The organism is Streptomyces sp. NPDC031132, assembly GCF_055570595.1.
Genome location: NZ_JBVIGX010000003.1, coordinates 342,827 through 428,195, shown reverse-complemented (window position 1 = coordinate 428,195; position 85,369 = coordinate 342,827). Strand labels below are relative to the sequence as shown.

At 69.5% G+C, this 85,369-nt stretch carries 94 protein-coding genes and 4 tRNA genes (1 of these 98 only partly in view); 81 read left to right on the top strand and 17 right to left on the bottom strand.

Translation table 11 applies throughout. The annotated features are described in order from the left end of the window. Window positions 1-117 precede the first annotated feature (117 nt). Window positions 118-606, bottom strand: coding sequence for a YajQ family cyclic di-GMP-binding protein (locus ACZ49B_RS07700; protein WP_030163016.1), 489 nt, complete (start codon window positions 604-606; stop codon window positions 118-120). Window positions 607-806: 200 nt separating this feature from the next. On the opposite strand from ACZ49B_RS07700, the gene ACZ49B_RS07695 reads away from it, so the two are divergent. Then, window positions 807-888, top strand: a tRNA-Tyr gene (locus ACZ49B_RS07695). A 94-nt stretch (window positions 889-982) separates the two neighbouring features. Here ACZ49B_RS07695 and ACZ49B_RS07690 read toward each other — a convergent pair. After that, entirely contained in the window at window positions 983-1,552 is a 570-nt protein-coding gene (locus tag ACZ49B_RS07690; RefSeq protein ID WP_468301532.1) for a hypothetical protein, read from the bottom strand. A 38-nt stretch (window positions 1,553-1,590) separates the two neighbouring features. Here ACZ49B_RS07690 and ACZ49B_RS07685 point away from each other — a divergent pair, with 38 nt between their 5' ends. After that, window positions 1,591-2,028 (top strand): DUF3574 domain-containing protein, encoded by a 438-nt coding sequence (locus ACZ49B_RS07685; RefSeq protein WP_468301529.1) that lies wholly within the window; start codon window positions 1,591-1,593, stop codon window positions 2,026-2,028. A gap of 7 nt (window positions 2,029-2,035) precedes the next feature. Here ACZ49B_RS07685 and ACZ49B_RS07680 read toward each other — a convergent pair whose 3' ends face one another. Continuing rightward, window positions 2,036-2,692: an SDR family oxidoreductase gene (locus tag ACZ49B_RS07680; RefSeq protein ID WP_468301526.1), complete on the bottom strand. Its 657-nt coding sequence runs from the start codon at window positions 2,690-2,692 to the stop codon at window positions 2,036-2,038. A 67-nt stretch (window positions 2,693-2,759) separates the two neighbouring features. Continuing rightward, window positions 2,760-4,067: an amidohydrolase family protein gene (locus tag ACZ49B_RS07675; RefSeq protein ID WP_468301523.1), complete on the bottom strand. Its 1,308-nt coding sequence runs from the start codon at window positions 4,065-4,067 to the stop codon at window positions 2,760-2,762. Window positions 4,068-4,526: 459 nt separating this feature from the next. Between ACZ49B_RS07675 and ACZ49B_RS07670 the strand changes: the two genes are divergently transcribed. The 10 genes from ACZ49B_RS07670 to ACZ49B_RS07625 all read left to right on the top strand — a co-directional run bounded on the left by ACZ49B_RS07670 (window position 4,527) and on the right by ACZ49B_RS07625 (window position 10,371). After that, a tRNA-Thr gene (locus ACZ49B_RS07670) sits at window positions 4,527-4,599 on the top strand. Window positions 4,600-4,647: 48 nt separating this feature from the next. Then, window positions 4,648-4,720 (top strand) — tRNA-Met (locus tag ACZ49B_RS07665). An 88-nt stretch (window positions 4,721-4,808) separates the two neighbouring features. Beyond that, the gene (rpmG, locus tag ACZ49B_RS07660) at window positions 4,809-4,973 is read left to right on the top strand and encodes a 50S ribosomal protein L33 (RefSeq protein WP_007265873.1); all 165 of its coding nucleotides are present in this window, start codon (window positions 4,809-4,811) and stop codon (window positions 4,971-4,973) included. Between the two features lie 121 nt (window positions 4,974-5,094). Next, window positions 5,095-5,547, top strand: a complete 453-nt coding sequence (locus tag ACZ49B_RS07655; RefSeq protein WP_468301520.1) for an FAS1-like dehydratase domain-containing protein — start codon at window positions 5,095-5,097, stop codon at window positions 5,545-5,547. Between the two features lies 1 nt (window position 5,548). After that, a complete protein-coding gene (locus ACZ49B_RS07650) occupies window positions 5,549-5,977 on the top strand; it encodes a MaoC family dehydratase (protein ID WP_468301517.1) in 429 nt (142 codons plus the stop codon). Window positions 5,978-6,189: 212 nt separating this feature from the next. Further along, window positions 6,190-6,768 (top strand): TetR/AcrR family transcriptional regulator, encoded by a 579-nt coding sequence (locus tag ACZ49B_RS07645; RefSeq protein ID WP_468301514.1) that lies wholly within the window; start codon window positions 6,190-6,192, stop codon window positions 6,766-6,768. A 110-nt stretch (window positions 6,769-6,878) separates the two neighbouring features. Beyond that, on the top strand, window positions 6,879-8,384 hold the full coding sequence (locus ACZ49B_RS07640) for a DHA2 family efflux MFS transporter permease subunit (protein ID WP_468301511.1): 1,506 nt from the start codon (window positions 6,879-6,881) through the stop codon (window positions 8,382-8,384). Between the two features lie 35 nt (window positions 8,385-8,419). Continuing rightward, entirely contained in the window at window positions 8,420-8,827 is a 408-nt protein-coding gene (locus tag ACZ49B_RS07635; protein ID WP_468301508.1) for a DUF3291 domain-containing protein, read from the top strand. Further along, window positions 8,824-9,939 (top strand): UDP-N-acetylmuramate dehydrogenase, encoded by a 1,116-nt coding sequence (locus ACZ49B_RS07630; protein WP_468301506.1) that lies wholly within the window; start codon window positions 8,824-8,826, stop codon window positions 9,937-9,939. The genes ACZ49B_RS07635 and ACZ49B_RS07630 overlap by 4 nt, the downstream gene beginning before the upstream one ends. A gap of 15 nt (window positions 9,940-9,954) precedes the next feature. Further along, window positions 9,955-10,371: a hypothetical protein gene (locus ACZ49B_RS07625; RefSeq protein ID WP_468301503.1), complete on the top strand. Its 417-nt coding sequence runs from the start codon at window positions 9,955-9,957 to the stop codon at window positions 10,369-10,371. 3 nt (window positions 10,372-10,374) lie between these two features. Here ACZ49B_RS07625 and ACZ49B_RS07620 read toward each other — a convergent pair whose 3' ends face one another. Both ACZ49B_RS07620 and ACZ49B_RS07615 read right to left on the bottom strand, forming a co-directional pair. Next, window positions 10,375-11,394 (bottom strand): adenosine deaminase, encoded by a 1,020-nt coding sequence (locus ACZ49B_RS07620; protein WP_468301500.1) that lies wholly within the window; start codon window positions 11,392-11,394, stop codon window positions 10,375-10,377. 262 nt (window positions 11,395-11,656) lie between these two features. Continuing rightward, entirely contained in the window at window positions 11,657-12,883 is a 1,227-nt protein-coding gene (locus ACZ49B_RS07615; protein WP_468301497.1) for a pyridoxal phosphate-dependent aminotransferase, read from the bottom strand. 191 nt (window positions 12,884-13,074) lie between these two features. Here ACZ49B_RS07615 and ACZ49B_RS07610 point away from each other — a divergent pair. The 9 genes from ACZ49B_RS07610 (at window position 13,075) to ACZ49B_RS07570 (ending at window position 25,471) form a co-directional block, all read left to right on the top strand. After that, window positions 13,075-13,147, top strand: a tRNA-Trp gene (locus tag ACZ49B_RS07610). A 105-nt stretch (window positions 13,148-13,252) separates the two neighbouring features. After that, window positions 13,253-13,534: a preprotein translocase subunit SecE gene (gene secE, locus ACZ49B_RS07605; protein ID WP_030298162.1), complete on the top strand. Its 282-nt coding sequence runs from the start codon at window positions 13,253-13,255 to the stop codon at window positions 13,532-13,534. Between the two features lie 84 nt (window positions 13,535-13,618). Next, complete coding sequence (gene nusG / locus ACZ49B_RS07600; RefSeq protein ID WP_468301494.1) at window positions 13,619-14,557, top strand: transcription termination/antitermination protein NusG; 939 nt, start codon at window positions 13,619-13,621, stop codon at window positions 14,555-14,557. Window positions 14,558-14,725: 168 nt separating this feature from the next. Further along, entirely contained in the window at window positions 14,726-15,160 is a 435-nt protein-coding gene (gene rplK / locus ACZ49B_RS07595) for a 50S ribosomal protein L11 (RefSeq protein ID WP_008739735.1), read from the top strand. 88 nt (window positions 15,161-15,248) lie between these two features. Next, a complete protein-coding gene (rplA, locus tag ACZ49B_RS07590; protein WP_189733388.1) occupies window positions 15,249-15,977 on the top strand; it encodes a 50S ribosomal protein L1 in 729 nt (242 codons plus the stop codon). 391 nt (window positions 15,978-16,368) lie between these two features. Beyond that, window positions 16,369-16,899 carry a 50S ribosomal protein L10 gene (gene rplJ / locus ACZ49B_RS07585; protein WP_030008449.1) on the top strand — a complete coding sequence of 177 codons (531 nt, stop codon included), beginning with the start codon at window positions 16,369-16,371 and terminating at the stop codon, window positions 16,897-16,899. Between the two features lie 110 nt (window positions 16,900-17,009). Further along, entirely contained in the window at window positions 17,010-17,393 is a 384-nt protein-coding gene (rplL, locus tag ACZ49B_RS07580; RefSeq protein ID WP_052876420.1) for a 50S ribosomal protein L7/L12, read from the top strand. Between the two features lie 598 nt (window positions 17,394-17,991). After that, on the top strand, window positions 17,992-21,474 hold the full coding sequence (gene rpoB / locus ACZ49B_RS07575) for a DNA-directed RNA polymerase subunit beta (RefSeq protein ID WP_468301490.1): 3,483 nt from the start codon (window positions 17,992-17,994) through the stop codon (window positions 21,472-21,474). 97 nt (window positions 21,475-21,571) lie between these two features. After that, complete coding sequence (locus tag ACZ49B_RS07570) at window positions 21,572-25,471, top strand: DNA-directed RNA polymerase subunit beta' (protein WP_365953416.1); 3,900 nt, start codon at window positions 21,572-21,574, stop codon at window positions 25,469-25,471. A gap of 100 nt (window positions 25,472-25,571) precedes the next feature. On the opposite strand, the gene ACZ49B_RS07565 is transcribed toward ACZ49B_RS07570, so the two are convergent. Continuing rightward, a complete protein-coding gene (locus ACZ49B_RS07565) occupies window positions 25,572-28,037 on the bottom strand; it encodes a YfhO family protein (RefSeq protein WP_468301487.1) in 2,466 nt (821 codons plus the stop codon). 460 nt (window positions 28,038-28,497) lie between these two features. On the opposite strand from ACZ49B_RS07565, the gene rpsL reads away from it, so the two are divergent. The 4 genes from rpsL (at window position 28,498) to tuf (ending at window position 32,856) form a co-directional block, all read left to right on the top strand. After that, window positions 28,498-28,869, top strand: a complete 372-nt coding sequence (rpsL, locus tag ACZ49B_RS07560; protein WP_007265893.1) for a 30S ribosomal protein S12 — start codon at window positions 28,498-28,500, stop codon at window positions 28,867-28,869. Window positions 28,870-28,871: 2 nt separating this feature from the next. Then, window positions 28,872-29,342 (top strand): 30S ribosomal protein S7, encoded by a 471-nt coding sequence (rpsG, locus tag ACZ49B_RS07555; protein ID WP_007265894.1) that lies wholly within the window; start codon window positions 28,872-28,874, stop codon window positions 29,340-29,342. A 39-nt stretch (window positions 29,343-29,381) separates the two neighbouring features. Next, window positions 29,382-31,514, top strand: coding sequence for an elongation factor G (fusA, locus tag ACZ49B_RS07550; protein WP_468301485.1), 2,133 nt, complete (start codon window positions 29,382-29,384; stop codon window positions 31,512-31,514). 148 nt (window positions 31,515-31,662) lie between these two features. Beyond that, window positions 31,663-32,856, top strand: a complete 1,194-nt coding sequence (gene tuf, locus ACZ49B_RS07545; RefSeq protein ID WP_136229671.1) for an elongation factor Tu — start codon at window positions 31,663-31,665, stop codon at window positions 32,854-32,856. Window positions 32,857-32,968: 112 nt separating this feature from the next. Here tuf and rfbC read toward each other — a convergent pair whose 3' ends face one another. Both rfbC and rfbA read right to left on the bottom strand, forming a co-directional pair. Next, window positions 32,969-33,550 carry a dTDP-4-dehydrorhamnose 3,5-epimerase gene (gene rfbC / locus ACZ49B_RS07540; protein WP_468301588.1) on the bottom strand — a complete coding sequence of 194 codons (582 nt, stop codon included), beginning with the start codon at window positions 33,548-33,550 and terminating at the stop codon, window positions 32,969-32,971. Window positions 33,551-33,567: 17 nt separating this feature from the next. Further along, window positions 33,568-34,443 (bottom strand): glucose-1-phosphate thymidylyltransferase RfbA, encoded by an 876-nt coding sequence (rfbA, locus tag ACZ49B_RS07535; protein WP_468301482.1) that lies wholly within the window; start codon window positions 34,441-34,443, stop codon window positions 33,568-33,570. Window positions 34,444-34,523: 80 nt separating this feature from the next. On the opposite strand from rfbA, the gene rfbB reads away from it, so the two are divergent. The 39 genes from rfbB (at window position 34,524) to glmM (ending at window position 60,968) form a co-directional block, all read left to right on the top strand. Then, the gene (gene rfbB, locus ACZ49B_RS07530) at window positions 34,524-35,501 is read left to right on the top strand and encodes a dTDP-glucose 4,6-dehydratase (protein ID WP_468301479.1); all 978 of its coding nucleotides are present in this window, start codon (window positions 34,524-34,526) and stop codon (window positions 35,499-35,501) included. Beyond that, window positions 35,498-36,412 (top strand): dTDP-4-dehydrorhamnose reductase, encoded by a 915-nt coding sequence (gene rfbD, locus ACZ49B_RS07525; protein WP_468301476.1) that lies wholly within the window; start codon window positions 35,498-35,500, stop codon window positions 36,410-36,412. The genes rfbB and rfbD overlap by 4 nt, the downstream gene beginning before the upstream one ends. Before the next feature lie 111 nt (window positions 36,413-36,523). Then, window positions 36,524-37,654 carry a hypothetical protein gene (locus tag ACZ49B_RS07520; protein WP_468301473.1) on the top strand — a complete coding sequence of 377 codons (1,131 nt, stop codon included), beginning with the start codon at window positions 36,524-36,526 and terminating at the stop codon, window positions 37,652-37,654. 512 nt (window positions 37,655-38,166) lie between these two features. Continuing rightward, window positions 38,167-38,475: a 30S ribosomal protein S10 gene (rpsJ, locus tag ACZ49B_RS07515; protein WP_003948644.1), complete on the top strand. Its 309-nt coding sequence runs from the start codon at window positions 38,167-38,169 to the stop codon at window positions 38,473-38,475. 14 nt (window positions 38,476-38,489) lie between these two features. Continuing rightward, window positions 38,490-39,134, top strand: a complete 645-nt coding sequence (rplC, locus tag ACZ49B_RS07510; protein WP_008739720.1) for a 50S ribosomal protein L3 — start codon at window positions 38,490-38,492, stop codon at window positions 39,132-39,134. A 5-nt stretch (window positions 39,135-39,139) separates the two neighbouring features. Next, window positions 39,140-39,790 carry a 50S ribosomal protein L4 gene (gene rplD / locus ACZ49B_RS07505; protein ID WP_030298210.1) on the top strand — a complete coding sequence of 217 codons (651 nt, stop codon included), beginning with the start codon at window positions 39,140-39,142 and terminating at the stop codon, window positions 39,788-39,790. Beyond that, window positions 39,790-40,113 (top strand): 50S ribosomal protein L23, encoded by a 324-nt coding sequence (gene rplW, locus ACZ49B_RS07500; protein WP_030154694.1) that lies wholly within the window; start codon window positions 39,790-39,792, stop codon window positions 40,111-40,113. Before rplD ends, rplW begins: the two co-directional genes overlap by 1 nt. Before the next feature lie 39 nt (window positions 40,114-40,152). Continuing rightward, the gene (gene rplB / locus ACZ49B_RS07495) at window positions 40,153-40,989 is read left to right on the top strand and encodes a 50S ribosomal protein L2 (RefSeq protein ID WP_030298213.1); all 837 of its coding nucleotides are present in this window, start codon (window positions 40,153-40,155) and stop codon (window positions 40,987-40,989) included. 12 nt (window positions 40,990-41,001) lie between these two features. Next, window positions 41,002-41,283: a 30S ribosomal protein S19 gene (gene rpsS / locus ACZ49B_RS07490; protein ID WP_030154697.1), complete on the top strand. Its 282-nt coding sequence runs from the start codon at window positions 41,002-41,004 to the stop codon at window positions 41,281-41,283. A gap of 43 nt (window positions 41,284-41,326) precedes the next feature. Beyond that, window positions 41,327-41,674: a 50S ribosomal protein L22 gene (rplV, locus tag ACZ49B_RS07485; protein ID WP_007265904.1), complete on the top strand. Its 348-nt coding sequence runs from the start codon at window positions 41,327-41,329 to the stop codon at window positions 41,672-41,674. Next, window positions 41,674-42,513, top strand: coding sequence for a 30S ribosomal protein S3 (gene rpsC / locus ACZ49B_RS07480; RefSeq protein WP_007265905.1), 840 nt, complete (start codon window positions 41,674-41,676; stop codon window positions 42,511-42,513). The genes rplV and rpsC overlap by 1 nt, the downstream gene beginning before the upstream one ends. Before the next feature lie 5 nt (window positions 42,514-42,518). Further along, window positions 42,519-42,938: a 50S ribosomal protein L16 gene (rplP, locus tag ACZ49B_RS07475; protein WP_030026326.1), complete on the top strand. Its 420-nt coding sequence runs from the start codon at window positions 42,519-42,521 to the stop codon at window positions 42,936-42,938. Continuing rightward, the gene (rpmC, locus tag ACZ49B_RS07470) at window positions 42,938-43,162 is read left to right on the top strand and encodes a 50S ribosomal protein L29 (protein WP_008739703.1); all 225 of its coding nucleotides are present in this window, start codon (window positions 42,938-42,940) and stop codon (window positions 43,160-43,162) included. Before rplP ends, rpmC begins: the two co-directional genes overlap by 1 nt. Beyond that, the gene (rpsQ, locus tag ACZ49B_RS07465; RefSeq protein WP_030026328.1) at window positions 43,162-43,443 is read left to right on the top strand and encodes a 30S ribosomal protein S17; all 282 of its coding nucleotides are present in this window, start codon (window positions 43,162-43,164) and stop codon (window positions 43,441-43,443) included. The genes rpmC and rpsQ overlap by 1 nt, the downstream gene beginning before the upstream one ends. A gap of 106 nt (window positions 43,444-43,549) precedes the next feature. Further along, window positions 43,550-43,918 carry a 50S ribosomal protein L14 gene (gene rplN, locus ACZ49B_RS07460; RefSeq protein WP_003956455.1) on the top strand — a complete coding sequence of 123 codons (369 nt, stop codon included), beginning with the start codon at window positions 43,550-43,552 and terminating at the stop codon, window positions 43,916-43,918. 2 nt (window positions 43,919-43,920) lie between these two features. After that, the gene (gene rplX / locus ACZ49B_RS07455; protein ID WP_054222530.1) at window positions 43,921-44,244 is read left to right on the top strand and encodes a 50S ribosomal protein L24; all 324 of its coding nucleotides are present in this window, start codon (window positions 43,921-43,923) and stop codon (window positions 44,242-44,244) included. Further along, a complete protein-coding gene (rplE, locus tag ACZ49B_RS07450) occupies window positions 44,244-44,795 on the top strand; it encodes a 50S ribosomal protein L5 (protein ID WP_030154702.1) in 552 nt (183 codons plus the stop codon). Before rplX ends, rplE begins: the two co-directional genes overlap by 1 nt. Window positions 44,796-44,800: 5 nt before the next feature. After that, window positions 44,801-44,986, top strand: coding sequence for a type Z 30S ribosomal protein S14 (locus tag ACZ49B_RS07445; RefSeq protein ID WP_003956452.1), 186 nt, complete (start codon window positions 44,801-44,803; stop codon window positions 44,984-44,986). Window positions 44,987-45,209: 223 nt separating this feature from the next. Next, entirely contained in the window at window positions 45,210-45,608 is a 399-nt protein-coding gene (gene rpsH, locus ACZ49B_RS07440; RefSeq protein ID WP_007265911.1) for a 30S ribosomal protein S8, read from the top strand. Window positions 45,609-45,628: 20 nt separating this feature from the next. After that, a complete protein-coding gene (gene rplF, locus ACZ49B_RS07435; protein WP_030298217.1) occupies window positions 45,629-46,168 on the top strand; it encodes a 50S ribosomal protein L6 in 540 nt (179 codons plus the stop codon). Window positions 46,169-46,170: 2 nt separating this feature from the next. After that, window positions 46,171-46,554, top strand: a complete 384-nt coding sequence (rplR, locus tag ACZ49B_RS07430; protein WP_030008471.1) for a 50S ribosomal protein L18 — start codon at window positions 46,171-46,173, stop codon at window positions 46,552-46,554. 45 nt (window positions 46,555-46,599) lie between these two features. After that, a complete protein-coding gene (gene rpsE / locus ACZ49B_RS07425; RefSeq protein WP_030388857.1) occupies window positions 46,600-47,202 on the top strand; it encodes a 30S ribosomal protein S5 in 603 nt (200 codons plus the stop codon). Then, complete coding sequence (rpmD, locus tag ACZ49B_RS07420; RefSeq protein WP_005313525.1) at window positions 47,202-47,384, top strand: 50S ribosomal protein L30; 183 nt, start codon at window positions 47,202-47,204, stop codon at window positions 47,382-47,384. The genes rpsE and rpmD overlap by 1 nt, the downstream gene beginning before the upstream one ends. Before the next feature lie 2 nt (window positions 47,385-47,386). Then, window positions 47,387-47,842: a 50S ribosomal protein L15 gene (rplO, locus tag ACZ49B_RS07415; RefSeq protein ID WP_030154704.1), complete on the top strand. Its 456-nt coding sequence runs from the start codon at window positions 47,387-47,389 to the stop codon at window positions 47,840-47,842. A 187-nt stretch (window positions 47,843-48,029) separates the two neighbouring features. Beyond that, window positions 48,030-49,343 carry a preprotein translocase subunit SecY gene (gene secY / locus ACZ49B_RS07410; protein WP_468301467.1) on the top strand — a complete coding sequence of 438 codons (1,314 nt, stop codon included), beginning with the start codon at window positions 48,030-48,032 and terminating at the stop codon, window positions 49,341-49,343. Continuing rightward, on the top strand, window positions 49,343-49,990 hold the full coding sequence (locus ACZ49B_RS07405) for an adenylate kinase (RefSeq protein WP_468301464.1): 648 nt from the start codon (window positions 49,343-49,345) through the stop codon (window positions 49,988-49,990). The genes secY and ACZ49B_RS07405 overlap by 1 nt, the downstream gene beginning before the upstream one ends. A gap of 110 nt (window positions 49,991-50,100) precedes the next feature. Then, window positions 50,101-50,937, top strand: coding sequence for a type I methionyl aminopeptidase (map, locus tag ACZ49B_RS07400; RefSeq protein WP_468301461.1), 837 nt, complete (start codon window positions 50,101-50,103; stop codon window positions 50,935-50,937). 140 nt (window positions 50,938-51,077) lie between these two features. Continuing rightward, window positions 51,078-51,299: a translation initiation factor IF-1 gene (infA, locus tag ACZ49B_RS07395; RefSeq protein ID WP_003956442.1), complete on the top strand. Its 222-nt coding sequence runs from the start codon at window positions 51,078-51,080 to the stop codon at window positions 51,297-51,299. A gap of 73 nt (window positions 51,300-51,372) precedes the next feature. Then, complete coding sequence (gene rpmJ / locus ACZ49B_RS07390) at window positions 51,373-51,486, top strand: 50S ribosomal protein L36 (RefSeq protein ID WP_003956441.1); 114 nt, start codon at window positions 51,373-51,375, stop codon at window positions 51,484-51,486. Between the two features lie 199 nt (window positions 51,487-51,685). Beyond that, the gene (gene rpsM / locus ACZ49B_RS07385; RefSeq protein ID WP_007265919.1) at window positions 51,686-52,066 is read left to right on the top strand and encodes a 30S ribosomal protein S13; all 381 of its coding nucleotides are present in this window, start codon (window positions 51,686-51,688) and stop codon (window positions 52,064-52,066) included. A gap of 54 nt (window positions 52,067-52,120) precedes the next feature. After that, the gene (gene rpsK, locus ACZ49B_RS07380; RefSeq protein ID WP_003956432.1) at window positions 52,121-52,525 is read left to right on the top strand and encodes a 30S ribosomal protein S11; all 405 of its coding nucleotides are present in this window, start codon (window positions 52,121-52,123) and stop codon (window positions 52,523-52,525) included. Between the two features lie 137 nt (window positions 52,526-52,662). Further along, window positions 52,663-53,685, top strand: coding sequence for a DNA-directed RNA polymerase subunit alpha (locus tag ACZ49B_RS07375; protein WP_008739666.1), 1,023 nt, complete (start codon window positions 52,663-52,665; stop codon window positions 53,683-53,685). Window positions 53,686-53,777: 92 nt separating this feature from the next. Beyond that, window positions 53,778-54,245 (top strand): 50S ribosomal protein L17, encoded by a 468-nt coding sequence (gene rplQ, locus ACZ49B_RS07370; RefSeq protein ID WP_030298228.1) that lies wholly within the window; start codon window positions 53,778-53,780, stop codon window positions 54,243-54,245. A gap of 124 nt (window positions 54,246-54,369) precedes the next feature. Continuing rightward, window positions 54,370-55,221: a tRNA pseudouridine(38-40) synthase TruA gene (gene truA, locus ACZ49B_RS07365; RefSeq protein ID WP_468301459.1), complete on the top strand. Its 852-nt coding sequence runs from the start codon at window positions 54,370-54,372 to the stop codon at window positions 55,219-55,221. A gap of 64 nt (window positions 55,222-55,285) precedes the next feature. Beyond that, the gene (locus ACZ49B_RS07360) at window positions 55,286-56,905 is read left to right on the top strand and encodes an ABC-F family ATP-binding cassette domain-containing protein (RefSeq protein ID WP_468301456.1); all 1,620 of its coding nucleotides are present in this window, start codon (window positions 55,286-55,288) and stop codon (window positions 56,903-56,905) included. Between the two features lie 38 nt (window positions 56,906-56,943). Continuing rightward, window positions 56,944-58,242 (top strand): glycosyltransferase family 87 protein, encoded by a 1,299-nt coding sequence (locus ACZ49B_RS07355; protein ID WP_468301453.1) that lies wholly within the window; start codon window positions 56,944-56,946, stop codon window positions 58,240-58,242. 232 nt (window positions 58,243-58,474) lie between these two features. Further along, window positions 58,475-58,918: a 50S ribosomal protein L13 gene (gene rplM / locus ACZ49B_RS07350; protein WP_266664718.1), complete on the top strand. Its 444-nt coding sequence runs from the start codon at window positions 58,475-58,477 to the stop codon at window positions 58,916-58,918. Between the two features lie 42 nt (window positions 58,919-58,960). Further along, on the top strand, window positions 58,961-59,476 hold the full coding sequence (rpsI, locus tag ACZ49B_RS07345; protein WP_030230680.1) for a 30S ribosomal protein S9: 516 nt from the start codon (window positions 58,961-58,963) through the stop codon (window positions 59,474-59,476). Between the two features lie 133 nt (window positions 59,477-59,609). Next, the gene (glmM, locus tag ACZ49B_RS07340) at window positions 59,610-60,968 is read left to right on the top strand and encodes a phosphoglucosamine mutase (RefSeq protein WP_468301449.1); all 1,359 of its coding nucleotides are present in this window, start codon (window positions 59,610-59,612) and stop codon (window positions 60,966-60,968) included. An 86-nt stretch (window positions 60,969-61,054) separates the two neighbouring features. On the opposite strand, the gene ACZ49B_RS07335 is transcribed toward glmM, so the two are convergent. After that, window positions 61,055-62,002: a DUF389 domain-containing protein gene (locus ACZ49B_RS07335; RefSeq protein ID WP_468301446.1), complete on the bottom strand. Its 948-nt coding sequence runs from the start codon at window positions 62,000-62,002 to the stop codon at window positions 61,055-61,057. Window positions 62,003-62,027: 25 nt separating this feature from the next. Beyond that, window positions 62,028-63,059 carry a type I pantothenate kinase gene (coaA, locus tag ACZ49B_RS07330; RefSeq protein WP_468301443.1) on the bottom strand — a complete coding sequence of 344 codons (1,032 nt, stop codon included), beginning with the start codon at window positions 63,057-63,059 and terminating at the stop codon, window positions 62,028-62,030. 320 nt (window positions 63,060-63,379) lie between these two features. On the opposite strand from coaA, the gene ACZ49B_RS07325 reads away from it, so the two are divergent. The 8 genes from ACZ49B_RS07325 to ACZ49B_RS07290 all read left to right on the top strand — a co-directional run bounded on the left by ACZ49B_RS07325 (window position 63,380) and on the right by ACZ49B_RS07290 (window position 71,339). Then, on the top strand, window positions 63,380-64,150 hold the full coding sequence (locus tag ACZ49B_RS07325) for a hypothetical protein (protein WP_468301441.1): 771 nt from the start codon (window positions 63,380-63,382) through the stop codon (window positions 64,148-64,150). 131 nt (window positions 64,151-64,281) lie between these two features. Then, a complete protein-coding gene (gene glmS, locus ACZ49B_RS07320; protein ID WP_468301438.1) occupies window positions 64,282-66,129 on the top strand; it encodes a glutamine--fructose-6-phosphate transaminase (isomerizing) in 1,848 nt (615 codons plus the stop codon). 31 nt (window positions 66,130-66,160) lie between these two features. After that, window positions 66,161-66,529, top strand: a complete 369-nt coding sequence (locus tag ACZ49B_RS07315) for a holo-ACP synthase (RefSeq protein WP_468301435.1) — start codon at window positions 66,161-66,163, stop codon at window positions 66,527-66,529. 35 nt (window positions 66,530-66,564) lie between these two features. Continuing rightward, window positions 66,565-67,959 carry an NAD(P)H-hydrate dehydratase gene (locus tag ACZ49B_RS07310; protein ID WP_468301433.1) on the top strand — a complete coding sequence of 465 codons (1,395 nt, stop codon included), beginning with the start codon at window positions 66,565-66,567 and terminating at the stop codon, window positions 67,957-67,959. 151 nt (window positions 67,960-68,110) lie between these two features. After that, window positions 68,111-69,247, top strand: a complete 1,137-nt coding sequence (gene alr, locus ACZ49B_RS07305; protein ID WP_468301430.1) for an alanine racemase — start codon at window positions 68,111-68,113, stop codon at window positions 69,245-69,247. 34 nt (window positions 69,248-69,281) lie between these two features. Beyond that, window positions 69,282-70,508, top strand: a complete 1,227-nt coding sequence (locus tag ACZ49B_RS07300) for an alpha/beta fold hydrolase (protein ID WP_468301427.1) — start codon at window positions 69,282-69,284, stop codon at window positions 70,506-70,508. A gap of 46 nt (window positions 70,509-70,554) precedes the next feature. After that, the gene (gene tsaE / locus ACZ49B_RS07295) at window positions 70,555-71,016 is read left to right on the top strand and encodes a tRNA (adenosine(37)-N6)-threonylcarbamoyltransferase complex ATPase subunit type 1 TsaE (RefSeq protein WP_468301424.1); all 462 of its coding nucleotides are present in this window, start codon (window positions 70,555-70,557) and stop codon (window positions 71,014-71,016) included. A 137-nt stretch (window positions 71,017-71,153) separates the two neighbouring features. After that, window positions 71,154-71,339 (top strand): hypothetical protein, encoded by a 186-nt coding sequence (locus ACZ49B_RS07290; RefSeq protein WP_468301421.1) that lies wholly within the window; start codon window positions 71,154-71,156, stop codon window positions 71,337-71,339. Between the two features lie 85 nt (window positions 71,340-71,424). On the opposite strand, the gene ACZ49B_RS07285 is transcribed toward ACZ49B_RS07290, so the two are convergent. Beyond that, on the bottom strand, window positions 71,425-71,985 hold the full coding sequence (locus tag ACZ49B_RS07285) for a L,D-transpeptidase (protein WP_468301418.1): 561 nt from the start codon (window positions 71,983-71,985) through the stop codon (window positions 71,425-71,427). 157 nt (window positions 71,986-72,142) lie between these two features. On the opposite strand from ACZ49B_RS07285, the gene tsaB reads away from it, so the two are divergent. The 5 genes from tsaB to ACZ49B_RS07260 all read left to right on the top strand — a co-directional run bounded on the left by tsaB (window position 72,143) and on the right by ACZ49B_RS07260 (window position 75,392). After that, a complete protein-coding gene (gene tsaB, locus ACZ49B_RS07280) occupies window positions 72,143-72,805 on the top strand; it encodes a tRNA (adenosine(37)-N6)-threonylcarbamoyltransferase complex dimerization subunit type 1 TsaB (RefSeq protein WP_468301415.1) in 663 nt (220 codons plus the stop codon). Next, window positions 72,802-73,323, top strand: coding sequence for a ribosomal protein S18-alanine N-acetyltransferase (gene rimI, locus ACZ49B_RS07275; RefSeq protein ID WP_468301412.1), 522 nt, complete (start codon window positions 72,802-72,804; stop codon window positions 73,321-73,323). The genes tsaB and rimI overlap by 4 nt, the downstream gene beginning before the upstream one ends. Further along, a complete protein-coding gene (tsaD, locus tag ACZ49B_RS07270; RefSeq protein WP_468301409.1) occupies window positions 73,316-74,422 on the top strand; it encodes a tRNA (adenosine(37)-N6)-threonylcarbamoyltransferase complex transferase subunit TsaD in 1,107 nt (368 codons plus the stop codon). The genes rimI and tsaD overlap by 8 nt, the downstream gene beginning before the upstream one ends. Then, window positions 74,422-74,694 (top strand): hypothetical protein, encoded by a 273-nt coding sequence (locus ACZ49B_RS07265; protein WP_030298263.1) that lies wholly within the window; start codon window positions 74,422-74,424, stop codon window positions 74,692-74,694. The genes tsaD and ACZ49B_RS07265 overlap by 1 nt, the downstream gene beginning before the upstream one ends. Before the next feature lie 65 nt (window positions 74,695-74,759). After that, entirely contained in the window at window positions 74,760-75,392 is a 633-nt protein-coding gene (locus tag ACZ49B_RS07260; protein WP_468301406.1) for a hypothetical protein, read from the top strand. Here the strand turns inward: ACZ49B_RS07260 and ACZ49B_RS07255 are convergent. Then, window positions 75,376-76,557: a THUMP-like domain-containing protein gene (locus tag ACZ49B_RS07255; protein WP_468301403.1), complete on the bottom strand. Its 1,182-nt coding sequence runs from the start codon at window positions 76,555-76,557 to the stop codon at window positions 75,376-75,378. The genes ACZ49B_RS07260 and ACZ49B_RS07255 overlap by 17 nt on opposite strands. A gap of 100 nt (window positions 76,558-76,657) precedes the next feature. Between ACZ49B_RS07255 and ACZ49B_RS07250 the strand changes: the two genes are divergently transcribed. Continuing rightward, window positions 76,658-77,617 (top strand): polysaccharide deacetylase family protein, encoded by a 960-nt coding sequence (locus tag ACZ49B_RS07250; RefSeq protein WP_468301400.1) that lies wholly within the window; start codon window positions 76,658-76,660, stop codon window positions 77,615-77,617. Next, entirely contained in the window at window positions 77,614-78,489 is an 876-nt protein-coding gene (locus ACZ49B_RS07245; protein ID WP_468301397.1) for a polysaccharide deacetylase family protein, read from the top strand. Before ACZ49B_RS07250 ends, ACZ49B_RS07245 begins: the two co-directional genes overlap by 4 nt. 214 nt (window positions 78,490-78,703) lie before the next feature. Here ACZ49B_RS07245 and ACZ49B_RS07240 read toward each other — a convergent pair whose 3' ends face one another. The 4 genes from ACZ49B_RS07240 to ACZ49B_RS07225 all read right to left on the bottom strand — a co-directional run bounded on the left by ACZ49B_RS07240 (window position 78,704) and on the right by ACZ49B_RS07225 (window position 83,692). Continuing rightward, window positions 78,704-80,116 (bottom strand): FtsW/RodA/SpoVE family cell cycle protein, encoded by a 1,413-nt coding sequence (locus ACZ49B_RS07240; RefSeq protein ID WP_468301395.1) that lies wholly within the window; start codon window positions 80,114-80,116, stop codon window positions 78,704-78,706. Then, complete coding sequence (locus ACZ49B_RS07235) at window positions 80,104-81,351, bottom strand: LCP family protein (protein WP_468301392.1); 1,248 nt, start codon at window positions 81,349-81,351, stop codon at window positions 80,104-80,106. The genes ACZ49B_RS07240 and ACZ49B_RS07235 overlap by 13 nt, the downstream gene beginning before the upstream one ends. Window positions 81,352-81,444: 93 nt before the next feature. Then, window positions 81,445-82,974 (bottom strand): sensor histidine kinase, encoded by a 1,530-nt coding sequence (locus ACZ49B_RS07230; protein ID WP_468301389.1) that lies wholly within the window; start codon window positions 82,972-82,974, stop codon window positions 81,445-81,447. 16 nt (window positions 82,975-82,990) lie between these two features. Further along, complete coding sequence (locus ACZ49B_RS07225) at window positions 82,991-83,692, bottom strand: response regulator transcription factor (RefSeq protein ID WP_468301386.1); 702 nt, start codon at window positions 83,690-83,692, stop codon at window positions 82,991-82,993. A 294-nt stretch (window positions 83,693-83,986) separates the two neighbouring features. Here ACZ49B_RS07225 and groES point away from each other — a divergent pair, with 294 nt between their 5' ends. After that, window positions 83,987-84,295 (top strand): co-chaperone GroES, encoded by a 309-nt coding sequence (groES, locus tag ACZ49B_RS07220; protein WP_030154760.1) that lies wholly within the window; start codon window positions 83,987-83,989, stop codon window positions 84,293-84,295. Between the two features lie 123 nt (window positions 84,296-84,418). Further along, window positions 84,419-85,369, top strand: partial view of a chaperonin GroEL gene (gene groL, locus ACZ49B_RS07215; protein ID WP_468301383.1) — the 5' portion only. It continues 678 nt past the right edge of the window; 951 of the gene's 1,629 nt are visible here — the first part of the coding sequence; it begins with the start codon at window positions 84,419-84,421; its stop codon lies beyond the right edge, outside the window.

Genomic DNA, 85,369 nt, shown 5'->3' with positions numbered 1-85,369 from the left:
CCCCCCCCCCCCCCCCCCCCCCCCCCCCCCCCCCCCCCCCCCCCCCCCCCCCCCCCCCCCCCCCCCCCCCCCCCCCCCCCCCCCCCCCCCCGCCGGACGGCAGGTGGGGAACCGCGATCAGCGGTAGTTCACGAACTGGATCGCGAAGTCCAGGTCCTTGCCCTTGAGCAGCGCCTGGATGGCCTGCAGGTCGTCACGGCTCTTGGAGCTGACACGCAGCTCCTCGCCCTGCACCTGGGCCTTGACGCCCTTGGGACCCTCGTCCCGGATGATCTTCGCGACCTTCTTGGCGTTCTCCTGCGAGATGCCCTCCTCGATGGAGGCGAAGATCTTGTACTCCTTGCCGGACAGCTGCGGCTCGCCGGCGTCGAGCGCCTTCAGCGAGATCCCGCGCTTGACCAGCTTGGTCTCGAACACGTCGAGGACGGCCTTGACGCGCTCCTCGGAGTTCGCCTCCATCAGGATCTTCTCGCCGGACCAGGCGATGGTGGCGCCGGTGCCCTTGAAGTCGTAGCGCTGCGAGAGTTCCTTGGCGGCCTGGTTGAGGGCGTTGTCGACCTCCTGCCGCTCGACCTTCGAGACGATGTCGAAACTGGAGTCGGCCATGTGCTGTGGCTCCTTGAAATCGGCTGTCATTGCCCCGGAGGGCGCGGCCCGACATCCCCGGCCCGCTCCGCAAAGCCTAGCCACCGCACCCACCCCAAGCGCTGATCAATCCGGTGGCGAAGCACCCGCGCACATCAGGTATTGTTTACGTCGTTGCCAGGGAGCGCCGCCGCAAGGCGGAAAAAACGGCAACGTCTCTTGGCGGTGTGCCCGAGTGGCCAAAGGGAGCAGACTGTAAATCTGCCGGCTCAGCCTACCCAGGTTCGAACCCTGGCGCCGCCACGCGATGTGAGACCCCCGTTACTGCGGAAGCAGTGACGGGGGTCTTCTCGCATGCCCGGTGATCCGAACGCGGGGGTTCCGCGTCCGGATCCGGTCAGGGCGTGGGGGACACGCGCCAGGACCAGGCGGTGCGGCGGGGGTGGGCCGGGAGGGCCAGCCGGCCGGCCGACCAGAGCAGGACCTCCGGGGCCGGGCCGGACGGGGAGTCCGGGAAGAGGCGGGCCAGGACCGGCGCCGAGAGGCCCGCCGGCGGCAGCCAAGGGAGGGCCAGGCCCTGGGCGATGTCATACGTGTGGAGCAGGATCTCCGCCACGCCCATCGCCGCGAAGCCGCCCGGATCGCAGGGGCCCCAGTGCCAGGCCCGCGCGGACTCCGGCGCCGCGTCCACGGCCGTGCCCAGCAGCCGGGCTGCCGCCACGATCACCTGGAGGACCGCCTCGGGCGGGGTGGCCTCCCGTACGCGCAGGTCCAGCGGCAGATAGGCGTCCGAGGGCAGCGCGGCCACCTGGGCGGCGTACGCCAGCAGGTCGTGGGCGACGTGCGCCGCCGTCGTCCAGCAGGTCCAGTCGAGCGAACCGGCCTTCACCTGCCAGTCCCGTCCGGCGTGCGGGGTCAGGGCCGACACCATTTCGGCTGCCGCCCGTTCGACGTCGGAGCCGGTCATCGGCCGCATCGTCCTGATCCCCTGTTCGTTCTCCGGTCGTGAACTTCATTTCTGACACGCGCGGGAAGGTCGGCGGCGGCGTGCTCCTCGCCCTCCTCGGGGCCGGGATCCCGGCCCTCGTCGGTGCCGCACTGCACAGCCATGTGGGCGAGCCCTACCAGGAAACCAGGCTCTACTTCGGCACCGAACGCCCGGGCGGCCGGGCCCCGGTCGCGGAGCAGGACTTCATGCGCTTCCTGGACCGCGAGATCACCCCCGCCTTCCCCGAGGGCCTCACCCTCCAGGACGGGCACGGCCAGTGGCAGCGGGACGGCAAGGTCATCCGCGAGACCTCGTACGAGGTGGTGCTCCTGTACCCGGAGAAGGAGGCCGACGAGCGCAGCGCGCGCATCGAACGGATCCGGCAGGCCTACGAGACCCAGTATCAGCAGGACTCCGTCGGGCGCTCCGACGACAAGGTGACCGCCGAGTTCTGAGGGCGCCTCAGTTGCCCGCGACGTCCTTGACGGCCACCGCGACCGGGGTCGAGCCCTCGACCAGCTCCAGGGTCAGCCCCGCCGTCGCCGGGGTCTCGATCAGCTCCGCCAGCACGGCCGCCACGTCGTCGCGCGTCACCGACCCGCCACCCGTCCGCACCTCGAGCCGCACCAGCCCCGCCCCCGGGTCGTCGGTCAGCGACCCGGGCCGCAGGACCGTCCACTCCAGGCCCAGCCGGGTCCGTACGTGGTCGTCCGCCTCCCCCTTCGCCCGCAGGTAGACGTCGAAGACGTCGTCGCCCTCGTGGTGCGCGTCCGCACCCATCGAAGAGATCATCAGGAAGCGCCGTACCCCTGCCCGTTCGGCCGCATCCGAGAACAGCACCGCCGCGCCCCGGTCGACGGTGTCCTTGCGCCCGACACCGCTGCCGGGCCCCGCGCCGGCCGCGAACACCGCCACGTCCGCGCCCTGCAGAATGCCCGCCACATGCTCGACCGAAGCCGACTCCAGGTCGCAGAGCACCGGTTCGGTGCCCGCCTCCCGCAGGTCGTCGCCCTGCGCCGGGTCGCGGATGATGCCCGCGACCTCGTACCCGCGCGCGGAGAGCAGTTGCTCCAGCCGCAGCGCGATCTGACCGTGTCCACCCGCGATGACGATGCGCATGCCCCGACCGTACGACGAGCCGGGCGCCCCCGCCCGCGAACGTGTCCGCCGGCGGGCCGGCGAACGCTCAGGGACCGGGCTCCGCACGGCCCTGCCGGGGCAGGTCCAGGGCCACCGCGACCGCCGAGTCGCAGTACTCCCGTACGGCACTCGTCCGGGCTACCACCCGGCCCCGGTGGATCACGATCCGGCTATAGGCCAGGGACAGCACCCCCGAGATCCGGTCCCCCCGTACGGCGAGCAGCTCCGCCGGGAACCCGGCCTCCACCCGGACCTCCGGCAGGCCCATGGCCTCCCGGGCTTCGCCGCTGACCGACGCGTAGGCCTCCGCCGCCCGCAGCCCGCCCTGGGAGGCCAGCAGGAACGCGGCCTCCAGCGGGTCGCCGCGGCCGACCGGGTTCCCGGCGTCCCGCAGCGCCCCGCTGCCGGCCGCGACCCGGACCCCGGCGGCGCGCAGCAGCCGTACGGGCGCGGTGCGCAGGCCGCGGCGTTCCAGGGCCGCGCAGTCGCCCTGGGGCAGGCAGGTCACCCGTACGCCTGCCGCGGCCAGCTGGTCGGCGGCCCGGTGCGCCACGTCCAGCGGGAGCCGCGACAGCCCGCCGCAGGGGCCGATCGTCACCCCCGGACGCAGCCCGCCGGCCATCGCCGCGAGCCGGGCCAGGCGGCCGGGATCGTCACCGTCCGTGTGCAGGTCCACGGGGCAGCCGTGCTCGGCGGCGAGTTCCAGGACGGCTTCGAGGAAGCCCGTCGGGTCGGGGTCCAGGTCCGGGCAGCCGCCGATGACGGAGGCGCCCATCTTCACGGCGTCCCGCAGCATGGCGAACCCGTCGGCGCCGGCGACCCCGGTGAGGAGGCGGGGTACCGCGACGGTGGTCAGGTCGGTGAGCCCGCGCAGCGAGCGGCGGGCCTGGAGCACGGCCTCCATGGGGCCGATGCCGTGCACGTCGCCGATCCGGACGTGGGAGCGCACGGCCGTGGCGCCGTGCCCGAGCTGGAGCAGGGCGGCCTCGGTGGCCCGGCGCTGCACCTCGTCGGGGGTGTACGAGACGGGCCCCTCGCCGTCGGCGGTCAGGGCGGTGTCGCCGTGGGCGTGCGGCTCGGCGGGCGCGGGGAGCAGCAGATAGCCGCCGAGGTCCACCCGGGAGAGGGCGGGGACGGGGAGGCTGCCCGCGGTGCCGACGGCCTGGATCCGGCCGGCGCCGAGCCGGACGTCGACCGTACGGCCGTCCGTGAGGCGGGCCCCGGTGAGCAGGAGGGTGGCGGACTCGGCGGCGGCGTTCGCGTTGCCCGTCGGGCGCTGCGGCCCGTGGCCGCCGCCCTCGCCGCGGCCCTTGCGCGGGGAGGAGGAGGGCTGCTGCGGCTGGCTGTCGGACATCGCGCTCCTGCGGTGGCTCGGGCGGTTCCTGGGCCGGGTGGCCGCGGCCTGCGGCCCAAGATCACGCAGCGTGCTCAGAGCCTAGGGCGCAGGGCTCCCCGCTTCACGGAGGAGCGCAATAGTCGTACCGGTGTGGTGCCCACGCGCCGTGGTGCCCGCCCGCGCGCCCTGGCGGCCGCGCGGGGCCCGTCGGGTGTCGCGTGCTTCACGTGTCCCGGGTGCCTCGCAGGGGCCGCGTCGGGCCTGTGCCTCGAACGGGCCGCGGTCGAGCGGCCGTTTCGTGCGCGCTCGACGTGCTGCAGGGGCGGCAGACTTGTGAGCCCGGCCACAATCTGCCCTGAAAAGGGCTCCGGAGCGGCCCGGGGGCTGATCGAGAAAGCCGTGCCCGCCCCCTCGGAGCCCAGTCCCCGCAAAGGATTTGGGCGATGGGCGGGCAACCGTGTAATGTCTTCATCGCTCGCCCCAATAGCTCAGTCGGTAGAGCGTCTCCATGGTAAGGAGAAGGTCTGCGGTTCGATTCCGCATTGGGGCTCTGGTGAGTGAGGTTCCCCGCCCTCGGGTGGGGAGCTGATCACATCAAAGCGGCGTAGCTCAGTCGGTAGAGCAAGCGGCTCATAATCGCTGTGTCACCGGTTCAAGTCCGGTCGCCGCTACCCACAGTAGCCGATTGCGGGGTCGGTCTCCCGATCGGCTACTCTTTTATGCGTTCATCCGTCCCATAGTCCGTCAAGGAGCACTCACGTGGCTGCCACCGACGTCCGCCCGAAGATCACGCTGGCCTGCGTGGAGTGCAAGGAGCGGAACTACATCACCAAGAAGAACCGGCGTAACAACCCGGACCGCATGGAGATGAAGAAGCACTGCCCGCGCTGCAACTCGCACACCGCGCACCGCGAGACCCGCTGACCCCAGCGAAGTCTCGAATAACAGGCACCGTCATGAGGTCGTCCCCTTCATCGGGGGGCGGCCTCGTGTCGTTTCCGTGATCGTTTCCGTGACCGTCTTTTTCAACAGGAGGTAGGGAGCCATGGCGCTCGACCAGTCCTTCGTGGGGCGTAGCTACCCGCCCACCGATCCGTACGAGGTCGGCCGGGAGAAGATCCGCGAATTCGCGGTTGCGGTGGGTGACGAGAATCCCGTCTACACCGACCCCGAAGCCGCCAAGGCGTTCGGCCACCTCGATGTGATCGCTCCGCCGACTTTTGTGTTTGCGATCACCTTCGCGGCGGCCGGCCAGGTCGTGGAGGACCCGCAGCTGGGCCTGGACTACAGCCGCGTCGTGCACGGCGACCAGAAGTTCGCGTACTCGCGCCCCGTGCGTGCAGGTGACCGGCTCTCGGTGACCTCCACGATCGAGGCCGTGAAGTCGATGGCGGGCAACGACATCATCGACATCCGCGGCGAGGTCCACGACGAGACCGGCGAGCACGTGGTGACGGCGTGGACGAAGCTCGTCTCCCGCGCCCCCGAGGAGGCCTGAGATGACTGCGCAGATCAAGTACGCCGACGTCGAGGTCGGCACCGAGCTGCCGGCGGCGTCGTTCCCGGTGACGCGGGCCACGCTCGTGAAGTACGCGGGTGCCTCGGGCGACTTCAACCCGATCCACTGGAACGAGAAGTTCGCCAAGGAGGTCGGACTGCCGGACGTCATCGCGCACGGCATGTTCACGATGGCCGAGGCGATCCGCGTGGTCACCGACTGGGTCGGCGACCCGGGGGCGGTCGTGGAGTACGGCGTGCGGTTCACGAAGCCGGTGGTGGTCCCGAACGACGACGCGGGTGCGGTGATCGAGGTCACGGCCAAGGTTGCGGCGAAGCTGGAGGACAACCGCGTGCGGGTCGACCTGACGGCGATGAGCGCGGGCCAGAAGGTCCTGGGCATGTCCCGGGCCCTGGTCACCCTGGCCTGACCCTCCCGGGCCCCGCCGCACCCCGCCCGCACCCCGCTCGGATCCGGTGCCGCTGCCTGCGCCTTTGCGGCTGCGGCACCGTTCCCGGGGGCTCTGCCCCCGGTCCCGCGCCGCGCACTCCGGCGAGGCCGGATCCGGCTGCCGGCGGGGCCGGATCGCGCCGCGTACCGGAAGGGTTGACGAAGTTAGTGATTAAGTACTAACTTCGAAGCATGGCAAGGATGAGTGCGGACGAGCGGCGCGAGAGCGTCATCAGGGCGGCGATGCACGAGTTCGCCCGGGGCGGCTACTACGGGACCTCCACCGAGGCGATCGCCAAGCGCGTCGGCGTCTCGCAGCCGTACCTGTTCCGGCTCTTCCCCAGCAAGCCGGCCATCTTCCTCGCCGCCGCCGAGCGCTGCCTGCGGGACACCCGTGAGGTGTTCGCAGCCGCCGCCGAGGGGCTCGAGGGCGAAGAGGCCACGCACGCCATGGCCGACGCGTACGTCCGGCTCATCGCCGAGGATCCGGACAAGCTCCAGATGCAGCTCCAGATGTACGTCACCGTCGCCGCCGCCGAGGCTGCCGGAGACCACCAGCTCGGTGAGCTCGTCCGCAAGGGCTGGATGGACCTCTGGGACACCGTCCACGTGCCCCTCGGCGGCGACGTGAACGAGACCACGACCTTCATGGCCTACGGGATGCTGATCAACACCCTGGCCGCCATGGGCTTCCCGCCCGGCCACCGGGTCTGGGAGGGGCTGTATCCCTCCGCCCGCGTCAAGGACCCGGAGGGCCGGCCGGGGGAGTGAGCCCCGGGTCGGCCGGTCGGTCCGCCACCCGCCCTGTGCGTCGGATTCTCATGGGCGCAAAAGTTAGTCAGCAATAACTAACAAGTCAGTCTCACCCTCAGGGGGAAATCGTGAACGGCACGCAAGGCATCCACGACACCCAAGACGGCCAGGGCACCCAAGGCACCCAAGGCACCGCCCTCCGCGGTCCCGCCGTCTGGGCCCTCGTCCTCACCTCCGTGGCCGGCTTCATGGCCGCCCTCGACAACCTCGTCGTCACCACCGCCCTCCCCGCCCTCCGGGAGGACCTCGGCGGCGCGTTGGAGGACCTGGAGTGGACGGTGAACGCGTACACGCTCACCTTCGCCGTCCTCCTCATGTTCGGCGCGGCCCTCGGCGACCGCTTCGGCCGACGCCGGCTCTTCATGTCCGGCCTCGCGATATTCACCGGCGCCTCCGCCGTCGCCGCCCTCTCGCCCGGCATCAACGAGCTCATCGCCGCCCGCGCCGTCCAGGGCGTCGGCGCCGCGATCATGATGCCGCTCACCCTCACCCTGCTCACCGCGGCCGTTCCGGCCGCCCGCCGCGGCATGGCCCTCGGCATCTTCGGCGCCGTCGGCGGCCTCGCCGTCGCCAGCGGCCCGCTCATCGGCGGCACCCTCACCGAGCACATCTCCTGGCAGTGGATCTTCTGGCTGAACGTCCCGATCGGCCTGGCCCTGATCCCGCTCGCCCGCCTCAAGCTGACCGAGTCCACCGCCCCGGGCGCCCGTCTCGACGTACCGGGCACGCTCCTCATCAGCGGCGGCCTCTTCGGCATCGTCTACGGCCTCGTCAACGCCAACGCCCACGGCTGGACCAGCGCACCGGTGCTCACCGCCCTGATCGCCGGCACCGCGCTCGTCGGCGGATTCGTCGTCCACGGCTTCCGCCACGCGAACCCGATGCTGCCCATGCGCCTCTTCCTGGGCCGCGGCTTCCTCGGGATCAACGTGGCCAGCCTGCTGATGTACCTGGGCATGTTCGGCTCGATCTTCCTGCTCAGCCAGTTCCTCCAGGGCGTCGCCGGCTACACGCCCACCCAGGCCGGGCTGCGCATGCTCCCCTGGACCGCCATGCCGATGATCGCCGCCCCGATCGCGGGCATCCTCTCCGACCGGATCGGCGGCCGCCCCGTCGTCGCCACCGGCCTCGCCCTGCAGGCCCTCGGCCTCGGCTGGTTCGCGACGATCCTGAGCACCGACGTCTCGTACGCCGCCCAGCTCCCGGCGCTGATCATCAGCGGCATCGGCATGGGCCTGTTCTTCGCCCCCGCCTCCAACATCCTCATGTCCACGGTGTCCCCCGCCGACCAGGGCAAGGCCTCCGGTGCCAACAACGCCCTGCGCGAGGTCGGCGGCGCCCTCGGCGTCGCGGTCCTGGCCTCGGTCTTCTCCGCCCAGGGCGGCTACGAGTCACCCCAGGCCTTCACCGACGGGACCGTGCCCGCACTGTGGATCGGCGCCGTCGCGGTGGCCGTGGCCGCCGCCTTCGCCCTCCTGGTCCCGGGCAAGGGAGCCCGCAAGGCCGCCGCCCCCGTCACCCCCGCCGCGGCCCCCGCCCCTGTCCTCGCCGACCAGGTCCCCGCCACGCGCTGACCGGCACCGGACTCCCACGGAAAGGAGTGCACGTCATGCCCGACATCCCCTGGTCCACGCCCACCCCGCCCGCTCCCGACGCCGAGGTCTACGTCATGGCCTCCCGCTTCGAGACGAAGACCCTCGCCGGCGCCTTCCGGTTCTTCCTCAAGTCGCCGGGCATCATCCGCCAGATCCGTTCCGCCCCCGGCGCCCACGGCGTCGCCCTCCGGGCCCGGATCTTCAGCCGGACGTTCCTGACCCTCTCCGCCTGGGAGGACCGCGACGCGCTCTACCGCTTCGCCCGCAGCGAGCCGCACCGCTCCAGCTCCCGCGCCGCCGCCGCGTTCATGCGGGAGTCGGCCTTCACGTTCTGGACCGCTCCGGCCTCCGCGCTCCCGATCGCCTGGGCCGAGGCCGAGCGCCGGCTGGCCGAAGGCGGCGAACAGGACGCCCGCTCGTGACGTACGGTCCGTGGCCCCGCAGGGATGCGAGGGGTACGGACCGTACTCTTGTCCACGTGCAGGAACTCCACGACGCCCCCCTCGCCCCCCTGACCACCTTCCGCCTCGGTGGCCCGGCCACCCGTCTGGTCACCGCGACCACCGACGCAGAGGTGGTCGACGCCGTCCGCGCCGCGGACGAGAGCGGCACCCCGCTCCTCGTCATCGGCGGCGGCAGCAACCTGGTCATCGGCGACCGCGGCTTCGAGGGCACCGCCCTGCGCATCGCGACCACCGGCTTCCACCTCGACGGCACCACCCTCGAGCTCGCCGCCGGCGAGAACTGGAGCGACGCCGTCGCCCGTACCGTCGAGGCGGGCCTGGCCGGCGTCGAGTGCCTCGCCGGAATCCCCGGCTCCGCCGGTGCCACCCCGATCCAGAACGTCGGGGCGTACGGCCAGGAGGTCTGCGACACCATCACCGAGGTCGTCGCGTACGACCGCACCCGGCGCGAGACGGTCACGCTGACCGCCGCCGAGTGCGCCTTCTCGTACCGGAACAGTCTCTTCAAGCACCGGCCCGAGCGCTACGTCGTCCTCCGCGTCCGCTTCGCCCTGGAGGACGCGGGCGGCCTGTCCGCGCCGATCAAGTACCCCGAGACCGCCCGCGCCCTCGGCGTCGAGGCCGGCGACCGGGTCCCGGCCGCGCAGGCCCGCGAGACCGTACTGCGCCTGCGCGCCGGCAAGGGCATGGTCCTCGACCCCGCCGACCACGACACCTGGTCCGCCGGCTCCTTCTTCCACAACCCGATCCTGGGCGACGAGGCGTACGCCGCCTTCCTCGCCCGCGTCCAGGACCGGCTCGGCGCCGGGACCGCCCCGCCCGCGTACCCCGCCGGCGAGGGCCGTACGAAGACCAGCGCGGCCTGGCTGATCGACAAGGCCGGTTTCACCAAGGGCTACGGCACCGGCCCCGCCCGGATCTCCACCAAGCACACCCTTGCGCTGACCAACCGGGGCGAGGCCACCACCGAGGACCTCCTCGCCCTGGCCCGCGAGGTCGTCGCGGGCGTCCACGCGGCCTTCGGCGTCACCCTGGTCAACGAGCCGGTGACGGTCGGCGTCAGCATCTGAGGAGTCCCGGCCGCCATGCTCTGTCCACTGCACGGGGCCGGTACCGACCCCACCCGCCTGGTGGGACGCACGATCAGCAGGATCGTCGCGTCCTGGCACGTCTACGAGGGCGAACGCTCCGAAGCGCCGCTCGACGTGTGGCTGATCGACAGCGAGGGCGAGTCCACCAGGATCAGCACCGGGTCCGACTGGTGCCTCATCGTCGAATCCGCGCCGCCCCACGAGCCGTACGACATGGGGGAGTGGGGCCGGATCGAGGTCGGCGAGGACCTCGGCGACCACCCCTTCCTGCGCCACCTCGGGGACACGGTGGCAAGCGTGGCCGAGTTCGCGGCGCCGGAGACCGGGCGCACGCAGCTGGAGATCGGCTTCCCCGACGGCGACCGGGTCCGGGCCGACTGCTGGGAGGGCGACCTGCGGCTCACGCGGTGAGTCTCAGGTGGCCAGCCACTGGTCGATCCCGGCCAGCAGCTTGTCCTGTACGTCCTCCGGCGCCGCCGAACCGCGCACCGACTGCCGGGCCAGCTCGGCGAGCTCCGCGTCCGTGAAGGCGTGGTGGCGGCGGGCGATCTCGTACTGCGCCGCCAGCCGGGACCCGAACAGCAGCGGGTCGTCCGCGCCCAGCGCCATCGGCACCCCGGCCTCGAAGAGGGTGCGCAGCGGGACGTCCTCGGGTCGCTCGTAGACCCCGAGGGCGACGTTCGACGCCGGGCAGACCTCGCAGGTGATCTGCCGGTCCGCGAGCCGCTTCAGCAGCCGGGGGTCCTCGGCGGCCCGTACGCCGTGGCCGATGCGGGAGGCGTGCAGATCGTCCAGGCAGTCCCGGACGGAGGCCGGTCCGGTGAGTTCGCCGCCGTGCGGGGCCGCGAGCAGGCCGCCCTCGCGGGCGATGGCGAAGGCCCGGTCGAAGTCGCGGGCCATGCCGCGGCGCTCGTCGTTGGAGAGCCCGAAGCCGACGATGCCGCGGTCGGCGTAGCGGACCGCGAGGCGGGCGAGGGTACGGGCGTCCAGGGGGTGTTTCATGCGGTTGGCGGCGATGAGGACCCGCATGCCGAGCCCGGTCTCTCGGGAAGCCGTGTCGACGGCGTCCAGGATGATCTCGACGGCCGGGATCATGCCGCCGAGCAGGGGGGCGTAGGAGGTGGGATCCACCTGGATCTCCAGCCAGCCGCTGCCGTCCCGTACGTCCTCCTCGGCGGCCTCGCGGACGAGGCGCCGGATGTCCTCGGGCTCGCGCAGGCAGGAGCGGGCGGCGTCGTAGAGGCGCTGGAAGCGGAACCAGCCGCGCTCGTCGGTGGCACGGAGCTTGGGTGGCTCGCCGGCGGTGAGGGCGTCGGGGAGGCGGACGCCGTACTTGTCGGCGAGCTCCAGGAGGGTCGATGGGCGCATCGACCCCGTGAAGTGCAGGTGGAGGTGGGCTTTCGGCAGAAGCGTGAGATCGCGTACGTGCTCCATCTGGTGATCCTGCCGTACCGCCGCCCTCGGCGGGAGGGGGTTTTACCGATCGGGGGCTTGCGCGAACGTCTGCACGAGGCGGGAGGCGGTGGCGGAGGCCAGCCCGGGCGCCGCCCGGACCCGCGCCCCCAGCGCAGGCGGGGCTGCACAGCAGGGTGGAAACGCCGGAGCGGCGGCTCCCCGTGGGGGAACCGCCGCTCGGACCGGGCTGCGTACCGCCGGAGGCCTAGGCCTAGGCCTAGGCCTAGGCCTAGGCCTAGGCCTAGGCCTTGGCCTCGGCGAGGAGCTTCTGCATGCGGGACACGCCCTCGATCAGGTCCGCGTCGCCCAGGGCGTACGACAGGCGCAGGTAGCCCGGGGTGCCGAAGGCCTCGCCGGGGACGACCGCGACCTCGGCCTCGTCCAGGATCAGGGCCGCCAGCTCGACGGAGGTCTGCGGGCGCTTGCCGCGGATCTCCTTGCCGAGCAGGTCCTTGACCGCGGGGTAGACGTAGAAGGCGCCCTCGGGGGTCGGGCAGAACACGCCGTCGATCTCGTTCAGCATCCGCACGATCGTCTGGCGGCGGCGGTCGAAGGCGGTGCGCATCTCGTGGACGGCGTCCAGGTTGCCGGAGACGGCGGCCAGCGCCGCGACCTGGGCCACGTTGGAGACGTTGGAGGTGGCGTGCGACTGCAGGTTGGTCGCGGCCTTCACGACGTCCTTCGGACCCACGATCCAGCCCACCCGCCAGCCCGTCATCGCGTACGTCTTGGCGACGCCGTTGACGATGATGCACTTGTCGGCCAGCTCGGGGACGATCGCCGGGAGGGAGACGAACTTCGCGTCGCCGTAGACGAGGTGCTCGTAGATCTCGTCGGTCAGGACCCACAGGCCGTGCTCGACGGCCCAGCGGCCGATGGCCTCCGCGTCGGCCTCGGAGTACACGGCGCCGGTCGGGTTCGACGGGGAGACGAACAGGACGACCTTGGTGCGCTCGGTGCGGGCGGCCTCGAGCTGCTCGACGGAGACGCGGTAGCCGGTGGTCTCGTCGGCGACGACCTCGACCGGGACACCGCCGGCGAGGCGGATCGACTCGGGGTAGGTGGTCCAGTACGGAGCCGGGACGATGACCTCGTCGCCCGGGTCCAGGATGGCGGCGAACGCCTCGTAGATCGCCTGCTTGCCGCCGTTGGTCACCAGGACCTGCGACGCGTCGACCTCGTAGCCGGAGTCGCGCAGCGTCTTCGCGGCGATCGCGGCCTTCAGCTCGGGCAGACCCCCGGCCGGCGTGTAGCGGTGGTACTTCGGGTTGCGGCAGGCCTCGACCGCAGCCTCGACGATGTAGTCCGGGGTCGGGAAGTCGGGCTCGCCCGCACCGAAGCCGATGACCGGGCGCCCGGCGGCCTTGAGGGCCTTGGCCTTGGCGTCCACGGCGAGGGTGGCGGACTCGGAAATGGCGCCGATACGGGCGGACACCCGGCGCTCGGAGGAAGGCGTTGCAGAGGTCATGCGGCCAATCGTCCCAGACGCCCTAGAGGCGCCGCACACCGTTTCAGTCATCGGACGGAGCAGCCGGAAATGTGCTCTGTTCGACGTCAGGGCCCGGACCACGTACACTCACCTGTCGTTGGACCCCGCCGGTCACTCAGGACGCGAGCACTCCGTGCACTCGTCTGGATGCGGTAGGTTGGGGGACGCAAAGGGTCGTAGCTCAATTGGTAGAGCACTGGTCTCCAAAACCAGCGGTTGGGGGTTCGAGTCCCTCCGGCCCTGCTCCACACTCCTTCTCGGATGTGTGCGCAGGTACGTACTTCGATGCAACGCCGTGCGGCGCAACCGGGCGCGGCTACGGCCACGACCCGGATTCAGGTGAGAGACGTGACGGACGCCCTGGGCTCCATCGACATGCCTGACGCCGAGGACGACACCCGCGAGAAGAAGGCCCGAAAGGGCGGCAAGCGCGGGAAGAAGGGTCCTCTGGGCCGGCTTGCACTGTTCTACCGCCAGATCGTCGCGGAGCTCCGCAAGGTCGTCTGGCCGACGCGCAATCAGCTCACGACGTACACCACCGTGGTGATTGTCTTCGTCGTCATCATGATCGGTCTGGTGACCGTGATTGACTATGGGTTCCAGGAAGCCATCAAGTTCGTCTTCGGCTGATCCCCGCGGAGGGCGGCGCCTTGATGGGTGCCGCCCGTTTTCGCATGTTCGACCACCTTTTGTATCCAGGAAGAAGCAGCCACCGTGTCTGACCCGAACCTGAACGCGAGCCACGACTCCGTCGAGTCCGTCGAGGACGCGCTCGACATCGTCGAGGCGGCAGACGCTGTGGACCCGGACGAGGTCGAGCTCGCCGACGCCGAGGCCGGTGTCGCCGCCGAAGAGGCCGCGCTGCACATCGAGGACGAGGTCGACGCCGAGTCCGAGGACGACGCCGAGGTCGAAGAGGCTGCCGACGAGGTCGAAGAGGCCGCCGGGGAGACCGAGGCCGCCGACGAGGTCGAGGCCGCCGATGAGGCCGAGGCTGCAGACGAGGCCGAGGCCGAGGCCGAGCCCGCCGAGCCCGTCGACCCCATCCAGGCCCTGCGCGAGGAACTGCGCCTCCTGCCCGGCGAGTGGTACGTGATCCACACCTACGCGGGCTACGAGAAGCGCGTGAAGGCCAACCTGGAGCAGCGCGCCGTCTCGCTGAACGTCGAGGAGTTCATCTACCAGGCCGAGGTGCCCGAGGAAGAGATCGTCCAGATCAAGAACGGCGAGCGCAAGAACGTCCGGCAGAACAAGCTGCCCGGCTACGTTCTCGTCCGCATGGATCTGACGAACGAGTCCTGGGGCGTCGTCCGCAACACGCCTGGTGTCACCGGCTTCGTCGGCAACGCGTACGACCCGTACCCGCTGACCCTGGACGAGATCGTCAAGATGCTCGCCCCGGAGGCGCAGGAGAAGGCCGCCAAGGCCGCCGCGGAAGAGGCCGGCCTGCCCGCGCCCGCCGTCAAGCGCACCATCGAGGTCCTGGACTTCGAGGTCGGCGACTCGGTCACCGTCACCGACGGCCCGTTCGCGACGCTGCAGGCGACCATCAACGAGATCAACCCCGACTCGAAGAAGGTCAAGGGCCTCGTCGAGATCTTCGGTCGCGAGACTCCGGTCGAGCTCAGCTTCGACCAGATCCAGAAGAACTGACTGATCTTCTGAAGCAAGCTTCCGGACAGGTCAGATCGCCCCGCAAAGGGCGGTCTGACCTGCTCGGTTTTTAGCCCCGCTCCGATACCCGTTATCGTGGTGCGGTATGCCTCCATCCGGATGACCGGATCGGCGGCGAAAAACTCTCACTAGGACCCGGAGAGAGCAATGCCTCCCAAGAAGAAGAAGGTCACGGGGCTTATCAAGCTCCAGATCAAGGCCGGTGCGGCCAACCCGGCTCCGCCGGTCGGCCCCGCGCTCGGTCAGCACGGCGTCAACATCATGGAGTTCTGCAAGGCCTACAACGCCGCGACCGAGTCGCAGCGTGGCATGGTCGTGCCGGTGGAGATCACGGTCTACGACGACCGCTCCTTCACCTTCATCACCAAGACTCCGCCGGCCGCGCGCCTGATCCTGAAGGCCGCGGGCATCGAGAAGGGCTCCGGCGAGCCGCACAAGACCAAGGTCGCCAAGCTCACCGGCGCCCAGGTCCGCGAGATCGCCGAGCTGAAGATGCCCGACCTCAACGCCAACGACGTCGACGCCGCGATGAAGATCATCGCCGGCACCGCGCGTTCGATGGGCGTCACGGTCGAAGGCTGATCCAGCCACCCCCAGCACCACCAGTGGTAGGACCAAGCGCTGGTCCGCACCACGACTCCATGCCTGAAGCCGAAATACAGGAGCAGAAGTGAAGCGCAGCAAGACTCTCCGCGCTGCGGACGCCAAGGTCGACCGGGAGAAGCTTTACGCCCCGCTCGAGGCCGTCCGTCTCGCCAAGGACACCTCCACGACCAAGTTCGACAGCACCGTCGAGGTCGCCTTCCGCCTGGGTGTCGACCCGCGCAAGGCGGACCAGATGGTCCGTGGCACCGTGAACCTCCCGCACGGCACCGGCAAGACCGCCCGGGTCCTGGTCTTCGCGACCGGTGACCGTGCTGCGGCCGCGGAAGCCGCCGGCGCCGACATCGTCGGCGACGACGAGCTGATCAACGAGATCGCCAAGGGCAACCGCCTGAACGAGTTCGACGCCGTTGTGGCCACCCCGGACCTCATGGGCAAGGTCGGCCGTCTCGGCCGCGTGCTCGGTCCCCGTGGCCTCATGCCGAACCCGAAGACCGGCACCGTCACGATGGACGTCGCGAAGGCTGTCACCGAGATCAAGGGTGGCAAGATCGAGTTCCGCGTCGACAAGCACTCGAACCTGCACTTCATCATCGGCAAGGTCTCCTTCTCCGATGAGCAGCTGGTCGAGAACTACGGCGCGGCCCTGGACGAGATCCTTCGTCTGAAGCCGTCCGCCGCGAAGGGCCGCTACATCAAGAAGGCCGCCCTGAGCACCACGATGGGCCCCGGCATCCAGCTGGACTCGAACCGCACCCGGAACCTCCTCGTCGAGGAAGACCCGGCTGCTGTCTGAGCCCCACGCTGAGCCTTCGGCTCACCTGAGTGGCTGAAACGGGCCCCTCGCCCCCTCACAGGGCGGCGAGGGGCCCGTTTCTTGCTTTCCGGGAACCTCGGGGAGCCTCGGGGGCCTCGGGAGCCGCGCAGGCATCGGAAGCTGACCGATTTGCCTGACCGGTGCCGGGTCACGTAGTCTTCACCAGAAGCCAAAGACCGCTGGTCGTTGCCGTGCCCGCAAGGGTTCGGTGGCCGAAGGATCCGTTGATTGCGGACGACCCGCGTAGGTGACTGTGGAAGGTTCCCGGAATTCGTTCCGGTTGAGCCACGCCCTGGCGCCTGCGCCGGGGCGTTTCTTATTTCAGCCCCTTCTGAGCGGTCCTCATCACCCGGAAGGAGGCGAACGCACCATGCCGACGCCCAACAAGGCTGCATCGGTAGCCGAGCTCAAGGACGCGTTCCAGAGCTCGAACGCCGCCGTGCTGACCGAGTACCGGGGTCTCACCGTCGCGCAGCTCAAGACGCTGCGTCGCTCCCTTGGTGAGAACGCCCAGTACGCCGTGGTGAAGAACACGCTGACCAAGATTGCGGCCAACCAGGCCGGGATCACCGCGCTGGACGAGCACTTCGCTGGTCCGACCGCGGTCGCCTTCATCACCGGTGACCCGGTGGAGTCGGCGAAGAGCCTGCGTGACTTCGCCAAGGACAACCCGAACCTCATCATCAAGGCGGGTGTCCTTGATGGTAAGGCGCTCACCGCCGATGAGATCAAGAAGCTTGCGGACCTCGAGTCCCGCGAGGTTCTGCTCAGCAAGCTGGCCGGCGCGTTCAAGGGCAAGCAGTCTCAGGCTGCCTCGCTCTTCCAGGCGCTGCCGTCGAAGTTCGTCCGCACCGCGGAAGCGCTTCGCGTCAAGCTCGCCGAGCAGGGCGGTGCCGAGTAATTCGGCTCGCGCACTGATCCACGCCGCCTAGTGCGTGGGTCGTAGCGGGCCGTTACGCCCGCCTCTATATACATCCGGCACCTGCCGAATTAGTGGAAGGATCGCCCATCATGGCGAAGCTCTCTCAGGACGACCTCCTCGCCCAGTTCGAGGAGATGACCCTCATCGAGCTCTCCGAGTTCGTGAAGGCCTTCGAGGAGAAGTTCGACGTCACCGCCGCCGCGGCCGTCGCCGTTGCCGGCCCCGCCCAGGGTGGCGCCGCCCCCGAGGCTGCCGAGGAGCAGGACGAGTTCGACGTCATCCTCACCGGTGCCGGCGACAAGAAGATCCAGGTCATCAAGGTCGTGCGTGAGCTGACCTCCCTGGGTCTGAAGGAGGCCAAGGACCTCGTGGACGGCGCTCCGAAGCCGGTCCTCGAGAAGGTCGCCAAGGAGGCCGCTGACAAGGCCGCCGAGTCCCTCAAGGCTGCCGGCGCGGCTGTCGAGGTCAAGTAACACCTCTGGGGCCTCCTGAGGCCCCAACCAAGGGCGATCACCCGTAAGGGTGGTCGCCCTTTGGCGTATCCGCAGTGCCTGACTTGCCCTGGTCTCGTTGGGGAGTAGGGTGATCATCGTTGCCCCGCGGTCGGGTCCGGAGATGATCCGCACGGAGCAGGGGGCCTTGACGAACGGCACGCGGCGCGCAATTCTCAGACCCGTTGCGGGATCGGTCCGCCCGATCCGGGATCCGGGACACGGATCCTAGATCCGAGGCATGGATCGGCTACGAAGAGGGCAGTACTGATACGCGCTCTGTAGGCGCGAGCCGCAATGTTGGACGCAGGGTTGCAGGGTTGGTTTAGACGACATGGGGAAGGCCTGTTGCCGGTTTCCGGAAACCTGGTCTGGACATCAGTGAGCCAAGTGGCTACACTGACCCTTTGCGCTGCCTGTTAGCTGCCCCCTGCCCGTCGCCAGGGGCATGCCCACGCTTGAGCACACTTGATTGATACGCCCTGACCAGGCCTTATCGGCCAGATCAGGGGGGTTGTCTTCTGTGTCAGCTGGGACCGGTACGCGCGTAGTGAGTCCGAGCCCTCGGAAGGACCCCCTCTTGGCCGCCTCGCGCAACGCCTCGACCAATACGAACACCGGTGCCAGCACCGCCCCGCTGCGCATCTCCTTTGCAAAGATCAAGGAGCCCCTCGAGGTTCCGAACCTCCTGGCGCTGCAAACCGAGAGCTTTGACTGGCTGCTCGGCAATGCAGCCTGGAAGTCTCGCGTCGAGTCGGCGCTCGAGAGTGGACAGGACGTTCCCACCAAGTCCGGTCTGGAAGAGATCTTCGAGGAGATCTCGCCGATCGAGGACTTCTCCGGTTCGATGTCGCTGACGTTCCGCGACCACCGGTTCGAGCCGGCGAAGAACTCCGTCGACGAGTGCAAGGAGCGCGACTTCACGTACGCGGCGCCGCTCTTCGTCACGGCCGAGTTCACGAACAACGAGACCGGTGAGATCAAGTCTCAGACGGTCTTCATGGGCGATTTCCCGCTCATGACCAACAAGGGCACCTTCGTCATCAACGGCACCGAGCGTGTCGTGGTGTCGCAGCTCGTCCGTTCCCCCGGTGTCTACTTCGACTCCTCCATCGACAAGACGTCCGACAAGGACATCTTCTCCGCCAAGATCATCCCGTCCCGGGGTGCCTGGCTGGAGATGGAGATCGACAAGCGCGACATGGTCGGTGTCCGCATCGACCGCAAGCGCAAGCAGTCCGTCACCGTCCTCCTGAAGGCTCTCGGCTGGACCACCGAGCAGATCCTCGAGGAGTTCGGCGAGTACGAGTCCATGCGCGCCACCCTGGAGAAGGACCACACCCAGGGCCAGGACGACGCGCTGCTCGACATCTACCGCAAGCTGCGTCCGGGCGAACCGCCGACCCGTGAGGCCGCTCAGACGCTGCTCGAGAACCTCTACTTCAACCCGAAGCGCTACGACCTCGCCAAGGTCGGCCGCTACAAGGTGAACAAGAAGCTCGGCGCCGACGAGCCGCTCGACGCCGGTGTGCTCACCACGGACGACGTCATCGCGACGATCAAGTACCTGGTCAAGCTGCACGCGGGCGAGACCGAGACGGTCGGCGAGTCGGGCCGGGAGATCGTCGTCGAGACCGACGACATCGACCACTTCGGCAACCGTCGTATCCGCAACGTCGGCGAGCTCATCCAGAACCAGGTCCGCACGGGTCTGGCTCGTATGGAGCGCGTCGTCCGCGAGCGCATGACGACTCAGGACGTCGAGGCGATCACGCCGCAGACCCTGATCAACATCCGGCCGGTCGTCGCCTCCATCAAGGAGTTCTTCGGCACCAGCCAGCTGTCGCAGTTCATGGACCAGAACAACCCGCTGTCGGGTCTGACGCACAAGCGTCGTCTCAACGCCCTCGGCCCGGGTGGTCTGTCCCGTGAGCGGGCCGGCTTCGAGGTCCGTGACGTGCACCCGTCGCACTACGGTCGTATGTGCCCGATCGAGACGCCTGAAGGCCCGAACATCGGTCTGATCGGCTCGCTGGCCTCCTACGGCCGGATCAACCCGTTCGGCTTCATCGAGACCCCGTACCGCAAGGTCATCGAGGGTGTCGTCACCGACGAGGTCGACTACCTCACGGCCGACGAGGAAGACCGCTTCGTCATCGCCCAGGCGAACGCCGCCCTGAACGATGAGATGCGCTTCACCGAGAACCGCGTCCTGGTCCGCCGTCGTGGCGGCGAGATCGACTACATCGCCGGCGGCGACGTCGACTACATGGACGTCTCGCCGCGCCAGATGGTGTCCGTCGCGACCGCGATGATCCCCTTCCTCGAGCACGACGACGCCAACCGTGCCCTCATGGGCGCGAACATGATGCGCCAGGCCGTTCCGCTCATCAAGGCGGAGGCGCCGCTCGTCGGCACCGGCATGGAGTACCGCTGTGCGGTCGACGCCGGTGACTCGATCAAGGCGGAGAAGGACGGTGTCGTCCAGGAGGTCTCGGCCGACTACATCACCGTCGCCAACGACGACGGCACGTACACCACGTACCGCGTCGCCAAGTTCTCCCGCTCGAACCAGGGCACCTCGGTCAACCAGAAGGTCATCGTCAACGAGGGCGACCGGATCGTCGAGGCCCAGGTCCTCGCCGACGGCCCGGCCACCGAAGAGGGCGAAATGGCCCTCGGCAAGAACCTGCTCGTCGCGTTCATGCCGTGGGAAGGTCACAACTACGAGGACGCGATCATCCTGTCGCAGCGCCTCGTGCAGGACGACGTCCTCTCCTCGATCCACATCGAGGAGCACGAGGTCGACGCCCGTGACACCAAGCTGGGCCCCGAGGAGATCACCCGGGACATCCCGAACGTCTCCGAAGAGGTCCTCGCCGACCTCGACGAGCGCGGCATCATCCGCATCGGTGCGGACGTCGTCGCCGGCGACATCCTGGTCGGCAAGGTCACGCCCAAGGGTGAGACCGAGCTGACCCCGGAGGAGCGCCTGCTCCGCGCGATCTTCGGTGAGAAGGCCCGCGAGGTGCGTGACACCTCGCTCAAGGTCCCTCACGGTGAGATCGGCAAGGTCATCGGTGTCCGCGTCTTCGACCGCGAGGAGGGCGACGAGCTTCCTCCGGGCGTGAACCAGCTGGTCCGCGTCTACGTCGCCCAGAAGCGCAAGATCACCGACGGTGACAAGCTCGCCGGCCGCCACGGCAACAAGGGTGTCATCTCCAAGATCCTTCCGATCGAGGACATGCCCTTCCTTGAGGACGGCACGCCGGTCGACATCATCCTGAACCCGCTGGGTGTCCCGTCCCGAATGAACCCGGGACAGGTCCTGGAGATCCACCTCGGCTGGCTCGCCAGCCGCGGCTGGGACGTCTCCGGGCTCGGCGAGGAGTGGGCCGAGCGTCTGAAGGTCATCGGGGCCGACCGCGTCGAGCCCGGTACCAACGTCGCCACCCCCGTGTTCGACGGTGCCCGCGAGGACGAGCTCGCCGGCCTGTTCGAGCACACGATCCCGAACCGCGACGGGGACCGCCTGGTCCTGCCGACCGGCAAGGCGCACCTGTTCGACGGCCGCTCCGGCGAGCCGTTCCCGGACCCGATCTCGATCGGGTACATGTACATCCTCAAGCTCCACCACCTGGTCGACGACAAGCTCCACGCTCGGTCGACCGGTCCGTACTCGATGATCACGCAGCAGCCGCTGGGTGGTAAGGCGCAGTTCGGTGGCCAGCGCTTCGGTGAGATGGAGGTGTGGGCGCTCGAGGCTTATGGCGCCGCTTACGCCCTCCAGGAGCTGCTGACCATCAAGTCCGACGACGTCACCGGCCGCGTGAAGGTCTACGAGGCCATCGTCAAGGGCGAGAACATCCCCGAGCCGGGCATTCCCGAGTCCTTCAAGGTGCTCATCAAGGAAATGCAGTCGCTCTGCCTCAACGTGGAGGTGCTGTCCTCGGATGGCATGTCCATCGAGATGCGCGACACCGACGAGGACGTCTTCCGCGCGGCGGAGGAGCTCGGTATCGACCTGTCCCGGCGCGAGCCGAGCAGCGTCGAAGAGGTCTGACGGGCCTGACGGGGGGCTCGCTCAAGAGCCCCCCGTCATCCCCGGGACCGTTCAGACCATGATTGAGACTCGACCCCGAAAGAGGGATTGACGCACAGTGCTCGACGTCAACTTCTTCGACGAGCTGCGGATCGGCCTTGCCACCGCGGACGACATCCGAACCTGGTCGCACGGCGAGGTCAAGAAGCCGGAGACCATCAACTACCGCACCCTCAAGCCCGAGAAGGACGGACTCTTCTGCGAGAAGATCTTCGGTCCGACCCGGGACTGGGAGTGCTACTGCGGCAAGTACAAGCGTGTCCGCTTCAAGGGCATCATCTGTGAACGCTGTGGCGTCGAGGTCACGCGCGCCAAGGTGCGCCGTGAGCGGATGGGCCACATCGAGCTTGCCGCTCCCGTCACCCACATCTGGTACTTCAAGGGCGTCCCGTCGCGCCTCGGATACCTGCTGGACCTCGCGCCGAAGGACCTCGAGAAGGTCATCTACTTCGCCGCGTACATGATCACGTTCGTCGACGACGAGCGCCGCACCCGCGACCTCCCGTCGCTGGAGGCGCACGTCTCCGTCGAGCGCCAGCAGATCGAGAACCGCCGTGACGCGGACCTCGAAGGCCGTGCCAAGAAGCTCGAGACCGACCTGGCCGAGCTCGAGGCCGAGGGCGCGAAGGCCGACGTACGCCGCAAGGTGCGCGAAGGTGCCGAGCGCGAGATGAAGCAGCTCCGTGACCGCGCCCAGCGCGAGATCGACCGCCTCGACGAGGTGTGGGCCCGCTTCAAGAACCTCAAGGTCCAGGACCTCGAGGGCGACGAGCTGCTCTACCGCGAGCTGCGTGACCGCTTCGGCACGTACTTCGACGGTTGCATGGGCGCCGCCGCGCTGCAGAAGCGCCTGGAGTCCTTCGACCTCGACGAGGAGGCCGAGCGCCTCCGCGAGATCATCCGTACCGGCAAGGGCCAGAAGAAGACCCGTGCGCTCAAGCGCCTCAAGGTCGTCTCCGCGTTCCTGCAGACCAGCAACAAGCCCAAGGGCATGGTTCTGGACTGCGTGCCGGTGATCCCGCCGGACCTGCGTCCGATGGTGCAGCTGGACGGTGGCCGCTTCGCGACCTCCGACCTGAACGACCTGTACCGCCGCGTGATCAACCGCAACAACCGCTTGAAGCGCCTTCTCGACCTCGGTGCCCCCGAGATCATCGTGAACAACGAGAAGCGCATGCTCCAGGAGGCCGTGGACGCCCTCTTCGACAACGGTCGTCGTGGTCGTCCGGTGACCGGTCCCGGCAACCGTCCCCTGAAGTCCCTGAGCGACATGCTCAAGGGCAAGCAGGGTCGATTCCGTCAGAACCTCCTCGGCAAGCGCGTGGACTACTCCGCGCGTTCCGTGATCGTCGTCGGTCCGCAGCTGAAGCTGCACCAGTGTGGTCTGCCCAAGGCCATGGCGCTGGAGCTCTTCAAGCCGTTCGTGATGAAGCGCCTGGTCGACCTGAACCACGCGCAGAACATCAAGTCGGCGAAGCGCATGGTCGAGCGCGGCCGCACGGTCGTGTACGACGTGCTCGAAGAGGTCATCGCCGAGCACCCGGTGCTGCTGAACCGTGCACCCACGCTGCACCGCCTCGGCATCCAGGCCTTCGAGCCCCAGCTGGTCGAAGGCAAGGCCATCCAGATCCACCCGCTCGTCTGCACCGCGTTCAACGCGGACTTCGACGGTGACCAGATGGCCGTGCACCTGCCGCTCTCCGCGGAGGCGCAGGCCGAGGCCCGCATCCTGATGCTGTCCTCGAACAACATCCTGAAGCCGGCCGACGGCCGTCCGGTCACGATGCCGACCCAGGACATGGTCCTCGGTCTGTTCTTCCTGACCACCGACGGTGAGCTCCGTGACACCAAGGGCGAGGGCCGCGCGTTCGGCTCCACGGCCGAGGCGATCATGGCGTTCGACGCCGGCGAGCTCGCGCTGCAGTCGTCCGTCGACATCCGCTTCCCGGTGGGCACCATCCCGCCGCGTGGCTGGGTGCCGCCGGTCGCCGAAGAGGGCGAGCAGGAGTTCCAGCCGGGCGACAGCTTCCGTCTGCGCACCTCCCTGGGCCGCGCGCTCTTCAACGAGCTGCTGCCCGAGGACTACCCGTTCGTCGACTACTCGGTGGGCAAGAAGCAGCTCTCCGAGATCGTCAACGACCTGGCGGAGCGCTACCCCAAGGTCATCGTGGCGGCGACGCTCGACAACCTGAAGGCGGCCGGCTTCCACTGGGCGACCCGTTCGGGCGTCACCGTGGCCATCTCCGACGTCGTCGTGCCCGAGGCCAAGAAGGCCATCGTCGCGGGCTACGAGGCGATGGACGAGAAGGTCCAGAAGCAGTACGAGCGCGGTCTGATCACCAAGGACGAGCGCACGCAGGAGCTCATCGCGATCTGGACCAAGGCGACCAACGAGGTTGCCGAGGCGATGAACGCGAACTTCCCCAAGACGAACCCCATCTTCATGATGGTTGACTCGGGTGCCCGAGGAAACATGATGCAGATGCGACAGATCGCCGGTATGCGTGGTCTGGTGTCGAACGCGAAGAACGAGACCATCCCGCGTCCGATCAAGGCGTCCTTCCGTGAGGGCCTCACCGTTCTGGAGTACTTCATCTCCACGCACGGTGCCCGTAAGGGTCTGGCGGACACCGCCCTGCGTACCGCCGACTCGGGTTACCTGACCCGTCGTCTGGTGGACGTCTCGCAGGACGTGATCATCCGCGAGGAGGACTGCGGCACCGAGCGCGGCCTGAAGCTGAAGATCGCCGTTCGCGGCGAGGACGGCGTGCTGCGCAAGGCCGACGACGTCGAGACCTCGATCTACGCCCGCATGCTGGCCGAGGACGTCGTCATCGACGGCAAGGTCATCGCGCCGGCCAACGTCGACCTCGGTGACGTCCTGATCGACGCCCTGGTCGCCAACGGCGTCGAGGAGGTCAAGACCCGCTCGGTCCTGACCTGTGAGTCCGCGGTCGGCACCTGTGCCTTCTGCTACGGACGCTCGCTCGCCACCGGCAAGCTGGTCGACATCGGTGAGGCGGTCGGCATCATCGCCGCCCAGTCCATCGGTGAGCCCGGTACCCAGCTGACGATGCGTACCTTCCACACCGGTGGTGTGGCCGGTGACGACATCACGCAGGGTCTGCCGCGTGTCGTCGAGCTCTTCGAGGCCCGTACCCCGAAGGGTGTCGCCCCGATCTCCGAGGCCGCAGGCCGCGTGCGGATCGAGGAGACCGAGAAGACGAAGAAGATCGTCATCACGCCGGACGACGGCAGCGACGAGACGGCCTTCCCGATCTCGAAGCGCGCCAAGGTCATCGTGCACGAGGGTGACCACGTCGAGGTGGGCCAGAAGCTCACCGCGGGTGCCACCAACCCGCACGACGTGCTGCGCATCCTCGGCCAGCGTGCGGTCCAGGTCCACCTGGTCGGCGAAGTCCAGAAGGTCTACAACTCGCAGGGCGTGTCGATCCACGACAAGCACATCGAGATCATCATCCGGCAGATGCTGCGCCGCGTGACGATCATCGAGTCCGGCGATGCGGAGCTCCTGCCGGGCGAGCTCGTCGAGCGCTCGCGCTTCGAGACCGAGAACCGTCGTGTGGTCACCGAGGGCGGTCACCCCGCCTCCGGCCGTCCGCAGCTGATGGGTATCACCAAGGCCTCGCTGGCGACGGAATCCTGGCTGTCGGCCGCCTCCTTCCAGGAGACGACCCGAGTCCTGACGGATGCGGCGATCAACGCCAAGTCCGACAGCCTCATCGGCCTCAAGGAGAACGTCATCATCGGTAAGCTCATCCCGGCCGGTACGGGCCTTGCCCGCTACCGCAACATCCGGGTCGAGCCCACCGAAGAGGCGAAGGCAGCGATGTACTCGGCCGTCGGCTACGACGACATCGACTACTCGCCCTTCGGCACCGGCTCCGGCCAGGCCGTCCCGCTGGAGGACTACGACTACGGCCCGTACAACGGCTAAGAGCTCGTAAGACGAAGCCCCCCGCTGCTCCGAGAGGAGCGGCGGGGGGCTTCTTCGTGTCCGGGGAGCCCGGGAGGTTCCCGGGGCTCCTGGGACGCCGTCAGGCGCGGCGCCGGCGGCGGAGGCCTGCGAGCGTGGTCGACGCGAGGGCCAGGAGGGCCAGGGCGGCGGCTGCCAGGCCCGGGGTGAGGCCCTTCGGGGTGAAGGTGCAGGAGACCTTGTCCGTGCCTGCGGGGATGTCCAGGGAGACCAGGCCGTGGAAGCTCTTCACCGGGGCCGTGCACTGCCAGCCCGGGACGTCGGTCATCGCGAAGACCGCCGTGCCCGTGGCGCCCTTCGGGAGGGTGGCCCCGATGGTGTGGCCGCCCGCGGTGACCCGCGTGGCGCCGGTGGACTTCAGGGAGGTGATCGCCGTGTCCAGGGCGGCGCGGTCCAGGCAGCCGAGGGGGTGCTCGCCCGCCGTCGCGTCCTTGGTCTGCGTACGGATCGTCACCGCGACCTTGCCGTCCGCGGGGACCTTGCCCAGCTTGACCACCCCCGTCATCTGGTCCTCCAGGGGGCGGGAGGCGCCGGCGAAGGCGAGGGTGCCGTAGAGCTCAGGGGAGAACCAGTACGCCTCGGAGCCCGGGGTGCACTGGGCCGTGTAGGTCTGTTCGGTGGCCTTGCCGTCGCGGGTGACCTGCGGGACCTGGTAGACCGTGGCGCCCAGGACGTTCTCCTGGCGGGCGTAGACGCTGTCGGCCGGGTTGGCGGAGGTGTGGGCGGAGCCGCGGACCGTCACCAGGGGCGGAGCGGGGAAGCGGGTGGACGTCCAGGTGTCCTCCGCCGGGCCGGGGTGGATCCGGGCGCCGATCGCGAAGATCGCGTCGAGCACCGGGTTGTCGGCGCCGAAGAAGGTCCGGCCGTCGTTCTTGAATCCGTACCCGAGGGGCTCCAGGGCCCGGTACGTGGCCTCCGGCAGGTAGCTGCTGTAGTACTGCGGGCCCTCGCCGCGCAGGGCGAGGGCGTCGTTGTACGAGGTCTGCGGCGCGCCCGAATCCGTCCGGTAGGCGGGCCAGCCGTCCACCTGCCGGACGGCGTCGAAGTGCGCGTTGATCGAGCGGTTCGAGGTGGCGACGGGCTTCGCCCAGCGCTCGCGGGCCCGGCGGGCGTCCGCGCCCGCGGCCGCCACCGTGGACTCCGCGAAGACCACGCCGACCATGAGCACGGCGGCGACGGGGATCAGCACCCGGTGCTTCGCGCCCAGGGAGAGGAGGACCAGGGCCAGCAGGGAGGTGCCTCCGCCCACCAGCACCGCGTGCCAGGTCCAGCCGCCGAAGTCGTCGGTGCGGCGGAGCACGAAGGTGGCGGCGACCAGCAGGGCGGCCGTCAGCGCCAGGTGGAGGGGGCGCGGGCGGTGGGCCAGCGCCAGCCAGGCCAGGATCACGACCATGCCGCTGAAGACGAAGGCCTCGCGGTAGGGGTTGCCGTTCGGCACCGCAAGCCCGTGCCACAGGTACTGCGTCGGCGGGAACTGGAAGGAGGCGACGACGAGCAGCGTCGCCGCGGCCCACACCAGGCGGGTCTTCTTCGCGATGGCGGCGTTGAAGAGGAACGATCCGGCGAGGATCAGGCCCAGCGAGGCGACGTACAGCCGCGGCCGGCCGCCCCACAGGTGCGTGGCCGGGAGCATCCCGGCGAGGAAGACCTCGATCCGCACCGGCTCGAAGGCCCCGGCCTGGGTGGGCTGCGCGGAGCCGCTGGACAGGAACGACGGCAGCAGCAGCGGGAGGGTCAGCAGGATGCCCGTCACGGCGGCGCTGGATGCCCGCCACAGGACGCGCAGCCGCTGCCGGCCGGTCATGTCCCGGGTGATCAGGCGGATGCCCAGCAGGACGCAGGCGGCCATCGTCGCCATCATCGCGGTGTAGAAGTTGCCGAACCAGGCGAGCGCGACGAACAGCGCCACCCCCGGCCAGCGCCGCTCCTCCAGGCACCACTCGACGGCGATGCCGAGGAGGGGGAGGGCGACCAGGCCCCACAGCCACATGGGGATGTACGAGGCGTCGCTGAGCGCCCAGCCGCACAGGCCGTAGCAGGCGCCGAGGACCCCGCGCTGCCACCACGGGCCGGGGTGCAGCTTGCCGAGGTAGACCGTCATGACGGCGGCGGCCGCGCCCATCGTGATCGGGGTGACCGCGAAGACGGCGAGGTCGACGTGGGCGCGCGGGACGAGGACGGCCAGCCAGGAGAACGGGTTGCCGAGGTACGTGTAGTAGTCGGACAGGAACTGCTGGCCGAAGCCGCCGCGCCAGGTGAAGAGGACGTCACCGGCGGCCTGCCCGTGGACCAGGTCCCACAGCGCCCGGTGGAAGGGCACGTACTGGTTGGCCTGGTCGTTGAGGGCCCGCCCGGTGTTGCCGAAGGGGAAGGTGCCGCGGGCCGCCCAGGCCGCGCAGAACGCGGCCGAGGTGACGAGGAACGCCAGCAGGGGCCCGTACAGGCGGGCGGGTCGCGGTGGCCGGCGGCGGGGCGACGGGTGGACCGGGCTGTCGGCGGCCGTCGGCTCCGTGGTGACCGTCCGCAATGTCCCGCTCCCTGTGGTTGATCGTGCCGTTCGGGCTGAACCCGGTGAACCCGGTGAACCCGGTGACTCCGCTGCATCGCGGAATGCCGAGGCAGTTTAGTCGCGGGGGAGGGCCCCTCCGTCCGGCGCCGCTTAGCACGCCTTTACCACATGCGCGAGTCGGAGCGGCCACACCAGGTCCTCGCCCAAGTGGCACATGACCGGCGGCGATGTCCGCGTCGCCCCGCGCGGGCCTTTGTTTTGACCGGATGGGATGCGGTAGGTACGCTCAGACCTTGTGCCTGGGGTGTGCCTGGGCTCCTGTGCGTGTCCATCAACCGCATGAGAGCCGGATCAGCCACCGCGATCCATGCGTTTCCGTGCTTGCGCGGAGCTCCGCCGGATCCGACACACCCGACCGCGTGGGTCGGCAAAGTTCCAGGTTAGCTTCACTACACGGCACACAGAAACCGGAGAAGTAGTGCCTACGATCCAGCAGCTGGTCCGTAAGGGCCGGCAGGACAAGGTCGAGAAGACGAAGACGCCCGCGCTTGAGGCTTCGCCCCAGCGCCGTGGCGTCTGCACGCGTGTGTTCACGACCACCCCGAAGAAGCCGAACTCGGCGCTCCGTAAGGTCGCGCGTGTGCGTCTGACCTCCGGCATCGAGGTCACCGCTTACATTCCGGGTGAGGGACACAACCTGCAGGAGCACTCGATCGTGCTCGTGCGTGGTGGCCGTGTGAAGGACCTGCCGGGTGTTCGTTACAAGATCATCCGCGGTGCGCTTGACACCCAGGCTGTCAAGAACCGCAAGCAGGCCCGCAGCCGCTACGGCGCCAAGAAGGAGAAGTAAGAATGCCTCGTAAGGGCCCCGCCCCGAAGCGCCCGGTCATCATCGACCCGGTCTACGCATCTCCTCTGGTGACGTCGCTCATCAACAAGATCCTCCTGAACGGCAAGCGCTCCACCGCCGAGCGCATCGTTTACGGCGCCATGGAAGGCCTCCGCGAGAAGACCGGCAACGACCCGGTCATCACGCTGAAGCGCGCGCTGGAGAACGTCAAGCCGTCCCTCGAGGTCAAGTCCCGCCGTGTCGGTGGCGCGACCTACCAGGTCCCCGTCGAGGTCAAGCCGGGTCGCCAGTCGACCCTGGCCCTCCGCTGGCTCGTGGGTTACTCCCGCGCCCGTCGTGAGAAGACCATGACCGAGCGCCTCATGAACGAGCTGCTCGACGCCTCCAACGGTCTTGGCGCTGCCGTCAAGAAGCGCGAGGACACGCACAAGATGGCCGAGTCCAACAAGGCCTTCGCGCACTACCGCTGGTAGTCCCACCCCACATCGAGACCGAGAGAAGACCGAAGCCTTATGGCTACCACTTCGCTTGACCTGGCCAAGGTCCGCAACATCGGGATCATGGCCCACATCGACGCGGGCAAGACGACCACCACCGAGCGCATCCTGTTCTACACCGGTGTGTCGTACAAGATCGGTGAGGTCCACGACGGCGCCGCCACGATGGACTGGATGGAGCAGGAGCAGGAGCGTGGTATCACCATCACGTCTGCCGCGACGACCTGCCACTGGCCCCTCGAAGACGTTGACCACACCATCAACATCATCGACACCCCGGGTCACGTCGACTTCACCGTCGAGGTGGAGCGTTCGCTCCGCGTCCTCGACGGTGCCGTCACCGTCTTCGACGGTGTCGCCGGTGTGGAGCCGCAGTCCGAGACGGTCTGGCGTCAGGCCGACCGTTACGGCGTGCCCCGCATCTGCTTCGTCAACAAGCTGGACCGCACCGGCGCCGAGTTCCACCGCTGTGTCGACATGATCAAGGACCGCCTCGGTGCGGTTCCGATCGTGATGCAGCTCCCCATCGGTGCCGAGATGGACTTCCAGGGCGTTGTCGACCTGGTCACCATGAAGGCGTTCGTCTGGTCCGCCGAGGCGACCAAGGGCGAGATGTACGACATCGTCGACATCCCGGCCACGCACACCGAGGCTGCTGAAGAGTGGCGCGGCAAGCTGGTCGAGACCGTCGCCGAGAACGACGACGAGATCATGGAGCTCTTCCTGAACGGCGACGAGCCGTCCGTGGAGCAGCTGCACGCCGCCGTGCGTCGCATCATCCTGAACTCCGGCAAGGGCAAGGGCGAGCCCACGATCACTGCGGTGTTCTGTGGCACGGCGTTCAAGAACAAGGGCGTTCAGCCCCTGCTCGACGCCGTCGTCCGCTACCTCCCGTCGCCGCTGGACATCGAGGCCATCGAGGGCCACGACGTCCGCGACGCCGACGTGGTCGTGAAGCGCAAGCCGTCCGACGAGGAGCCCCTCGCGGCGCTGGCGTTCAAGATCATGAGCGACCCGCACCTCGGCAAGCTCACCTTCGTCCGGGTTTACTCGGGCCGCCTGGAGGCCGGCACCTCGGTGCTGAACTCCGTCAAGGGCAAGAAGGAGCGCATCGGCAAGATCTACCGCATGCACGCGAACAAGCGTGAGGAGATCGCCGCGGTGGGCGCCGGTGACATCGTCGCCGTCATGGGCCTGAAGCAGACCACCACCGGTGAGACGCTGTGTGACGACAAGGCACCCGTGATCCTGGAGTCCATGGACTTCCCGGCTCCGGTCATCCAGGTCGCCATCGAGCCCAAGTCCAAGGGTGACCAGGAGAAGCTGGGTGTCGCCATCCAGCGTCTCGCGGAGGAGGACCCCTCCTTCCACGTTCACTCGGACGAGGAGACGGGCCAGACCATCCTCGGCGGTATGGGCGAGCTGCACCTCGAGGTGCTGGTCGACCGTATGAAGCGCGAGTTCAAGGTCGAGGCCAACGTCGGCAAGCCGCAGGTCGCGTACCGCGAGACCATCCGCGGCACCGTGGAGCGTCACGACTACACCCACAAGAAGCAGACCGGTGGTACCGGTCAGTTCGCCAAGGTGCAGATCGCGATCGAGCCCATCACCGAGGCCGACGGTCCGGCGTACGAGTTCGTGAACAAGGTCACCGGTGGCCGCGTGCCGAAGGAGTACATCCCTTCGGTCGACGCCGGTGCGCAGGAGGCCATGCAGTTCGGCATCCTGGCCGGCTACGAGATGACGGGCGTCCGCGTCACGCTTCTCGACGGTGGCTACCACGAGGTCGACTCCTCCGAGCTCGCGTTCAAGATCGCCGGTTCGCAGGCCTTCAAGGAGGCCGCGCGCAAGGCGTCCCCCGTGCTCATGGAGCCGATGATGGCCGTCGAGGTCACCACGCCCGAGGACTACATGGGTGACGTCATCGGTGACATCAACTCCCGCCGTGGCCAGATCCAGGCCATGGAGGAGCGTCACGGTGCTCGTGTCGTGAAGGGCCTCGTGCCCCTTTCGGAGATGTTCGGCTACGTCGGAGACCTCCGCAGCAAGACCTCGGGTCGCGCCAGCTACTCGATGCAGTTCGACTCCTACGCCGAGGTTCCCCGGAACGTCGCCGAGGAGATCATCGCGAAGGCCAAGGGCGAGTAACTCTTCCGAGTACACGCTTTAGGCTTGTCACCGGAGCCTCTGGGGCAACAGGAGTAACCCTCCGTTGCCCCGGAGGGGCCGGCTTTCCAGCAAAGATCACCTGGCGCCGATGAGTAAGGCGTACAGAACCACTCTCCAGGAGGACCCCGTGGCGAAGGCGAAGTTCGAGCGGACTAAGCCGCACGTCAACATCGGCACCATCGGTCACATTGACCACGGTAAGACGACCCTCACGGCCGCCATTACCAAGGTGCTGCACGACGCGTACCCGGACCTGAACGAGGCCTCGGCCTTCGACCAGATCGACAAGGCTCCTGAGGAGCGCCAGCGCGGTATCACCATCTCCATCGCGCACGTCGAGTACCAGACCGAGGCGCGTCACTACGCCCACGTCGACTGCCCGGGTCACGCTGACTACATCAAGAACATGATCACCGGTGCCGCGCAGATGGACGGCGCGATCCTCGTGGTCGCCGCCACCGACGGCCCGATGCCGCAGACCAAGGAGCACGTGCTCCTGGCCCGCCAGGTCGGCGTCCCCTACATCGTCGTCGCCCTGAACAAGGCCGACATGGTGGACGACGAGGAGATCCTGGAGCTCGTCGAGCTCGAGGTCCGTGAGCTGCTCTCCGAGTACGAGTTCCCGGGCGACGACCTGCCGGTCGTCCGCGTCTCCGCGCTGAAGGCCCTCGAGGGCGACAAGGAGTGGGGCGAGAAGCTCCTCGGCCTCATGTCCGCCGTCGACGAGGCCATCCCGACCCCGCCGCGTGACACCGAGAAGCCGTTCCTCATGCCCGTCGAGGACGTCTTCACGATCACCGGTCGCGGTACGGTCGTCACCGGCCGTATCGAGCGTGGTGTCCTGAAGGTCAACGAGACCGTCGACATCATCGGTATCAAGGAAGAGAAGACCACCACCACGGTCACCGGTATTGAGATGTTCCGCAAGCTGCTCGACGAGGGCCAGGCCGGTGAGAACGTCGGTCTGCTCCTCCGTGGCATCAAGCGCGAGGACGTCGAGCGCGGCCAGGTCATCATCAAGCCCGGTTCGGTCACGCCGCACACCGAGTTCGAGGCCCAGGCCTACATCCTGTCGAAGGACGAGGGTGGCCGTCACACCCCGTTCTTCAACAACTACCGCCCGCAGTTCTACTTCCGTACCACGGACGTCACGGGTGTCGTCACCCTGCCGGCCGGCACGGAGATGGTCATGCCGGGCGACAACACCGAGATGACGGTCGCGCTGATCCAGCCGGTCGCCATGGAGGAGGGCCTGAAGTTCGCCATCCGTGAGGGTGGTCGTACCGTGGGCGCCGGCCAGGTCACCAAGATCTCGAAGTAATTCGGGTTCTGACCTGGTAGCTCGCGCGAGCGGGCACCATGTTTGACAGGAGGGCCCCTTCCCTTCCGCTTCGGCGGCGGGGGAGGGGCCCTTCGTCGTCCGTGGGGAGCCGTCAGCCGGTCACGCGCAGCGACTCGGTGAATTCCTTGCAGACGGCGTGGTCCGGGAGCAGGCCCGACGCGATCGCCTCGGCGAGCGCGGGCGCGGCCTCGTCGCGCGCGGACAGCAGAGGGACGTCGGCCGGCCACTCGATGCCCAGATCCGCATCGAGCGGGTGGACCGCGTGCTCGCCGGCCGGGTTGTACGTCTCCGAACAGAGGTACGAAAGCGTGGCGTCGTCGCTCAGCGCGCAGAACCCGTGGCCCATGCCCTCCGGGACGTAGACCGCGCGCCGGTCCACGTCATCGAGCCGGACGCCCTCCCAGCGGCCGAAGGTCGGGGAACCGACCCGCAGGTCCACGATGACGTCGAGCACGGCACCCCGTACGCAGGTCACGTACTTGGCCTGGCCGCGCGGCACGTCGGCGAAGTGGATGCCGCGGACCACGCCGCGCGAGGACACCGAGAGGTTCGCCTGCGCCAGGTTCAGCGGGTGCCCGACGACCTCGGACAGCTCGTCGAAGCGGTACCACTCGGTGAACAGGCCGCGCGGGTCGCCGTGCAGCTGCGGGGTGATCTCGTAGGCACCCTCCATCAAGAGCTGGCGGAACTTCACCGGGAGGACTCCTCGTCGAGCAGGCTGATCAGGTAGTCGCCGTAACCGCTCTTGAGCAGTGGCCGGGCCAGCTCGCGCAGCTGCGCGGAACCGATGAGGCCGGCCCGCCACGCCGCCTCCTCGACGCAGCCGATCTTGAGGCCCTGGCGCTCCTCGATCACGCGGACGAACTCCGAGGCCTGGACCATGGAGACGAAGGTCCCGGTGTCCAGCCAGGCGGTACCGCGGTCGAGGACGGTGACGTGCAGGTCACCGGCTTGCAGGTACACGTCGTTGACCGCGGTGATCTCCAGCTCACCGCGCGCGCTGGGCTCCAGGTTGCGGGCGATCTCGACGACGCGGTTGTCGTAGAAGTACAGACCGGGCACCGCGTAGCGGGACTTGGGCCTGACCGGCTTCTCCTCGATGGAGATGGCCTGGCCGTCCTCGTCGAACTCGACCACGCCGTACGCCGTTGGGTCCGCCACCGGGTAGGCGAAGACCCGGCCGCCCTTGGTGTCGGTGTGCTCCGCCAGGCGGGTGCCCAATCCGCTGCCGTGGAAGATGTTGTCGCCGAGGATCAGGGCGACGGACTCGTCACCGATGAAGTCGGCGCCGAGCACGAACGCCTGGGCGATGCCCTCGGGGCGCTCCTGGACCGCGTACTCCAGCCGGATGCCGAACTGGGAGCCGTTGCCGAGCAGTCGCTCGAACTGATCACGGTCCTCCGGCGTGGTGATGACGAGAATCTCGCTGATTCCGGCCATGACCAGGGTGGAGAGCGGGTAGTAGATCATCGGCTTGTCGAAGACGGGGAGCAGCTGCTTCGAGACGGCCCGGGTCAGCGGCCAGAGTCGGGATCCGGTGCCACCTGCTAAGAGAATTCCACGCATGGCAGAACCCTAGGGCGACAGCGCGGGCGGACGCCGTGATTCAGCCCGGCCGGTGTGTTCGAGCGGTTACCCTTCGCACCATGCGCATCCTCGTGACCGGCGGCGCCGGATTCATCGGTTCGGAATTCGTCCGCCAGCAGCTCGGTGCGGACGCATCGGCCCAGATCACGGTCTTCGACAAGCTGACGTACTCCGGTGTCGAGGCCAACCTCGACCCGGTCGCGGACCACCGCGGTTACACGTTCGTCAGGGGCGACATCTGCGACGCAGAGGCCGTCGACCAGGTGATGCCCGGGCACGACGTCGTCGTGCACTTCGCCGCCGAGTCCCACGTGGACCGTTCGATCGCCGGTGCCGGCCCGTTCGTGATGACCAACGTCGTGGGTACGCAGGTGCTGCTGGACGCAGCCCGCAAGCACCGGGTCGGCCGCTTCGTCCACATCTCCACCGACGAGGTGTACGGCTCGATCAGCCAGGGCTCCTGGACCGAGGAGTGGCCGCTGGCCCCGAACTCCCCGTACTCCGCCTCCAAGGCCTCGTCCGACCTGCTGGCCCTGGCCTACGCCCGTACGCACGGCATGGACGTCGTGGTCACGCGCTGCTCCAACAACTACGGGCACTACCAGTTCCCGGAGAAGGTCATCCCGCTGTTCGTCTCGAACCTGATGGACGGCAGGAAGGTCCCGCTGTACGGCAGCGGCGGCAACGTCCGCGACTGGCTGCACGTCTCCGACCACTGCCGCGGCATCGCCCTGGTGATGCAGCGGGGCCGCGCCGGCGAGGTGTACAACATCGGCGGCGGCACCGAGCTCACCAACAAGGAGCTCACCGGCGTGCTGCTCGAAGCGGCCGGCCTGGGCTGGGACATGGTCGAGCAGGTCGAGGACCGCAAGGGCCACGACCTTCGCTACTCCATCGACATCGGCAAGATCGGCGCGGAGCTGGGCTACGCCCCGCAGGTCACCTTCGAGGACGGCATCGCCGCCACGGTCGCGTGGTACCGCGAGAACCGCGCCTGGTGGGAGCCGCTGAAGGCGAAGGCGGCCCTGCAGAAGTGAGGACCGACCCGCCGGCCGGCCGCTGGCTCGTCACCGGCGCCGCCGGGATGCTCGGCCGGGACGTCCTGACCGCCCTGAAGTCCTCCGGGATCGAGGCCGTGGGCCTTGGCCGCGCAGACCTCGACATCACCGACCCCGCCGCCGTCCGGGCCGCGGTCCAGGGCGTCACCGTGGTCGTCAACTGCGCCGCCTGGACCGACGTGGACGGCGCCGAGACCGCCGAGGAAGCCGCCACCGCCGTCAACGGCACGGGCGTACGCATCCTCGCCGAGGCATGCGCCGCCGCCCATGTGCGCCTGCTGCACGTCTCCACCGACTACGTGCTGCCCGGGGACGCCTCGGAGCCGTACCGCGAGGACGCTGCCACCGGCCCGCTCAACGCGTACGGACGCAGCAAGCTGCTCGGCGAGCAGGCCGTCGCCGAACTGTTGCCGCAGGACGGCTACATCGTGCGGACCGCCTGGCTGTACGGCGAGCACGGGCCGAACTTCGTCGCCACCATGCTGAAGCTGGCCGCCCAGCGGGACACCCTCGACGTGGTCGACGACCAGCACGGCCAGCCCACCTGGTCCCGCGCGCTGGCCCGCCACCTGGTCGAGCTCGGCCTGGCCGCGCTGAAGGGCCATGCCATGGGAGGGATCTACCACGGCACCGCGAGCGGCCGGACCACCTGGATGGGGCTCGCCCGCGAGACCTACCGGCTGAGCGGGCTCGACCCGGAGCGGATCCGGCCGACCACCTCCGCCGCGTTCGTACGCCCGGCCGCGCGCCCGGCGTTCAGCGTCCTCGCCCACGACCACTGGGCGGACGCGGGGCTGGAGCCGCTGCCCGGCTGGCAGGAGCAGCTCGCCGAGGCGATCAAGCGCCCGGCCTTCGCCGACCTGGTGGAGCGTTCCCAAGCCGGTCCCTGAGCGTGACGGCGTGATCCGGCGCCCCGATTGATCACGGCATCGTCGCACGTGAGAGGCTCCGCATCGCAAGGTGCAGGGCTTTTCGGCCTTGATCGGAACCAGGGGTGGGGCATGGGCACGGGGAACGACAACGACGACAGACCGGCGGTCTCCGACGAGGAGTGGGGCCGGTTCATGGAGGAGGCCCAGACGGGCGCGGGCCAGGCCCCCCGGGAGCCGTCCGCCCGCGCGCGCCTGGTCGCCGCGCGGCTGCAGCGCGAGTCCGCCGAGCCGCCCGGCTGGCGCACCGGTCCGGCCTGGCAGGAGATGCAGGGGCGGGGGAGGGGCAAGCGGCGCCTCAAGGCCGCGGGGGCGATCGTCTTCATAGCCGCCCTCGCGCTGATCGCCGTCCGCCCGGAGCTGGTCATCGACCGGGTCACCGGCAAGGCCGCACAGGACGACAGGGCGCGAGAGCCGCTGCCCGCCGAGACCGCCCGGCCCAGCGCCCCGCCCTCCGCCCTCTACCCGGACCGGCCCACCCTCAAGGAGCCCTTCAAGGGGTCCCCGGCCCTGCAGTGGGCCGACGGGGCGGCCGGGATCGAGGTCCCCGTGGCCGAGGCCGTCGGCGGGATGAGCAAGGAGCAGGTCGCCGACGCGCTGTCGAAGGCCAAGCAGTTCCTGGTCGCGGCGAACCTGGACCCGGCGACCCTGCGCGGGGAGCGGCCCGCGGCGGCGCTGGCGCTGCTCGACCCCAAGCTCGAGGACCAGCTGAGCCGCGTGGAGGAGTCGCTGACGGCTCCGACGAAGGACAGCGACCCGCTGCACCTGTTCAGCCGGGTCAAGCCGGCCGAGCTGAAGCCCGTGGGCGACGTGGTCAAGGTTCGCGGCCGGATGTGGGTGGAGCCCGGCAAGGAGGCTGGCCAGGCCAACGTGCTGGCCGACTACACCTTCGTCTACCCGTTCGTGAAGGCGAAGCCGGGCGCCGAGCAGGTGGAGCGCACCGTCGTGCGGCGCGAGATCACCTTCTCGATCGCCGACCCGCGCAAGTGGCAGGCCACCGCCGGCAGGATCTGGCTCGAGAAGTTCAACGTCGACCTCGCCAACAGCGCCTGCGACGTCTACGACGGATACCTGCACCCCGTCTTCGACGAGGACACGCCGACCGGGCCCACGCCCTCCGGGACACCCGTGGACCCGTACGACCGCAGCAAGAGCCTGGAGACCGGCGGGCCGGAGGGCTGCGGCACCGTCTCGCGCACCTGAGCGGGAGGCCGCAGAAACCTTTTCGCGGCCTATGGGCGGGCCCGGGCGGATCCCAAGGGGCGCCCGGGCAACCCCACTGCCCGGCACGGTTTGACCGATCACCGTGGAGGGGTATTCTCTTCGGCCCGATTGGCGCAGTACGTGTCTTGTATGGCAGACTACTCAAGTTGCTCGGCTGAGTGCCGATGCTGCGCGCCTCCCGCCGGGAGGACCGGAAGCGAGTCCCACAGTACTCGTCGCCTTCATCTGCCTCTCGGGGCAGCAATGGGGCGGACGTACGGGAATCTTCTGGGAAGCGTCAGCACGGTGTCTGCCAGGCGCTCGGTGGGTGTTTCTCCCCCGAACCGCGGTCCTGGGACCGCACCCCCTTGGACGAGGGAATTTCCGTATGGGAATTTTCTTGGAGGGAGTGCGACACGCCCGACCGCGTGGGTCGGAGAGAAGCGGTGGAGAGATCCACAGCCGACCGAGAGCCAGAGCGTTTCCACAACAGACAGGACTACGGAGTAGCCATGGCGGGACAGAAGATCCGCATCCGGCTCAAGGCCTACGACCACGAGGTCATCGACTCCTCGGCGAAGAAGATCGTCGAGACGGTGACCCGCACTGGTGCGTCGGTCGCAGGCCCGGTGCCGCTGCCCACTGAGAAGAACGTGTACTGCGTCATCAAGTCGCCGCACAAGTACAAGGACTCGCGCGAGCACTTCGAGATGCGCACGCACAAGCGCCTGATCGACATCCTCGACCCGACGCCCAAGACCGTTGACTCGCTGATGCGCCTGGACCTTCCGGCCGGCGTTGACATCGAGATCAAGCTCTGAGAGGCGTCGAGAAGATGGCAAAGCAGATCAAGGGCGTCCTGGGCGAGAAGCTCGGCATGACCCAGGTCTGGGACGAGAACAACCGTGTCGTCCCGGTGACCGTCGTCAAGGCCGGGCCCTGCGTCGTTACCCAGGTCCGTACGAATGACATCGACGGCTACGAGTCGGTCCAGATCGCCTTCGGCGAGATCGACCCTCGCAAGGTGAACAAGCCCCTCAAGGGCCACTTCGCCAAGGCCGACGTGACCCCGCGCCGCCACCTGGTGGAGCTCCGCACCTCCGACGCCAGCGAGTACACGCTCGGCCAGGAGATCACCGCCCAGGTGTTCGAGTCCGGCGTCAAGGTTGACGTCACGGGCAACAGCAAGGGCAAGGGCTTCGCCGGTGTCATGAAGCGGCACAACTTCCGGGGCCTCGGCGCCGGTCACGGTGTGCAGCGCAAGCACCGCTCCCCCGGTTCGATCGGTGGCTGCGCCACCCCTGGGCGTGTCTTCAAGGGCATGCGCATGGCTGGTCGTATGGGCAACGAGCGCGTCACCACCCAGAACCTGACCATCCACGCGGTAGACGCGGAGAAGGGTCTGCTCCTCATCAAGGGCGCAGTCCCCGGTCCGAACGGCGGCCTCGTCCTGGTCCGTACCGCGGCCAAGGGGGCTTGAGGTTAATGAGCACCATTGACATCCTTTCGCCGGCAGGCGACAAGGCCGGTACCGTCGAGCTCCCCGCGGAGATCTTCGACGCGAAGACCAGCGTTCCGCTGATCCACCAGGTCGTCGTCGCACAGCTGGCTGCTGCCCGTCAGGGCACGCACAAGACGAAGACCCGTGGCGAAGTCCGTGGTGGTGGCCGCAAGCCGTACCGCCAGAAGGGCACCGGCCGCGCCCGTCAGGGTTCGACCCGCGCTCCGCAGTTCGCCGGCGGTGGCGTCGTCCACGGCCCGCAGCCGCGTGACTACTCGCAGCGGACCCCCAAGAAGATGAAGGTCGCCGCCCTCCGCGGTGCCCTCTCGGACCGTGCGCGTCACTCCCGCATCCACGTCGTCACCGGCGTGGTCGAGGGTGCCGTCTCCACGAAGGCCGCCAAGACGCTGTTCGGCAAGATCTCGGAGCGCAAGAACCTGCTCCTGGTCGTCGAGCGTGCCGACGAGGCCGCGTGGCTGTCCGCCCGCAACCTGCCCCAGGTTCACATCCTGGAGCCGGGCCAGCTGAACACGTACGACGTGATCGTCTCTGACGACGTGGTCTTCACCCAGGCCGCGCTCGAGTCCTTCGTGTCTGGCCCCAAGGCCGATGAGACCGAAGGGAGCGACGCCTGATGTCTGAGGCGACCGTTACCAGCAAGACCTTCACCGACCCGCGTGACCTGCTGATCAAGCCGGTTGTGTCGGAGAAGAGCTACGCGCTGCTGGACGAGAACAAGTACACGTTCATCGTCGCGCCCGGCTCCAACAAGACCCAGATCAAGCAGGCCGTGGAAGCGGTCTTCGGGGTCAAGGTCACCGGGGTCAACACGATCAACCGTCAGGGTAAGCGCAAGCGCACCAAGACCGGTTTCGGCAAGCGCGCTGACACCAAGCGCGCCATCGTGACCCTCGCTGAGGGCGACCGAATCGACATCTTCGGCGGCCAGGCCTCCTAACGGAGGTCTAGTCGTCCGGAATCGGACGAGGACTGAGAAATGGGTATCCGCAAGTACAAGCCGACGACCCCGGGCCGTCGTGGCTCCAGCGTCGCCGACTTTGTCGAGATCACGCGGTCCACGCCGGAGAAGTCGCTGGTTCGCCCCCTGCACAGCAAGGGCGGCCGTAACAACACCGGTCGGATCACCGTTCGCCACCAGGGTGGTGGACACAAGCGCGCCTACCGCGTGATCGACTTCCGTCGTCACGACAAGGACGGCGTGCCGGCCAAGGTCGCGCACATCGAGTACGACCCCAACCGCACTGCGCGCATCGCGCTCCTGCACTACGCGGACGGCGAGAAGCGCTACATCATCGCTCCTCGCGGTCTGAGCCAGGGCGACCGGATTGAGAACGGCCCCACGGCCGACATCAAGCCGGGCAACAACCTGGCCCTCCGCAACATCCCGGTCGGTACCACGATCCACGCGATCGAGCTCCGTCCCGGTGGTGGCGCCAAGTTCGCCCGTTCCGCGGGTGCCTCCGTGCAGCTGCTGGCGAAGGAGGGCACGATGGCCCACCTTCGTATGCCGTCCGGTGAGATCCGCCTGGTCGACGCGCGCTGCCGCGCGACGGTCGGCGAGGTCGGCAACGCCGAGCAGTCGAACATCAACTGGGGCAAGGCCGGCCGCATGCGCTGGAAGGGCGTTCGCCCCTCCGTCCGCGGTGTCGCGATGAACCCGGTTGACCACCCGCACGGTGGTGGTGAGGGCAAGACCAGCGGTGGTCGCCACCCGGTCTCCCCGTGGGGTCAGAAGGAGGGTCGTACTCGCTCGCCGAAGAAGGCTTCGAGCAAGTACATCGTCCGCCGCCGCAAGACGAACAAGAAGCGCTAGGAGCGGGTTTAGATGCCGCGCAGTCTCAAGAAGGGACCCTTCGTCGACGGACACCTCGTTAAGAAGGTGGACGCTCAGAACGAAGCTGGTACCAAGAACGTCATCAAGACCTGGTCCCGTCGCTCGATGATCATCCCGGCCATGCTGGGTCACACCATCGCGGTGCACAACGGCAAGACCCACGTCCCGGTGTTCGTCACCGAGTCGATGGTCGGCCACAAGCTCGGCGAGTTCTCGCCGACTCGCACCTTCCGCGGCCACGTCAAGGACGACCGGAAGTCGAAGCGCCGCTAAAGGCGGGGTGGTAACGACTATGACTTACACCGAAGGGACAACCATGGAAGCCAGGGCCCAGGCGCGGTACATCCGCGTCACGCCCATGAAGGCCCGCCGCGTGGTGGACCTTATCCGTGGCATGGATGCCACGGAGGCTCAGGCGGTCCTGCGTTTCGCCCCGCAGGCCGCGAGCGTGCCGGTCGGCAAGGTGCTTGACAGCGCCATTGCCAACGCCGCACACAACTACAACCACCCGGACGCCTCCACGCTGGTCATCAGCGAGGCGTACGTGGACGAGGGCCCGACCCTGAAGCGGTTCCGTCCGCGTGCGCAGGGCCGTGCCTACCGGATCCGCAAGCGGACCAGCCACATCACCGTGGTCGTCAGCAGCAAGGAAGGTTCCCGGTAATGGGCCAGAAGGTAAACCCGCACGGGTTCCGGCTCGGCATCACCACCGACTTCAAGTCGCGTTGGTACGCCGACAAGCTGTACAAGGACTACGTCAAGGAAGACGTCGCCATCCGTCGGATGATGACGTCCGGCATGGAGCGCGCCGGCATCTCGAAGGTTGAGATCGAGCGCACCCGTGACCGCGTGCGTGTGGACATCCACACCGCTCGTCCGGGCATCGTCATCGGCCGCCGTGGCGCCGAGGCCGACCGCATCCGCGGTGACCTCGAGAAGCTCACGGGCAAGCAGGTCCAGCTGAACATCCTCGAGGTCAAGAACCCCGAGCTCGACGCTCAGCTGGTTGCCCAGGCCGTTGCCGAGCAGCTCTCCTCCCGCGTCTCCTTCCGTCGCGCCATGCGTAAGAGCATGCAGGGCACGATGAAGGCCGGCGCCAAGGGCATCAAGATCCAGTGTGGCGGCCGTCTCGGCGGCGCCGAGATGTCCCGCTCCGAGTTCTACCGCGAGGGTCGTGTGCCGCTGCACACGCTGCGCGCGAACGTGGACTACGGCTTCTTCGAGGCCAAGACCACCTTCGGCCGTATCGGTGTGAAGGTCTGGATCTACAAGGGCGACGTCAAGAACATCGCCGAGGTTCGCGCCGAGAACGCTGCGGCCCGTGCGGGTAACCGCCCGGCCCGTGGTGCAGGCGCTGGCGACCGTCCCGCCGGCCGTGGTGGCCGTGGTGGCGAGCGCGGCGGCCGTGGTGGCCGCAAGCCGCAGCAGGCTGCTGGTGCCGAGGCCCCCAAGGCCGACGCTCCCGCCGCCGCTCCGGCCGAGAGCACCGGAACGGAGGCCTGACCGACATGCTGATCCCTCGTAGGGTCAAGCACCGCAAGCAGCACCACCCGAAGCGCCGCGGTATGGCCAAGGGCGGTACTGAGGTCTCGTTCGGCGAGTACGGCATCCAGGCGCTCACCCCCGCCTACGTGACGAACCGCCAGATCGAGGCGGCTCGTATCGCGATGACCCGCCACATCAAGCGTGGCGGCAAGGTCTGGATCAACATCTACCCGGACCGTCCGCTGACGAAGAAGCCGGCCGAAACCCGCATGGGTTCCGGTAAGGGTTCTCCCGAGTGGTGGATCGCGAACGTGCACCCGGGCCGGGTCATGTTCGAGCTGTCCTACCCGAACGAGAAGATTGCTCGTGAGGCGCTCACCCGCGCTGCTCACAAGCTTCCGATGAAGTGCCGGATTGTTCGGCGCGAGGCAGGTGAGTCGTGATGGCGACGGGAACCAAGGCGTCCGAGCTGCGTGAGCTCGGCAACGAGGAGCTCGTTGGCAAGCTGCGCGAGGCCAAGGAGGAGCTGTTCAAGCTCCGCTTCCAGGCGGCCACGGGTCAGCTGGAGAACAACGGCCGGCTCAAGTCCGTCCGTAAGGACATCGCTCGCATCTACACCCTGATGCACGAGCGTGAGCTCGGTATCGAGACGGTGGAGAGCGCCTGATGAGCGAGAAGAACGTGACTGAGACGAACGAGCGCGGTTTCCGCAAGACCCGTGAGGGTCTCGTCGTCAGCGACAAGATGGACAAGACCGTCGTCGTCGCCGTCGAGGACCGTGTGAAGCACGCGCTGTACGGCAAGGTCATCCGCCGTACGAACAAGCTCAAGGCTCACGACGAGCAGAACGCTGCCGGCGTCGGCGACCGCGTCCTCATCATGGAGACGCGTCCGCTGTCGGCGAGCAAGCGCTGGCGCATCGTCGAGATCCTCGAGAAGGCCAAGTAATCACCTGAGGGGTTTCCCTCAGGTCAGTTCCGCCAGGCTCGGTGGGGTTCCGCTGTTCGTTTAGCGGACCCCCGCCGGGAACCGGCAGACAAATCAGGAGATAGACGTGATCCAGCAGGAGTCGCGACTGCGTGTCGCCGACAACACTGGTGCCAAGGAGATCCTTTGCATCCGTGTTCTCGGTGGTTCCGGTCGCCGCTACGCGGGCATCGGTGACGTCATCGTCGCCACCGTCAAGGATGCGATCCCCGGTGGCAACGTGAAGAAGGGTGACGTCGTCAAGGCGGTCATCGTTCGCACCGTCAAGGAGCGCCGCCGCCAGGACGGCTCGTACATCCGCTTCGACGAGAACGCCGCTGTCATTCTCAAGAACGACGGCGACCCTCGTGGCACCCGTATCTTCGGCCCCGTGGGCCGTGAGCTGCGCGAGAAGAAGTTCATGAAGATCATCTCGCTCGCGCCGGAGGTGCTGTAAGCATGAAGATCAAGAAGGGCGACCTGGTCCAGGTCATCACCGGTAAGGACAAGGGCAAGCAGGGCAAGGTCATCCAGGCCATCCCCGCTGAGAACCGCGTCCTCGTCGAGGGTGTCAACCGGGTCAAGAAGCACACCAAGGCCGGTCAGACCGCTGGTGGTTCGCAGGCCGGTGGCATCGTGATCACCGAGGCCCCGATCCACGTCAGCAACGTTCAGCTGGTTGTGGAGAAGGACGGCCAGAAGGTCGTTACCCGCGTCGGTTTCCGCTTCGACGACGAGGGCAACAAGATCCGCGTTGCCAAGCGGACGGGTGAGGACATCTGATGGCTACCACTCCGCGTCTCAAGACGAAGTACCGCGAGGACATCGCGGGCAAGCTGCGTGAGGAGTTCTCGTACGAGAACGTCATGCAGATCCCCGGCCTCGTGAAGATCGTGGTCAACATGGGTGTGGGCGACGCCGCCCGCGACTCCAAGCTGATCGACGGCGCCATCCGCGACCTGACGACGATCACCGGTCAGAAGCCGGCCGTCACGAAGGCCCGCAAGTCCATCGCGCAGTTCAAGCTGCGCGAGGGTCAGCCGATCGGCTGCCACGTCACCCTCCGTGGTGACCGCATGTGGGAGTTCCTGGACCGTACGCTGTCGCTCGCGCTGCCGCGTATCCGTGACTTCCGTGGTCTGTCGCCGAAGCAGTTCGACGGCCGTGGCAACTACACCTTCGGTCTCACGGAGCAGGTCATGTTCCACGAGATCGACCAGGACAAGATCGACCGTACCCGGGGTATGGACATCACCGTGGTCACCACGGCGACCAACGACGCTGAGGGCCGCGCGCTCCTTCGTCACCTCGGCTTCCCCTTCAAGGAGGCGTAAGCGAGATGGCGAAGAAGGCTCTCATCGCGAAGGCTGCCCGCAAGCCCAAGTTCGGTGTGCGTGCGTACACCCGCTGCCAGCGCTGCGGTCGTCCCCACTCCGTGTACCGCAAGTTCGGCCTGTGCCGCGTGTGCCTTCGTGAGATGGCTCACCGTGGCGAGCTGCCGGGCGTGACCAAGAGCTCCTGGTAAATCACCCTCGTCCGCAAGGACTTGGGGAGTACCAGGCACTCTCGGTAAGCATCTGGACGGTGGGTGCCCGGCCGCGCATGCCTTAGGCTTGTGTGGTTGGGCGTCCGCCGCCCATAACGACTTACTACGCCGTAGGTCCCCGCACCGCACCCGTCCCGCCACTGAGTGGGGAGAGGGATGGCGCATACAGGAAACCCCGGCGAGAGAGGCCGAAGGCCACTTCATGACCATGACTGACCCGATCGCAGACATGCTCACGCGTCTGCGTAACGCTAACTCGGCGTACCACGACACCGTCGTGATGCCGCACAGCAAGATCAAGTCGCACATCGCAGAGATCCTCAAGCAGGAGGGTTTCATCACCGGCTGGAAGGTCGAGGACGCCGAGGTCGGCAAGAACCTCGTCCTCGAGCTGAAGTTCGGGCCGAACCGTGAGCGCTCCATCGCGGGCATCAAGCGGATCTCGAAGCCCGGTCTGCGCGTGTACGCGAAGTCCACCAACCTGCCGAAGGTGCTCGGCGGCCTGGGCGTGGCGATCATCTCCACGTCCCACGGTCTCCTCACCGGCCAGCAGGCAGGCAAGAAGGGCGTAGGTGGGGAAGTCCTCGCCTACGTCTGGTAGTCGGGAACGGAGGAAAAGCAATGTCGCGAATCGGCAAGCTCCCCATCCAGGTTCCCGCCGGTGTGGACGTCACCATCGATGGCCGCACGGTCGCGGTGAAGGGCCCCAAGGGTCTCCTCTCGCACACCGTCGCCGCGCCGATCGAGATCGTCAAGGGTGAGGACGGCGTTCTGAACGTCACCCGCCCCAACGACGAGCGTCAGAACAAGGCCCTGCACGGCCTGTCCCGCACGCTGGTGGCGAACATGATCACCGGCGTGACCACGGGATACGTCAAGGCTCTCGAGATCAGCGGTGTCGGTTACCGCGTCGCCGCGAAGGGCTCCGCTCTGGAGTTCCAGCTTGGTTACAGCCACCCGATCCTGATCGAGGCGCCCGAGGGCATCTCCTTCAAGGTCGAGTCGCCCACCAAGTTCACGGTCGAGGGCATCGACAAGCAGAAGGTCGGCGAGGTCGCCGCCAACATCCGCAAGCTGCGGAAGCCCGACCCGTACAAGGCCAAGGGTGTCAAGTACGCCGGCGAAGTCATCCGCCGCAAGGTCGGAAAGGCTGGTAAGTAGCCATGGCATACGGTGTGAAGATCGCCAAGGGCGACGCGTACAAGCGCGCTGCCAAGGCTCGCCGCCACATCCGCATCCGCAAGAACGTCTCGGGTACGGCGGAGCGTCCGCGCCTCGTCGTGACGCGTTCCAACCGCAACATCGTTGCTCAGGTCATCGACGACCTCCAGGGTCACACCCTGGCGTCCGCGTCGACCCTGGACGCTTCGATCCGCGGTGGCGAAGGCGACAAGAGCTCGCAGGCCCAGGCTGTCGGCGCGCTCGTCGCCGAGCGTGCCAAGGCCGCGGGTGTCGAGACCGTCGTGTTCGACCGCGGTGGCAACCGATACGCCGGGCGCATTGCCGCTCTGGCTGACGCCGCCCGCGAAGCCGGGCTGAAGTTCTAAGCCCCGGTTCCGGGACTCACGGACGTAACAGAGAGAGGTAATCCAATGGCTGGACCCCAGCGCCGCGGAAGCGGTGCCGGTGGCGGCGAGCGGCGGGACCGGAAGGGTCGCGACGGTGGCCCTGCCGCCGAGAAGACCGCTTACGTTGAGCGCGTTGTCGCGATCAACCGCGTCGCCAAGGTTGTCAAGGGTGGTCGCCGCTTCAGCTTCACCGCGCTGGTCGTGGTGGGCGACGGTGACGGCACTGTAGGTGTCGGTTACGGCAAGGCCAAGGAAGTTCCCGCGGCCATCGCCAAGGGTGTCGAGGAAGCCAAGAAGAACTTCTTCAAGGTTCCGCGCATCCAGGGCACCATCCCGCACCCGATCCAGGGCGAGAAGGCGGCCGGCGTTGTCCTGCTGAAGCCTGCTTCCCCCGGTACCGGTGTTATCGCCGGTGGCCCGGTGCGCGCCGTTCTGGAGTGCGCCGGCGTTCACGACATCCTGTCGAAGTCGCTCGGCTCCGACAACGCGATCAACATCGTGCACGCGACCGTGGCGGCCCTCCAGGGCCTGCAGCGTCCCGAGGAGATCGCGGCTCGCCGTGGTCTGCCCCTCGAGGACGTCGCCCCCGCGGCTCTGCTCCGTGCGCGTGCTGGGGCGGGTGCGTAATGGCTCGCCTCAAGATCACGCAGACGAAGTCGTACATCGGCAGCAAGCAGAACCACCGCGACACGCTGCGTTCGCTCGGGCTCAAGCGCCTGAACGACGTCGTCGTCAAGGAGGACCGCCCCGAGTTCCGCGGAATGGTTCACACCGTCCGCCACCTCGTGACGGTTGAGGAGGTTGACTAATCATGGCTGAGAACAGCCCGCTGAAGGCCCACAACCTCCGTCCCGCCCCCGGCGCCAAGACCGCGAAGACCCGTGTCGGTCGTGGTGAGGCGTCGAAGGGTAAGACGGCCGGTCGTGGTACGAAGGGCCAGAAGGCCCGTTACCAGATCCCGCAGCGCTTCGAGGGTGGGCAGATGCCCCTCCACATGCGCCTGCCGAAGCTCAAGGGCTTCAAGAACCCGTTCCGCACCGAGTTCCAGGTGGTCAACCTGGACAAGCTCGGCGCTCTCTACCCCGAGGGTGGAGAGGTCACGGTGGCCGACCTGGTCGCCAAGGGCGCGGTTCGCAAGAACAGCCTCGTCAAGGTCCTGGGCCAGGGCGAGATCTCCGTGGCGCTGACGGTTTCGGTTGACGCCGTTTCCGCCTCCGCCAAGGAGAAGATTGCCGCTGCCGGCGGCACCGTCACCGAGCTCGTCTAAGACGAACTCTTGTGACAAATAGCTAGAAACCCGACCGGGGATGCCTCACATATGGGGCATCCCCGGTTGGTCGTTCCACGGGGGGCGCAGTCGCCGGTAAGGTGGCCTGCACCTTTGCTTGTACGTATTCACCGATCCCTCAGACCGTCACCTCTGACGCAGTAGCGCGGGGGTCGCAGGAGGCACCGTGCTCACCGCGTTCGCCCGGGCGTTCAAGACGCCCGACCTGCGCAAGAAGCTGCTCTTCACGCTCGGCATCATCGTGCTGTTCCGGCTCGGGTCCCACATCCCGGTACCCGGCGTGAGCTACAAGAACGTTCAGATCTGTGTCGACCAGGCCGGAAGCAGCAACAGCCTCTTCGGTCTCGTCAACATGTTCAGCGGCGGTGCGCTGCTGCAGATCACGATCTTCGCGCTCGGCATCATGCCGTACATCACGGCGAGCATCATCCTGCAGCTGCTGACCGTGGTCATCCCGAAGCTGGAGAACCTCAAAAAAGAGGGTCAGTCCGGCACGGCGAAGATCACTCAGTACACGCGCTATCTGACGGTCGCACTCGCGATCCTGCAGGGCACCGGCCTCGTCGCCACTGCCCGCACTGGTGCCCTGTTCCAGGGCTGCCAGGTCGCCAGCCAGATCGTCCCGAACCGGTCGATCTTCACCACCATCGTCATGGTCATCACCATGACCGCGGGTACCTGCGTCGTCATGTGGCTCGGTGAGCTCGTGACGGACCGCGGCATCGGCAACGGCATGTCGATCCTGATGTTCATCTCCATCGCCGCCGGCTTCATGGGCGCCCTGTGGCAGATCAAGCTCCAGGGCAAGATCGCCGACGGCTGGGTCGAGTTCGGCGTGGTCATCCTCGTCGGCCTGGCCATGGTCGCCCTGGTGGTCTTCGTCGAGCAGGCGCAGCGACGGATTCCGGTCCAGTACGCGAAGCGCATGATCGGCCGCCGTGCGTACGGGGGCACCTCGACGTACATCCCGCTCAAGGTGAACCAGGCCGGTGTCATCCCGGTCATCTTCGCCTCGTCGCTGCTGTACATCCCGGCGCTGATCGTGCAGTTCAGTGGTTCGAAGGCCGGCTGGGCCACCTGGATCCAGAAGCACTTCGTCAAGGGCGACCACCCGTACTACATCGCCGCCTACTTCCTCCTGATCGTCTTCTTCGCGTTCTTCTACGTGGCGATTTCGTTCAACCCCGAGGAAGTTGCAGACAACATGAAGAAGTATGGTGGGTTCATCCCGGGTATCCGTGCCGGTCGACCCACCGCCGAGTACCTGAGCTACGTGCTCAACCGGATCACCTGGCCGGGGTCGCTGTACCTGGGTCTCATCGCTCTTGTGCCGACGATGGCGTTGGCCGGCTTCGGAGCGAACCAGAACTTCCCGTTCGGCGGGACGAGCATCCTCATCATCGTGGGTGTGGGTCTGGAAACCGTGAAGCAGATCGAGAGCCAGCTCCAGCAGCGCAATTACGAAGGGTTCCTCCGCTGATGCGAATCGTCCTCGTCGGACCGCCCGGTGCGGGCAAGGGAACGCAGGCCGCGTTCCTTGCGAAGAACCTGTCGATCCCGCACATCTCCACGGGCGACCTCTTCCGCGCCAACATCAGCCAGAACACCGAGCTCGGCCAGCGTGCGAAGGCGTTCATGGACGCCGGTGACCTCGTCCCCGACGAGATCACCATCGGCATGGCCAAGGACCGGATGGAGCAGCCGGACGCCGTGAACGGCTTCCTGCTGGACGGCTTCCCGCGCAACGTCTCGCAGGCCGAGGCGCTGGACGAGATGCTGCAGACGGCGGGCATGAAGCTCGACGCCGTCCTCGACCTCGAGGTCGAGGAGGACGAGGTGGTCAAGCGCATCGCCGGCCGCCGGATCTGCCGCAACGACTCCGCGCACGTCTTCCACGTCGTGTACGCGGCGCCGAAGATCGCGGGCGTCTGCGACGCCTGCGGTGGCGAGCTGTACCAGCGCGACGACGACTCCGAGGCCACGGTCCGCAACCGGCTCGAGGTCTACCACACGCAGACCGAGCCGATCATCGACTACTACAAGGCCCAGGGCCTGCTGGTGACCATCCCGGCCCTCGGCGAGGTCGCGGACGTCACGCAGCGCGCGATGGACGCCCTCAAGAAGTAGTACCCCTGCTGTGAGCAGTACGGCCGCGGTGTCCCCTGGACCCCGCGGCCGTACTGTTGAGACGACCTGAACAACGCAGATCCGAAGTCCGAAGGTGGAAGGCACTACCCATGGTCCAGATCAAGACCCCCGAGCAGATCGCGAAGATGCGCGAGGCAGGGCTGGTCGTCGCCGCGATCCACGCGGCGACCCGTGAGGCGGCCGTGCCGGGCGCCACGACGCGGGATCTGGACATGGTGGCCCGCAAGGTCATCGCGGATGCCGGGGCGAAGTCGAACTTCCTCGGCTACGGCGGCTTCCCCGCGACGATCTGCACCTCGGTGAACGAGGTCGTCGTCCACGGCATCCCGGACGACAAGACGGTCCTCAAGGACGGCGACGTCATCTCGATCGACGCCGGCGCGATCGTCGACGGCTGGCACGGCGACGCCGCGTACACGGCCTTCGTGGGCACCGGTCACGCCCCGGAGCTCCTCGAGCTCTCCCGGGTGACCGAGGAGTCCATGTGGGCCGGCATCGCCGCCATGAAGCTGGGCAACCGCCTCGTGGACATCTCGAAGGCGATCGAGGGCTACATCCGCCGCCAGCCGCGGCCCGCGACCGGCAAGTACGGGATCATCGAGGACTACGGCGGCCACGGCATCGGGTCCGAGATGCACATGGACCCCCACCTGCTGAACTACGTCTCGCGCAAGCGGGGCAAGGGCATCAAGCTGGTCCCGGGCGTCTGCCTGGCGATCGAGCCGATGGTGTCGCTGGGCACCCCCCAGACGGAGGTCCTGGCGGACGACTGGACGGTCATCACCACGGACGGGACCTGGTCCTCGCACTGGGAGCACTCCATCGCCCTGACGGAGGCGGGCCCCATCGTCCTGACCAGCCCGGACTGCGGCAAGGCGAAGCTGGCGGAGTACGGCGTGACGACGGCGCCGGACCCGCTCGCTTAATGATCTAGTCTGTGGGGCAAACTTTCCGGATTCGTCTTTCTGGGTGCCCTGACGTAGACTGACTCGTCGGCTCCTTTGCACCCGCATGTCCGCATGTGAGGCAGGGAGCTGATCAAGGTAGCCGATTCGAAGGGCGAAGCGTGGCCAAGAAGCAAGGTGCCATCGAAATCGAGGGCACCGTGATCGAGTCCCTCCCGAACGCGATGTTCAAGGTGGAACTGCAGAACGGTCACAAGGTCCTCGCGCACATCAGCGGCAAGATGCGTATGCACTACATCCGCATCCTCCCGGATGACCGGGTCGTTGTGGAGCTGTCTCCGTACGACCTGACGCGTGGCCGGATCGTCTACCGATACAAGTAGATCTTGTCCTCACTCCTGCCTGGGCGCACGTCCCGGTGCGGGTGGTGGCACTGACCCGGAGAACCTCACCAACATGAAGGTCAAGCCGAGCGTCAAGAAGATCTGCGACAAGTGCAAGGTGATCCGCCGTCACGGTCGGGTCATGGTCATCTGCGACAACCTGCGCCACAAGCAGCGCCAGGGCTGACGCACGCCGACCGACCTGCACTACGCAGTTCTTCGCGCGACGTAAGAAAACGTACATACGCAGAATCCGCCCAGCCCTGAGAAGGGCCGGCGGCACCTCCGGCGGGGGCCGGGGACCCGGACGTACCACCACCCATCAGGTGTGGTCGGCGGTCGGGAGTGGTTCTGCGGAAGACCCCCGAACACACAGGAGCCATTGAATGGCACGCGTTTCCGGTGTTGACATCCCGCGCGAAAAGCGTGTGGAGATCGCACTCACCTACGTCTTCGGTATCGGGCGCACCCGGTCCAAGGAGATCCTCGCCTCCACCGGCGTGAACCCGAACACCCGCGTTCGTGACCTGGCCGAAGAGGACCTCGTCAAGATCCGCGAGTACGTGGACGCCAACCTCCGTACCGAGGGTGACCTCCGCCGCGAGATCCAGGGCGACATCCGCCGCAAGATCGAGATCCAGTGCTACCAGGGCATCCGCCACCGTCGTGGCCTGCCGGTGCACGGTCAGCGCACCAGCACGAACGCGCGTACCCGCAAGGGCCCGCGTCGCGCGATCGCCGGTAAGAAGAAGCCGGGCAAGAAGTAGTCCTGTTCAGCGGTCTTGCGCTGTAGGACCGACCACCTCCCGTAGGAGATTTAGATGCCCCCCAAGGGTCGTCAGGGCGCTGCCAAGAAGGTGCGCCGCAAGGAAAAGAAGAACGTCGCTCACGGGCACGCCCACATCAAGAGCACGTTCAACAACACGATCGTCTCGATCACGGACCCCTCGGGCAACGTGATCTCCTGGGCCTCCGCCGGCCACGTCGGCTTCAAGGGCTCGCGCAAGTCCACCCCCTTCGCCGCGCAGATGGCCGCCGAGTCGGCCGCCCGCCGCGCGCAGGAGCACGGCATGCGCAAGGTCGACGTCTTCGTCAAGGGTCCCGGCTCCGGCCGCGAGACCGCGATCCGCTCCCTCCAGGCCACCGGCCTCGAGGTCGGCTCGATCCAGGACGTCACCCCCACCCCGCACAACGGCTGCCGCCCGCCGAAGCGCCGCCGCGTCTGACGCAGCGACGCCTGTGCGTCTTTGAGTGTCCGGGCGGTACGACCCCTTCGGGGGCCGTGCCGCCCGTACCCTTGCAGTACCCAGCAGTACATGTCGGGCGTCAAATAGTGGGCGTCCACGACTGAAGGAACACAGACATGCTTATCGCTCAGCGTCCTTCGCTGACCGAAGAGGTCGTCGACGAGTACCGCTCGCGGTTCGTGATCGAGCCGCTCGAGCCGGGCTTCGGCTACACCCTCGGCAACTCGCTGCGCCGCACGCTCCTGTCCTCGATCCCGGGTGCCGCTGTCACCAGCATCCGCGTGGACGGCGTCCTGCACGAGTTCACCACCGTGCCCGGTGTCAAGGAAGACGTCACCGACATCATCCTCAACATCAAGCAGCTGGTCGTCTCCTCGGAGCACGACGAGCCGGTCGTGATGTACCTGCGCAAGCAGGGTCCCGGCCTGGTCACCGCTGCCGACATCGCGCCCCCGGCCGGTGTCGAGGTGCACAACCCGGACCTGGTCCTCGCCACGCTCAACGGCAAGGGCAAGCTGGAGATGGAGCTGACCGTCGAGCGCGGTCGCGGCTACGTCTCCGCCGTCCAGAACAAGCAGCTGGGCCAGGAGATCGGCCGTATCCCGATCGACTCCATCTACAGCCCGGTCCTCAAGGTCACCTACAAGGTCGAGGCGACCCGAGTCGAGCAGCGCACCGACTTCGACAAGCTGATCGTCGACGTCGAGACCAAGCAGGCCATGCGCCCGCGCGACGCCATGGCGTCCGCCGGCAAGACCCTGGTCGAGCTGTTCGGTCTGGCGCGCGAGCTCAACATCGACGCCGAGGGCATCGACATGGGCCCGTCCCCGACGGACGCCGCCCTGGCCGCCGACCTGGCGCTGCCGATCGAGGAGCTCGAGCTCACCGTTCGGTCGTACAACTGCCTCAAGCGCGAGGGCATCCACTCCGTGGGTGAGCTCGTCGCCCGCTCCGAGGCCGACCTGCTCGACATCCGCAACTTCGGTGCGAAGTCGATCGACGAGGTCAAGGCGAAGCTGGCCGGCATGGGCCTGGCCCTCAAGGACAGCCCGCCCGGATTCGACCCGACGGCCGCCGCCGACGCCTTCGGCGCCGACGACGACGCGGACGCCGGTTTCGTCGAGACCGAGCAGTACTGAGCACCACCCGTAGAACTTTCCCGGGGCAGCCGCCCCGGGGGAACTGACACCGGTACCTGACACGGCCGGTGCAGATATGAAGGAGTAACACCATGCCGCGTCCCGCAAAGGGTGCCCGTCTGGGCGGCTCTGCCGCGCACGAGAAGCACCTTCTCGCGAACCTCGCGAAGGCGCTCTTCGAGCACGGCCGCATCACCACCACCGAGGCCAAGGCCCGCCGCCTGCGTCCCTACGCCGAGCGTCTGGTCACCAAGGCCAAGAAGGGCGACATCCACAACCGTCGCCTGGTGCTGCAGACGATCACGGACAAGAGCATCGTGCACACGCTGTTCACCGAGATCGCCCCGCGCTACGAGAACCGCCCCGGTGGTTACACGCGCATCACCAAGATCGGCAACCGTCGTGGCGACAACGCCCCGATGGCCGTGATCGAGCTGGTCGAGGCCCTCACGGTCGCCCAGCAGGCCACTGGTGAGGCCGAGGCCGCCACCAAGCGCGCCGCGAAGGACGCCGAGGCCGTGGCCGAGGCTCCCGCCGCCGAGGAGACCAAGGAGGCCTGATCCCGCTTCGGGATCGAGCTTGCTTGATCGGCTCTGAACGGGCCCGCCCCTTCCCGGGGCGGGCCCGTTCTGCGTTTCCGAGCTATTTCGGAGCTATTTCCGAGCTTCTGAGAGGATCTGTCACGTGAGTGACGAGGTGGAGCCCGGGCACGTCCGGGTGCGGCTGGACCTGTCGTACGACGGCAAGGACTTCTCCGGCTGGGCGAAGCAGCGCGTGCTGCGGACCGTGCAGGGCGAGCTGGAGTCGGCCCTGCAGACCGTGATGCGGCTGCCGTACCCGGTCGAGCTGACCGTGGCCGGGCGGACCGACGCCGGCGTGCACGCGCGCGGGCAGGTCGCCCAGTTCGACCTGGCCGAGGAGGTGTGGGCCGAGCACCACGACAAGCTGCTGCGCCGCCTCGCGGGCCGGCTGCCGCACGACGTACGGGTGTGGAAGGTCGCCGAGGCCCCGGAGGGGTTCAACGCCCGGTTCTCCGCCATCTGGCGCCGCTACGCCTACCGCGTCGGCGACCACCAGGGCGGCGTGGATCCGCTGCGCCGCGGGCACGTGCTGTGGCACCAGTGGCCCCTGGACGTGGACGCCATGAACGAGGCGGCCGCCCCGCTGCTCGGCGAGCACGACTTCGCCGCGTACTGCAAGAAGCGCGAGGGCGCCACGACCATCCGCACCCTCCAGCAGCTCAGCTGGGAGCGCGCCGAGGACGGGATCGTCACGGCGACCGTCCGCGCCGACGCCTTCTGCCACAACATGGTCCGCTCGCTGGTCGGCGCACTGCTGCACGTCGGGGACGGGCACCGGCCGACCGACTGGCCCGGGAAGGTCCTGCGGGCCGCCGTACGGGACTCCTCGGTGCACGTCGTGAAGCCGCACGGGCTCACCCTGGAGGAGGTCGGCTACCCGGCGGACGAGCTGCTGGCCGCCCGCAGCAAGGAGGCACGCAACATGCGGACCCTCCCGGGCGCCGGCTGCTGCTGATCCGCAGGTGGCCGCCGCCCAAACCGTTTGGGCGTATCGGCGCCGGGCCTGGACAATGCCCCGCATGGGACATCTCGAAGCCAGCCACCTGGAGTACTACCTTCCCGACGGGCGGGTCCTGCTCCCCGACGTCTCCTTCCGCGTGGGGGAGGGGTCGGTCGTCGCCCTCGTCGGGGCGAACGGGGCCGGCAAGACCACCCTGCTGAAGCTGATCTCCGGTGACCTCCAGCCGCACGGCGGCGGGGTCACCGTCAGCGGCGGCCTCGGCGTGATGTCGCAGTTCGTGGGCTCCGTACGGGACGAGACGACCGTACGGGACCTGCTGGTCTCGGTGGCCCAGCCCCGGCTCCGGGCGGCCGCGAAGGCCGTCGACCACGCCGAGCACCTGATCATGACGGTGGACGACGAAGCCGCCCAGATGGCGTACGCGCAGGCGCTCAGCGACTGGGCCGACGTACAGGGCTACGAGGCGGAGACCCTGTGGGACGTCTGCACCATGGCCGCGCTGGCCGTCCCGTACGACGCCGCGCAGTTCCGCGAGGTGCGCACGCTGTCGGGCGGTGAGCAGAAGCGGCTGGTGCTCGAGGCGCTGCTGCGCGGACCGGACGAGGTGCTGCTGCTCGACGAGCCGGACAACTACCTGGACGTCCCGGGCAAGCGGTGGCTGGAGGAGCAGCTCAAGGCCACCCGCAAGACCGTGCTCTTCGTGTCGCACGACCGGGAGCTGCTGTCCACGGCCGCCGAGAAGATCATCAGCCTGGAGCCGAGCCCGATGGGCACGGACGTGTGGGTGCACGGCTCGGGCTTCGGCACGTACCACGAGGCCCGCAAGGAGCGCTTCGCGCGCTTCGAGGAGCTCAAGCGGCGCTGGGACGAGGAGCACGCCCGTCTGAAGGCGCTGGTCCTGCGGCTGCGCAACCAGGCGGCGAGCAGCCCCGACATGGCCTCGCGCTACCGGGCGATGCAGACGCGCTTCCAGAAGTTCGAGGAGGCGGGCCCGCCGCCGGAGCCGCCGCGCGAGCAGGACATCCGGATGCGCCTGAAGGGCGGCCGGACCGGCGTGCGCGCGCTGACCGTGGAGAACCTCGAGCTCACGGGCCTGATGAAGCCGTTCTCGCTGGAGGTCTTCTACGGGGAGCGGGTCGCGGTCCTCGGCTCGAACGGCTCCGGGAAGTCGCACTTCCTGCGGCTGCTGGCGGGCGAGGACGTCAAGCACACGGGCGACTTCAAGCTGGGTGCCCGCGTGGTGGCCGGACACTTCGCGCAGACCCACGCCCACCCGGAGCTGTTCGGCCGCACCCTGGTCGACATCCTGTGGACGGAGGCCGCGAAGCCGCTCGGCGCCGCCATGGGCGTCCTGCGCAGGTACGAGCTGGAGCGGCAGGGGGACCAGCCGTTCGAGAAGCTGTCGGGCGGCCAGCAGGCGCGTTTCCAGATCCTGCTGCTCGAGCTGGCGGGCACCACGGCGTTGCTGCTGGACGAGCCGACGGACAACCTGGACCTGGAGTCCGCGGAAGCGCTGCAGGACGGTCTGGAGTCGTACGAGGGCACTGTGCTGTGCGTCACGCACGACCGCTGGTTCGCGCGCACATTTGACCGTTTCCTGGTCTTCGGCTCGGACGGTGTTGTACGAGAGACTCAGGAACCCGTATGGGACGAACGTAGGGTCGAGCGGAAGCGCTAGGGGGAGACCGCCCCCGAGCGGGTCGATCGGGAGGCGTTGTGCGGCTGCGGCCTGGCACCTGGCTCAGGAGATGGGACGCCGCGGGGGGTCCGGCGTTCGGGCACCGGCTGGTGGTCTGGCTGCTCCGGCCGGCGTCCGGGGCCTGGCCGGCGGTGGCCCTGGCCGTGGTGCTCGGCATCTCGGTGTCCACGAGCCTGCGGGAGAACTGGGGCTCGGACAACGCCTTCGTGGTCAAGGCCGCCGAAACGCTGCTGGCCGGCGGGTCCCCGTACGAGGACGAGCGGTTCCTCTACCTCCCGAGCGCCGTGATCATGGCCGTCCCGGAGTCGCTGCTGCCGCAGCCGGTGCTGCGCTGGGTGCTTCCGCTGGCGATGTCCGCCCTGATCGCGATCGGCTGGTGGGCCGCGCTGCGGCTGTTCTCGGTGCCGCTGCGCTCCCGCTTCGCGGTCGGCGGGTTCGCGGCCCTGGCCCTGGCCTACAAGCCGTACGTGAACCTCGTGCTGATCGGCAACTGGACGGCCATCTCGGCGGCCGCGCTGCCCGTGGCGCTGTTGCTCGCGCAGCGGCGGTCCTGGGCCGCCGCCGGGCTGGTGGTGGGTCTGGCGATCGCCTGCAAGCCCATGCTGGTGCCGATCGGGCTGCTCTTCGTACTGGCCCGGCAGTGGCGGGGGCTGGCCGTGGCCGTGCTGGTGCCGCTCGGGGTGTCGCTGCTCGGGGCGCTGCTGATGCCGAGCCCGTCGCTGTTCTTCACCAAGACGCTGCCCTTCCTGCTCCAGGGGCAGGACTCGTACGCGCTGCCCTGGGACGCCTCGCCCATCGCGGTGCTGCCGCGGCTGGGGGTGCCGGAGCCGGTCGCGATGCTGCTCGCGGGGGCGGGAGCGCTGGGCGGGCTGGTCGCGGCGTGGCGGCGGTGGCGCCGTACGGACGGGCCCGCGGACGCTGACGGGGGCGAGCTGCGGCTCGTCGAGACGGCCTGCATGGTGATGCTCGCCGCATTCCTGGTCTCGCGGCCGTCCTTCGACCACTACCTGCTGGTGGTGCTTCCGCTGCTGCTGGCCTCGGCGGTGCGGCCGGGGTCGATGCCCCGCTCGCCCTGGTTCTGGCTGGCCCTGACGCCCCAGGTGGCGCTGGTGCCGTGGCCCTCGGAGCTGGCCCACAAGCGGCGCGCCTTCAAGGACTGCGCCGCCCTGTGCGGGCTCGCGATCCTGCTGGTGCGTCGTGCGCTGCGCTCCGGGCGGGTTACTCTGGAGCCCGTAACAACTGCGGGGTCCCCACTCAGGACCGAACCGGAGTGCGCCGCGACGCCAGCAGAATCGGCATCGCGGACCGCGTTTTGACCCGTACGGGTCTGCTTGGGTATCCTGCTGGTTTGTTATGCGTATTGGCTTGCTCATTCTCACGTGAAAGGGCCTTACGCCGGTCCACCGGGCCGATGACCAGCGGTTCACACGGGTTGCGTCCCCGATGTGAACGAGGGCTGTCGTGATCGTCCGTGGTGACCCTGTCAGGACCTTCCCGTTGGGGCTTGCGCCCTTGGGATACCACCACTGAAGAAGCGAAGGCATACGCGTGCGTACGTTCAGCCCCAAGCCCGGCGACATCTCGCGCCAGTGGCTCGTCATCGACGCCCAGGACGTTGTCCTCGGCCGTCTGGCGACCCAGGCCGCTGCCCTCCTGCGGGGCAAGCACAAGCCGACCTATGCGCCTCACATGGACATGGGCGACTTCGTCGTCATCATCAACGCCGACAAGGTGCACCTGTCCGGCAACAAGGCGACCCAGAAGATGGCGTACCGCCACTCCGGTTTCCCGGGCGGTCTGCGTTCCGTGCGCTACGACGACCTCCTGGCGAACAACCCGGAGAAGGCCGTCGAGAAGGCCGTCAAGGGCATGCTCCCCAAGAACACCCTGGGCCGTCAGATGCTCTCGAAGCTGAAGGTCTACTCGGGCGACCAGCACCCGCACGCTGCCCAGCAGCCGGTGCCGTTCGAGATCACCCAGGTCGCGCAGTAGTTCCGGCCACCCCCTAAGACGTAGAAAATTCTGAGGAGCATCGTGGCCGAGACCACCGCCGAGACCCCCGTCGAAGAGTTCGAGGGCGTCGAGGAGTACACCACCGAGTCTGAGGTCGTCGTCGAGGGCGACTACACCTCCGAGTCCCTTGCCGGCCGCTTCGGCGACCCGCAGCCGGCCGCCGGCCTGGGCCGTCGCAAGAACGCCATCGCCCGCGTCCGGATCGTTCCGGGCACCGGCAAGTGGAAGATCAACGGTCGCACCCTTGAGGACTACTTCCCCAACAAGGTGCACCAGCAGGAAGTCAACGAGCCCTTCAAGCTCCTCGAGCTTGACGGTCGCTACGACGTCATCGCCCGCATCGCGGGTGGCGGCGTCTCCGGTCAGGCCGGCGCCCTGCGCCTCGGCGTGGCCCGCGCCCTGAACGAGGCCGACGTCGACAACAACCGCCCGGCGCTGAAGAAGGCCGGCTTCCTCTCCCGCGACGACCGTGCGGTCGAGCGCAAGAAGGCCGGTCTCAAGAAGGCCCGTAAGGCCCCGCAGTACAGCAAGCGTTAATCTGCGCCTGCTGTTCAGCAACAACCGCCCCGGCAGCACTCTCTGTGCTGCCGGGGCGGTTCGTTTACCGCCACAAGCGGCAAATACTTGTCACAAGCGGTCACAAACGACGTGTGAACTCGGGAGGACAACAGTGGGACAACTCTTCGGGACGGACGGTGTACGCGGCGTCGCCAACGCGGATCTGACGGCTGAGCTCGCGCTCGGTCTCTCCGTGGCAGCTGCCCACGTACTCGCCGAGGCCGGCACCTTCGCGGGCCACCGGGCGACCGCGGTCGTCGGCCGCGACCCCCGCGCCTCCGGCGAATTCCTCGAGGCCGCGGTCGTCGCGGGCCTCGCGAGCGCGGGCGTGGACGTCCTGCGCGTCGGTGTGCTGCCCACCCCGGCGGTGGCGTATCTCACCGGTGCGCTGGGTGCCGACCTCGGCGTGATGCTCTCCGCCAGCCACAATGCGATGCCCGACAACGGCATCAAGTTCTTCGCCCGGGGCGGCCACAAGCTCGCCGACGAGCTCGAGGACCGCATCGAGGCCGTCTACGACGAGCACCGCACCGGGGCTCCCTGGGACCGGCCCACCGGCGCCGGCGTCGGCCGCGTCTCCGACTACGACGAGGGCTTCGACAAGTACGTCGCCCACCTCGTCGCAGTCCTCCCCAACCGCCTGGACGGGCTCAAGATCGTCCTGGACGAGGCGCACGGCGCCGCCGCCCGCGTCTCTCCCGAAGCCTTCACCCGGGCGGGTGCCGAGGTCGTCACCATCGGCGCCGCGCCGGACGGCCTCAACATCAACGACGGCTGCGGCTCCACGCACCTGGGCCTCCTCAAGCAGGCCGTGGTCGAGCACGGCGCCGACTTCGGCATCGCGCACGACGGCGACGCGGACCGCTGCCTCGCGGTCGACGGCTCCGGCGCGGAGATCGACGGCGACCAGATCCTCGCGGTGCTGGCCCTGGCCATGCGCGAGGCCGGCCAGCTGCGCGGGAACACCGTCGTCGGCACGGTGATGTCCAACCTCGGCTTCAAGCTGGCCATGGAGGGCGAGGGCATCCAGGTCGTGCAGACCGGCGTCGGCGACCGGTACGTGCTCGAGTCGATGAAGGAGCACGGCTACGCGCTCGGCGGCGAGCAGTCCGGCCACGTGATCATCCTCGACCACGCCACGACCGGCGACGGCACGCTCACCGGCCTGATGCTGGCGGCGCGCGTCGCCGCCACCGGCCGGTCGCTGGCCGACCTGGCGGGTGTCATGCAGCGGCTGCCGCAGGTGCTGATCAACGTCCCCGACGTGGACAGGTCCCGGGTGAGGACCTCCGCCGAGCTGGCCGCGGCCGTTGCCGACGCCGAGCGGGAGTTGGGCACCACCGGACGGGTGCTGCTCCGTCCGTCGGGTACCGAACCGCTCGTTCGGGTGATGGTCGAGGCCGCCGACATCGAGCAGGCCCGCGCGGTCGCCGGGCGGCTCGCGGACGTCGTGAAGTCGGCGCTCGGCTAGGCCCTGGATCCGGCCCTGCGGCTCGTACGTCGGCCCCGCCCATCCGTGGATTCCGGAGGGCGGGGCCGACGGCGTGACCGGGCCGCTCAGATCTTCGGCCGGCGGACCCAGCGGCCGCGCTGGGTCCGCCACAGCGCCTTCTGCCCGTACAGGGTCAGGACGCCCGCCAGCATGATCCCGCCCAGGTTCAGCAGCAGCTGCTCCGCCGACCCCCACATCTGGGAGAAGTCGCCGTAGCTGAGGGCCACGGCGGCGTTCGCACCGGCCGGGACGGTGGTCACGGAGATCGCGACACCGACCAGTGCCCCGGACTTCGCGGAGGTCAGGGACAGCACCCCCGCCACGCCCGCGAGCAGCGACACCACGAAGGAGAACGGGTCCGGCTGCCAGATGAAGCCGGTGTTCGGGCGGGGCCGCTCCAGCATCCCCTCCTGGAACTGCCCGATCGCGTCCATCCCCAGGCTGAAGACGGTCGTGGCGATGATCGCGGCGGCGAAACCGATCAGCAGTGCGCTGAGAGACCGCAGGGCGAGCCGCGGCGCCCGCTGCACCACCGCGGTGCAGACACCCGCGAGGGGGCCGAACTCCGGACCGACCGCCATGGCTCCCACGATCAGGATGGCGTTGTCGAGGACGACGCCACATGCCGCGATCATCGTCGCGAGGATCATGAAGGCGACGTACGTGATGGTGAGCGTGGACTCCTCGTGGGTGGCCTCCGTCAGCTGCTCCCACAGCACCGCGTCGGCGGCCTCGCCCGGGGCCTCCTCCTCGGCCGAGTCGGCGCGCCGGGACAGCGAGAGGTCGATGTTCTCGACGGCGATCGAGCCGTCCTGCTCGATGCCCAGTTCCCGGAGCTCGTTCAGCAGCTCGTCCCCCGCCTCGCGGGCGACGTCGCACAGCACGACGTCGCCCCGGGGTTCGCGGGCGACGCCCGGCAGTACGACCAGATGGGTGGTGCCGACCGTCGATTCGATGACCGTGACCACGGCCTCGGTCCGGTCGGCCGGAGTGATCAACCGAAGGTGCAGCATGGCCGCACCCTAGTGGGTTGCGGCGTCAGAGCTTGCGGAGACTGAGCTTCTGCACCTTGTGGTCCGGGCCCTTGCGTACGACGAGGGTCGCGCGGCCGCGGGTGGGGGCCACGTTCTCCAGGAGGTTGGGCTTGTTGATGGTGCGCCACATGGTCTGCGCGTACTCCATGGCCTCCTCCTCGGAGACCTGGGTGTACTTGCGGAAGTAGGAGAAAGGATTCTGGAAGGCGGTCTCGCGCAGCTTCCGGAACCGGTTGAGGTACCAGCGCTCGATGTCCTCGGGGCGGGCGTCCACGTACACGCTGAAGTCGAAGTAGTCGGCGAGGCCGACGCGCGTGCGGCCGTCCTTGCCGGGCAGGGCCGGCTGGAGGACGTTGAGCCCCTCGACGATCAGGATGTCCGGGCGGCGCACGACGAGCTGCTCGCCCGGGACGATGTCGTAGATCAGGTGCGAGTAGACGGGGGCCGTGACCTCGTCCTTGCCCGCCTTGATGTCCGCGACGAAACGGGTGAGCGCGCGGCGGTCGTACGACTCCGGGAAGCCCTTGCGGGAGGTGAGCCCGCGGCGCTGGAGCTCCTTCATCGGGTAGAGGAAGCCGTCGGTGGTGACCAGCTCCACGCGGGGGTGCTCGGGCCAGCGGGCGAGCAGGGCCTGGAGCAGACGGGCCACGGTGGACTTGCCGACGGCGACGGAGCCGGCGACCCCTATGACGAACGGGGTGCCCTGCTGGGCGCCGTGGCCGTTGCCGGCGTCGCCGAGGAAGGTGTTGAGGGTGCCGCGGAGGTTGCTCGTGGCGCCGACGTAGAGGTTGAGGAGGCGGGAGAGCGGGAGGTAGACGTCCCGGACCTCGTCGAGGTCGATGACGTCGCCGAGACCGCGCAGGCGCTCGACCTCGTCGGCGGTGAGGGGGAGCGGGGTGCGCTCGCGCAGGGCGCTCCACTCGTCGCGGGTGAGGTCGACGTACGGAGAGACCTCGGCCCGGCGGTGAGGTCGCTCGGGCCGGTCGGGGCGCTCCGTCGCGCTGTCCGGCGTGCTTCGTGGCGGCGAAGTGATCACAGGGCCATTGTCGTGGCTCGGGGCCGGTTGTGGGTGGTGTGGTCGGTCACGTGCCGGGGGCCCGGGGCCGTCGCAGCGGTGTCTGCGGGGTGTCGTGCAGTGGTTCCCGTGCAGGTCTCGAGCCGGCTGCGAGCCGGGCCGGGGCGGGGCTGGGGCCGGGGGCCGGAGCCGGGGTTCGGATCTCACCCCGATCACGATTGGCCGTATCCGGCGGAAGGTGGACGGGTCATGATCGGATCGCCCCTTAGATTTGCTGATCACTGCGGCTCGTCTTCTGCTGCCGCTGCTGTCGTTGTCGTGTGTTCTGGGGGAGATCCTTCGTGCGTAGCACCCTTGTCCGTCGTACCGTCCTGACTGCTTCCGCGGTGTCCCTGGCCCTGCTGGCCACCGCCTGCGGTTCCGACAAGGCGGACGACAAGAAGGCCGACGCCAAGCCGTCCGCCGCCGCGTCGTCCGCGGCCCCGGCCGCGAAGGGCAAGACGGACACCGAGCTGGCCGCCGTGATCGTGGCCCAGGCCGATCTGCCCGACCACCAGTTCAAGGCGGCCACTCCGGCCGAGGCCGCGGCGGGGGCCTCGGCCACCAGTGACAAGCCCCAGTGCGTGCCGCTGGTCAAGGCGCAGGCGATGGGCGCGGTCGGCACGGCCACCGGCACCGCGCGGACCAAGGTCGTCGCGAAGCCGAAGGAGCAGGCGGCGACCCAGAGCCCCGAGGACAAGCTGAAGGGCCTGATGGACGCCCTCGGCACGACCGCCACCGCCGTCACCCTCGCCTCGTACGACGGCAAGGGCGCGGAGGAGGCCTTCGCGAGCCTGAAGACCGCGGGCACCGCGTGCGCCGGCGGCTACACGGCGAGCGGTGAGGGCCAGGCCGGCAAGGTCACCAAGGTCGGCGCCGGAGCCCCCGTCACCGCGGGCGACGAGGCGCTCGCCTACACGGTCGAGGGCGACGCGGAGGGTGAGAAGTTCACGACGCAGCTCGTCGTCGTGCGCAAGGGCAACACCCTCGCGACCTTCTCGGCCCTGAGCCTGAGCGGTGCCGCCGAGCAGCCGAAGGCCGTCGTCCACGCGCAGGCGAAGAAGCTCGGCTGACACCTCGGCCGGCCCCGGGCCCGTAGGGCCTTCGAACAACGTCAATCCCGCTCCGGCGCATTCGCCGGGGCGGGTTTTTCGTCTTGTTCAGGTACGGGGCAGGCGGCTGACTTCCGCGTACGCTGCGCCGTATGTGCGGAATTGTGGGTTACGTGGGAGCGCAGTCGGCGCTCGATGTGGTCATCGCCGGACTCAAGCGGCTCGAGTACCGCGGCTACGACTCGGCGGGCGTCGCCGTGCTCGCCGACGGGGGGCTCGTCGCCGCCAAGAAGGCCGGGAAGCTGGTCAATCTGGAGAAGGAACTGGTCGGGCACCCGCTGCCGGCCGGTTCCACGGGACTCGGGCACACCCGCTGGGCCACCCACGGCGGGCCCACCGACGTCAACGCCCACCCGCACCTGGACAACGCGGGCCGGGTGGCCGTCGTGCACAACGGCATCATCGAGAACTTCGCCGCACTGCGCGCCGAACTGGCCGAGCGCGGGCACCGGCTGGAGTCCGAGACGGACACCGAGGTCGTCGCGCACCTGCTGGCGGAGCGGTTCGAGGCCTGCGGGGATCTCGCGGAGGCCATGCGGCAGGTGTGCCGGCGGCTCGAAGGCGCCTTCACGCTGGTCGCGGTGCACGCCGACGCGCCGGACGTGGTGGTCGGGGCGCGCCGGAACTCCCCCCTGGTGGTGGGCGTTGGGGAAGGTGAGAACTTCCTCGCCTCGGACGTGGCCGCGTTCATCGCCCACACCCGGTCCGCGATCGAGCTGGGGCAGGACCAGGTCGTCGAGCTCCGCCGCGAGGGGGTCACGGTGACCGACTTCGCCGGTGCGCCCGCGTCCGTGCGGGCGTACCACGTGGACTGGGACGCCTCGGCGGCCGAGAAGGCGGGCTATGACTACTTCATGCTCAAGGAGATCGCCGAGCAGCCGAAGGCCGTCGCCGACACCCTCCTGGGCAGGATCGACGCGAGCGGCTCGCTGACCCTGGACGAGGTGCGCATCCCCGTCTCGGTGCTCAGGGAGGTCGACAAGGTCGTGATCGTGGCGTGCGGTACGGCGTACCACGCGGGCATGATCGCGAAGCTGGCCATCGAGCACTGGACCCGCATCCCGTGCGAGACGGAGCTGGCGAGCGAGTTCCGCTACCGCGACCCGATCCTGGACCAGCGGACGCTGGTGGTCGCGATCTCGCAGAGCGGCGAGACCATGGACACCCTGATGGCGCTGCGGCACGCGCGCGAGCAGGGGGCCAAGGTGCTGGCCATCTGCAATACGAACGGGTCGACGATCCCGCGCGAATCGGATGCGGTGCTGTACACGCACGCCGGTCCCGAGGTGGCCGTCGCCTCGACCAAGGCGTTCCTGACGCAGCTGGTGGCCTGCTATCTGGTCGCGCTGTACCTCGGGCAGGTACGGGGTACGAAGTGGGGCGACGAGATCCAGGCGGTGATCCGCGAGCTGTCGGACATCGCCGCGGCCGTGGACACCGTGCTGGAGACCATGGAGCCGGTACGGGAGCTGGCGCGGTCGCTGGCGGACAAGGACACCGTGCTGTTCCTCGGGCGGCACGTCGGGTACCCGGTGGCCCTGGAGGGCGCGCTCAAGCTCAAGGAGCTGGCGTACATGCACGCCGAGGGCTTCGCGGCGGGCGAGCTCAAGCACGGCCCGATCGCGCTGATCGAGAAGGACCTGCCGGTGGTGGTGGTCGTGCCGTCGCCGCGCGGGCGCTCCGTGCTGCACGACAAGATCGTGTCGAACATCCAGGAGATCCGGGCGCGCGGGGCGCGGACCATCGTGATCGCGGAGGAGGGCGACGAGGCGGTCGTCCCGTACGCGGACCACCTGATCCGGATCCCGGCGACGCCGACGCTGCTGCAGCCGCTGGTGGCGACGGTGCCGCTGCAGGTCTTCGCGTGCGAGCTGGCGACGGCGCGGGGCAACGAGGTGGACCAGCCGCGTAATCTCGCGAAATCTGTGACGGTGGAGTGAGCGCAGCGAGTGAGCGAAGCGAGTTGGCGTTGTGATTATCGGTGTGGGGATCGATGTTGCCGAGATCGAGCGGTTCGGTGAGGCGCTGGCGCGCACTCCGAACATGGCCAAGCGGCTGTTTGTCGACTCCGAGTTGACGCTGCCGAGCGGCGAGCGGCGCGGGATCGCCTCGCTCGCCGCCCGGTTCGCGGCCAAGGAAGCCCTCGCCAAGGCGCTCGGCGCGCCCGGCGGGATGCTGTGGACCGACGCCGAGGTGTACGTGGAGGAGACGGGGCAGCCGCGGCTGCGGGTGTCGGGGACGGTCGAGGCCAGGGCGCTGGCGCTGGGCGTGAAGTCCTGGCACATCTCCCTGAGCCACGACGCGGGCGTCGCCTCCGCCGTGGTGATCGCCGAGGGATAGGGCCGGCTCCTCGGGGTTTCGGGCAGGCTGGTGCCATGCGTACTGCTTACAGCGTGGAGACCGTACGGGCCGCCGAGCGGGAGTTGATGGCCCGGCTGCCGGAGGGCGCCCTGATGCAGCGCGCGGCGGCCGGGCTGGCCGCCGTGTGCGCGGGCCTGCTGCGCCGCGTGTACGGGGCGCGTGTCGTCCTGCTCGTCGGACCCGGGGACAACGGCGGCGACGCGCTCTACGCGGGCGCCCGGCTGGCCCGGCGCGGCGCCGGCGTGACGGCGGTGCCGATGGATCCGGAACGGGTGCACGCGGGCGGGCTGCGGGCGCTGCTGGCCGCCGGGGGCCGGCTCGCGCAGGGCGTTCCCGGGCGGGCGGACCTCGTACTGGACGGGCTCGTCGGCATCGGCGGGCGCGGCGGGCTGCGGCCGGCCGCGGCGGCGCTGGTGGAGCAGATCCCGGCCGGTGCGGTCGTGGTCGCTGTGGACCTGCCGAGCGGGGTCGACGCGGACACCGGGGAGGTGGCCGGGCCGGCCGTCCGGGCCGACGTCACGGTGACCTTCGGGGCGTACAAGCCGGGGCTGCTGATCGACCCGGGGGCTTCGCGCACGGGCGCGGTGCGGCTGGTGGACATCGGGCTGTCGCTGCCGGAGCCGGATGCCGAGGCGTTGCAGCACGCCGACGTCGCGGGGCTGCTGCCGGTGCCGACGGCGTCGAGCGACAAGTACCGCCGGGGCGTGGTCGGCATCGTCGCCGGGTCGGTGCAGTACCCGGGCGCGGCGGTGCTCGCCGTCGCGGGGGCGCTGCGGGGCGGCGCGGGCGCCGTGCGGTACGTCGGGCCGGCGGCGGACGCGGTGCTGGCGCGGTACCCCGAGACGCTGATCGGGCGGGGCCGGGTGCAGGCGTGGGTGGTCGGTCCGGGGCTCGGCGAGGGCCGGGCGGCGGAGGTCGCGCACGCCCTGGCGGACCCGGTCCCGGTGCTGGTGGACGCGGACGGGCTGCGCGGGCTGGACCCGGCGGTGCTGCGGGCCCGGCCGGCCGAGACGCTGCTGACCCCGCACGCGGGGGAGGCGGCGGCGCTGCTGGGGGTGTCCCGGGAGGCGGTGGAGTCGGCCCTTCTGTCCTCCGTACGGTCGCTGGCGGAGCGGTACGGGGCGACGGCCCTGCTGAAGGGCTCGACGACGCTGGTGTCCCGCGGCGACGGCCCGGTCCGGGCCAACCCGACGGGAACCGCGTGGTTGGCGACGGCCGGCAGCGGCGACGTCCTGTCGGGCCTGGCCGGCTCCCTGCTGGCCTCGGGCCTGCCGGCGCTCGACGCCGCTTCGGTCGCGGCGTACCTCCACGGCCTGGCGGGGCGCCGGGCCGCCTCCGGAGCCCCGCTCCTCGCCCAGCAGATCGCGGAGTCCCTCCCGCAGGCCTGGCGCAGCATCCGGAACCCGTGACGGCCCGGCCCCCGGCCCGCCCCGCGCCGTGGGGTCGGTATGCGGCCCGCCGGCACGCCGGCGTGCTCCCAACGGGGGTGAAATACACCGAAATGCGGGACGGGGACGGCGGTCGCGCGGGCCACAGCCGGGCTCTGAGAGACTGGGGGCGATGAACGAGACACCGACGCGCGTGTACGCCGAGATCGATCTTGACGCCGTACGGGCGAACGTACGCGCACTGCGCGAGCGGGCACCCGGGGCCGAGTTGATGGCCGTCGTCAAGGCGGACGCCTACGGCCACGGCGCGATCCCGTGCGCCCGCGCGGCCCAGGAGGCCGGTGCCACCTGGCTCGGGACCGCCACCCCCGAGGAGGCGCTCGCGCTGCGCGCCGCCGGGATCGGCGGGCCGGTCATGTGCTGGCTGTGGACCCCCGGCGGGCCCTGGCAGGCGGCCGTCGAGGCCGACCTGGACATCTCCGTCAGCGGGATGTGGGCCCTCGACGAGGTGCGCAAGGCCGCGCACGCCGCCGGCCGCCGGGCCAGGATCCAGCTCAAGGCCGACACCGGCCTCGGCCGCAACGGCTGCCAGCCCGCCGACTGGGCCGAGCTCGTCGGCGCGGCCGTCGCCGCCCAGGCCGAGGGCACCGTCAAGATCACCGGCGTCTGGTCCCACTTCGCCTGCGCCGACGAACCCGGCCACCCCTCCATCGCGCTCCAGCTGACGGCCTTCCGCGACATGCTGGCGTACGCCGAGAAGGAGGGGGTCGAGCCGGAGGTCCGGCACATCGCCAACTCTCCCGCGACGCTGACGCTGCCCGAGAGCCACTACGACCTCGTGCGCTGCGGCATCGCCGTCTACGGCGTGTCCCCCGCCCCCGAGCTCGGCACCTCCCAGGAGCTGGGCCTGCGGCCCGCCATGACCCTCAAGGCCTCCGTGGCGCTGGTCAAGGCGGTGCCCCCGGGCCACGGGGTGAGCTACGGCCACCACTACGTCACCGAGGACGAGACGAACCTCGCCCTCATCCCCGCCGGGTACGCCGACGGCATCCCCCGGCACGCCTCCGGCCGCGGTCCGGTCTTCGTCGGCGGGAAGGTCCGCCGCGTCGCCGGGCGCGTCGCCATGGACCAGTTCGTCGTCGACCTGGGCGGTGACCTCGTACGGGCCGGGGACGAGGCCGTCATCTTCGGCAGCGGCGAGCACGGCGAACCGACCGCCGAGGACTGGGCTCGGGCAGCAGACACCATCGCCTATGAGATCGTCACCCGTATCGGGGTGCGCGTTCCTCGGGTCTACCTGGGCGGCTGAGGCTGAGTGAGGACGGCGTGAGCGTGAGGACGGCGTGAGCGAGAACTGGCGCAAAGCCGGCTGGGCCGGCGCCGCGATCGGCGTGATAGCCGCAGGCGCGGCGGCCGGCGTCGCGGTCGAACGGATCACGGTCGGGCGCGGCATGCGCCGCAAGGCCCGCCTCGCGCTCGACGCCACCGGGGACTACGGCTCCCTGCGCGGGACCGCCGGAGCCTGCTACGCCGAAGACGGCACCGAGATCTACTACGAGGTCGACGAGCCGTCCGAGGGCCCGAAGAAGCGGCCCCGGCTGCGCCGCAAGGAACCGGCCGCCCCGACCGTCGTGTTCTGCCACGGCTACTGCCTCGGCCAGGACTCCTGGCACTTCCAGCGCGCCGCCCTGCGCGGACTGGTCCGTGCCGTGTACTGGGACCAGCGCAGCCACGGCCGCAGCGCGCGCGGGTTCTCCCAGGCCGACGGCGAGCGCGTGACCATCGACCAGCTCGGCCGCGACCTGAAGGCCGTCATCGAGGCCGCCGCGCCCGAGGGCCCGCTGATCCTCGTCGGCCACTCGATGGGCGGCATGACGATCATGGCGCTGGCCGAGCAGTTCCCCGAGCTCATCCGCGACCGGGTGATCGGCGTCGCCCTCGTCGGCACCTCCAGCGGGCACCTCGATCAGGTGACGTACGGGCTGCCCTCGGTCGGCATGGGGGCCGTTCGCCGCATCCTGCCGCCCGTGCTCCGGGTGCTCGGCTCGCAGGTGGAGCTGGTGGAGAAGGGGCGGCGGGCCACCGCCGACCTCTTCGCGGGCATGATCAAGATGTACTCGTTCGGCGTCCCCCGCGAGGTGGACCCGGCCGTCGCGCGCTTCGCCGAGCGGCTCATCGAGGCCACCCCGATCGACGTGGTCGCCGAGTTCTACCCGGCCTTCCAGATCCACGACAAGAGCGCCGCCCTCCAGCGGTTCGCCGACATCCCCGTCACCGTCATCGCCGGCGCCCGCGACATGGTCACCCCGGCCGCGCACAGCCAGGCCATCAAGGACGCGCTGCCGGCCGCGGAGCTCGTGGTCCTGGAGTCCGCCGGGCACCTGATGATGCTGGAGCAGCCCGAGACGGTGACCGGGCTGCTCACCGACCTGCTGGCGCGCACCGGTGCGGTGCCCGCAGCGACTAACGTTGGCGGGCATGGAAGAAGTACCGCTGGAAGCGCGAGCGCCACGCAGTCAGGAAGCGCGGCGTCAGACACCGCAGCATCAGGCACCGCAGCAGGCAGCTGAGGCGGCCGGCGCCGAGGCGCGCATCACCGTCGACTCGCCCGGGGCCATGCAGGAGCTGGGCCGCACCCTCGCCGGCCTGCTCCGCCCCGGCGACCTCGTCCTGCTGACCGGAGAGCTCGGCGCGGGCAAGACCACGCTGACCCGGGGCCTGGGCGAGGGGCTGGGCGTACGGGGCGCCGTGACCTCGCCGACGTTCGTGATCGCCCGGGTGCACCCCTCGCTGCGCGGCGGGCCGGCGCTGGTGCACGTGGACGCGTACCGGCTCGGCGGCGGGCTGGACGAGATGGAGGACCTGGACCTCGACGTCTCGCTGCCCGAGTCCGTGGTCGTCGTGGAGTGGGGCGACGGCAAGGTCGAGGAGCTCTCCGACGACCGGCTGCACGTGGTGATCGCCCGGGCGGTCGGCCACGAGGAGGTCCTGGACGACGTGCGGGAGGTTTCGGTGCGCGGCATCGGGTCACGCTGGTCCGGGCCGGGCGCGCTGGCGGCGCTGGCCCCGGTGCGATAGGGCCGGCAGCTCCGCGGGAAAACGTACCGACAACTCGTCGGCAAGATATTGCGCCGATGGAGTCGCGCGTGGTGACATGGTACGGAGGGCTGGTTAGGCCTGCCTAAGTACGGGCCGGCCCGGGCCAGGAGGCAGCCATGTCCGCAGCAGGAGTGCAGCGCGACCCCCGCTCGTCCGTCGTGTCCATGGGGGCGCTGCTCGCCGCGGGCGCGGCCGCCACGGCGGTCTCCACGCCACCCGTGCGGGAGCACGCCCCCGACGCGCCTGAAGGCACCGGGGCCGACGTACGCGAACAGGCCGCCCCGGAGTCCGAGGCGGCCTGAGAGGTCCGCAAGGCGCGGCAGCCCGCACGTCCGGTAGCCCGTACGGGTGAATCCGTGGCGGGCTCCCCGGCCGGGAGGCAGGGCGTCAGGGGAGGACGACGACCTTCGAGTTGATCGTCGCGAAGGCCCACATCGCATCGCCGTCGGCCCGCGTCATGCGGATGCCGCCGGTCTTCTTGTTCGGGTCGGGCTCCGGCGTCTGGCCGTCCACCCGGGAGCTGAACCCGACCACCACGCCGTCCGCCGTGGCGAACCGTACGACGTGCTCGATCGGGACCCCGTCCGAGCCGGTGACCGCGCCCGAGCGCGAGTTCACCAGGTACGTGCCCGGCTTCGGGTGCGCCGTGCTCGGCTTGACGGGGAACGACTTCGGCTCCTGCCCGTTCTCGCCGACCAGCCACACCCGCTGCATGCTCACCGAGTACACGACGCGCGAGCCCGTGCCCGAGCCGGCGGGCAGGGCCACCGGCTTCGCCGGGTCGGCCGTGTGGGCGGAGGGGACCGGGGAGGGCGCCGCGGCCGGCGGGGCGGCCGCCTGCGCGGGGTGCGCGGGCGCGGTCGCAGAGGCCTGGTAACCGAGGAAGCCGACGGCGGCGAGCGCCGCCACGGTGAGCCCGGCCACGATTCCCGAGCTGCTGCGTGCCACCTTGCTCCACCTCTCCCGTGCTTCCCCTGTGCCGGGGCGCCGCCGGGCACACGTGCCCCGGCGCGGACCTCGGCCGATACCTGGGTCGAAGGTAGCAGCCGGGGTGCCCCGCGACCGGCCGCGAGGGCCCGGGCCCCCGGAGTCGTAGGCTGTTCGCGTGCTCTTGCTCGCTGTAGATACCGCCACGCCCGCCGTCACCGTCGCCCTGCACGACGGCGAGTCCGTCCTCGCCGAGTCGAACCAGGTCGACGCCCGCCGCCACGGGGAGCTCCTGCTGCCCTCCGTCGACAAGGTCCTCGCCGAGGCCGGGCTGAAGCTCGACGCCCTCACGGGCATCGTCGTCGGCGTCGGACCCGGCCCCTACACCGGGCTGCGCGTCGGCCTCGTCACCGCCTCCACCTTCGCCACCGTGCTCGGCATCCCCGTGCACGGCCTGTGCACCCTCGACGGCCTCGCGTACGCCGCGGGCGCCGCCGGGATCGAGGGCCCCTTCACCGTCGCCACCGACGCGCGGCGCAAGGAGGTCTACTGGGCCCGGTACGAGGACCCGCGCACGCGCGTCGGCGAGCCCGCCGTGGACCGCCCGGCCGACATCGCCGAGCAGGTCGCCGGCCTGCCCGCGGTGGGCCAGGGCGCGCTGCTGTACCCGGACGTCTTCACCGACGCGCGGGCCCCCGAGCACCAGAGCGCGGGCGCCCTCGCCGCCCTGGCGGTGGAACGGCTCGCGGCCGGGGCCGAGTTCCTGCCTCCGACGCCGCTGTACCTGCGCCGGCCCGACGCGCAGGTGCCGAAGAACTACAAGGTGGTCACCCCGCAGTGACGGCAGTGACCGCAGTACTGCGCGAGATGCGCTGGTGGGACATCGAGCCGGTGCTGGAACTGGAACACGAGCTGTTCCCCGAGGACGCCTGGTCCGCGGGCATGTTCTGGTCCGAGCTCGCCCACGCCCGCGGCCCGCACGCCACCCGCCGCTACGTGGTGGCGGAAGAGCCCGGGTCCGGCCGTCTCGTCGGCTACGCCGGGCTGGCCGCCGCCGGGGACCTGGCCGACGTACAGACCATCGCGGCCGCACGCGACCAGTGGGGGACCGGGCTCGGCGCCCGGCTCCTCACCGACCTGCTGCGCGCCGCCACCGCGTTCGAGTGCGCCGAGGTGCTGCTGGAGGTACGGGTGGACAACACCCGGGCCCAGAAGCTCTACGAGCGCTTCGGCTTCGAGCCGATCGGCTTCCGGCGGGGCTACTACCAGCCCGGCAACGTGGACGCGCTCGTGATGCGCCTGACCGACCCCGCACAAGCAACGACTGAGAGCACTGAGAGCAGTGAGAGCAATGGCTGACGAACCGCTCGTCCTCGGCATCGAGACCTCCTGCGACGAGACCGGCGTCGGCGTCGTCCGCGGCACCACCCTGCTGGCGGACGCGATCGCGTCCAGCGTCGACGAACACGCGCGCTTCGGCGGCGTCGTGCCCGAGGTGGCCTCCCGGGCGCACCTGGAGGCGATGGTCCCCACCATCGAGCGCGCCCTGAAGGAGGCCGGGGTCAGCGCCCGTGACCTCGACGGCATCGCCGTCACCGCGGGTCCCGGCCTCGCGGGCGCCCTGCTGGTGGGCGTCTCGGCGGCCAAGGCGTACGCGTACGCGCTCGGCAAGCCGCTGTACGGGGTGAACCACCTGGCCTCGCACATCTGCGTCGACCAGCTGGAGCACGGGCCGCTGCCGGAGCCGACCATGGCGCTGCTGGTGTCCGGCGGGCACTCCTCGCTGCTGCTCGCCCCGGACATCACCTCCGACGTACGGCCGCTGGGCGCGACCATCGACGACGCGGCGGGCGAGGCCTTCGACAAGATCGCGCGCGTGTTGCAGCTGGGCTTCCCCGGCGGCCCGGTCATCGACCGGCTGGCGCGCGAGGGCGACCCCAAGGCGATCAACTTCCCGCGCGGGCTGACGGGGCCGCGCGACGCGGCGTACGACTTCTCCTTCTCCGGGCTCAAGACGGCGGTCGCCCGCTGGATCGAGGCGAAGCGGAACGCGGGCGAGGAGGTGCCGGTGCGCGATGTGGCGGCGTCCTTCCAGGAGGCCGTGGTGGACGTGCTGACCCGCAAGGCGATCCGCGCGTGCAAGGACGAGGGCGTCGACCACCTGATGATCGGCGGCGGTGTGGCGGCCAACTCCCGGCTGCGGTCGCTGGCGCAGGAGCGGTGCGACGACGCGGGGATCATCCTGCGCGTGCCGCGGCCGAAGCTGTGCACGGACAACGGTGCGATGGTGGCGGCGCTGGGCGCGGAGATGGTCAAGCGGAACCGGCCGGCCTCGGACTGGGACCTGTCGGCGGACTCCTCTCTGCCGGTGACGGACCCGCACGTCCCGGGCACCGCTCACGCGCACTCCCACGACCACGACCACGTGCACGAGTTGAGCAAGGGCAACCTGTACTGATGGGCACCGTCGCGCTGATGTGGGAGGCCCGGGCCGCCGCCGGGCGGGGCAACGAGCTTCTGGAGTGGGCCCGTTCGCAGGTGTTGGCGCGCGAGCCGGTGCGCCGCGAGCTGCTGCGGGCCCCGCAGGACCGGGTGCTGGTCGTCACCTGGTGGGAGGCGGCCGAGGGTGTGGCGGCGGAGCTGCCCGAACTCCCGGAGCCCGCCGCCGATCTGATCACCCGTCCGGTGCACCGCTGGCGGTTCGAGTCGGTGGAGACCACCGGCAGTTGACACGCCGGGGCCTCTCGAGCGGCTCCGGACCGGACTTGTGGCCGGGTGCCGATATCGTCATGTGCATGCCTCGTCGTGACCTGCCGCCTCCGCCGCCTCCCGCCCACCTGCGCGCCTGGCTGGACGAGAGCACCGTCCGGGCCGACCGGGCGCGGTTCCTGCAGGACCTGCGCCGGCGCAGCTTGGGCCTCGGCCGGTTGCTGCTGCTCTGGACCGTCGCCGCGGTCTTCGCGCTCGGCTGGTCCTTCGTCGGCATGGCCCTGATGTCCTTCGAGGTGCCCGGCGACCCGTTCGCGTACGTTTTCGGCCTCATCTTCGCCCTGCTCGGCGCGGGCGTGCTGATCCCGGCGGGGTTCTGGTTCGCCCGCGGCGCCAAGCGCGACCGCCGGGTGCGCCAACTGCTGTGCGCATGGGCCGAGTCGGACCGCGATCCGGCCGCCGACGCCCGCCTCCGCGCCCCCGGACTGAGCCTGACGTGGCTGCTGGCCTCCTTCGCGCTGGGCGCGTTCGGGCTGTACGTGACCTTCGGGTCCGCGGCGGCGGCCCGGCCGGGCGAGTCGACGTACGGCGAGGTCACGTACTTCATGGGCCTCGGCATGATCCTGTGGATCACGGGTCTGCTGGGCGTCGGCAAGGCGGGCGCGCACTACCGGTGGGCGGTGCGCGCCTTCCGCGGCGGCGCTACCGCGGTGCGCTGACCGGCGAGCCGATCAGCATCGAGGGGGCGCCCGCGACCCGGGTCAGGAAGACGGTCGCGGAGTGCGGGCCCTGCGGCTTGACCTTCTTGCGCAGCTCCTCGGGTTCGATGGCCGAACCGCGCTTCTTCACGGTCAGGATGCCCACCTCGCGCTCGCGCAGCAGCGCCTTGAGCTTCTTGAGGCCGAAGGGCAGCACGTCGGTGATCTCGTACGCGGTGGCGTACGGCGTCGCGCGCAGCTCGTCGGCGGTGACGTACGCGATGGTCGGGTCGATGAGCCGGCCGGCCAGCTGCTCGGCGACCTCGGCGACGAGGTGGGCGCGGATCACGGCGCCGTCGGGCTCGTAGAGGTAGCGGCCGACCGGCCCGGCCTCGGGATCGGGCAGCGGATCGGCGGTGTGCAGGGAGCGCGGGCCGGGCAGCAGGGTGGCGCGGACGGTGCCGGGCGCGGTCCCGAACCACAGCACGGCCTCCTTCACGTCGCCCTGGTCCGAGATCCACTCGGCCTCGGCCTCCGGCGGCACGGCCTCGTGCGGGATCCCGGGGGCGATCTTGACGGCGGCGTACTTGGCCGTACGGGCGGCCTCGACGGCCCAGGACAGCGGCGGCGAGTAGCTTTCCGGATCGAAGATCCGGCCGCGGCCGCCGCGCCGGGCGGGGTCGAGGAAGACGGCGTCGCACCCGGAGGTGTCGACGTCGGTCACGTCCGCCTCACGGATCTCGATGAGCTCCGTGAGCCCCAGGGCCTCGGCGTTGGCGCGGGCGACGGCGACGGTCAGCGGGTCGCGGTCCACGGCCAGCACGCGGATGCCGAGCCGGGCCAGGGCGAGGGCGTCCCCGCCGATGCCGCAGCACAGGTCGGCGACGCTGCGTACGCCGAGTTCCGCGAGCCGCTCGGCGCGGTACGAGGCCACCGAGGCGCGGGTGGCCATCTCGCCGCCGCCGGGCGTGAAGTACATCCGGAACGCGTCCTCGGCGCCGAACTTCGCCACCGCGCGCTGCCGCAGCCGGGCCTGCCCGAGCGCGGCGGAGACCAGTGCGGCGGGGTGCTCGCGGCGCAGCCGGGTGGCGACGGCGAGTTCCTGGGACGGGTCGTGGTCGCGCAGCGAGTCGAGGAGGGCGCGGCCCTCGGGGGTGAGGAGCGCGGCGAAGTCTTCGGGGGTCACCGGTTCATTGTCGGTCAGTGTGGGCCACTCGATGGAAGGTCGTCTTCCGTACGCGGTGTCGGCGGGGCGGCGTGCGGGTCGGATGCCAGGATGCGCTGCTATGCAGCTAGTCAGACAAAAGGAACATAAGACGCTCCATGGTCACCGGTCCGCGGTCGGTCCGCGCGGCCGAGTCGGGGTGGCACTGGCCGCACTGCTGGTCGCCGCCCTCGGAACCGGCTGCGGCTCCTCCGCGGACTCCGGGACGCCCGCCAAGACCAAGGCCGGCAAAACCGGCAAGGGTGCCGAGGCGGCGGGCGCCGCGGGCGCGGTCGCGGGCTCGGCCGAGCAGCTGAAGGCCGCCCAGCAGGCCCGGGTCGCCGCGGCGAAGAAGTGGAAACTGGCCAAGCCGCCGCTGACCGCGCCGGCCGCCCCGCAGACGAAGCCGGAGATCAGCACCCGCGAGGGCTTCGAGGTCGAAGGCCAGGAAGACCTCCCGCCGGTCTTCACCACCGTCCCCACGGAGGACAAGGTCGTCTTCCTGACGATCGACGACGGCGCGGAGAAGGACCCCGAGTTCCTGAAGATGATGAAGGAGCTGAAGATCCCGTACACGGCGTTCCTCAGCGACTACCTCGTCCGCGACAACTACCCCTACTTCAAGGAGATGCAGGCCGCCGGCGTCACCCTGAACAACCACACGCTCAACCACCGGTACATGCCGGCCCTCTCGTACGAGGAGCAGCACGAGGAGATCTGCGGCCAGCAGAACACGATCCAGAAGCAGTTCGGCAAACGGCCGACGCTGTTCCGGCCGCCGTACGGCAACTACAACGAGGACACGCTGCGCGCGGCGAAGTCCTGCGGCATCAAGGCGGTCCCGCTGTGGAACGCCGAGGCCTTCCCGAACCGCATGGACTGGCGCGAGTGGGACCGGGACCTCCACCCCGGCGACATCATCCTGACTCATTTCCGAGGGCGGGACGACTGGAAGGGGTCGATGCCTGACATGATCCGTCATGTCATGAAGACCGTCACGGACAAGGGGTACGCCGTGGCTCGCCTGGAGGACTACTTGTGAGGTACGCGCGCCGGTTGACGGCCGGAACGCTGGCGGCCGGCGCGCTCGCGCTGTCCCTGACGGGGTGCGGGAACAGCGTGGACCCGATCGAAAGACTGGGCCGCAAAACGACGGAGGCGCAGCAGTCGCCGACGGCGACGCCGTCGCCGTCGCAGTCGGCGGCCACCGCCGTGCCCGGGGACGAGGCGTACAAGAAATGGGGCCTGAAGTCCCCCCTCCAGTTCGCCCCGAAGCCGGCGCAAAAGCCCGCCCTCCCCCCGGCGGCTCCGGGCAAGGCCCAGGTGGTGGACCGAATACCCGTCCCGCCCACGGACAAGGTCGTCTTCCTGACCTTCGACGACGGCGCGGAGAAGGACCCCGAGTTCCTGAAGATGGCGGCCGACCTCAAGCTGCCGATCAGCATGTTCCTGACGGACAACATAGCCTCGTCGGACTACGGGCACTTCGAGAAGCTCCGCGACAACGGCTCCGGCAGCACGATCAACAACCACACCCTGACGCACCCGAACCTCCGGACCCTGCCCTTCGCGGCGCAGAAGAAGGAGATCTGCGGTCAGCAGGAACGCCTGGAGAAGCGTTTCGGCACCAAGCCGACCCGCTTTCGCCCGCCCTACGGCAACTACAACGACGACACCCTCAAGGCCGCCGCCGAATGCGGCATCTCGCAGGTGGTCCTGTGGCGCGTGTCGATGCAGATCAACAACTTCCAGTACGCCGAGGGCTCCGCCCTCACACCGGGCGACATCATCCTGGCCCACTTCCGCGGCCCGTCGGAACTCAAGGGCTCGACGGAGATCCAGATGACGACCCGCATGCTCCAGCGCATCCAGGAACAGGGCTACCGCATCGGCCGCCTGGAGGACTACCTCTGACCGGGCCCGCAGCACACCGGATTCCCGGCCGCGCGCTCGACGCCATGGGCCCTTGAGGGAGGCGGCCACTCCCCGCACCGGAGGTCCCGGCCGGGCTCGGTGGTTCCGGCGGGCTCGCCCGGCTCCGCGAGGGGGCGAAAGCCAGCGGTGCGGGCGACCCCGCCCACCGCGTGATCCCGCACCCGCGTCGCTCCGTACCCCGGTCCCGGGCCGCTCACCCCCGAGCGGCAGCCGCAGCCGTCACCACCGGCGTGATCGTCGTTTCCGCCGGGCCCTGGGCGTCCGCCTCGCGTTGGCGTTCCGCGCTGTCGCTGATGCGGAGGAGCAGGGCGATCATGATCCAGTTGGCCAGGAGGGACGAGCCGCCCTTCGCCAGGAACGGCAGCGCCTTGCCGGTCAGCGGGATCAGGCCCGTCACACCGCCCGCCACCACGAAGACCTGCAGCGCCAGCGCTGCCGACAGGCCCACCGCCAGCAGCTTCCCGAACGGGTCGCGGGCGCCCAGCGCCATCCGCAGCCCCCGCTGGACCAGCAGTGCGTACAGGATCATCACCGCCATGACCCCGGCCAGCCCGAGCTCCTCGCCCACCGTGGTCAGGATGAAGTCGCTGCGCCCTGCGAAGCCGATCAGCTCCGGGTGGCCCTTCCCCAGCCCCGTCCCCGACATGCCGCCGGTCCCGAAGCTGAACAGCGCCTGCGCGGACTGGTCCGAGATGACCCCCGGCGGCCGGTCCTTCCAGTAGTACGACAGCGGCTCCAGCCAGGCGGCCACGCGCCCCTTGACGTGCGGTTCCGTCGAGCCCACCACGAAGGCCCCCACCCCCGCCATGAGCAGGCCCGTCACGATCCAGCTGGTGCGCTCGGTGGCGACGTACAGCATCACCACGAACACGCCGAAGAAGATCAGCGACGTACCCAGGTCGCGCTCGAAGACCAGCACCAGCAGCGACACGATCCACACGGTGATGATCGGCCCGAGCTGCCGCATCGGCGGCAGCCGCATGCCCAGGAACTTCCGCCCCGTCAGGGCCAGCGAATCGCGGTGGATGACGAGATAGCCCGCGAAGAAGACCGAGATCATGATCTTCACGAACTCGCCCGGCTGGAGCGAGAACCCGAACAGGATGATCCAGCGCTTCGCCCCGTAGGTGTCCGCGCCGAAGAACGCCGGCGCGATCAGCAGGACCAGCGCGACCACCATCGTGATGTAGATGAACCGCTGGAGCAGCCGGTGGTCGCGCAGCAGCGCCACCACCGCCAGGCACGCGGCCACTCCGATGACCGTCCACAGCAGCTGCCCCGGCGCGTTCGCCTCGCCGCCGTACCGCGCGATGTACGACTGGTCCAGCCGGTGCAGCAGCACCAGCCCCAGCCCCGACAGCAGCATCGCGAGCGGGAAGACCAGCGGATCCGCGTACGCCGCGAACCGGCGCACGCCCAGGTGCCCCACCAGCGCCAGCAGCGTCACGCTGATCGTGAAACCGGTGAGGTTGGCGGGCAGCTCGCCGTTCATCGCCAGGCCGGCGCTCGCATGCCCGAAGACGGTGAGGGCAACAACGAGTACGAGAAGCAGCGCCTCGGTGCGGCGGCGCGCGCCCGCCGTCGTGAGGGGCCTCAGTCCACGCACGGGATGCCGCCACCGTCGATGGTGGGGCTGCCGCTCGCGGCCGGAGCCGGGGCGGCCCCAGCCGGTCCCGGAGGCGCCCCCGGTGCATTGCCCGGCCCGTCACCCGGTGCATCACTCGGGCTCGGAGCGGCCGCAGAGGCGGAAGCCTCCGGTCCGATCTGCTCGGCAATGAGGCGCTTTATCTTCATATCGTCTACGACGTTTATGTCCTCGCCATGGTTCCTTCCGAACCGCTCGACGGGCAGTGTCGTGAACGCCACTTTCCCGCCGGAGAGGTTCTTGGCCTGCTTCACGAACGACAGCAGGTCCCAGCCCTCGTCCGTCACCACGTCCTGTTTCGCGGCGTCGATCAGCTTCATCAGCTTGACCGGATCGGTGAAGGTCCCGGCCGAGTTCAGCTTGTGCGTGGCGCCCGCCAGGAAGGCCTGCTGCCGCTTCGTCCGGTCCAGATCGCCCATGTCCAGGCCGTGCCGCTGACGCACGAAGGCCAGGGACTGCTGACCGTTCAGGCTCTGGCGCCCCGCCGGGAAGTCGGCGCCCGAGTACTTGTCCTGCACCGGCTTCTTCAGGCACACCGGTACGCCGCCCAGCGCGTCCGCGAGGTGGTAGAAACCGGCCAGGTTCAGTTCGGCGAAGTGGTCGATCGGGACGCCCAGGAAGTTCCGTACCGTCTCGATCTGCGCCTTGCGCCCGGCCTCCCGCCCCTCGCGCTCCAGTCGGCGCCGGTCCTTGACCCCTCGGTCCGAGAGCTGCTGCTCCTCTTTCGCCTTCGCCAGCCCGTACGCCTTCTTGATCTTGTCTTTGCCCTGGCCGGGTATGTCGACGAAGTCGTCGCGCGGGACCGAGAAGGCCGTCGCCCGGCTGCCGTCGCCGGGGACGTGGAGCAGGATCAGGGTGTTCGCGTTGTAGCCGCCGATGTCGGAGCTGCCGGCGTGCAGTTGGTCGAGGACCTCCTCCGGCAGCTTTTCGCCGTTCTGGTCGCGGCGGCTGTCGAGGCCCATCAGCAGGATGTTGGCGTCCCCGTACTTCGACTTCTCGGCGCCCTCGAGCGCCTTGGAGCTGCCGATGCTCCCGGCGAGGTCCCGGTACGCGTACCAGGCGCCGGCGGCGGCCGTCACGGCCAGCGCGCAGGCGGTGACGAGCAGGGTGCGGGCGATGCGGCGGGGGCGGCGTCGTGCCGGTTGCCGACGGGGCCGGCGGGCGGGGTGGCTGGTCTTCCTCCGGTGCGCGCTCATGGCAGTCGATGGTGGGGGAGGGGCGCTGAAGGATTCCTGAGAGTCCTGAAGGGACGTTCAGGAAGGGGTCACTGCGCGGGTCGCCGCCCGGGGTCACTGCGCGGGTCGCCGCCCGGAGCCGCGGCCCGCCGGCCCGCCGGCCGGCAGGCGCAGGACCAGGCGGATGCCGGCGCCGCCCGCGCGCGAGGGCACGGCGTGCGCCTCCCCGCCGTGGGCGCGGGCGATCTCGCGGACGATGGACAGGCCGAGGCCCGTACCGCCGCCGGCGCGGCCGCGGTCCGCGTCGAGCCGTACGAACCGCTCGAAGACCCGGTCCCGGTCCGCCTCCGGGATGCCCGGGCCGTCGTCCTCGACCTCCAGCACCGTCCAGCCGGCGCCGCCCGGGGATGGTGCGGACTCCGCGGACTCGGTGGCCGCCCGTACGACGACCTCGGTACGGGCATGCCGCAGCGCGTTGTCCACGAGGTTGGCCAGCGCCCGCTCGAGGCGCGCCGGATCCCCGGCCGCCGGTACGGGCGCCGGCGCGTCCAGCCGGAGCGGAACCCGCGGGGCCGGGCGCCGGGCCAGGTCCTCCGCGGCCAGCAGCGCCAGGTCCACCGGTTCGGTCCGCGGTGCCGGGACCGGGCCGCCGTCCAGGCGGGCCAGCAGCAACAGGTCGGCCGCGATGCGCTGGAGCCGCTCGGTGTCGGCCAGCGCGGCCGCGACCGACTCCCGGTCGGGGCGCTCCAGGGCCACCTCCAGCCGGGACCGGACCGCGGCCAGCGGGTTGCGCAGCTCGTGCGAGGCATCGGCGGTGAATTGCCGCTGCCGGGCGTCGGACCGCTCCAGCCGGTCGAGCGTGTCGTTGACGGTCCGGGCCAGCTCGGCGATCTCGTCCGCCCCGCCCGGATCCGGAACCCTTCGGTCCAGCTCGCTGGCGGTGACCGCCGCGAGCCCGGTCCGGATCGCGGCGACCGGCCGCAGCGCATGGCCCGTCACCCACCAGGCCAGGGCCGCCGCGAAGCCGATCAGCGGGGGCGCACCGGCCAGCAGGCCCAGCGCGATGGCCCGGGTCGCGTCGTCCACGTCGCCGAGCACGGTGACGGCGTACACCTCGTGCGCGCCCGGTGCATCCACCACGACCACCGCGCGCCGTTCCGCGCCGGGGCGCGCGGGCGGGAGCACCGCCGACCGGGAGTCCTCGCGGGATGCGCCGGACGCGCTCGATGCGCCCGATGCGCCCGATGCACCGGATGCGGGCGGGCGCAGGCCGCCGAGGTCGGGGGTGTCCCCGAGGTCCCCGGTGGAGGCGACGGTCCGCCCCTGCGCGTCCCGTACGAGGACCAGGTCCACCCCGCTCTCCGGCGCGGGCAGCCGGCCGGGCGGCAGGGCGCGGCCGTCGAGCTGGGCGGCGACCTTGCGGGCGGCCAGCTCCGTGCGGTTGGTGGTGTTGTCGAGGAGGTTGGTCCGCAGCAGGGTGTACAGCCACAGCCCGCCGACGCCCAGCACCGCGGCCATCGCGAGGGCGGCGGCCACGGCGGCGCGGCGCCGGAGCGGCCCGGGGCCGGGCTTGCGGACCGGGCCGGGCCGGCCGCCCCCGCCCGGACCCTCTCCTCGGCGTTGCGAACGGACCGATCCGGCCATTTCCGGAGGTCCGGTCCTAGCCACCGTCCGGGGCCATCCGGTAGCCGGTGCCGTGGACGGTGCGGATCGAGCGGCGGCCGAAGGGGGCGTCGATCTTCTTGCGCAGCGAGGAGACGTACACCTCGACGATGTTCGGGTCGATGGTGTGCGGGGTGTCCCAGACCTGGTCCAGGATGTCCTGCTTGGCGACGGCCAGGCCGGGCTGCTCCATCAGGCAGGCGAGCACGCCGAGCTCGCGGGCGGTGAGCTCGATGTCCTGCGTGCCGCGGCGGCAGCGGCGGCCGGCGGGGTCGAGGACGAGGTCGCCGGCCTGGAGCGTGCCGGAGCCTGCGGCGGGCGTGGCGGCGGCGGTCGTCGCGGTCGCCCGGCGGGCGAGGGCGCGGAGGCGGGCGGCCAGGACCACGAACGAGAACGGCTTGGTGAGGTAGTCGTCGGCGCCGGAGTCGAGGCCTTCGGCCTCGTCGTACTCGCCGTCCTTGGCGGTCAGCATGAGCACGGGCGTGGGGTCGCCGTCGGCCCGCATGCGGGAGCAGATCTCGTAGCCGCTGAGGCCGGGCAGCATCAGGTCGAGCAGGACGGCGTCGTACGAGCCGGTGCGGGCGAGGTCCAGGCCGCGGTGGCCGTCGTGGGCGGTGTCGACCCAGTGGCCGTCGGCGGAGAGGCCGCGCCGCAAGGACTCGGCGAGGCCTTCTTCGTCTTCGACCACGAGGATGCGCACGCCCCCAAGCGTCACATACCGCCCATCCTGCCGGACCCGGCCCCTGGACCCCCCGGCCCCCGGACCCCGGCCCCGGACCCCGCGCCTCAAACGCCGGCGGGGCTGAAATCTGCGGAGCGTGTTGGCACTCCGCTTGACCGAGTGCTAATCGCCGGAATAGTCTCGCACCTGGCACTCGCCACCGGTGAGTGCCAACACAGCGACGGGCAGGTCCGGCACCCGCGACGACGGATCCACCTGGTCGCCACCTCAGACAGTTAGCCCCGTGAGATCTCCGAAGGGGGAGGTCGGATCGTGACGACCACCAGCTCCAAGGTTGCCATCAAGCCGCTCGAGGACCGCATCGTGGTCCAGCCGCTCGACGCCGAGCAGACCACGGCTTCCGGCCTGGTCATCCCGGACACCGCGAAGGAGAAGCCCCAGGAGGGCGTCGTCCTCGCCGTGGGCCCGGGTCGCTTCGAGGACGGCCAGCGTCTCCCGCTGGACGTCAGCGTCGGCGACATCGTGCTGTACAGCAAGTACGGCGGCACCGAAGTGAAGTACAGCGGCGAGGAGTACCTCGTCCTCTCGGCTCGCGACGTGCTCGCGATCATCGAGAAGTAAGACGCACCGGTATTTCGCGTCACCTGTATTGCTGAGCTGCGCCCCTGGTCACCCCGCTGATTGCCGGGCGGCAAGGGGCGCAGTTCGTTAAACCCGAGTTTTCGAGAGGGCTGAACCGCTCCCATGGCGAAGATCCTGAAGTTCGACGAGGACGCCCGTCGCGCCCTCGAGCGCGGCGTCAACAAGCTTGCCGACACGGTCAAGGTGACGATCGGCCCCAAGGGCCGCAACGTCGTCATCGACAAGAAGTTCGGCGCCCCCACCATCACCAACGACGGTGTCACCATCGCCCGCGAGGTCGAGCTGGACGACCCGTACGAGAACCTGGGCGCGCAGCTCGTGAAGGAGGTGGCGACCAAGACCAACGACATCGCGGGTGACGGCACCACCACCGCCACCGTGCTGGCCCAGGCGCTGGTCCGCGAGGGTCTGCGCAACGTCGCCGCCGGCGCCTCCCCGGCCGCCCTGAAGAAGGGCATCGACGCCGCGGTCAAGGCCGTGTCCGAGGAGCTCCTCGCGACCGCCCGCCCGATCGAGGACAAGTCCGACATCGCCGCCGTGGCCGCGCTCTCCGCGCAGGACCAGCAGGTCGGCGAGCTCATCGCCGAGGCGATGGACAAGGTCGGCAAGGACGGTGTCATCACCGTCGAGGAGTCCAACGCCTTCGGCCTGGAGCTGGAGTTCACCGAGGGCATGGCCTTCGACAAGGGCTACCTCTCCCCGTACATGGTCACCGACCAGGAGCGTATGGAGGCCGTCCTCGACGACCCGTACATCCTGATCAACCAGGGCAAGATCTCCTCCATCCAGGACCTCCTGCCCCTGCTCGAGAAGGTCATCCAGGCCGGCGGCTCCCGCCCGCTGCTGATCATCGCCGAGGACGTCGAGGGCGAGGCGCTCTCCACCCTCGTCGTCAACAAGATCCGCGGCACCTTCAACGCGGTCGCCGTCAAGGCCCCCGGCTTCGGTGACCGCCGCAAGGCGATGCTCCAGGACATGGCCACCCTCACCGGTGCCACCGTCATCGCCGAGGAGGTCGGCCTCAAGCTCGACCAGGCCGGTCTGGACGTCCTC

What these genes read in the sequence shown, in the direction of transcription:
- ACZ49B_RS07700 (WP_030163016.1), bottom strand. Translation starts at nt 606, where the DNA reads ATGGCCGACTCCAGTTTCGACATCGTCTCGAAGGTCGAGCGGCAGGAG.
- ACZ49B_RS07690 (WP_468301532.1), bottom strand. Translation starts at nt 1,552, where the DNA reads ATGACCGGCTCCGACGTCGAACGGGCGGCAGCCGAAATGGTGTCGGCC.
- ACZ49B_RS07680 (WP_468301526.1), bottom strand. Translation starts at nt 2,692, where the DNA reads ATGCGCATCGTCATCGCGGGTGGACACGGTCAGATCGCGCTGCGGCTG.
- ACZ49B_RS07675 (WP_468301523.1), bottom strand. Translation starts at nt 4,067, where the DNA reads ATGTCCGACAGCCAGCCGCAGCAGCCCTCCTCCTCCCCGCGCAAGGGC.
- ACZ49B_RS07655 (WP_468301520.1), top strand. Translation starts at nt 5,095, where the DNA reads ATGGCGCTCGACCAGTCCTTCGTGGGGCGTAGCTACCCGCCCACCGAT.
- ACZ49B_RS07650 (WP_468301517.1), top strand. Translation starts at nt 5,549, where the DNA reads ATGACTGCGCAGATCAAGTACGCCGACGTCGAGGTCGGCACCGAGCTG.
- ACZ49B_RS07645 (WP_468301514.1), top strand. Translation starts at nt 6,190, where the DNA reads ATGGCAAGGATGAGTGCGGACGAGCGGCGCGAGAGCGTCATCAGGGCG.
- ACZ49B_RS07635 (WP_468301508.1), top strand. Translation starts at nt 8,420, where the DNA reads ATGCCCGACATCCCCTGGTCCACGCCCACCCCGCCCGCTCCCGACGCC.
- ACZ49B_RS07625 (WP_468301503.1), top strand. Translation starts at nt 9,955, where the DNA reads ATGCTCTGTCCACTGCACGGGGCCGGTACCGACCCCACCCGCCTGGTG.
- ACZ49B_RS07620 (WP_468301500.1), bottom strand. Translation starts at nt 11,394, where the DNA reads ATGGAGCACGTACGCGATCTCACGCTTCTGCCGAAAGCCCACCTCCAC.
- ACZ49B_RS07615 (WP_468301497.1), bottom strand. Translation starts at nt 12,883, where the DNA reads ATGACCTCTGCAACGCCTTCCTCCGAGCGCCGGGTGTCCGCCCGTATC.
- rplK (WP_008739735.1), top strand. Translation starts at nt 14,726, where the DNA reads ATGCCTCCCAAGAAGAAGAAGGTCACGGGGCTTATCAAGCTCCAGATC.
- rplJ (WP_030008449.1), top strand. Translation starts at nt 16,369, where the DNA reads ATGCCGACGCCCAACAAGGCTGCATCGGTAGCCGAGCTCAAGGACGCG.
- rplL (WP_052876420.1), top strand. Translation starts at nt 17,010, where the DNA reads ATGGCGAAGCTCTCTCAGGACGACCTCCTCGCCCAGTTCGAGGAGATG.
- rpsG (WP_007265894.1), top strand. Translation starts at nt 28,872, where the DNA reads ATGCCTCGTAAGGGCCCCGCCCCGAAGCGCCCGGTCATCATCGACCCG.
- fusA (WP_468301485.1), top strand. Translation starts at nt 29,382, where the DNA reads ATGGCTACCACTTCGCTTGACCTGGCCAAGGTCCGCAACATCGGGATC.
- rfbC (WP_468301588.1), bottom strand. Translation starts at nt 33,550, where the DNA reads ATGGAGGGTGCCTACGAGATCACCCCGCAGCTGCACGGCGACCCGCGC.
- rfbA (WP_468301482.1), bottom strand. Translation starts at nt 34,443, where the DNA reads ATGCGTGGAATTCTCTTAGCAGGTGGCACCGGATCCCGACTCTGGCCG.
- rfbB (WP_468301479.1), top strand. Translation starts at nt 34,524, where the DNA reads ATGCGCATCCTCGTGACCGGCGGCGCCGGATTCATCGGTTCGGAATTC.
- ACZ49B_RS07520 (WP_468301473.1), top strand. Translation starts at nt 36,524, where the DNA reads ATGGGCACGGGGAACGACAACGACGACAGACCGGCGGTCTCCGACGAG.
- rpsJ (WP_003948644.1), top strand. Translation starts at nt 38,167, where the DNA reads ATGGCGGGACAGAAGATCCGCATCCGGCTCAAGGCCTACGACCACGAG.
- rplC (WP_008739720.1), top strand. Translation starts at nt 38,490, where the DNA reads ATGGCAAAGCAGATCAAGGGCGTCCTGGGCGAGAAGCTCGGCATGACC.
- rplD (WP_030298210.1), top strand. Translation starts at nt 39,140, where the DNA reads ATGAGCACCATTGACATCCTTTCGCCGGCAGGCGACAAGGCCGGTACC.
- rplW (WP_030154694.1), top strand. Translation starts at nt 39,790, where the DNA reads ATGTCTGAGGCGACCGTTACCAGCAAGACCTTCACCGACCCGCGTGAC.
- rplB (WP_030298213.1), top strand. Translation starts at nt 40,153, where the DNA reads ATGGGTATCCGCAAGTACAAGCCGACGACCCCGGGCCGTCGTGGCTCC.
- rpsS (WP_030154697.1), top strand. Translation starts at nt 41,002, where the DNA reads ATGCCGCGCAGTCTCAAGAAGGGACCCTTCGTCGACGGACACCTCGTT.
- rplV (WP_007265904.1), top strand. Translation starts at nt 41,327, where the DNA reads ATGGAAGCCAGGGCCCAGGCGCGGTACATCCGCGTCACGCCCATGAAG.
- rpsC (WP_007265905.1), top strand. Translation starts at nt 41,674, where the DNA reads ATGGGCCAGAAGGTAAACCCGCACGGGTTCCGGCTCGGCATCACCACC.
- rplP (WP_030026326.1), top strand. Translation starts at nt 42,519, where the DNA reads ATGCTGATCCCTCGTAGGGTCAAGCACCGCAAGCAGCACCACCCGAAG.
- rpmC (WP_008739703.1), top strand. Translation starts at nt 42,938, where the DNA reads ATGGCGACGGGAACCAAGGCGTCCGAGCTGCGTGAGCTCGGCAACGAG.
- rpsQ (WP_030026328.1), top strand. Translation starts at nt 43,162, where the DNA reads ATGAGCGAGAAGAACGTGACTGAGACGAACGAGCGCGGTTTCCGCAAG.
- rplX (WP_054222530.1), top strand. Translation starts at nt 43,921, where the DNA reads ATGAAGATCAAGAAGGGCGACCTGGTCCAGGTCATCACCGGTAAGGAC.
- rplE (WP_030154702.1), top strand. Translation starts at nt 44,244, where the DNA reads ATGGCTACCACTCCGCGTCTCAAGACGAAGTACCGCGAGGACATCGCG.
- ACZ49B_RS07445 (WP_003956452.1), top strand. Translation starts at nt 44,801, where the DNA reads ATGGCGAAGAAGGCTCTCATCGCGAAGGCTGCCCGCAAGCCCAAGTTC.
- rpsH (WP_007265911.1), top strand. Translation starts at nt 45,210, where the DNA reads ATGACCATGACTGACCCGATCGCAGACATGCTCACGCGTCTGCGTAAC.
- rplF (WP_030298217.1), top strand. Translation starts at nt 45,629, where the DNA reads ATGTCGCGAATCGGCAAGCTCCCCATCCAGGTTCCCGCCGGTGTGGAC.
- rplR (WP_030008471.1), top strand. Translation starts at nt 46,171, where the DNA reads ATGGCATACGGTGTGAAGATCGCCAAGGGCGACGCGTACAAGCGCGCT.
- rpsE (WP_030388857.1), top strand. Translation starts at nt 46,600, where the DNA reads ATGGCTGGACCCCAGCGCCGCGGAAGCGGTGCCGGTGGCGGCGAGCGG.
- rpmD (WP_005313525.1), top strand. Translation starts at nt 47,202, where the DNA reads ATGGCTCGCCTCAAGATCACGCAGACGAAGTCGTACATCGGCAGCAAG.
- rplO (WP_030154704.1), top strand. Translation starts at nt 47,387, where the DNA reads ATGGCTGAGAACAGCCCGCTGAAGGCCCACAACCTCCGTCCCGCCCCC.
- ACZ49B_RS07405 (WP_468301464.1), top strand. Translation starts at nt 49,343, where the DNA reads ATGCGAATCGTCCTCGTCGGACCGCCCGGTGCGGGCAAGGGAACGCAG.
- map (WP_468301461.1), top strand. Translation starts at nt 50,101, where the DNA reads ATGGTCCAGATCAAGACCCCCGAGCAGATCGCGAAGATGCGCGAGGCA.
- rpmJ (WP_003956441.1), top strand. Translation starts at nt 51,373, where the DNA reads ATGAAGGTCAAGCCGAGCGTCAAGAAGATCTGCGACAAGTGCAAGGTG.
- rpsM (WP_007265919.1), top strand. Translation starts at nt 51,686, where the DNA reads ATGGCACGCGTTTCCGGTGTTGACATCCCGCGCGAAAAGCGTGTGGAG.
- rpsK (WP_003956432.1), top strand. Translation starts at nt 52,121, where the DNA reads ATGCCCCCCAAGGGTCGTCAGGGCGCTGCCAAGAAGGTGCGCCGCAAG.
- ACZ49B_RS07375 (WP_008739666.1), top strand. Translation starts at nt 52,663, where the DNA reads ATGCTTATCGCTCAGCGTCCTTCGCTGACCGAAGAGGTCGTCGACGAG.
- rplQ (WP_030298228.1), top strand. Translation starts at nt 53,778, where the DNA reads ATGCCGCGTCCCGCAAAGGGTGCCCGTCTGGGCGGCTCTGCCGCGCAC.
- ACZ49B_RS07360 (WP_468301456.1), top strand. Translation starts at nt 55,286, where the DNA reads ATGGGACATCTCGAAGCCAGCCACCTGGAGTACTACCTTCCCGACGGG.
- ACZ49B_RS07335 (WP_468301446.1), bottom strand. Translation starts at nt 62,002, where the DNA reads ATGCTGCACCTTCGGTTGATCACTCCGGCCGACCGGACCGAGGCCGTG.
- glmS (WP_468301438.1), top strand. Translation starts at nt 64,282, where the DNA reads ATGTGCGGAATTGTGGGTTACGTGGGAGCGCAGTCGGCGCTCGATGTG.
- ACZ49B_RS07310 (WP_468301433.1), top strand. Translation starts at nt 66,565, where the DNA reads ATGCGTACTGCTTACAGCGTGGAGACCGTACGGGCCGCCGAGCGGGAG.
- alr (WP_468301430.1), top strand. Translation starts at nt 68,111, where the DNA reads ATGAACGAGACACCGACGCGCGTGTACGCCGAGATCGATCTTGACGCC.
- tsaE (WP_468301424.1), top strand. Translation starts at nt 70,555, where the DNA reads ATGCAGGAGCTGGGCCGCACCCTCGCCGGCCTGCTCCGCCCCGGCGAC.
- ACZ49B_RS07290 (WP_468301421.1), top strand. Translation starts at nt 71,154, where the DNA reads ATGTCCGCAGCAGGAGTGCAGCGCGACCCCCGCTCGTCCGTCGTGTCC.
- tsaD (WP_468301409.1), top strand. Translation starts at nt 73,316, where the DNA reads ATGGCTGACGAACCGCTCGTCCTCGGCATCGAGACCTCCTGCGACGAG.
- ACZ49B_RS07265 (WP_030298263.1), top strand. Translation starts at nt 74,422, where the DNA reads ATGGGCACCGTCGCGCTGATGTGGGAGGCCCGGGCCGCCGCCGGGCGG.
- ACZ49B_RS07260 (WP_468301406.1), top strand. Translation starts at nt 74,760, where the DNA reads ATGCCTCGTCGTGACCTGCCGCCTCCGCCGCCTCCCGCCCACCTGCGC.
- ACZ49B_RS07250 (WP_468301400.1), top strand. Translation starts at nt 76,658, where the DNA reads ATGCAGCTAGTCAGACAAAAGGAACATAAGACGCTCCATGGTCACCGG.
- ACZ49B_RS07235 (WP_468301392.1), bottom strand. Translation starts at nt 81,351, where the DNA reads ATGAGCGCGCACCGGAGGAAGACCAGCCACCCCGCCCGCCGGCCCCGT.
- ACZ49B_RS07230 (WP_468301389.1), bottom strand. Translation starts at nt 82,974, where the DNA reads ATGGCCGGATCGGTCCGTTCGCAACGCCGAGGAGAGGGTCCGGGCGGG.